This window comes from Xanthomonas cannabis (assembly GCF_040616535.1).
Classification (GTDB): domain Bacteria; phylum Pseudomonadota; class Gammaproteobacteria; order Xanthomonadales; family Xanthomonadaceae; genus Xanthomonas; species Xanthomonas cannabis.
Window position 1 is genome coordinate 2,817,014 of record NZ_CP136580.1, and the last position, 115,343, is coordinate 2,932,356.

Annotated in this window: 79 protein-coding genes, 1 other RNA gene and 2 pseudogenes (1 of these 82 cut by a window edge); 22 read left to right on the forward strand and 60 right to left on the reverse strand. The window is 65.2% G+C overall.

The features are described from left to right. The 3 genes from RZV17_RS12065 to RZV17_RS12075 form a co-directional block, all read left to right on the forward strand. Positions 1 to 2,761, forward strand: the 3' portion of a protein-coding gene (locus RZV17_RS12065) for a response regulator (protein WP_355603686.1). 1,334 nt of this gene lie to the left of the window's left edge; 2,761 of the gene's 4,095 nt are visible here — the last part of the coding sequence; the start codon falls outside the window, past its left edge; the stop codon is at positions 2,759 to 2,761. A 33-nt stretch (positions 2,762 to 2,794) separates the two neighbouring features. Continuing rightward, positions 2,795 to 3,781 (forward strand): HD-GYP domain-containing protein, encoded by a 987-nt coding sequence (locus RZV17_RS12070; RefSeq protein WP_104579582.1) that lies wholly within the window; start codon positions 2,795 to 2,797, stop codon positions 3,779 to 3,781. Between the two features lie 474 nt (positions 3,782 to 4,255). Continuing rightward, positions 4,256 to 5,689: a DHA2 family efflux MFS transporter permease subunit gene (locus RZV17_RS12075; protein WP_179453927.1), complete on the forward strand. Its 1,434-nt coding sequence runs from the start codon at positions 4,256 to 4,258 to the stop codon at positions 5,687 to 5,689. 172 nt (positions 5,690 to 5,861) lie between these two features. Here RZV17_RS12075 and RZV17_RS12080 read toward each other — a convergent pair whose 3' ends face one another. Further along, positions 5,862 to 6,440: a TetR/AcrR family transcriptional regulator gene (locus RZV17_RS12080; protein ID WP_184371033.1), complete on the reverse strand. Its 579-nt coding sequence runs from the start codon at positions 6,438 to 6,440 to the stop codon at positions 5,862 to 5,864. A gap of 177 nt (positions 6,441 to 6,617) precedes the next feature. Between RZV17_RS12080 and RZV17_RS12085 the strand changes: the two genes are divergently transcribed. Both RZV17_RS12085 and RZV17_RS12090 read left to right on the forward strand, forming a co-directional pair. Beyond that, positions 6,618 to 7,406 carry an SDR family oxidoreductase gene (locus RZV17_RS12085; protein WP_355603691.1) on the forward strand — a complete coding sequence of 263 codons (789 nt, stop codon included), beginning with the start codon at positions 6,618 to 6,620 and terminating at the stop codon, positions 7,404 to 7,406. 212 nt (positions 7,407 to 7,618) lie between these two features. Further along, positions 7,619 to 8,620, forward strand: a complete 1,002-nt coding sequence (locus RZV17_RS12090; protein ID WP_355603694.1) for an NADP-dependent oxidoreductase — start codon at positions 7,619 to 7,621, stop codon at positions 8,618 to 8,620. 268 nt (positions 8,621 to 8,888) lie between these two features. On the opposite strand, the gene RZV17_RS12095 is transcribed toward RZV17_RS12090, so the two are convergent. Then, positions 8,889 to 9,185: a hypothetical protein gene (locus tag RZV17_RS12095; protein ID WP_104582236.1), complete on the reverse strand. Its 297-nt coding sequence runs from the start codon at positions 9,183 to 9,185 to the stop codon at positions 8,889 to 8,891. Between the two features lie 503 nt (positions 9,186 to 9,688). After that, the gene (locus tag RZV17_RS12100; protein WP_355603697.1) at positions 9,689 to 14,698 is read right to left on the reverse strand and encodes an NAD-glutamate dehydrogenase domain-containing protein; all 5,010 of its coding nucleotides are present in this window, start codon (positions 14,696 to 14,698) and stop codon (positions 9,689 to 9,691) included. 276 nt (positions 14,699 to 14,974) lie between these two features. On the opposite strand from RZV17_RS12100, the gene RZV17_RS12105 reads away from it, so the two are divergent. From RZV17_RS12105 to RZV17_RS12115, 3 genes are read left to right on the forward strand one after another with little or no spacing between them, the layout of a single operon-like run. Further along, on the forward strand, positions 14,975 to 15,634 hold the full coding sequence (locus RZV17_RS12105) for a TetR/AcrR family transcriptional regulator (RefSeq protein ID WP_179453935.1): 660 nt from the start codon (positions 14,975 to 14,977) through the stop codon (positions 15,632 to 15,634). A gap of 14 nt (positions 15,635 to 15,648) precedes the next feature. Then, on the forward strand, positions 15,649 to 16,965 hold the full coding sequence (locus tag RZV17_RS12110) for an efflux RND transporter periplasmic adaptor subunit (RefSeq protein ID WP_355603701.1): 1,317 nt from the start codon (positions 15,649 to 15,651) through the stop codon (positions 16,963 to 16,965). Between the two features lie 12 nt (positions 16,966 to 16,977). After that, positions 16,978 to 20,148 (forward strand): multidrug efflux RND transporter permease subunit, encoded by a 3,171-nt coding sequence (locus RZV17_RS12115; protein ID WP_355603704.1) that lies wholly within the window; start codon positions 16,978 to 16,980, stop codon positions 20,146 to 20,148. Between the two features lie 433 nt (positions 20,149 to 20,581). Here RZV17_RS12115 and RZV17_RS12120 read toward each other — a convergent pair whose 3' ends face one another. Then, positions 20,582 to 21,574: a LacI family DNA-binding transcriptional regulator gene (locus tag RZV17_RS12120; protein ID WP_355603707.1), complete on the reverse strand. Its 993-nt coding sequence runs from the start codon at positions 21,572 to 21,574 to the stop codon at positions 20,582 to 20,584. A gap of 161 nt (positions 21,575 to 21,735) precedes the next feature. Between RZV17_RS12120 and ptsP the strand changes: the two genes are divergently transcribed. The 4 genes from ptsP to RZV17_RS12140 all read left to right on the forward strand — a co-directional run bounded on the left by ptsP (position 21,736) and on the right by RZV17_RS12140 (position 28,543). After that, positions 21,736 to 24,252: a phosphoenolpyruvate--protein phosphotransferase gene (ptsP, locus tag RZV17_RS12125; protein WP_355603710.1), complete on the forward strand. Its 2,517-nt coding sequence runs from the start codon at positions 21,736 to 21,738 to the stop codon at positions 24,250 to 24,252. After that, on the forward strand, positions 24,249 to 25,205 hold the full coding sequence (gene pfkB, locus RZV17_RS12130) for a 1-phosphofructokinase (RefSeq protein WP_179453943.1): 957 nt from the start codon (positions 24,249 to 24,251) through the stop codon (positions 25,203 to 25,205). The genes ptsP and pfkB overlap by 4 nt, the downstream gene beginning before the upstream one ends. Before the next feature lie 153 nt (positions 25,206 to 25,358). Then, on the forward strand, positions 25,359 to 27,092 hold the full coding sequence (locus RZV17_RS12135) for a PTS fructose transporter subunit IIC (RefSeq protein WP_179453944.1): 1,734 nt from the start codon (positions 25,359 to 25,361) through the stop codon (positions 27,090 to 27,092). Positions 27,093 to 27,265: 173 nt separating this feature from the next. Further along, positions 27,266 to 28,543, forward strand: a complete 1,278-nt coding sequence (locus RZV17_RS12140; RefSeq protein ID WP_179453946.1) for a carbohydrate porin — start codon at positions 27,266 to 27,268, stop codon at positions 28,541 to 28,543. A 794-nt stretch (positions 28,544 to 29,337) separates the two neighbouring features. Here RZV17_RS12140 and RZV17_RS12145 read toward each other — a convergent pair. The 9 genes from RZV17_RS12145 to RZV17_RS12185 all read right to left on the reverse strand — a co-directional run bounded on the left by RZV17_RS12145 (position 29,338) and on the right by RZV17_RS12185 (position 35,959). Then, positions 29,338 to 29,733 carry a DUF3224 domain-containing protein gene (locus RZV17_RS12145; RefSeq protein ID WP_338122373.1) on the reverse strand — a complete coding sequence of 132 codons (396 nt, stop codon included), beginning with the start codon at positions 29,731 to 29,733 and terminating at the stop codon, positions 29,338 to 29,340. An 825-nt stretch (positions 29,734 to 30,558) separates the two neighbouring features. Next, positions 30,559 to 31,341 (reverse strand): enhanced serine sensitivity protein SseB C-terminal domain-containing protein, encoded by a 783-nt coding sequence (locus tag RZV17_RS12150; protein ID WP_221194584.1) that lies wholly within the window; start codon positions 31,339 to 31,341, stop codon positions 30,559 to 30,561. 109 nt (positions 31,342 to 31,450) lie between these two features. Next, positions 31,451 to 31,855, reverse strand: coding sequence for a hypothetical protein (locus tag RZV17_RS12155; protein ID WP_184371049.1), 405 nt, complete (start codon positions 31,853 to 31,855; stop codon positions 31,451 to 31,453). A gap of 63 nt (positions 31,856 to 31,918) precedes the next feature. Then, complete coding sequence (locus tag RZV17_RS12160; RefSeq protein ID WP_184371051.1) at positions 31,919 to 32,440, reverse strand: DUF2314 domain-containing protein; 522 nt, start codon at positions 32,438 to 32,440, stop codon at positions 31,919 to 31,921. A 1,189-nt stretch (positions 32,441 to 33,629) separates the two neighbouring features. Further along, positions 33,630 to 33,881: a hypothetical protein gene (locus RZV17_RS12165; protein WP_355603719.1), complete on the reverse strand. Its 252-nt coding sequence runs from the start codon at positions 33,879 to 33,881 to the stop codon at positions 33,630 to 33,632. A 78-nt stretch (positions 33,882 to 33,959) separates the two neighbouring features. Then, on the reverse strand, positions 33,960 to 34,367 hold the full coding sequence (locus tag RZV17_RS12170; protein ID WP_184371054.1) for a DUF4279 domain-containing protein: 408 nt from the start codon (positions 34,365 to 34,367) through the stop codon (positions 33,960 to 33,962). 57 nt (positions 34,368 to 34,424) lie between these two features. Next, complete coding sequence (locus tag RZV17_RS12175) at positions 34,425 to 34,829, reverse strand: hypothetical protein (RefSeq protein WP_184371056.1); 405 nt, start codon at positions 34,827 to 34,829, stop codon at positions 34,425 to 34,427. 57 nt (positions 34,830 to 34,886) lie between these two features. Continuing rightward, complete coding sequence (locus RZV17_RS12180) at positions 34,887 to 35,204, reverse strand: hypothetical protein (protein WP_184371058.1); 318 nt, start codon at positions 35,202 to 35,204, stop codon at positions 34,887 to 34,889. Positions 35,205 to 35,608: 404 nt separating this feature from the next. After that, the gene (locus tag RZV17_RS12185; RefSeq protein ID WP_355603724.1) at positions 35,609 to 35,959 is read right to left on the reverse strand and encodes a hypothetical protein; all 351 of its coding nucleotides are present in this window, start codon (positions 35,957 to 35,959) and stop codon (positions 35,609 to 35,611) included. A 600-nt stretch (positions 35,960 to 36,559) separates the two neighbouring features. Between RZV17_RS12185 and RZV17_RS12190 the strand changes: the two are divergent. After that, positions 36,560 to 36,649, forward strand: a pseudogene (locus tag RZV17_RS12190) (xanthomonadin biosynthesis protein); the annotation flags it as partial. A 62-nt stretch (positions 36,650 to 36,711) separates the two neighbouring features. Here the strand turns inward: RZV17_RS12190 and RZV17_RS12195 are convergent. The 13 genes from RZV17_RS12195 to RZV17_RS12255 form a co-directional block, all read right to left on the reverse strand. Next, a protein-coding gene (locus RZV17_RS12195; protein WP_355603727.1) for an IS3-like element ISXcd1 family transposase occupies positions 36,712 to 37,799 on the reverse strand; the annotation gives its coding sequence in 2 pieces (ribosomal slippage) (positions 36,712 to 37,547 and positions 37,547 to 37,799; 1,089 coding nt in all). 271 nt (positions 37,800 to 38,070) lie between these two features. Beyond that, positions 38,071 to 38,466 carry a hypothetical protein gene (locus RZV17_RS12200; protein WP_355603730.1) on the reverse strand — a complete coding sequence of 132 codons (396 nt, stop codon included), beginning with the start codon at positions 38,464 to 38,466 and terminating at the stop codon, positions 38,071 to 38,073. Positions 38,467 to 38,869: 403 nt separating this feature from the next. Then, positions 38,870 to 39,397 (reverse strand): hypothetical protein, encoded by a 528-nt coding sequence (locus tag RZV17_RS12205; protein WP_355603733.1) that lies wholly within the window; start codon positions 39,395 to 39,397, stop codon positions 38,870 to 38,872. A 109-nt stretch (positions 39,398 to 39,506) separates the two neighbouring features. Next, positions 39,507 to 39,968: a hypothetical protein gene (locus RZV17_RS12210; RefSeq protein WP_184371066.1), complete on the reverse strand. Its 462-nt coding sequence runs from the start codon at positions 39,966 to 39,968 to the stop codon at positions 39,507 to 39,509. An 85-nt stretch (positions 39,969 to 40,053) separates the two neighbouring features. Then, positions 40,054 to 40,497, reverse strand: coding sequence for a GNAT family N-acetyltransferase (locus tag RZV17_RS12215; RefSeq protein WP_184371068.1), 444 nt, complete (start codon positions 40,495 to 40,497; stop codon positions 40,054 to 40,056). Between the two features lie 109 nt (positions 40,498 to 40,606). Then, positions 40,607 to 41,020 carry a hypothetical protein gene (locus RZV17_RS12220; RefSeq protein ID WP_355603738.1) on the reverse strand — a complete coding sequence of 138 codons (414 nt, stop codon included), beginning with the start codon at positions 41,018 to 41,020 and terminating at the stop codon, positions 40,607 to 40,609. A gap of 113 nt (positions 41,021 to 41,133) precedes the next feature. Continuing rightward, positions 41,134 to 41,586, reverse strand: coding sequence for a hypothetical protein (locus tag RZV17_RS12225; protein WP_184371070.1), 453 nt, complete (start codon positions 41,584 to 41,586; stop codon positions 41,134 to 41,136). A gap of 921 nt (positions 41,587 to 42,507) precedes the next feature. Then, positions 42,508 to 43,476 (reverse strand): protein translocase subunit SecF, encoded by a 969-nt coding sequence (gene secF, locus RZV17_RS12230; RefSeq protein WP_047695026.1) that lies wholly within the window; start codon positions 43,474 to 43,476, stop codon positions 42,508 to 42,510. Positions 43,477 to 43,589: 113 nt separating this feature from the next. After that, entirely contained in the window at positions 43,590 to 45,434 is a 1,845-nt protein-coding gene (secD, locus tag RZV17_RS12235; protein WP_047695025.1) for a protein translocase subunit SecD, read from the reverse strand. A 333-nt stretch (positions 45,435 to 45,767) separates the two neighbouring features. After that, positions 45,768 to 46,121, reverse strand: coding sequence for a preprotein translocase subunit YajC (gene yajC, locus RZV17_RS12240; protein ID WP_047695024.1), 354 nt, complete (start codon positions 46,119 to 46,121; stop codon positions 45,768 to 45,770). A 131-nt stretch (positions 46,122 to 46,252) separates the two neighbouring features. Further along, positions 46,253 to 47,398, reverse strand: coding sequence for a tRNA guanosine(34) transglycosylase Tgt (gene tgt, locus RZV17_RS12245; RefSeq protein ID WP_184386042.1), 1,146 nt, complete (start codon positions 47,396 to 47,398; stop codon positions 46,253 to 46,255). 69 nt (positions 47,399 to 47,467) lie between these two features. After that, the gene (gene queA, locus RZV17_RS12250; RefSeq protein WP_355603745.1) at positions 47,468 to 48,538 is read right to left on the reverse strand and encodes a tRNA preQ1(34) S-adenosylmethionine ribosyltransferase-isomerase QueA; all 1,071 of its coding nucleotides are present in this window, start codon (positions 48,536 to 48,538) and stop codon (positions 47,468 to 47,470) included. 275 nt (positions 48,539 to 48,813) lie between these two features. Beyond that, on the reverse strand, positions 48,814 to 49,245 hold the full coding sequence (locus RZV17_RS12255) for an Lrp/AsnC family transcriptional regulator (protein ID WP_011259127.1): 432 nt from the start codon (positions 49,243 to 49,245) through the stop codon (positions 48,814 to 48,816). A 120-nt stretch (positions 49,246 to 49,365) separates the two neighbouring features. On the opposite strand from RZV17_RS12255, the gene RZV17_RS12260 reads away from it, so the two are divergent. Then, on the forward strand, positions 49,366 to 50,862 hold the full coding sequence (locus tag RZV17_RS12260) for an aminotransferase class III-fold pyridoxal phosphate-dependent enzyme (RefSeq protein WP_355603752.1): 1,497 nt from the start codon (positions 49,366 to 49,368) through the stop codon (positions 50,860 to 50,862). Between the two features lie 278 nt (positions 50,863 to 51,140). On the opposite strand, the gene RZV17_RS12265 is transcribed toward RZV17_RS12260, so the two are convergent. From RZV17_RS12265 to RZV17_RS12280, 4 genes are all read right to left on the reverse strand, one after another. Then, positions 51,141 to 51,848, reverse strand: a complete 708-nt coding sequence (locus RZV17_RS12265) for a glycosyltransferase (RefSeq protein WP_355603755.1) — start codon at positions 51,846 to 51,848, stop codon at positions 51,141 to 51,143. A 241-nt stretch (positions 51,849 to 52,089) separates the two neighbouring features. Beyond that, positions 52,090 to 53,469, reverse strand: coding sequence for a metallophosphoesterase family protein (locus RZV17_RS12270; protein ID WP_355603758.1), 1,380 nt, complete (start codon positions 53,467 to 53,469; stop codon positions 52,090 to 52,092). Next, positions 53,466 to 54,539 carry a phytase gene (locus tag RZV17_RS12275; RefSeq protein WP_233548940.1) on the reverse strand — a complete coding sequence of 358 codons (1,074 nt, stop codon included), beginning with the start codon at positions 54,537 to 54,539 and terminating at the stop codon, positions 53,466 to 53,468. Before RZV17_RS12275 ends, RZV17_RS12270 begins: the two co-directional genes overlap by 4 nt. A 44-nt stretch (positions 54,540 to 54,583) precedes the next feature. After that, positions 54,584 to 57,145 (reverse strand): TonB-dependent receptor, encoded by a 2,562-nt coding sequence (locus RZV17_RS12280; RefSeq protein WP_355603761.1) that lies wholly within the window; start codon positions 57,143 to 57,145, stop codon positions 54,584 to 54,586. A gap of 151 nt (positions 57,146 to 57,296) precedes the next feature. On the opposite strand from RZV17_RS12280, the gene upp reads away from it, so the two are divergent. Continuing rightward, positions 57,297 to 57,929: a uracil phosphoribosyltransferase gene (gene upp / locus RZV17_RS12285; protein ID WP_047695014.1), complete on the forward strand. Its 633-nt coding sequence runs from the start codon at positions 57,297 to 57,299 to the stop codon at positions 57,927 to 57,929. Between the two features lie 314 nt (positions 57,930 to 58,243). Here the strand turns inward: upp and RZV17_RS12290 are convergent, their stop codons facing one another. After that, positions 58,244 to 59,989 (reverse strand): glycoside hydrolase family 9 protein, encoded by a 1,746-nt coding sequence (locus RZV17_RS12290; RefSeq protein ID WP_355603764.1) that lies wholly within the window; start codon positions 59,987 to 59,989, stop codon positions 58,244 to 58,246. A 339-nt stretch (positions 59,990 to 60,328) separates the two neighbouring features. On the opposite strand from RZV17_RS12290, the gene RZV17_RS12295 reads away from it, so the two are divergent. Next, the gene (locus RZV17_RS12295) at positions 60,329 to 60,586 is read left to right on the forward strand and encodes a hypothetical protein (protein ID WP_047697973.1); all 258 of its coding nucleotides are present in this window, start codon (positions 60,329 to 60,331) and stop codon (positions 60,584 to 60,586) included. 72 nt (positions 60,587 to 60,658) lie between these two features. On the opposite strand, the gene ggt is transcribed toward RZV17_RS12295, so the two are convergent. From ggt to rsmD, 6 genes are all read right to left on the reverse strand, one after another. Beyond that, positions 60,659 to 62,452, reverse strand: a complete 1,794-nt coding sequence (gene ggt / locus RZV17_RS12300) for a gamma-glutamyltransferase (RefSeq protein WP_355603768.1) — start codon at positions 62,450 to 62,452, stop codon at positions 60,659 to 60,661. Next, on the reverse strand, positions 62,449 to 62,733 hold the full coding sequence (locus tag RZV17_RS12305; protein WP_029220241.1) for a YfhL family 4Fe-4S dicluster ferredoxin: 285 nt from the start codon (positions 62,731 to 62,733) through the stop codon (positions 62,449 to 62,451). The genes ggt and RZV17_RS12305 overlap by 4 nt, the downstream gene beginning before the upstream one ends. After that, complete coding sequence (locus RZV17_RS12310) at positions 62,724 to 62,906, reverse strand: hypothetical protein (RefSeq protein WP_355603771.1); 183 nt, start codon at positions 62,904 to 62,906, stop codon at positions 62,724 to 62,726. The genes RZV17_RS12305 and RZV17_RS12310 overlap by 10 nt, the downstream gene beginning before the upstream one ends. A gap of 61 nt (positions 62,907 to 62,967) precedes the next feature. Further along, positions 62,968 to 63,465, reverse strand: a complete 498-nt coding sequence (locus tag RZV17_RS12315; protein WP_047697971.1) for a hypothetical protein — start codon at positions 63,463 to 63,465, stop codon at positions 62,968 to 62,970. A gap of 46 nt (positions 63,466 to 63,511) precedes the next feature. Next, on the reverse strand, positions 63,512 to 64,018 hold the full coding sequence (gene coaD, locus RZV17_RS12320) for a pantetheine-phosphate adenylyltransferase (RefSeq protein WP_039410764.1): 507 nt from the start codon (positions 64,016 to 64,018) through the stop codon (positions 63,512 to 63,514). Continuing rightward, complete coding sequence (gene rsmD / locus RZV17_RS12325; protein WP_355603775.1) at positions 64,015 to 64,638, reverse strand: 16S rRNA (guanine(966)-N(2))-methyltransferase RsmD; 624 nt, start codon at positions 64,636 to 64,638, stop codon at positions 64,015 to 64,017. Before rsmD ends, coaD begins: the two co-directional genes overlap by 4 nt. Before the next feature lie 237 nt (positions 64,639 to 64,875). Between rsmD and htpG the strand changes: the two genes are divergently transcribed. Together htpG and RZV17_RS12335 are read left to right on the forward strand one after the other, a co-directional pair. Further along, complete coding sequence (gene htpG / locus RZV17_RS12330) at positions 64,876 to 66,780, forward strand: molecular chaperone HtpG (protein ID WP_184387517.1); 1,905 nt, start codon at positions 64,876 to 64,878, stop codon at positions 66,778 to 66,780. 225 nt (positions 66,781 to 67,005) lie between these two features. Next, positions 67,006 to 67,110: pseudogene (locus RZV17_RS12335) on the forward strand (type I toxin-antitoxin system SymE family toxin); the annotation flags it as partial. Between the two features lie 211 nt (positions 67,111 to 67,321). On the opposite strand, the gene RZV17_RS12340 reads toward RZV17_RS12335, so the two are convergent. The 9 genes from RZV17_RS12340 to RZV17_RS12380 all read right to left on the reverse strand — a co-directional run bounded on the left by RZV17_RS12340 (position 67,322) and on the right by RZV17_RS12380 (position 89,733). After that, on the reverse strand, positions 67,322 to 69,697 hold the full coding sequence (locus tag RZV17_RS12340; protein ID WP_355603779.1) for a glycoside hydrolase family 127 protein: 2,376 nt from the start codon (positions 69,695 to 69,697) through the stop codon (positions 67,322 to 67,324). A gap of 151 nt (positions 69,698 to 69,848) precedes the next feature. Further along, complete coding sequence (locus tag RZV17_RS12345) at positions 69,849 to 72,743, reverse strand: TonB-dependent receptor (RefSeq protein WP_355603782.1); 2,895 nt, start codon at positions 72,741 to 72,743, stop codon at positions 69,849 to 69,851. Between the two features lie 414 nt (positions 72,744 to 73,157). Further along, positions 73,158 to 74,924, reverse strand: a complete 1,767-nt coding sequence (locus RZV17_RS12350; protein WP_355603785.1) for a DUF6055 domain-containing protein — start codon at positions 74,922 to 74,924, stop codon at positions 73,158 to 73,160. A gap of 187 nt (positions 74,925 to 75,111) precedes the next feature. After that, positions 75,112 to 77,418, reverse strand: coding sequence for a DPP IV N-terminal domain-containing protein (locus RZV17_RS12355; protein ID WP_355603788.1), 2,307 nt, complete (start codon positions 77,416 to 77,418; stop codon positions 75,112 to 75,114). Between the two features lie 343 nt (positions 77,419 to 77,761). Continuing rightward, positions 77,762 to 79,390, reverse strand: coding sequence for a family 43 glycosylhydrolase (locus RZV17_RS12360; protein ID WP_355603791.1), 1,629 nt, complete (start codon positions 79,388 to 79,390; stop codon positions 77,762 to 77,764). 11 nt (positions 79,391 to 79,401) lie between these two features. Then, on the reverse strand, positions 79,402 to 83,679 hold the full coding sequence (locus RZV17_RS12365; RefSeq protein ID WP_355603794.1) for an Ig-like domain-containing protein: 4,278 nt from the start codon (positions 83,677 to 83,679) through the stop codon (positions 79,402 to 79,404). 373 nt (positions 83,680 to 84,052) lie between these two features. Continuing rightward, positions 84,053 to 86,869, reverse strand: a complete 2,817-nt coding sequence (locus RZV17_RS12370; protein ID WP_355603797.1) for a TonB-dependent receptor domain-containing protein — start codon at positions 86,867 to 86,869, stop codon at positions 84,053 to 84,055. A 258-nt stretch (positions 86,870 to 87,127) separates the two neighbouring features. Continuing rightward, on the reverse strand, positions 87,128 to 87,349 hold the full coding sequence (locus RZV17_RS12375; RefSeq protein WP_355603800.1) for a hypothetical protein: 222 nt from the start codon (positions 87,347 to 87,349) through the stop codon (positions 87,128 to 87,130). A gap of 26 nt (positions 87,350 to 87,375) precedes the next feature. Next, complete coding sequence (locus RZV17_RS12380; RefSeq protein ID WP_355603803.1) at positions 87,376 to 89,733, reverse strand: Tat pathway signal protein; 2,358 nt, start codon at positions 89,731 to 89,733, stop codon at positions 87,376 to 87,378. Between the two features lie 441 nt (positions 89,734 to 90,174). On the opposite strand from RZV17_RS12380, the gene RZV17_RS12385 reads away from it, so the two are divergent. Both RZV17_RS12385 and RZV17_RS12390 read left to right on the forward strand, forming a co-directional pair. Further along, positions 90,175 to 91,767 (forward strand): S53 family peptidase, encoded by a 1,593-nt coding sequence (locus tag RZV17_RS12385; protein ID WP_355603806.1) that lies wholly within the window; start codon positions 90,175 to 90,177, stop codon positions 91,765 to 91,767. A 337-nt stretch (positions 91,768 to 92,104) separates the two neighbouring features. Then, positions 92,105 to 93,271, forward strand: a complete 1,167-nt coding sequence (locus RZV17_RS12390; protein WP_355603809.1) for a DUF5694 domain-containing protein — start codon at positions 92,105 to 92,107, stop codon at positions 93,269 to 93,271. A gap of 1,286 nt (positions 93,272 to 94,557) precedes the next feature. Here RZV17_RS12390 and RZV17_RS12395 read toward each other — a convergent pair. The 14 genes from RZV17_RS12395 to RZV17_RS12460 form a co-directional block, all read right to left on the reverse strand. Further along, positions 94,558 to 94,854 (reverse strand): hypothetical protein, encoded by a 297-nt coding sequence (locus tag RZV17_RS12395; RefSeq protein WP_047697964.1) that lies wholly within the window; start codon positions 94,852 to 94,854, stop codon positions 94,558 to 94,560. A 247-nt stretch (positions 94,855 to 95,101) separates the two neighbouring features. Beyond that, entirely contained in the window at positions 95,102 to 96,742 is a 1,641-nt protein-coding gene (locus RZV17_RS12400; RefSeq protein ID WP_355603813.1) for a DUF5597 domain-containing protein, read from the reverse strand. Next, positions 96,739 to 99,087: a DPP IV N-terminal domain-containing protein gene (locus RZV17_RS12405; protein ID WP_355603816.1), complete on the reverse strand. Its 2,349-nt coding sequence runs from the start codon at positions 99,085 to 99,087 to the stop codon at positions 96,739 to 96,741. Before RZV17_RS12405 ends, RZV17_RS12400 begins: the two co-directional genes overlap by 4 nt. Further along, on the reverse strand, positions 99,077 to 100,648 hold the full coding sequence (locus RZV17_RS12410) for an APC family permease (protein ID WP_355603819.1): 1,572 nt from the start codon (positions 100,646 to 100,648) through the stop codon (positions 99,077 to 99,079). The genes RZV17_RS12405 and RZV17_RS12410 overlap by 11 nt, the downstream gene beginning before the upstream one ends. Positions 100,649 to 100,879: 231 nt before the next feature. After that, positions 100,880 to 102,715 carry a DUF885 family protein gene (locus RZV17_RS12415; protein WP_349776724.1) on the reverse strand — a complete coding sequence of 612 codons (1,836 nt, stop codon included), beginning with the start codon at positions 102,713 to 102,715 and terminating at the stop codon, positions 100,880 to 100,882. Further along, on the reverse strand, positions 102,712 to 104,529 hold the full coding sequence (locus tag RZV17_RS12420; protein WP_355603823.1) for a DUF885 family protein: 1,818 nt from the start codon (positions 104,527 to 104,529) through the stop codon (positions 102,712 to 102,714). The genes RZV17_RS12415 and RZV17_RS12420 overlap by 4 nt, the downstream gene beginning before the upstream one ends. Before the next feature lie 117 nt (positions 104,530 to 104,646). Next, on the reverse strand, positions 104,647 to 105,846 hold the full coding sequence (locus RZV17_RS12425; RefSeq protein ID WP_355603826.1) for a Xaa-Pro peptidase family protein: 1,200 nt from the start codon (positions 105,844 to 105,846) through the stop codon (positions 104,647 to 104,649). Further along, the gene (locus RZV17_RS12430) at positions 105,843 to 107,459 is read right to left on the reverse strand and encodes an aldehyde dehydrogenase family protein (RefSeq protein ID WP_228313958.1); all 1,617 of its coding nucleotides are present in this window, start codon (positions 107,457 to 107,459) and stop codon (positions 105,843 to 105,845) included. Before RZV17_RS12430 ends, RZV17_RS12425 begins: the two co-directional genes overlap by 4 nt. A 221-nt stretch (positions 107,460 to 107,680) precedes the next feature. Beyond that, positions 107,681 to 107,757, reverse strand: a non-coding RNA gene (locus tag RZV17_RS12435) — sX9 sRNA. Between the two features lie 50 nt (positions 107,758 to 107,807). Further along, the gene (locus tag RZV17_RS12440) at positions 107,808 to 108,716 is read right to left on the reverse strand and encodes a dihydrodipicolinate synthase family protein (RefSeq protein WP_039563791.1); all 909 of its coding nucleotides are present in this window, start codon (positions 108,714 to 108,716) and stop codon (positions 107,808 to 107,810) included. Then, the gene (locus RZV17_RS12445; RefSeq protein WP_355603831.1) at positions 108,713 to 110,026 is read right to left on the reverse strand and encodes an FAD-dependent oxidoreductase; all 1,314 of its coding nucleotides are present in this window, start codon (positions 110,024 to 110,026) and stop codon (positions 108,713 to 108,715) included. The genes RZV17_RS12440 and RZV17_RS12445 overlap by 4 nt, the downstream gene beginning before the upstream one ends. Further along, positions 110,019 to 110,264, reverse strand: a complete 246-nt coding sequence (locus RZV17_RS12450) for a 2Fe-2S iron-sulfur cluster-binding protein (protein ID WP_039410912.1) — start codon at positions 110,262 to 110,264, stop codon at positions 110,019 to 110,021. The genes RZV17_RS12445 and RZV17_RS12450 overlap by 8 nt, the downstream gene beginning before the upstream one ends. Continuing rightward, positions 110,261 to 111,550: an FAD-dependent oxidoreductase gene (locus tag RZV17_RS12455; RefSeq protein WP_355603834.1), complete on the reverse strand. Its 1,290-nt coding sequence runs from the start codon at positions 111,548 to 111,550 to the stop codon at positions 110,261 to 110,263. The genes RZV17_RS12450 and RZV17_RS12455 overlap by 4 nt, the downstream gene beginning before the upstream one ends. After that, the gene (locus RZV17_RS12460) at positions 111,550 to 112,488 is read right to left on the reverse strand and encodes a proline racemase family protein (RefSeq protein ID WP_355603838.1); all 939 of its coding nucleotides are present in this window, start codon (positions 112,486 to 112,488) and stop codon (positions 111,550 to 111,552) included. Before RZV17_RS12460 ends, RZV17_RS12455 begins: the two co-directional genes overlap by 1 nt. A gap of 160 nt (positions 112,489 to 112,648) precedes the next feature. Here RZV17_RS12460 and RZV17_RS12465 point away from each other — a divergent pair, with 160 nt between their 5' ends. After that, positions 112,649 to 113,365, forward strand: coding sequence for an AraC family transcriptional regulator (locus RZV17_RS12465; protein ID WP_081419243.1), 717 nt, complete (start codon positions 112,649 to 112,651; stop codon positions 113,363 to 113,365). Positions 113,366 to 113,536: 171 nt separating this feature from the next. Further along, a complete protein-coding gene (ftsY, locus tag RZV17_RS12470) occupies positions 113,537 to 115,231 on the forward strand; it encodes a signal recognition particle-docking protein FtsY (protein WP_355603841.1) in 1,695 nt (564 codons plus the stop codon). Positions 115,232 to 115,343 lie beyond the last annotated feature (112 nt).

Below are 115,343 nucleotides of genomic sequence, written 5' to 3' on the forward strand. Positions count from 1 at the left end.
TGCCGATGGCACGCTCAGCGGGCATTCGCACTTCTTCCGCGACATCTCCGACCGGGTGCGCTCGCATCAGCGCATCGTCGATCTCAATGCCTCGCTCGAACATCAGGTGGCCGAGCGCACCAGCGAACTGGTGAAGTTCTCGGTGTTGCAGCGCGCGATCCTGGCGCACGCCGGCTACGCCATCATCGCCGCCAACTCCAGCGGCTTTGTCACGCTGTTCAACCCGGCCGCGGAAAAACTGCTGGGTTACGCCGCCGAGGATGTGATCGGCCGCCGCAAGGTCAGCCAGTTCGTCGAAGCCGAAGAATTGCAGGAACGTGCGCACCGGCTGTCCGAACAGACCGGCGTCCCGGTGGCGCCCACCCTGGAGGCGGTTGCCGCTCTGACCAGCCTGGGGCGCAGCGACACCAGCGAATGGACCTACGTCGGTCACGACGGCCGCCGCCTGCCGGTGCTGCTGACCTTGAGCACCTTGCGCGACGACAACGACCAAGTAATCGGTTACCTCGGCGTCGCGGTGGACCTGACCGAGCAGAAACTGCACGAAAAACAGCTGCGCCTGGCGATGGATGCGGCCAAGAGCGCCAACCAGTCCAAGTCCGATTTCCTGGCCAACATGAGCCACGAAATCCGCACGCCCATGAATGCCATCCTGGGCATGTTGTACCTGCTTCAGCGCAGCGAACTTCCCGGCGCGGCGCAGGACATGGTCACCAAGATCGATCGCTCCGCGCGCACCCTGCTGGAAATCATCAACGACATCCTGGACTTCTCCAAGATCGAAGCCGGGCGAATCGATCTGGAACGTGCGCCGTTCGACCTCAACCAGTTGTTCGACAACATCGCCGACCTGATGCGCTCTTCGCTCAGTGCAAAACCGGTGGAGATGATCGTCGAGCCACTACCGCGCGACGGCCGCTGGCTGCTGGGCGATGCACTGCGCATCAACCAGGTGCTGGTCAACCTGGTCGGCAACGCCATCAAGTTCACCGAGGAAGGCGAAGTGGTGCTGTCGGTGCGGCGCTTCCCCAGCGGCGACCCCAACAAGGTCAAGCTGCTGTTCTCGGTACGCGACACCGGCATCGGCATTTCCAAGGAAAAGCAGAGCCTGATCTTCTCTCCGTTTCTGCAGGCCGACACCTCCACCAGCCGTCGCTATGGCGGCAGCGGGCTGGGCCTGACCATCAGCCGACGCCTGATCGAGCTGATGGGCGGCGAGCTGGAAGTGGAAAGCGTGCCCGGCCGCGGCAGCGAGTTCTATTTTGTGGTGACGCTGGAAAAGGCCGCGCCCCCCACTGCGCATCAGGAGCTCCCGGCGCTGCCGCCGGAAGCGATGCCGCGGGTGTTGATCGCCGACGACCACGATGCGGCGCTCAACAACCTGGTGCGTATCACCACCGAGCTCGGCTGGCGCGTGGACGCGGTGGCAAACGGCCAGGCCGCGCTGGCCGCCATCGAGCAGGCCAGCGAGCCGTACGACATCTTCCTGCTCGACTGGCGCATGCCCGACATCGACGGCGTGGCGATCGCCCGGCAGATCCGCGCGCGCGCAGCGCCCGGTCCGCACCCGGTGATCGTGATGGTCACTGCCTACGAACGGCGCCTGCTGGAGCAACACCCAGAACAACAGGACCTGGACGCGGTGATGACCAAGCCGGTCACCACGGCCGCGTTGCATCGGCTGGTGGAGCAACTGGTGGAACAGCGTCCGGGCGCGCGTCCGGTGACGCCGACCTTCGTCGCACGGCGGCTGGAAGGCGCGCATCTTCTGCTGGTGGACGACAGCGACATCAACTGCGAGGTGGCGCAACGCATCCTCGAAGGCGAAGGTGCCATGGTCACCGTCGCCCATGACGGCGAGCAGGCGGTCAATACGCTCAAACGCGCGCCCGATCTGTTCCACCTGGTGCTGATGGATGTGCAGATGCCGGTGGTCGACGGGTACGAAGCCACCCGCCGGCTGCGGCAGATCCCCGCCCTGGCCAGTCTGCCGGTGATTGCGTTGACCGCCGGCGCGTTCCGCCCGCAGCAGGAAAAAGCGCTGGAGGCCGGCATGAACGGCTTCATCGCCAAACCGTTCAACGTCGAGGAGCTGGTCACCGCGATCCGCCATTTCATGCATCCCGGGGTCAAGCGCATTTCGTCGCTGCCGCACGAGACCGCCGTGGCCGCCGGCCCGGCGTGGATGCACGACACGCCGGAACTGCTGGACGCGGCACGTGCGCACAGCCTCTGGCGCGACCGCGAGCCTTACGTGCGTTATCTGATCAAGCTGCTGCGCGACAACCCGAACCCGGCCGATGTGGCGGCCGAGCACCTGCGCCGCAACGAGCTGCCGGCCATCGGCGCGCTGGCGCACAAGCTGCGTGGCGCTGCCGGCTCGCTGGCGCTGCCGGCCCTGGCCGGCGCGGCGGGCGATCTGGAAACCCGCATCGAAGACGGCCACGACATCACCGCCTCGTTGCTCGCGCTAAAGGACGTGATGCAGCGCACCGCCGACGCGATTCGCGCCTTCGTGCAGGACGATGCGCAGGAGGCCGACAGCGACGATGCCGGCGTTGCGCTGGATGCCGACAGCCTGCAGATCCTGCAGGCCGCCTTCGCCAGCGACGACGCCGACAAGATCGACCACGCACTGCTGATCTGCGCACCGCGCCTGCCGCGCAGCCTGCAGGAGGAACTGCAGCGCGCGGTGGAGGACTTCGACTTCCGCCGCGCCGAAGCCACCCTGCGCGACTGGCACGCCACCCACCCACGCTGACCTCGATCTCCTGCCCGACTGCAAGGACCCTCCATGCCGTCCCGTCCCCTGCTCTGTGTCGACGACGAATCCAGCAACCTGGCCACCTTGCGCCAGCTGCTGCGCGACGATTTTCCGCTGGTCTTCGCCAAGACCGGCGGCGAGGCGCTGGATGCGGTGACGCGCCATCAACCGGCATTGATCCTGCTGGATGTGGAATTGCCCGACATGGACGGCTACGCGGTGGCTCGCACGCTCAAGCAGCAGCCGGCCAGCCAGACCATCCCGATCCTGTTCGTGACCGCTCGCAGCAGCGAACAGGACGAACGCGCCGGGCTGGACGCCGGCGCGGCCGACTACGTCAGCAAGCCCTACTCGCCGGCCCTGCTCAAGGCGCGCATCGGCACGCAACTCAAACTGGCCGAATGCACACGCCTGGCGCAGCAGTACCGCGACGCGATCCACCTGCTGGGAACGGCCGGCCAGGGCCAGGACGTGGACACCGGCGCGCATATCTGGCGCATGGCGGTATACGCACGTGTGCTGGCCGAAGCCGCCGGCTGGTCGCCGCAGCAGGCCCAGGTACTGCAGGATGCGGCACCGCTGCACGACGCCGGCAAGATCGCCGTGCCCGGCAGCATCCTGCACAAGCCCGACGCGCTGGACGAGCACGAGCGCTCGGTGGTACGGCAACACCCGCAGGCCGGGCACGACCTGCTGCGCCACGGGCGCGGGCCGGTGTTCCAGCTGGCCGCCGACATCGCCCTGCATCACCACGAGTGCTGGGACGGCAGCGGCTACCCGCAAGGGCTGGCCGGCGAAGCCATCCCGGAGGCGGCGCGCATCGTGGCGGTGGCCGATGTGTTCGACGCGCTGTGCGGCCGGCGCGCGTACAAGGCGCCGTGGACGGTGGAAGACGCCATGCGCAAGATCGAGAGCATGGCGGGCAAGCAACTGGAACCGCGCCTGGTACAGCACTTCCGCGAGGCATTGCCGCAGATCCTGCAGATCAAGGACGCCTGGGACAGCCCTGCCGCATAGCGCTGATTCGGGTAGCCAAGACAACCGCCCATTCGCGATGTCGAGTTGGCTGTCTTCCGCCGTACCCTCACCCCAACCCCTCTCCCGCAGGGAGAGGAACTTTGCCCAGGTGCCGTCACTGTCCGCGTGCTGCATGCTTGATCCTTCTCCCTCCGGGAGAACGTGGCGCGCAGCGCCGGATGAGGGTTCCGCGTGCTGCATCTTGATCCTTCTCCCTCCGGGAGAAGGTGGCGCGCAGCGCCGGATGAGGGTGCGGGCAACCCGCTTCAGCCGCAAACCTCTGCATCAACACCAGCGTCCACCATCCACACCACTGCGTCTGCATCGACAAGCACGCACTGTTGCCCAAGTGCGCTTGAACCCCGCCCCACACCAGCGGACAATACCCATGTTGCGCCGCACAACACCGTGCGACGCGGGCCGATCCGGACGCTCCACTGGCGCCGTCGATGCAGCCCCGCAACCGAGAGTCCGATGTCTTCCAGCGTGTCCGACGCCGGCACCGCCCCGCCGCGTTATCCCGACTACCGCATTATTTCGCTGATCCTGGCCTGCGCCATCTTCATGGAGCAGATGGATGCCACGGTGCTGGCGACCGCGCTGCCTACGCTGGCGCGCGACTTCGGCGTGGCCGCGCCGGCCATGAGCATCGCCATGACCAGCTATCTGCTGGCGCTGGCGGTGCTGATCCCGGCCAGCGGCGCCATCGCCGACCGCTTCGGCCTGCGCCGCGTGTTCGGCGCTTCGATCTGGGTGTTCGTCGCCGGCTCGATCCTGTGTTCGCTGGCCGACAGCCTGCCCACCATGGTGGCCGCACGCGTGCTGCAGGGCGCTGGTGGCGCGATGATGGCCCCGCTGGGCCGGCTGATCCTGCTGCGCACGGTAGAGCGCCGCCATCTGGTCTCCGCGATGGCCTGGACGCTGGTGCCCGCCTTCATCGGCCCGATGCTGGGGCCGCCGCTGGGCGGGTTCTTCGTTTCGTATCTGGACTGGCGCTGGATCTTCTACATCAATGTGCCGATCGGCATCGCCGGCTTCCTGCTGGTGCGCCGGTTCATCCCGGAGATTCCCACCGAGACTGCGCCAACACGTTTCGATCTGCGCGGGTTCGTGCTGTGCGGCGTGGCGCTGGGCTGCCTGTTGTTCGGCCTGGAAATGGTCAGCCAGGACGACGGCATCGGCATGGCCAGCTGGTTGCTGGCCACCGGCGCGGCCGCTGCGCTGGGCTATCTCTGGCATGCGCGCAACCACCCCGCCCCGTTGCTGGACCTGAGCTTGCTGCGCATCGATTCGTTCCGGCTGTCGGTGATCGGCGGCGCCCTGATGCGTATCACCCAGGGCGCGCATCCGTTCCTGCTGCCCTTGCTGTTCCAGATCGGCTTCGGCATGAGCGCCGCGCACAGCGGCCGCCTGATCCTGGCCACTGCACTGGGCGCGCTGCTGATGCGCAGCATCACCCCGCAGCTACTGCGCCGCTTCGGCTACCGCAACAGCCTGATCGGCAATGGCGTGCTGGCCAGCCTGGGCTACATGGTGTGCGCGCTGTTCCGCCCCGACTGGCCACCGGCGCTGATGTTCGGCCTGCTGCTGTGCTGCGGCGCCTTCATGTCGTTCCAGTTCGCCGCCTACAACACCATCGCCTACGAAAACGTGCCCAGCGCGCGCATGAGCCGCGCAAGCAGCCTGTACACCACCTTGCAGCAGCTGATGCTCTCGGTGGGCGTGTGTGCCGGCGCGATGATCCTCAAACTGGCCATGCTGGCCGGCGACCACACCCAACCGGCGCAGCGCGATTTCTCGCTGGCGTTCTGCGTGGTCAGCCTGATCTCGCTCAGCGCCACCTGGTGGCATGTGCGCTTCGACAAGGATGCCGGGCAGGAAATGAGCGGGCATCGGGCCAAGTGCTGAACGATCCCGGCGCCTTGCACGCGCATTGCGTGCATGTGGGGCACATGACGTGCCGCGGCACCCGTTGAATCGCGGGAACACGAACGTCTGTCGCGCGTGACCGCATCAGGGCGGGCAGGATGCGCCGCTCCTCCACAGCTTCGGACAGCGCAGCACCCGGCCAGCGGCCCGCCTATGCGCCAGAGGGCGGCAGGGCCGCCAGGATCGCGTGTCGGCAGGCAGCAAGAATGTCGTCGGCAAGCGGAGAGTCGTCAGGGCACGCCCTGGACAGCACGATGGCACCGACGGCGTGCGCCATCAGGTCCAGCTGCCTGGCACGCGTTGCCGCCGCCTCATCGTCGCCTGCCTGAGTGTCGTGTGCGGCAAGCCCGGCCACGATGCGCTCGATGCCGTCTGCAAAGGCGGCTCGAACTTCTTCCGATTGACGTGCGGCGTCGGCGCCCAACGCGGCCATCGTGCACCCGGTTGCCGGGTTGTCGCGATGTGAGCGCGAAACATACAGGTCGACGAATTCGGACGCATCGACCTGGGCGCTCTGCTCCACCGTCTGTGCGATGCCGCAGGCAGCCGACTCGGCCATCAGCGCCGCCTTGGACCGGAACTGCTTGTAGAAGCCGCCATGGGTAAAGCCGGCCGCGCCCATCAGGTCCGCCACCCCGACGCCGTCGTAGCCCCGCTCGCGAAACAGCCTGGACGCGATGGCGACCACATGGGCTCGGTTGGCCTGTGCCTGCGCCTTGCTGACCTTCATGTCCAACCTCTAACGAGGACCCTCCTCGAAAGGCCCAGCATACATTGATGCCGTTCGTCATCAAAACCTTGACCTTATAGATGATGAAGGCAATCATTGGCACTCACCCGGTTGCGCCCGGCGCGTCCGGTCGACACGCACATTCCGTTTCGGCTCCCCCTGCTGCCAAGGCTTCCCATGTCCCCACGTTCTGCTGTCCTCATCACTGGCGCCTCCGCCGGGATCGGCGCCGTCTACGCCGAACGCTTCGCCCAACGCGGCCACGACCTCGTACTGGTCGCACGCGACCAGGCACGCCTCAATGCCCTTGCCACGCGTCTGCAGGGCGCACACGGCATCAGCGTCGACGTGCTGCAGGCCGACCTCACCCAGCCGGCCGATGTCGGCAAGGTCGAGGCGCGCCTGCGCGACGATGCGCAGATCGGCGTGTTGATCAACAACGCCGGCATCGCCCAGTCCGGCGGCATCCTGGAGCAGAACGCCGAGACGATAGAACGCCTGATCGCGCTCAATATCACCGCCCTGACACGTCTTTCCGCTGCGGTCGCCCCGCGCTTTTCGCAGTCCGGCAGCGGCGCGATCGTCAACCTCGGCTCGGTGGTGGGCTTCGCTCCCGAATTCGGCATGAGCGTGTATGGCGCCACCAAGGCCTTCGTGCTGTTCCTGTCGCAAGGCCTGCACCTGGAGCTGGGTGCCAAGGGCGTGTACGTGCAGGCAGTACTGCCGGCCGGCACGCGCACCGAGATCTGGGAGCGCGCAGGGATCGACATCAACACGCTCAGCGACCTGATGGATGTTGGCGAACTGGTCGATGCCGCGCTGGTCGGCTTCGACCGTCGCGAGCTGGTGACCATTCCGCCGCTGCACGTGGCCGAGCGTTGGGACGCACTGGAGGGCGCACGCCAGGGAGTGTTGTCCGATCTGAAGCAGGCGGCTGCAGCCGAGCGCTACCAGCTACGCCCCTGATGATTCAACGCCGTGCACTGCCAGTAGCCGTTGCCGCCGCGGCAGGCAGGCGAAGCGCATGCCGATGCGGCTTGTGCCGCCAGCAGTCATCCCATCAAACGCTCCCGTGGCACTCAAGCTGCACCCAATGAGTTGCGAGCACGGCAGGTGACGGCAGCCGCGGTTCGGGCGCCCGGTCACTCATTCCAACGACAGGATTGGATTCCAACCACATGAAAGCACTTACCTTCCAGCGTTATGGCAAATCACCCGGAGTCGGTTTTTCCGAGCTGCCACGCCCGACCCTCAAGCCCAACGAAGTGCTGGTCGAGGTGCACGCTGCATCGGTCAACCCGGTCGACAACATGATCATGGCCGGCACCTTCAAACCCATTCTCACCTTCGACCTGCCCGCCACCCTGGGCAGCGATCTGGCAGGCATCGTCACCGAGGTTGGCAGCCGCGTCACCCGCTTCAAGAAGGGCGATGCGGTCTTCGCCAGCGTGTTCGATCTGGGCACCGGCACGCTCGCAGAATTTGCGGTGGTGCCCGAAAGCGCTGCCGCACTGAAACCGGCGAATCTGGACTTCGTGCAGGCCGCCTCCATTCCCATGGTCGGGCTCACCTCCTGGCAGGCGCTCACGGAGCGCGCCAGACTGCAGCACGGCCAGAAGGTCTTCATTCCCGCCGGCTCCGGTGGCATCGGCACCTTCGCCATCCAGCTCGCAAAGCAGATCGGCGCGCACGTGGGCACCACCACCAGTACCGGCAATATGCCGCTGGTGCGCAGCCTTGGCGCCGACGAGGTGATCGATTACAAGACCCAGAAATTCGAGAACGTGCTGAGCGGCTACGACGTGGTACTCGGCACCACCAAGGGCGATACGCTGGAAAAATCGCTCGGCATCTTGAGGACGGGCGGCAAGATCATCTCGCTCGTCGGCCCACTGGATGCGGCCTTCGCCCGCGCCCGGCGCTTGAATGGTCTGCTGACGCTGGTGTTCGAGCTGATGAGCCGCAAGATCAAACGCCTGGCCAAAAAGCGCGACGTGTCCTACGCATTCCTGTTCGTTCGCCCGGACGGCGCGCAACTGGCCAAACTCGGCGAACTGCTCGAAGCCGAACGCATCCGCCCGGTCATCGACACGGTGTTTGCGTTCGACCAGGCAAAGCAGGCGCTGGAGTATCTGGCGCAAGGCCGCGCCAAGGGCAAGGTGGTCGTCAAGATCAGATAAGGCAGTGAACTGGTCACGGCAATCGGTGCAGACCCACGCATGCGAAAGGTCGCCCCGACGGCGAATGCCATTCAGTCACTGATGACCACACTATCGCGGCATTCGTGCGCAGGTCGCCATTGATGAGCGCCACCTGCGCTGTATCACTCAATCGCTAAACCTTGAGAGCAATTCGGTCCAGCGCATCCGGGTCTCTCGCCAACAACGCTGCTCGCAGCCAGAATGGAGGAAGTCCGACGCCGTTGATGACCGACGTTCGCACTGCACCTTACGATGCAGCTGCAAGACGTTCCTGCAACGCATACAGCGATTCTTTTCCCGATACAGCCAGCGCACGCGACGCGTAGAGCAAGCGATCGGTGAGCTCGCCACCCAGGCCAGGTTGACCCGCCTCGCGGGCCGCCTCACCGGCGTGCAGCATCTCCAACACGCCCTGCAGCCCGAGCAAGCAGTGATCGATATGTGCGCATTTGAGAGCCAGGCCAAATTGCATCGGCAGATCGGACCAATGCAGGCCGTTGGTGGCTTCCGCACCACGTGACTCGGACAGGCGACGGAAGAACACGTCCTCACGCTCATCACCATGATCGGCCAAGGTGTGGGCGGTCGGCTGCGGGGCGGTTGCGGTAGTGGCCGAATGGGCAGGATTGGTGCGCGGCATGAGGATCTCCTTGGATGAGGGAGTCCGTCACCCCGCTTCCAAACAGGGTGGCGGACGGTGCGCGGTTGGAAGACCGGTCCAAGGGCCGGCGGGCCTTTCGGCCCCCACGCACCGCCCGCCATAAAGCTGACGAGCACGCCCCCGCCATCAATCAGCAAGCACAAAAAAAGCGCCTGCATCGACAGCGTGGGCGCTTGTGCGCCTTGGATTTCGGGCTTCCACACCCGGCTGCGAGATTTATCGCAGCTAAGAGAGTCTTCATTGCGGCAACCACGAGTGTCAAGTGCCGCAGTTGCATACAAAAAAAGCCGCGCTGAGGCGGCTTTTTTTTGTAGAAGCAGTGGCAACACGGCGTGCTGCGATCGGCGTGGTGGCGAAACAGCGTCTCGCCACCACGGACACTGACGTTACACCCCGTGCGCGGCCAACTGGCCCAACCGCTGCACTGCCACCGACACGGTCGGGTAGTCCAGGGTCTTCTGCTCGGCCACATCGGCCAGCATGGCCAGGGTGAAGCGCAGGCTGGAATCGTCGCGCGCCAGCCAGTTGGCCACCTTGTCCTCGGCACTGCTGCCGGGCAGGGTCAGCACCTGGCCCACCAGTGCACGCTGATGCGCGGCCAGTTCGTCGCGCAGCACGCCACGCGCCACCGCATGCCAGCGGCCGTTGACCTCCAGCGCGTCGATCTGCTCGAACAACCACGGCAGCCGCAGTGCGTCGCCCAGGCGGAAATGCACCTTGGACACTTCCACCGGCTTGAGCTTGCGGGTGCGCGCGGTTTCGATGATGTCGAACGCCGGTTCCAGGTAGCGCAATTCGCACAGCTGCTGCGCCAGTTGCGGCGGCAGTCCCTTGTCCTGCCATTCCTGCACGCTGGCTTCGTACAGCGGTCGCTGCGTATCGGACAATACGCCCGAGGCGACACGGATGTCGTTGAACGGGCCGTGGTAACGCTCCACCGCCGCCGTGATGCCCGGCATCTGGCCCGGACGCAGCAGCAGCCAACGCACGAACGAGCGTTGCAGGCGCCAGATCACTTCCAGTGCATCGATCTGCACCGACTCGGGCACCTTGCCGTCCAGCGCATCGATCTGCGTCCACAGCGCGCGCGCATCCAGCGTTTCGCGGCTGATGGTGTAGGCCTTGGCGACCTCGGCGATGCTGCGGCCGGTGTCTTCCTGCATGCGCATCAGGAAGGTGGCGCCCATGCGGTTGATGGTGGTGTTGGTCACCGCAGTGGCGATGATTTCGCGCTTGAGGCGGTGACGCTCCATCGCATCGGCGTACTTCTTTTGCAGCGGCTGCGGGAAGTAACGCTGCAATTCCTTGGACAGGTACGGGTCTTCCGGGATGTCCGATTCCAGCAGCTGCTGGAACGCCACCAGTTTGGAGTACGACAGCAGCACCGACAGTTCCGGACGCGACAGGCCCTGCCCGCGTGCCTTGCGTGCCGACAGCTCGGCATCGGAGGGCAGGAACTCGATCTGGCGATCGAGCAGGCCCTGCAGTTCCAGCGTGCGGATGAAGTGCTGCTTGGAGCCCAGCCGCTTGACGCTCATGCGCTCCATCAAGCTGATCGCCTGGTTCTGGCGGTAGTTGTCCCACAGCACCAGGTCGGCCACTTCGTCGGTCATCGACGCCAGCAGCTTGTTGCGCGCGTCATAGGTGAGCTTCTTGGCCTGCACCATGTCGTTGAGCAGGATCTTGATGTTCACCTCGTGGTCGGAGGTGTCCACGCCGGCCGAGTTGTCGATGAAGTCGGTGTTGAGCAGCACGCCGGTCTGCGCCGCTTCGATGCGGCCCAGCTGGGTCAGGCCCAGGTTGCCGCCCTCGCCCACCACCTTGCAGCGCAGCTCACCGCCATTGACGCGCAAGCCGTTGTTGGCGCGGTCTCCTACATCGGCGTGCGATTCGCTGGACGCCTTGACGTAGGTGCCGATGCCGCCGTTCCAGAACAGGTCCACCGGCGCCTTGAGGATGGCGTTCATCAGCTCGTTGGGCGAGAGCTGCTTGACGTTGGACTCCAGCCCCAATGCCTCGCGCACCGGCGCGCTGATGTCGATGGACTTCAGGGTGCGCGGATAGATGCCGCCACCGGCGCTGATCAGCTTGGCGTCGTAATCGGCCCAGCTGGAACGCGGCAGCTTGAACAGGCGCTCGCGCTCGGCGAAGGACGCAGCTGCATCCGGCGACGGGTCGAGGAAGATATGCCGGTGGTCGAACGCGGCCAGCAGGCGGATATGCCGTGAGAGCAGCATGCCGTTGCCGAACACGTCGCCGGACATGTCGCCGATGCCGACCACGCTGAAATCCTGGCTCTGGCAATCGCGCCCCATCGCACGGAAGTGGCGCTTGACCGACTCCCACGCACCGCGCGCGGTGATGCCCATGCCCTTGTGGTCGTAACCGACCGAGCCGCCGGAGGCGAACGCATCGCCGAGCCAGAAACCATGATCCAGCGCCAGCCCATTGGCGATGTCGGAGAAGGTCGCGGTGCCCTTGTCGGCGGCGACCACCAGATACGGGTCGTCCTGGTCGTGACGCACCACCTGCGGCGGCGGCACGATCTTGCCGCCGACGATGTTGTCGGTGATATCGAGCAGGCTCTGGATGAACAGCTTGTAGCAGGCGATACCTTCGGCCTGGATCGCATCACGGTCCCCGCCCACCGGCGAGCGCTTGACGTAGAAACCGCCCTTGGCGCCCACCGGCACGATGACCGTGTTCTTGACCATCTGCGCCTTGACCAGGCCCAGCACCTCGGTGCGGAAATCCTCGCGGCGGTCGGACCAGCGCAGGCCGCCACGCGCCACCGCGCCAAAGCGCAGATGCACGCCTTCCACACGCGGCCCGTAGACGAAGATCTCGCGATACGGACGCGGCTTGGGCAGGTCCGGCACCCGCGCCGAATCCAGCTTGAAGCTGATGCAATGGGCGTGCTTGCCCTGCTTGTCGGTCTGGTAATAGTTGGTGCGCAGCGTCGCATCGATCACATCGATGAAGCTGCGCAGGATGCGGTCTTCGTCCAGGCTGGACACGCGGTCCATCAGCTTCAGCAGCGTGGCGCGGGTGGCTTCCTGCTGCGCGGCGCGATCGCCGCCACGTGCCTCGAGCACCGGCTCCAGCGCCTTGAGCGTGGCCTCGTCGCCGGCGGCCAGCGCAGACAACTCTTCGCGCAGGCGCTCCTGGCCGGCAAAGATCTGCGCCTTGGTCTCGCTGCCGGTGGAGGGGTCGAAGCGCGCTTCGAACAGTTCCACCAACAGGCGCGCCAGCAGCGGGTAACGGGTGAAGGTGGCTTCCACGTACGCCTGCGAGAACGGCACGGCCGTCTGCAGCAGGTATTTGCAGTAGCCACGCAGCAACGCGACCTGGCGCCAGTGCAGGCCGGCGGCCAGGATCAGGCGATTGAAGCCGTCGTTTTCCGCATCGCCGTTCCAGATGCGCTCGAAGGCTTCACCGAAGCTGGCATCGGCGTTGGCCGCGTTGATCTTGCCGGCGGTGGATTCGACCTCGAAATCCTGTATGTAGACCGGCGTTTCGCCGACCTGCAGCCGATACGGCCGCTCGGAGATCACGCGCAGGCCCATGTTTTCCATCATCGGCATCGCGTCGGACAACGGAATGTCGTCGAGCTGGCGGTATAGCTTCAGGCGCAGGCCTTCGCCGGCATCCAGGCGCATGCCGTCGTCGCGACGGATTTCCTGCAGGCTCAGATGCAGATCGTCCGGGCCATCCAGCGTGGCCAGGTGCTCGACATCGGACACCGCCGATTCGATCGACGAATCTTCGATGTAACCGGCCGGCAACGCGCGGCCGAAGTTGGCCGCCATGCGCAGCCCGTTGGCTTCGCCGTGGCGCGCCACCAGCGCTTCGCGCAAGGCGTCGCGCCAGTTGCGCAGCAGGTGCGCCAGGCGCGATTCGAGTTCGGTGGTATTGAACTCCAGTGCTTCGCCGCTCTTGGGGCGCACGATCAGATGCAGCTGCGCCAATGGCGATTCGCCCAGCACCACGCTCGAATCGATGTACTCGCCATGCAGCGCGTCCTTCAACAGGCCTTCGATGCGCAGGCGCACGTCGGTGTTGAAGCGCTCGCGCGGGATGTACACCAAGGCGGAAATGAAGCGGCTGTATTTGTCGCGGCGCAGGAACATGCGGCTGCGCACACGCTCCTGCAGCCCCAGGATGCCGATCGCCGTGCGGTACAGCTCTTCTTCGTTGGACTGGAACAGCTCCTCGCGCGGCAGCGTTTCCAGGATGTGGCGCAACGCCTTGCCGCTGTGGCTGCTCGGGGTCAGCCCCGACTTGCTCATCACGTATTCGTGGCGCTGGCGCACCAGCGGAATTTCCCACGGGCGGCGGTTGTAGGCGCTGGAGGTGAACAGGCCCAGGAAGCGCTGCTCACCGACGATGCGGCCCTTGGCATCGAATTCCAGGATGCCGATGTAATCCATGTAGCCAACGCGGTGCACGCGCGAGCGCGCATTGGTCTTGGTCAGGATCAAGGCGTCCTTGAGCTTGGACGAGGCATTCAGGCCATGCGCGGCCAAGGTGGTCACCGGGCGCGCCGGCGAGGTGTCGTGGCCGCGCATCAGGCCCAGGCCGGTCTCTTCCACCGGGGCCAGCACGTCCTGGCCGTCCTGCTTCTCCACGCGGTATTCGCGGTAGCCGAAGAAGGTGAAATGGTCGGCGGCGGCCCAGCGCAGGAACTCCTGCGCCTCGTGGCGGCTGATGTCGTCGATGGGCAGGCGGCGGGTGGCCAGGTCGTCGGCCAGCATCACCATCTTTTCGCGCATCGCGGCCCAGTCCTGCACGATGGCGCGCACCTCGGCCAGCACCTTGCGCACCGCCGCTTCCACCTTGGGCATCTCATCGGCCGGCTGGCGGTCGATCTCCAGCACCATCAGCGATTCGCTCTTGCCCTCGCCCACCGCGGTCAGCTTGCCGGCCTTGTCGCGCGCGATGCGCAGCACCGGGTGGCCCAGCACGTGCACGCCGATGCCCAGGTCCGACAGGGTCATGCTGACCGAGTCCACCAGGAACGGCATGTCGTCGTTGACGATCTGCAGCAGCGTATGCGGCGACTCGTAGCCGTGGCTCTTCAGGGTGGGGTTGAACACCCGCACGTTGACCGTGCCGGCCTTGCGCACGCGGGCAAACTCCAGCATGTCCGACGCCAGCGCCGCCCATTGCTCGGGCGGGTGATTGGGAAATTCGTCTTCTTCCATGCGCCGATAGAAGCCGGCCGCGAACGACTGGACCTCGGCCTGGCGGGCCGCCGGGTAGCGCTTGCGCAGTGCGGCAAACACCGGCTCGAGGGTGACCGCCTGCGGTTCGGTGGCAAGCACGGGGACGGCACGTTCGGCGACCGGTTTGACCGACGTCGTGGACGATTTCGGAGCGGCTTTCTTGGCTGTCATGAGAGCGCTGGGATGCTCGGTAGGAAAGCTGAATTGTACCGATGGACCGTGACGACGCCTTGCTGCATAGCGCAAATGCTCAGCGCCGGCAGGCATGGCGGGGGTGCAAAAGCCGTATGGGTCTGAAGTTTCCCGCCGCTGCCCGGCCGGGCGCCGCCGCCGATCGCCAGATCCGGCAAAGTCCGGTGCGACGCTTGGCACACAAGGCGTTGTGCAGACCGGACGGCCTACGTCAAGGCTGTTTAAAAACTAAACTGGACGGTATAGTCTACCGCCATGACCCCTCGTTCCCCCCGTGCTGCCCGGCGTTCGGACTGCGATCGCCGCATCCATGCTGCCGTGCATACCTTGCTTGCCGAACGCGGAATGCGGCTGAGCATGGACGCGGTGGCCGAGCGCGCCGGCTGTTCCAAGCAGACGCTCTACAGTCACTACGGCTGCAAGGAGAACCTGCTGCGCGATGTGCTGCAGGACCACGTGCACCTGGCCACGGTGCCGTTGGACGCGGTCTCCGGCGATCTGCGCGAGGACCTGCTGGCCTTTGCGCTGGCCCATCTTGACCGTCTGAACAGCCCAGATGTGCTACAGACCTGTCGTCTGCTGGAAGCCGAGTCGCATCGGTTCCCGGATCAGTCCCGGCAAGTTTTCCACGAAGGCGTGGTCGGCATGCAGCGACGTCTGGCGCATCGCTTCGAACAGGCGATGGCGGCCGGCCAGCTGCGCCATGACGATCCGCACTTCATGGCCGAGCTGCTGCTGAGCATGATCGTCGGGCTGGATTTCGATCGCCAACGGTTTCAGGTTCCCCATCGCGCCGGCCTGCCCGCCAGGCAGCAGTGGGCGCAGTTCGCCGTCGACACCTTTATGCGGGCGTTTGCCGCGGCACCTGCCGCGCCTGCGCCCGCCCCGCTTTCTTTTCTCACTTCAATACCCTAACGGAGTTCCTCCTGATGATTGCCCCGCTCCGCACCTTCGGCCTGGCCTTGGCCATCACCGCGGCGCTCGCTGCCTGCAGCAAGCCCGAACAGCAGCAGGCGCCGCCGCCGCCGGAAGTGTCGGTGCTGGAAATGAAGCCGCAGACGCTGCCGCTGGAACGCGACCTGGTGGGCCGCCTGTCGGCGTTCCGCTCGGCCGACGTGCGCGCCCGCGTGGATGGGGTGTTGCTCAAGCGCCTGTACACCGAAGGCACCGACGTCAAGGAAGGCCAGCCGCTGTTCGAGATCGACCCGATGCCGCTGCGGGCCACCCTGCTGCAGGCCCAGGGCCAGCTGGCCGCGGCCGAAGCGACCTACGCCAATGCCCAGATCGCCGCCAAGCGCGCGCGCAGCCTGGCGCCGCAGCAATACGTCTCGCGTGCGGACATCGATAACGCCGAAGCTACCGAACGCTCCTCCGGCGCCAACGTGCAGCAGGCGCGCGGCGCGGTCGAGGCCGCCCGGATCCAGCTCAGCTTCGCCAGCGTCACATCGCCGATCACCGGCCGCGCCGGCATCCAGCGGGTGACCGAAGGCGCGCTGGTCGGCTCCGGCGAAGCGACCCTGCTGACTACGGTGGACCAGATCGACCCGTTGTACGTCAATTTTGCGATGAGCAGCGAAGAACTCGCCGCGCTGCGCCAGGCGCAGAGCAGCGGCAACGTGCAGCTCAGCGGCGACGGCAAGTCCACCATCAACGTGGAACTGGGCAACGGCACCCAATACCAGCACCCCGGCACGCTGGACGTGTCGGCGGTGACGGTGGACCCGAGCACCGGTGCGGTGTCGCTGCGTGCCACCCTGCCCAACCCGGAACTGTCGCTGCTGCCGGGTGCATTCGTCACCTTCAAGGCCAGCCTTGGCCAGCGCAACAACGCCTATCTGGTGCCGCAACAGGCGCTGCAGCGCGATGCGACCGGCGCGTATGCGCTGGTGCTGGGCAAGGACGGCAAGGTGGTGCGCAAGAACCTTACCGTGGACGGCCAGCAGCAGGGCCAGTGGATCGTGACCGGCGGTGTGGCACCGGGCGACCAGGTCATCGTCGATGGCGTGCAGAAGGCCAAGGAAGGGCAGCCGGCCAAGGGCGTGCCGTGGGACCCGAACAAGCCGGCCGCAGGCGGCCAGCCCGGTCAGCCGGGCGCTCCCGGCGCGGCACCGGCCGCAGGCCAGGCCGGCAATACGCAGGCCGCACCGGCCGCCGACGCGGCCGATGCCGCGGCACCGGCGGCGCAGGAGCAGCCCAAGCAGGACGCGGCCGCGCAGCCGGCCGACTCCCAGTCCAAGCAGCAGTGACGGAACCCGGACATGCCTAAGTTTTTTATCGAACACCCGATCTTTGCCTGGGTGGTGGCGATCCTGATCTCGCTTGCCGGCGTGATCTCGATCCTCAATCTGGGTATCGAGTCGTACCCCACGATTGCCCCGCCGCAGGTCACCGTCACCGCCAACTTCCCCGGCGCCAGCGCCGACACCGCCGAAAAGGCGGTCACGCAGGTCATCGAGCAGCAGCTCACCGGTATCGACCACCTGCTCTATTTCAACTCGTCGTCGGCGTCCAACGGCCGCGTCACCATCACGCTGACCTTCGAAACCGGCACCGACGCGGATATCGCGCAGGTGCAGGTGCAGAACAAGGTGTCGCTGGCCACGCCGCGCCTGCCCTCGGAAGTCACCCAGCAGGGTGTGGTGGTGGCCAAGGCCAACGCCGGCTTCCTGATGGTGGCGGCACTGCGCTCGGACAACCCGTCGATCGACCGCGACGCGCTCAACGACATCGTCGGTTCGCGCGTGCTCGAGCAGATCTCGCGTGTGCCCGGCGTGGGCAGCACCAACCAGTTCGGCGCCGAGTACGCGATGAACATCTGGTTGAACCCGGAAAAGCTGCAGGGCTACAACCTGTCGGCCACCCAGGTGCTGACCGCGGTACGCAACCAGAACGTGCAGTTCGCCGCCGGTTCGGTCGGCGCCGACCCGACCCCGCAAGGCATCAGCTTCACGGCCACGGTGTCGGCGGAGGGGCGTTTCAGCTCGCCGGAAGAGTTCGAGAACATCATCCTGCGCACCGACAACAATGGCGCCACCGTGCGCCTGAAGGACGTCGCACGCGTCTCGGTCGGCCCCAGCAACTACGGCTTCGACACCCAGTACAACGGCAAGCCCACCGGTGCGTTCGGCATCCAGCTGTTGCCGGGCGCCAATGCGCTGAACGTGTCCGAGGCGGTCGGTGCCAAGCTCGACGAACTGCAGCCCACCTTCCCGCAGGGCGTGAGCTGGTTTGCGCCGTACGAGTCGACCACCTTCGTGCGCATCTCCATCGAGGAAGTGGTCCACACGCTGGCCGAAGCCATCGTGCTGGTGTTCCTGGTGATGCTGCTGTTCCTGCAGAACTTCCGCGCCACGGTCATCCCGACCCTGGTGATTCCGGTCGCGCTGCTGGGCACCTTCTTCGGCATGTACGCCATCGGCTTCACCATCAACCAGCTGACGCTGTTTGCGATGGTGCTGGCGATCGGCATCGTGGTCGATGACGCGATCGTGGTGATCGAGAACGTCGAACGCATCATGAGCGAGGAGCATCTGGAGCCCAAGGCAGCCACGCAGAAGGCGATGACTCAGATCACCGGCGCGGTGGTGGCCATCACCGTGGTGCTGGCGGCGGTGTTCATCCCCTCCTCGCTGCAGCCCGGTGCGTCCGGTGCGATCTACAAGCAGTTCGCGCTGACCATCGCCATGTCGATGGGCTTCTCCGCGTTCCTGGCGCTGACCTTTACCCCGGCGTTGTGCGCCAGCTTCCTCAAGGCCACCCATTCGGACAAGAAGAACTGGGTCTACCGCACCTTCGACAAGTACTACGACAAGCTGGCGCACCGCTATGTGGGCGTGGTCGGCCACACCTTGAAGCGCTCGCCGCCGTGGATGATCGTGTTCGTGGTACTGGTGGTGCTGTGCGGCTTCCTGTTCACGCGCATGCCGAGCAGCTTCCTGCCCGAAGAAGACCAGGGCTTTGCGGTGGCGATCGTGCAGCTGCCGCCGGGCGCGACCAAGATCCGTACCAACGAAGCCTTCGCGCAGATGCGTGCGGTGCTGGAGAAGCAGCCGGCCGTGGAAGGCATGCTGCAGATCGCCGGTTTCAGCTTCCTGGGTTCGGGCGAAAACGTGGGCATGGGCTTCATCCGGCTCAAGCCGTGGGAAGAGCGTGACGTCACTGCCGAGCAGTTGATCCAGCAGCTCAACGGCGCCTTCTACGGCATCAAGGGCGCGCAGATCTTCGTGGTCAACCTGCCCACCGTGCAGGGCCTGGGCCAGTTCGGCGGCTTCGACATGTGGTTGCAGGACCGCGCCGGTGCCGGCCAGGAGGCCTTGACCCAGGCGCGCAACATCGTGCTGGGCAAGGCCGCCGAGAAGGCCGACACCATGGTGGGCGTGCGCCCGAACGGGCTGGAAAACGCGCCGCAGCTGCAGTTGCACGTGGACCGCGTGCAGGCGCAGTCGATGGGGCTGGATGTCAGCGACATCTACAACTCGATCCAGTTGATGCTGGCACCGGTGTATGTCAACGACTACTTCTCCGAAGGCCGCATCAAGCGCGTCAACATCCGCTCCGACGACCAGTTCCGTACCGGCCCCGAGTCGTTGCGCAACTTCTTCAGCCCGAGCACGACCGCGGTAGGCGCCGACGGCCAACCCGGGATGATTCCGCTGAGCAATGTAGTCAAGGCCGAATGGACCTACGCCTCGCCGGCACTGAACCGCTACAACGGGTATTCGGCGGTCAACATCGTCGGCAACCCGGCGCCGGGCGGCAGCTCCGGTCAGGCGATGACGGCGATGGAAGAGATCGTCAACAACGACCTGCCACCGGGCTTCGGTTTCGACTGGAGCGGCATGTCGTACCAGGAAATCATTGCCGGTAACGCGGCGACGCTGCTGCTGGCGTTGTCGGTGGTGGTGGTGTTCCTGTGCCTGGCGGCACTCTACGAGAGCTGGTCGATTCCGGTGGCGGTGCTGATGGTGGTGCCGATCGGCGTGCTGGGTGCGATCGTGTTCTCGATGCTGCGCGGCCTGCCGAACGACCTGTACTTCAAGATCGGCATGATCACGGTCATTGGTCTGGCTGCGAAGAACGCGATCCTGATCGTGGAATTTGCGGTGGAGCAGCGCGCAGCAGGCAAGACCCTGCGCGAGGCAACCCTGGAAGCGGCGCATCTGCGTTTCCGCCCGATCCTGATGACCTCGTTCGCGTTCATCCTGGGTGTGTTGCCGTTGGCCATCTCCACCGGTGCCGGCGCCAACTCGCGTCACTCCATCGGTACCGGCGTGATCGGCGGCATGGTGTTCGCCACCGTGCTCGGCGTGATCTTCATCCCGCTGTTCTTCGTGGTGATACGCCGCATGCTGGGCGACAAGCTGGACGAGCAGTCCAAGGAATATCTGGTCGCACAGAACGACTCAGGCACGCATCGCCCGGATCGTTGATCCCGGACAGGGCGTAGAACGAAAAGCCCCGGCAATGCCGGGGCTTTTTTTGGCCTGCGCAACAGTGATGTCCCGTAGGAGCGCACCCGGGCGCGACGGGCATCACCGGCGACGCCCGTCGCGCCCAGGTGCGCTCCTACGATGGGGGGATCGGTGACATTACCGTGCTCGGGCAAGGCCGCACTGCGCGATCCGCAACACCCGCCAGGCACGTGTAGGAGCACCCCTGGGCGCGATGGGCTCCACCGATCCCCCCGTCGCGCCCGGGTGCGCTCCTACAGGGTGGCGGGGATTGGTGACATGGCGTGATTGGAAAAGACCCGCACAGCGCGATCCGCGACGACCGCCACGCCGTGGTAGGAGCGCACCCGGGCGCGATGGGCTGTACCGGTAACGCCGGTCGCGCCCGGGTGCGCTCCTACGACGACGGCAGCTAGGTGCGCGGGCGCGCGTCGGTGGAGCCGCGCACCACGCAACGCCCGGTCATGACCATGCGGCGGATCGGCAATTGCGGGTTGCTCAGGCGCTCGAGCAGCAGCGACATCGCCGCGCGGCCCATGTCTTCGACCGGCTGTTCGACCACGGTGATGCCCGGTTCGACCAGATCGGTCCAGCGCTCGTTGTCGAACCCGGCCAGGGCCAGGTCGTGCGGCAGGCGCAGGCCGGCGGTGCGTGCGGCCTTCAGCGCGCCCATCAGCAGCAGGCTGTTACTGGTGACAATCGCTTCGGGGCGGTCATCGTTGGCCAGCCACTGCTCCAGCTCGGCAATGGCCGCCTCGGCGGTGGGTGCTACTTCGCGGTAATCCGGGCTCAGGCCCTGCGCGCGCATTGCGGCCAGATAACCGTCGCGGCGCTCGGCCGCCGTGGTACTGGTGCTGCCGAACAACCCGCCGATGCGCTGGTAGCCCTGCCCCTGCAGATGCGCCACCAGCTCGCCCATGGCCGCGGCGTTGTCCAGCACCACGCTGTCGTAGCGGCTGCCGGGGCCGGCACGGTCGACCAGCACGGAGGGGTAATCCAGGGCCAGTTCGTGCATGCGCCCCACGGTGACCCGGGTCGGGGCGAAGATCAGCCCGGTGATGCGCTCTTCCTGCATCAGCTCCAGATACAGCGCCTCGCGCTCGGGATCTTCATCGGTATTGCACAGGGTCACGCGCATACCGGCACGGTAAGCGACCTCTTCCACCGAGCGGATCAGCGCAGTGAAGTACGGGTTACGGATGTCGGCCACGATCACACCCAGGATGCCTGACTGCTGGGAGCGCAGCCGTCGCGCCATCAGGTTGGGGCGATAGCCGGTCTGGCGGACGGCGGCCTCGACCTTGGCCCGCACCTCCTCGCTCACCGGCCCGGTACCCAGGGCGCGTGAGACCGTGGACTTGGACACACCGGCCACCCGGGCCACGTCATTGATGCTGATACTCACTGGGACCGTTCCCGCTCCATTTGCGCACCTGACCCAGGTGCGGTGTCGCCTCTGATCCTAACCCGAAAGCACTACAAGGATTTTGTGCACCGCACATTGACCTGAAACGTGGGAACGTTCCCACTATACTTCCCAGCCTGATCCCCCAATCGGAGCCCGCCTTGTCCTCCCCGTCGCCCGCCCCCGTGACTCCCGAGCTCATCCGTCTGCATGCGCAGGCCCGCGACAAGGACGATGCCATTGCCCAGGCCGCGCAATTGCTGGTGGCCGCAGGCTGCGTGGCGCCCGGCTACGACGCCAGCATGCGCCGCCGCGAAGGCCTGGCGAACACGTTTCTGGGCCACGGCCTGGCCATCCCGCATGGGGTGGGCGAAGACCGCCATCTGGTGCGCCGCGACGGCATCGCCGTCCTGCAGCTGCGCGACGGCGTGGAGTGGAACCCCGGCCAGACCACCCGCCTGGTGGTCGGCATTGCCGCCCAGTCCGACACCCACATCACCCTGCTGCGTCGCCTGACCCGGCTGATCCAGGACCCGGCCCAGCTGGAAGCGCTGTTCAGCACCGACGACCCCGCCGTCATCGTGGCCGCGCTCACCGGCGACCGCGCGCCGGACGCCAGCGCCGCGCCGGCCACCGACCTGGCCGAACGCTTCGAGTGGACGATTGCGTATCCCAGCGGCCTGCACGCCCGCCCGGCCACGCGCTGGGCCGAGACCGCACGCGGCTTCTCCGCGCGGGCGCAAGTGCGTGCCGGCGACCAGGCCGCCGATGCCAAGAGCCTGGTCGGCCTGTTGCAGCTGGGCCTGCGTGCCGGCGACAGCATCACCGTTTCGGCCGAAGGCGCTGATGCACCCGCCCTGCTCAAGCGCCTGCGTGCCGTGATGGACAGCCTGACCGCACAGGAAAAGGCCGATGCCGAGCGTGCGGCGCAGCGCCGCGCCGCCCCGGTGGTCGGCTGGACCCCGCCACAGGCGCAGCCGGCCATCGTCGGTATCGGCGCCAGCCCGGGCGTGGCGGTCGGCATCGTGCACCGCCTGCGCGCCGCGCAGACCGAAGTGGCCGATCAACCGGTGGGCCTGGGGGATGGCGGCGCATTGCTGCACGACGCGCTGACCCGCACCCGCCAGCAGCTGGCGGCCATCCAGGACGACACCCAGCGCCGGCTTGGCGCCTCGGACGCGGCCATCTTCAAGGCCCAGGCCGAACTGCTCAACGACACCGACCTGATCACCCGCACCTGCCAGCTGATGGTCGAAGGCCACGGCGTGGCGTGGTCGTGGCATCAGGCGGTCGAACAGATGGCCTCCGGCCTGGCCGCGCTGGGCAACCCGGTGCTGGCCGGCCGCGCAGCCGACCTGCGCGATGTCGGCCGCCGCGTGCTGGCCCAGCTCGACCCGGCCGCTGCCGGCGCCGGGCTGACCGACCTGCCCGAGCAGCCGTGCATCCTGCTGGCCAGCGACCTGTCGCCCTCGGACACCGCCAATCTGGATACCGCCCGCGTGTTTGGCCTGGCCACCGCGCAGGGCGGGCCGACCTCGCATACCGCGATCCTGTCGCGCACCCTGGGCCTGCCGGCGCTGGTCGCGGCCGGCGGCCAGTTGCTGGATATCGAAGACGGCGTCACCGCCATCATCGACGGCGGCAGCGGGCGCCTGTACCTCAACCCGTCCGCGCAGGATCTGGACGCGGCCCGCACCCACATCGCCGAGCAGCAGGCCATCCGCGAGCGCGAAGCCGCGCAGCGCGCATTGCCGGCCGCAACCACCGATGGCCACCACATCGACATCGGCGCCAACGTCAACCTGCCCGACCAGGTGGCGATGGCGCTGACCCAGGGCGCCGAAGGCGTGGGCCTGATGCGCACCGAATTCCTGTTCCTGGAAAGCGGCCGCACCCCCAGCGAAGACGAACAGCACGCCACCTACCTGGCGATGGCACAGGCATTGGACGGCCGCCCGTTAATCGTGCGTGCGCTGGATATCGGCGGCGACAAGCAGGTAGCGCACCTGGAACTGCCGCACGAAGAAAACCCGTTCCTGGGCGTGCGTGGTGCGCGCCTCTTGCTGCGCCGCCCGGACCTGCTCGAACCGCAGCTGCGTGCGTTGTATCGCGCGGCCAAGGACGGCGCGCGGCTGTCGATCATGTTCCCGATGATCACTTCGGTGCCGGAGCTAATCGCCCTGCGCGACATCTGCGCACGCCTCCGCGCCGAGCTCGAGGCGCCGGAGGTGCCGATCGGCATCATGATCGAAGTGCCGGCCGCCGCCGCCCAGGCCGACGTGCTGGCGCGCCATGCAGACTTCTTCTCGATCGGCACCAACGACCTCACCCAGTACGTGCTGGCGATCGACCGCCAGAACCCGGAACTGGCCGCCGAGGCCGACAGCCTGCACCCAGCAGTGCTGCGCATGATCCGCAGCACCATTGAAGGCGCACGCAAACACGGCCGCTGGGTCGGCGTATGCGGCGGCTTAGCCGGCGATGCGTTCGGCGCCAGCCTGCTGGCTGGCCTGGGCGTGCAGGAGTTGTCGATGACGCCCAACGATATCCCGGCGGTGAAGGCGCGCCTGCGTGGCGCCTCGATGCACCAGCTGCAGCAGCTGGCCGAGCAGGCGCTGGACTGCGAAACCGCCGAACAGGTGCGCGCATTGGAAGCCAAGCGCGAGGGCACGGCATGAGCCTGCAGGCCATCACGGTCACGCTGAACCCGGCGATCGACCAGACCATCCAGCTCGACAGCCTGCAACCCGGCGCCGTGCATCGCGCTAGCAGCGTGCGCAACGATGCCGGTGGCAAGGGCATCAATGTCGCTGCTTGCCTGGCCGATTGGGGCACCGCTGTGGCCGCACTCGGCGTGCTCGGCGGCGGCAACGCCGGCGTGTTCGAAGCGCTGTTCCGCGAGCGCGGCATCGTCGATCACTGCCAGCGCGTGTCCGGCGAAACGCGCACCAATCTCAAGCTGGTGGAAGCGCGCAGCAACGACACCACCGACATCAACCTGCCCGGCCTGCAGTTGAGCGGCGCGCACCTGCAAGGCGTGGCCGATCAGCTTGCACCGCTGCTGCGCCCCGGCCTGCCGGTGGTGCTGTCCGGCAGCCTGCCGGCCGGCCTGCCGGCCGACAGCTGGGCGCGATTGCAGGCCCAGGCCAGCGCGGCCGGCGCGCGGGTGTTGCTCGATACCAGCGGTGCGCCGCTGGTGGCCGCGCTGGATGCCACACGCGACGCACTGCCGTATGCGGTCAAGCCCAACCGGCACGAACTGGAAGCCTGGACCGGCCGGCCGTTGACCGACCGCGCCGCGCTTGGCGCCGCCGCGCACGAACTGCTCGCGCGTGGCATCCAGCTCGTGGTCATTTCGATGGGCACCGACGGCGCCCTGTTCGTGCAGCGCGACCAGCGCCTGATCGCGCGCCCCCCTCGCCTGGCGCAGGGCAGCAGCGTCGGTGCCGGCGATGCGATGGTGGCCGGACTGGCGGCAGCGCTGCTGGATGCCGCCACCGACCTGGCGCAGTGCGCGCGGCTGGCCACGGCGTTTTCGATGTGCCGGCTGGAAAGCGGCGACGCACGCCGACTCACCGCCGACGGCGTGCGGCGTGCCGCCGCCGAGGTCGTGATCGAGACCGTGTCGTGAGCCGGTCCCTGCAGGCGCGGCCCGACGGCAGGTCGCCACGCGCAAGGCGCACCGCGACCAATGACACGCCCGGCGCGCGTCGCACGTTCGTCTAACCCCATCGAATTCCCCCGCCGGCCACACCGGCGACCGCAATACAGCAGGAGTCTTGCCATGTCCTCTTCCATCGTGGTCATCGCCGCCGGCGAACGCAGTACCGAAGCCGTCCTGGCGGCCGAAGCGCTGCGCCGTGCGGCCACCGCCGCCGGGCGCAGCGTGACGATCGAGATCCGCAGCGACCAGGGCGTGCTCGGCGCCTTGCCGAGCGAGCTGGCCAGCGCGGCCACCCAGGTGCTGGTGGTCGGCGATGCCGATGCCGACACCGCGCGCTTCGGCGACGCACAGCTGCTGCAGCTGAGCCTGGGTGCCGTGCTGGACGACCCGGCCGCGGCGGTCGGTCAATTTGCCGCGCCCGCCTCGGCGACCGGGTCGGCAGCCGCCGGCACCGGCAGCAAGCGCATCGTGGCCATCACCTCCTGCCCCACCGGCATCGCGCACACCTTCATGGCCGCCGAAGGCCTGCAGCAGGCTGCCAAGAAGCTCGGCTACCAGATGCGCGTGGAAACCCAGGGCTCGGTCGGCGCGCAGGACGCGCTCACCGATGACGAAATCCGCGCGGCCGATGTGGTCATCATCGCTGCCGACCGCGAAGTGGATCTGGCCCGCTTCGGCGGCAAGCGCCTGTTAAAGAGCGGCACCAAGCCGGCGATCAACGACGGCCCGGCGCTGATCAACAAGGCACTGGCCGAAGCCAGCGTGCACGGCGGCACGGCACCTGCCACCGGCACCGCCACCAGCGCCACCGCGAGCAAGGGCAACGGCCGCACCGGCGCCTACAAGCATCTGATGACCGGCGTGTCGTTCATGCTGCCATTCGTCACTGCCGGCGGCCTGTTGATCGCGCTGGCATTTGCACTCGGCGGCATCTACGCCGGCGACGACGCGCACCAGGGCACGCTGGCCTGGTCGCTGTTCCAGATCGGCGCCAAGGCCGGCTTCACCTTGATGGTGCCCGCGCTGGCCGGCTATATCGCCTACTCCATCGCCGACCGCCCCGGCATCGCGCCCGGCATGATCGGCGGCCTGGTCGCCGCCAACCTCAATGCCGGCTTCCTTGGCGGGATCATCGCCGGCTTCATCGCCGGCTACGGCGTGGCCGCGCTCAACCGCTACATCAAGCTGCCACGCAACCTGGAAGGACTCAAGCCGGTGCTGATCCTGCCGGTGCTGGGCACCCTGCTGGTCGGGCTGGCGATGATGTACGTGTTCGGCCAACCGGTGGCCGACCTGCTGGCCTGGCTCACCGCCTGGCTGCGCGGCATGCAGGGCAGCAGCGCGCTGCTGCTGGGCCTGTTGCTCGGCGGCATGATGGCCTTCGACATGGGCGGGCCGGTCAACAAGGCTGCCTATGCGTTCTCCACCGGCCTGATCGCCAGCCAGGTCTACACCCCGATGGCCGCCGCCATGGTGGCCGGCATGACCCCGCCGCTGGGTATCGCGCTGGCCACCTGGGTGTTCCGCAACCGCTTCACCCTGGAAGAACGCGGCTCGGCCACCGCCGCCGGCGTGCTCGGCCTGGCCTTCGTCACCGAAGGCGCGATCCCGTATGCCGCGCGCGACCCGTTGCGCACGATTCCCGCGCTGGTGATCGGCTCGGCGGTGGCCGGCGCGATCTCGATGTCGGTCGGTGCCGAACTGAAGGCCCCGCATGGCGGCATCTTCGTGCTGCTGATCCCCAATGCCGTGACCCATCTGGCGATGTATGTGCTGGCCTTGCTGGCCGGTGTGGTGGTCACTGCCATCGCGCTGCGCGTGCTCAAGCAACCGGTGGCCGACGTCGTCGCCTGAGCCAACCCGCGGCGGCAGACATCTGCCGCCACATCCGACGCGCCGGACGCGCGTCACCCCTGATTGCTGTTACCGCCGCGCCGCGTAGTGATCGCGCGCCGCCAGCGGCTTGCCCATGCCCTTGCTGTCGCGTTCGCCACCTCGGCCACGCCCTCTTTGTTCGGAGTCCTGCCATGTCCGCCCTGCTCTCCCACCGCGCTTCCCATCGTCTGCTGTGCCTGTCGCTTGCCATGGCGCTGGCCCCCTTGGCCCACGCGCAGGATGCCGCCGATGCCTTCAAGCTCAAGCTGGGCTACACCGGCGAAGCCGCCTCGATGATCGATGGCGGCCGCAAAAATGGCGACGCCTACGCCGGCCAGCTGATGGTCGGCACCGATGTCGACATGGACCGCCTGTTCGGCTGGGGCGGCGCCACGGTCAAGCTGCAAGTCTCCAACCGCCACGGCACCAATCTGTCCAACAGCAGCATCGGCAACAGCACCTCGGTGCAGGAAATCTATGGCGGCCAGGGCACGCGCCTGGCCAACTTCACCCTGCTGCAAAAACTCTTCAACGACCGCCTGGAACTGGAAGCCGGCCGCAGCGTGGCCAACATCCACTTCCTCGGCTCGGACCTGTGCCAGTACTTCCAGGGCAACTCGGCCTGCGGCAACCCCACCTTCGTGTTCCGCACCAGCAACTTCACCTACTGGCCGGTCTCCAGCTGGGCCGCGCACGCCACCGCCTGGGTCACGCCCAAGGTCTATGTGCACGTGGGCGCCTACGAGGTGAACCCGGTGCAGGCGCAGGACGGCCAGCATGGCCTGAAATGGAGCACCGACGACACTACCGGCGTGGTGGTGCCCTACGCCATCGGCTATAAGAACAAGGGCGGCGACGGCACGCTGGCGGCGATGTACGAACTGGGCGGCTGGCAGGACAACTCCGACTACACCGACCCGCTGCGCGACCGCAACGGCAACCCCGCCGTGCTCAGTGGCCTGGGCTATGAAAACAAGCAAGGCCGCTCGGGCCTGTTCGGCCGCTTCGAACAACAGGTCACCAACCCGGACCCGTCCGGCACCCAGGGCCTGACCGTCTTTGCCGCCGTCCTCAAGAGCACCGGCGGCCAGGCCATCGAAGACCACTTCGTGCAACTGGGCCTGGTACAGAAAGGCACCTTCGCCAGCCGCCCGCAGGACAACATTGCGTTCGTGATCACGCAGCAGAAATACAGCGACGAAGCGATCGAAAACCTGCGCCTGGCGCGCGCCTCGGCCGGCGGCACCGGCACCCCGGCCGACAACCAGATCATGATGGAGCTCAGCTACGGCATCCAGGTCACCAAGCGCCTGCGCATCGCCCCCAACCTGCACTACGTGATCAACCCCGACCAGTTCAACGAACCCACCCGCACCAACGATCTCAAGAACGCGTTGATTGCGGGCATGCGGATCGATTGGAATCTGTGACGCTTAGAGAAGCTGCGAGCATCGCTCGCACGCTTGGCCTCCGCCATTGCCTAAAGTGAGTGGCGGGTGCGTTGCATCTGACTGCAGTGCAACGCATTGCGTCGATTCGGTTGGCCTGGGCATTTGCCGGTAGCCGACGAATTCGATGAGCCGCATAAGCGTGATCGCACGCGATGAGGTTTTATCGGCCTACCCGGTCGCGCGCAGCCAGCGCTGGCCACGCCAGATCACGCGACAGCAGATGCCAAAGTTGTAATGACCCACCACTGCCTAACGCCTGAATTGAGCCGAGTTGCGAAGCAACTTCAGTTTGAATGAGTTGTTAGGGCTTACCTTAGATGCTCCACTCGCAGTGATATAGATCTCGGAAGGGTCAAATGGCAGGCAGTAAGCAGAGCGAAGCGATGTGTGCCGCTGGATTTGCCAATTGATTGATGCCTCACCCAGAGGGCGCTACGACACGACTCAAGTTGTACCCGCCAGTTGATCCATTAGTAAAGACGGCTCTGAGCAAGTACAGCTGTGTGCGATCGGGACAGACAAAGTCAAGGATGACAAGAGCGCTACGAGATCGCCAAACTCAGTGTAATGAGGCAGTGCATCACCAAATCGATGGCACCTTTCTCTGCGGTTGAGTACGAAACACCCGCAACCATGGCCGCGCAGGCGATGCCGCACCCAGACGCGTCTGTCTGAACGATTCTACGCATGTTGAAATCTGCAAGAGCGTTTTGACGTTTAAGCAAGCAGCTGTGGCGGGCCAGTTTGAGCGAGGGACTAGGCGGCCCTGCGCGCTACGGAAGCGTGTACTCGAATTCGTAGCTGTGTTTGCCAGCTGTGATGTGGATGTTGAAGTCACCGGCCAGACCAACAAGCTCACCAGTACCGGAATCAGGAACCACGGTGACCGATAGGCTTGGACTTCCTTGGTTCATTGTTCCGGTGTGTTGAAGGACAAAGGTTCCTTTCTTGCCCTTTAAGGAGCCTTCGACGATCTCCATGGCGACGTACCCAGCTGAGCCCTGGGTTAAAGTCATCGCGCTCAGCATCTGACCTTTGCTCGTCGCGACCAGATCACCGGATATCGTCTTGTCGATGGACATTCGACCGAGCGCTGAACCTTCGGCTTGACCCTCAAAGGCAAGCGGCAGCAGCTTGACTACAAATTCCCCCCTGGCGACTTCATTCACGACGGGTGGCCTCGTTGAGTGCTGATTTGAGTGTGCCTGCGCCGCCGAAGCAACCGATGCGAACAGGACAGCGAAGAGGAATGGGCGCATTGATGATTTGCTACCTGACGCTTGAATTAAGCCGAGTTGCCAAGCGGCGTCGGCTTGAATGAGTTGTTAGGCAACAAGTGGCCGCAAAGGTTGAGCGTTGCAAGCATGCTCCCCAACACTGCCGCCTGATCCGAGTGTGCCACAGGTTATGAGATAGAGCTTACCCAACAATTCCCATACGCATGATGCAACCGAAGTCAAGCGTAAAGAGTACTGCACGGCAACGACGTACGAGGGCGAAGCACGAGCCCTACCGACACGAGTGACGGTGACTGCTAACCGGCCCACCGCATGCACACCTGCGAGCTTACCGAAGCCTGGCCCACCAGCTGACTTGCTCCACCACGGCCTAACGCTTGAATTAAGCCGAGTTGCGAAGCAACTTCGGCTTGAATGGGTTGTTAGGCGGTGAGTGACCGCAAAGGTTGGATGTTGCAACCCTGCTCCCCAGCACTGCCGCCTGGACCGAGTGTTGCCACATGTTGTAGGTTGGAGCTTGCCCAGCGATCCCGAGGCGCGTGGTGCCCCGAAGCCAAACGCAAGGAACGTAGCGCGGAAACGACCTGCCAAAGCGAAGAACCGAAGCCACCCCAATCCACAACGGCGATGACTACCGCCCGGAGCCGACTGCATGCATGCCTGTGCACTCGCCAAAGCAGCAAACATCAATGCACCCGCTACGCCGCCGCTTAACGCATGAGCTAATCTATGCGCTTGAGCGAATATTTACTCTCTTCAGGACGAGAAGATCGAACGAATTCTTGCGGTCCACGAACGTTCATAGAATGGTTTTACGGAATCGATGAAGTAACTGCTCAGACCAGCGTCGCCCCGTTGCACCCGAGTCAAATCGACCATCTCCCCACTCGGCACTGTGTCTGCTGCGATTGCGCCGGCCTCTCGGATAGCCACTCCGAGTTCTCCATCGCCCTCAATGCCAACGAGAAGTGTAGGTGCCGATGAAGCTGCGGGATCGTGCATCAAGCAAAGATAGGCTGCACGAACATTCGGGTGTTTTCCGAAAAGCTTAGAAAGTGAACCAACCATCCGGATCGGATACTTCGCTGGTTGACCCAAAACAACCTTTGTCTCTTTCTCAACCACCCTCTGATCTGCGATGTAATTTACGCCCACTGTTAGAAGAGCGTCAATCTCTCTAGGGAAAAACTCCCTCCCGTAGCTCACTCCTGGATTAAGGACAAGGGTTGCACCTCGCGTGATCTCAAAAAAGCTTCGTGAAGGCATCGCCACATAGCGCGATTCGTCCCTCAATACGCTCCGCAGCGCTTCAAGGCTCGTGAAGAAAGGGATGAAGGGCGCTCCGTCGGATTTCTCAAAGTTGACTAGAGAGATTTTCGCGCCAGCGGGAATCGTGCCTTGACCATCACCAGGTGCGTCCGTATATCCGATAACAAAGATCTCCGAGTCAAGCAGAACCCTATAAAAGTCAGGTCGCGAAGCGGGCTCGTCGGCCGCTCGGGCAAGTGCTTCTTCTAGCGGATTCTTCGGGATGTCCATGATCTCTCCAAAGAGCATAATGTTTGACAAGAGCTACGGCCAGCGGGGTACCCCGTTGGATGTCAGCTCGATAGAAGGGTTAGACGGCGCTTCGCCGCCGTTCCAGCCCCTAATCTGGCTTAATTCCGGCTCCGGAGATCGCTGCGTGAAGGGCTGCCATCATATCTGTTGGGCACTCAATCTCGTAGTTGCGCTTGAAGATGGCAAGCCATTTCCGCTTTTCGAAAGCTCTGAGCCATAGACCCCATTCGTTGGTTCCGTGTCCAGGCGCGCCATTAGCCCTTAGGTTGTAAATCGCAATCTCAACAAACCTTCCATCGTTAGATCTTCCGAAGACCATCCACCCCCAGTCTTCGTCAGCGAAACCCATGGTTAATGATGAGCTGCTCATGCCATTCGCTAGAAGCTCGGCTACATCCTTTCCATAGAACCGATTGCCCGCATTAGCATCTTCGGGAATATCTCCCTTGTAGTCGAACAGTTCTGTTCTGAAGCGAATACTATGATCACGCATCGTTGTGGTGCCTAACGCCTGATTTAAGCCGCGCTGCGAAGCGGCGTCGGTTTGGACGAATTGTTAGGGCGTAGGCAGCGGCGCATAGCTGCTCACCCCGATGTAGCGATCATAAGGCTCGCGCTCGGCTGCAGGAAGGCGGTTCCGTTGAATACGAAGCGAGTAACCGCCATGCATAACGCCCGATCTGATCAAAGCCCAATCCGCTACTTCCGATTCCAGCACGAATTTCTTTGTGCCAGGGGAAAGATCAGTGAACTCGGGCGGCGCTTCGAAGACGGAAGCGTTGAACCCATAGGGCGTGGCGGAGTCTATGCTTAGCCAAAGCCACATCCCGCCACATGTCGGATCACAGATGTATGTCTTTACCATTGGCGGGACATCAGTCGGTGTCTCATCGGCTAGGAGCCGATGAAAGTGGCTTAGCGAGCCGTGAGCTGCTCGGGCGGCGCCCGCAAGCTCACCGTTGGGCATTGCCATAAACAGAGGTTCACTTTGTGGTTGCTCAAATTTGCTGGTGGCATCGGCTCGGCCAAGGCCCAGCATGCCACGTACGAACACAAGGATCTTGCCGACGTAGCTCACTCCCACTGCCCCCTAACGCTGGAATTAAGCCGACCCGCGAAGCGGGTCGGCTTGAATGAATTGTTAGGCGGCCAGCGACTACGGCTGACGTGCCCCAGTGATCTTGCCTTGCTCGGTGCTGCCGAACAGACCATATGAAACATGTGCGCCGCTAAAGCGACTACCTGAAACGCTCCCTACCAGCGAAGTGTATGCATCGCAGAGCTCAGAAGACAGAAGCAACTCTAGCCGACCATCCGAGTAGTTGTACGCGGGCTTGGAGAAGGACAAGCCTCCCGGCGAGACCACGACCGCCTTAAACCATTCCCCAGACAGGCAGGTGTTGGCAGACTCTGTGGTAAGGATGACTACAGACTCACGGATCGCGTCGTTTCCCAGTGCGTTGAACTGCCACTGGCCGGCAATCTGTGCAGGCGAGGACTCTAGTCCCGTGGTGTGCAAGTCACCGACAAGCGGAGCTGTGGAGCAGCCAGCGGCCGACACGAGGAGTGCTGCGAGACCGAGAACATTTCTCATGGCTGCCTAACGCCTGAGTTAAGCCGCGCCGCGAAGCGGCGTCGGCTTGGACGAATTGTTAGGACGCTACTCGACGTAATGCCCCAGAGCGGACGTACGAACGCGGACCGCGATGGCTGAGCCTACACCGAGTGGAGATCTAGTACAAAAACTCACGAAGCCAGCGGTTTCCGTCTTGACTTTCAGGTTGGTGCAGCGTCTTGACGGCCACGATGAGATGACTCGGCCGACCTGAAGAGTTGTGTTGCCTACCGCCATGGTGAAGAAGATGCCGAAAACGAAACACGAAAGGAAGAAAACTGCTGCCGACAGGATTGTGGCCTGCACGACTACATTGGAAGCGTTGATCTTTGCGGCGCGCGTCACCCTCGGATGTACGCTCCAATGGCCTACTAGGTACCGGTGAAAAGGAAGCCAGACGGCGAGCGACGCGCACAGGGAGAGCAGTAGATAGAGCTTGTTTGGAGAGAATCGGAAGCCGAGCGGAATAACGAAAGCGCAGACCGCGATAGTAAGGAAAATTACGAATGTGCGCATAGGTTCAGTGCCGCCTAACGCTTGAGTTAAGCCGAGTTGCGAAGCAACTTCGGCTTGAATGAGTTGTTAGGCCCCGGCAGCTGCCACCGGGGGCTCAATAACCAAGCATAGAGCAAGAACCGGTGCTTGAGCCGAGCTACAACTCGTCAAGTGCGCGAATGTTGTGCCGGCGGACAATCTGGCTAGACGAGCGATCTACGACCAGGTAGAAGGGCAAGAAATATTGCGCGTGGTTGGAGTAGACAATCCTACCGGCCGCGTTCTCTGAGTCCTTAAAGAAGCCGAAGCCCAGGATCTGTTCTGCCTGAGCTACCGTCATGCCCGGTAGCACCTGATCCCAGAGATGCTTGAGTTCGCGATGACGGAAGTAGCGACGAAGGTTGAACACAGGTCCTAACGCCTGAATTAAGCCGACACGCGAAGCAAGTTCGGCTTGAATGAATTGTTAGGGCCCAACCTCGGATGCCTAATCGCCTGCATGATAGATGTCCAAGTCCAAGGATATACCCCGTTGTGCGAGCGCAAGTAAAGCCTTTGATGACAACGGCAGACCGTCGTTGCCGCTAGCCATAAAGATGCCGCAGAAAAGATCAGGCTCATAGGGAGCAAGGCTAGCCCAAACTGTTAAATCAGGAGTGAGCATGCTGAGGATCTCAAAGACTTGGCTTTCAAGGTCTGCCGGCTGCCTAGCGGTTGCACTGAGACGCCAGCATCCCGTTTTTGAGATGCGCGTACGGTCTTTGCTAACGCGAAGCACCTCACCCTTGAGCTGTGAGCCGCTAGGAGAGTGGCCTAGCAGAGAAGTCACATGACTTGGGACCAGATCATCCCCGGCAAATCTTAGATTGGCTGTGGAAGACTCGAGGATTCCCATTGGTCCTAACGGCCGAGTTAAGCCATGCCGCGAAGCGGTATCGGCTTGAACGAATTGTTAGGCGGCATGCGCGAGGTAGTGAAGGATGTATCCCGAATACACGAGTGAGCCAGCCGCCAGCTCTGCTTTGAAGCAATCGTTGAGAGCAGCCTCAGTACGGAAGCCGTACTCCGGAAGCCTTTGCCCAGCAAAGCTTGCCAGTCGCCAAAGGTCAAAGCCATGGGTCTCTCCGTGCACACCGAAGTCGAAGTCTACCGCCCCACTGGGCAGTTTGACCGAACAGCCGTAGCCATGTTTGAAGTACGGGACGTCGCCTGTGAGCGTGCCGCGTTGAGGAATGCCGTTAGCTGCCCAGTCTCTATTTGTGGCGGGTAGGTCTATACCCGAATTACGCATGAGTTCAACAGCCTTGCGGACAGCACTTTGATAGTCGGAAATTAGACAAGCGAGATTGCTGTTCATGCTGCCTAACGCCTGAATTGAGCCGCGCCGCGACGCGGCGTCGGCTTGGATGCGTTGTTAGGGCGCATCATCAGGCTCCCAGCGACGATAGACAAGATACTCCAATGGAGGGAGTGAATTGGGAAAAGGGGCAGCCACATGCTGCTCGTCCAAGTCCCAGAAGTTAGAAAAGTCACCGATGACCTCCGCAGCAGCACATGAGCAACTATCCTGCGCTTGGCCTTGGGCTTCGCCGTCGTACTCAAAGCGCAGCCGAACAATGCATGCGGTTTCATCCGCCTCAATCGAAGCTTGGCGTAGCTGCGGATGGACCTCGCCCCAGAGGCCGCGGACCAGTGACAGAACTAAAGCCTGACGTGACGCGATGCTGCTCATGCGGCCTACACAAGAATTAAGCCGCGCCGCGAAGCGACGTCGGCTTGAATGAATTGTTAGATGGCATCACGGAGAGTAAGGGGTGCGCCCTTTCCTCTGGAGAGCCTTCTCCCATCGCAGAACGATACTGCGCAATGGCTCTTCACTGTCATCTTCATATGCATCAACCACTTCTTGCTCTTCCTGTGATAACTGAAGTACCGCTTTCATGCAGTCGCACGAAACAAGCTGATCTCCACAAAATGGGCAGCGCTCCTTCAGGCAATAAAGCTCGTGAAATTTGCCCACTTCACAACCGCAGTCTGGGCAATTTTCTTCGGCCACAGTAATCGCTTCATGTAATCTAACACCTGAGTTAAGCCGACCTGCGAAGCGGGTTCGGCTTGAATGAATTGTTAGCACCCTTATAGGTGGTCAATGGAGCTGACCAGTATCTCTGCAGGAGCGCCCGACATGTGTCCGCAACCACCAAAGCGTGGATCTGGCGCATGAAGCGTACCTAGCACCGACACCCGATGACCATCCAACTTCTCTAGGCCTCGCTCGTTGAGCTGCACACTACCCGAGCCGGTGCTGAGCCAAATGCTGGAACTCGCTTGCCCAAATGGCTCGACGTCACGTCCTTCTGCTTTTGGATAGTGCCAAATAGCGACGTGCTCAAACTCGAAGTGCAGGATGCCATGGATAGCGACAGGCACACCGGCGAGGCGATCCAGTTGGTCCAGCGCTTCATTGACGGACAGCGAATCTGTCATAGGGTGCTAACGCCTAAATTAAGTCGACCCGCGAAGCGGGTTCGGCTTGAATGAATTGTTAGGCAGCAGCCACGCGCCCGTAATCTGGTCGCTCGTACAGCTTAGGAAGTTCCTTTGAACACCAAGGAAGCACACACCGCGCGTGTACTTTGGCTTCCGGGTCAACTTGAACACAAGTTTAGATGCAGTAAGCGCCACTCCACTGGCCGATCTAATCGGAGTAAATGACAAGGACGCAATCGGGCCGACCCAATAATTACATTGTAAGAGCTCATCGTGCGCGCTTAGAGTGGCCTCGATTAGATCAGGTCTCTGCAAAAATGCGCCTAACGTTGCATGTTTCTTGGTCAAGTTAATCTTCTCGTACAGGTCGTAAAGTGCCTGGCGGTCTGCATCGTCAAGCCTAGGAAACCGAGAAGTATCACTAGAAGCGCACGCGTCGTTCTGTGCCACGGCTGGCAGCGATGCTGCAACTCCAAGAAAAAACCCCATCGAGATTGCGAGTGTCTTCACATGCTGCCTAACGCTTGAATTAAGCCGAGTTGCGAAGCAACTTCGGCTTGAATGAGTTGTTAGGCAGTGAGTGGCCGCGAAGGTTGGATGTTGCAACCCTGCTCCCCAGTACTGCCGCCTGCCCCGAGTGTGCCACAGCTTGCGGGATGGAGCTTGCCCAGCGATGCAGCGGCGCGTGGTGTCACCGAAGCCAGACGCTGGGGTAATCCCCCCGCTTTGAGCGTTCGCCAAAAGTGGAGCTAGGCGGCCATCGCCAATTTCATTGCTGGCGTGATACCGCCGAGCGCCATGTTGGGGCGCTCATGGTTGTACGTCCATAGCCAGCGCGTGGCCTTGTCCTGAACCTGCTCGATGGTGTCGAACAACGTTGTGGCCAGCCAGGCGTAGCGGACGGTGCGGTTGTAACGTTCGACATAGGCATTCTGCTGCGGCTTGCCTGGCTGGATGTGCTCGATCCGAATCCCGCGCTGCTGTGCCCAAGCTAGCAGCGCGCCGCTGATGTACTCCGGGCCGTTGTCGCAGCGAATGGCGTTTGGCTTGCCGCGCCAGTCAATGATCTGTTCCAACGAGCGGATCACCCGGGCCGATGGCAGCGATAAGTCGACCTCGATGCCCAGACCCTCACGGTTGAAGTCATCGAGCACATTGAACAACCGGAAGCTGCGGCCGTCGGCCAGCTGGTCGTGCATGAAATCCATCGACCAGACCTGGTTGATCGTCTCCGGCACCGCCAACGGCTCTGGCCGCTCGCGCACCAGCCGCTTCTTCGGCTTGATCCGCAGGTTCAACTCCAGCTCCCGATAGATGCGGTACACCCGCTTGTGATTCCAGCCAAAGCCCTTCACGTTGCGCAGGTGCAGAAAGCACAGGCCGAACCCCCAATCACGAGAGGTTGTGGTCAACCGCACCAGCCAATCGGCAATCCGGGCGTTCTCCTCGCTGGCCTTGGCTTGATAGCGAAAGCAGGTCTCGCTCACCGCAAAGGTCCGGCAGGCATGCCGGATGTTCGTGTGGCCACCATCTACGGCCCATCGGGCCATCTCCCGGCGTTGAGATGGCCTCACCATTTTTTTGCCATCGCCTCCTTCAGCAGGTCGGCGCTGAGCTGGGCATCGGCGTACATCTTCTTCAGGCGCCGGTTCTCGTCCTGCAGCTCCCTGAGCTGGGACATCAGCGATGCGTCCATGCCGCCGAACTTGCTGCGCCACTTGTAGAACGTCGCCGAGCTGATGCCGTGTTCCCGGCACAACTCCGGCACGGGCGTGCCGGCCTCGGCCTGCTTGAGGACGGCAATGATCTGGCTGTCGGTGAAGCGGGATGTCTTCATGGAACCTCCTCGGAAAAGGGTACGAGAAAATTCCACTTCTGGCGTCAGCTAACCTGTGGGGGGATTACCCAATAAGCGCATCGCGGCAACCACGTGCAAGAGCGAAGCGCTCAGGCTGCCGCCGCCGGTAACAGAGATGACTACTACCCGGAGCCCACCGCACGCACGCCAGCGAACTTATCGAAGCAGCAACCTCTAACGTATCTGCTCCACCACCGCCTAACGCATGAATTAAGCCGAGCCGCGAAGCGGCCTCGGCTTGAATCAATTGTTAGCCGCCTGCGACAACATTTTGGGACCGACCAGACCAAAAATTGTTGAGCCCTCGCCACGACCGAAGGCTTTCGGGACCTAGGTAGCCAGCAAGTGTCTCTGGATCGATGCCCGCATTGCCCCAGGCATTTTGAATGGCCTCCAAAATACCGATGGTAGCGAACTCCTTGACCCAGGCGGAACCATCAATATGTAGGCGCTCAATTGCAGCAGCCAAGGCTGGGAAGGCCAATGAATCGCCGGCTCTGTACAGTACAAGCAAGTGATTGGCCAGCTTTCCGGCAGCGACATACAAGAGGTCGTTGCCGTACTCGTGCAGGTGCGCCCCCCAAGCGGAACGGAAAGAAGGACAGGCCTCAACGATGTAGAGCATGGCTTGAGATTGCTCGATCATGTGCGATGCGGCTAACGCTTGAATTAAGCCGAGTTGCGAAGCAACTTCGGCTTGAATAAGTTGTTAGGCAGTGAGTGGCCGCAAAAGTTAGATGTTGCAACTTTGCTCCCCAGCACTGCCGCTTGAGCCGAGTGTGCCACAGGTTGTGAGATGGAGCTTGCCCGGCGATGCAGCGGAGCGTGATGCCACCAAAGCCAAGTGCAATGAGCGCAGCGCACCCACAACGTGCGAAGCCGAAGCACCGGACTCACCGCAACCCATGACAGCAGTGACTGCCTCCCGGAGCTGACCGCATGCGTGCCAGCCCACTCACCGAAGCTGCAGCCACCAACTGACTTGCTCCACCACGGCCTAACGCCTGAGTTAAGCCGAGCCGCGAAGCGGCGTCGGCTTGAATGAATTGTTAGACCTTAGCGCGAAGGTTTGCGTCTGCAAGCGATTGGAAGAATGCAGCCACTAGTTCGTTGAACCAGGAACACGCGAGCTGGCATTGTTCGATCTCTGCATCCGAGACCTGAAACTCTTCGCAGGTTTTCGGATGCGTAATTCTGTTGCGTACAGCTTGCGCCGTTAGGAAGGCTTGCCACCCTTTACCGCCTATCCCAAGGTCATACGTTCCTCCAAAATACTTGCCGAGCACACGAAACGTAAATCGGATGTTCTCCGGGAGGCGAAGAAACTTCACTTGCTCCTTCACCTCGCCATTTGCCTTGAGATCATAGGAAATGTCTGACAACAGTTCGAACTCGCCTCTAGCGAGGAGCTTCGGGCGTGACCCAGCCGTTGGCGCGATAAGCAAGGTTTCTTTGAGCGCCCAGATGCAGCCCTCCATCATCGCAAACACGTTGCGCACATATGCGCGCCGCGTGAATTGAGTGTTGTCGCTGTGGAGGAGCCGCTCGGCCCATGCTGCATCCTCGAACATGGGCATCAATCTGCTCGTTAGATCCCCAAACTTCAAAAATTTCTCCCTAAGGTCTAACACCTGAGTTAAGCCGCGCCGCGAGGCGGCGTCGGTTTGAATGAATTGTTAGCCTGCACTACGCGAATGCTTCCGCCGCCTCAATCGCCACCTGCAGGATGGCCTTGCCCTTCACTCCAAGTAGATCCCCAAGGATTTCCTTCAAGCTCTCCAGCAGGGTCTTCAGCAACCCCAGCGACTTTTTGAGCGGCCGAGTCTTTCTGGAAGTCTCGGGCTCGGCAGGGTCCTCCCATTCATACGAATTGTATGGAAGGTCCACTAACGGCCCCTGGAACTCAATGATAGCTCGTACTTCGAGATGCAGTAGCTCTGCTACATCACGCGTTGCCTTACGCTTGTACAAAGCCAACCAAGCCGCGTGTATTTCGCTTGTGTCACCGCCCATGAGAAGCGCAGAAAACGAGTTCGCCTGCCACTCGATCAGTGGTCGTGAGTTGGTTCTCCACGAGCGTGAACGTTCCCGACTGATCAACGCGCCGTACGCCAGCGCTCGTTCTAGATCTTCGATAAACGTTGCCATGCTCTCTCCCTTTGCAAGCTAACACCAGAATTAAGCCGACCCGCGAAGCGGGTTCGGCTTGAATGAATTGTTAGGGCCGTACCCATTACGGCTCCCACATGTGATCAATCATACCCTCGGGCGGCTCGCTGAGATTGGTCTCTTTGAACCCCAACTTGGTAAGTATGCGGCGAGATGCAACGTTGTCTGGTGTGGTGGCCGCGAATATTTTTGGTTGGCCTCCAGCTGTAAAAAATAATACAAGCGCGGCCCCTGCTGCAGCAAAGCCGGTGCCATTGCCCCAATAATCCTTTCCAAGCCAATAGCCGAGCTCTAGGTCGCAGTTGTTGCGTCGGCAAATTTGCACGTAGCCAACGGGAATTCTTTCGGCGCCTACGCGAACAATGTGTCTCACATAGTTCTCGCCGTCGTCGATCGCCTTGGAGCACCAGGCGTGAGCATCGAATGGTTGCGGAATTTGAGGGATGTGCTGAAAGATCTCGGGGTGCCGGCCAAGATGAGCAATGGTGTGCAGGTCATCTGCCTCCATTGGCGTTAGGCAGATTTGATCTAATGCAGCACACGCTTGGATTACTCCCATAGGGCCCTAACGCCTGAATTAAGCCGACCCGCGAAGCGGGTTCGGCTTGAATGAATTGTTAGGCACCACTGAGAGCGGAAAGAAAATCACGCTCGCCGTCAGAGCCCCACCACGGAACAGAGACCTTACCGCCGAGGCCACGCAACTGACGCAGCAACTCAAGCAAGGACTGAATCTCACGCGGGCCCCAGCCAGATCCCATCCGATAGTCCAACGCTAGCCTATCAGTGAAAGCGAACATTCCCAAGTCGGGAATAGGGCAATCAGTGCCGGCAATACCACCAAGAACGACGTGGAAGGCCTCGACTGCTGCAGATGCGACAAGAACGGCGTCGTCAGGGCCGGAGAATGGCTTTTCAGACTGAGACTCCTTGACCCAAACGTAGCCGCCATTGACGGTCATATTCCGAGCGCCGCGATCGTAAAGGTGCTGGAACGCCACAGGGACAGCTGACAGATCCGAGAACGTCACCTCGACCTCCGGCAACGACCCATCATCCTTCTCAAAGTACTCGGATAGGTCAATATGGTGCCTAACGCTTGAATTAAGCCGAGTTGCGAAGCAACTTCGGCTTGAATGAGTTTCTAGGCTGCGCCCAGCTCTAATGCAGCGCCCATGACAGACTCTACCTCTAATGCCGTCGTCCAAGCGATCTGAGGCGGCTCCATTGCAAGTACGTCCACAATATCACCAGCTGAGAGTATGCAGTAATGGGTTGGGGTGAGGCCGAAGGTAGTTGCGTGCATTGAGCCTGCCGCCCACAGCGAGCCTTCTATCTGCAGAAACGGGAACGTCCAGTGACTGCCGGGAGACTTAGGGGGCGCTGACGAGCCGGGCTGCACAAGCCACCGATGAGAGAACTCCTCATACGTTGTTACTGCTTCGAAAGCCTCGAAGCGCAGAACGAGCAACTTTTCATCTCCGAAATTGCCATCACAGACAATGGTCATTGCTCCGGTTAGATGCTGCAGAACGAACACGCCTGCTAGGAACTCAGGGACCTGCTCAACTGGGAACCATCGGTTGAAGGTTTGCATGAATTTTATGCGGCCTAACACCTGAGTTAAGCCGCGCTGCGAAGCGGTGTCGGCTTGGACGAATTGTTAGGCACCGCCGACACCTACAATAACGCATATTGCTGGTGTGGTTAGGAACCAAACAACTGGCAGCCAGACGAGCTTACGTGCCCGAAGCCACAGCGGCTTGAGGTGGGGTGGGATGGTAGACGACGGCCGTGCGATCCAGCTCAGCTCACGAAAATTATTGTGATAGCCAGGACCAAGACCAGGAAATTGCGTGAGGTCTTCCCAGGTAGATCGATCAACGGCCAAAAGATCTCGACGAAAGCGGATGTTGAGTAGGACGCCAGCCTAGCCGGCAAGTGGAAGGCTACCCCCGGCATAGAGCGTGGTCAGCCACTCTCGTGAACCGACCACGCCGAAACGCAGCAAAAGAACCCAAGCTGCCAAATTTCCCATGCAACAAATAGCCATCGAACTCTCATGCGGTGCCTAACAACTATTGGACCGCCGAAATGCGGTGTTGCACTGAGTATCTTCGATCGCTGGTGCTTTGTGAACGGGGAAATCCTGACCGGGGTCACGGGATTGCACGATGGCAAGCGGACGCTTTCGGTGTTATCCAGCAAGGACGCAGGTGTATGAGATGCACCCCCAAAAACAGCGGCGTAACAGACACGTGCAGCGCCCTGGCTACTCGATCAGGTGCGCGACCGCCTGCGGATATGGCACTACAGCCTGCGCACCGAGCAGGCCCCTCTGAGCTGAATACGGCGCTTCATCCTGGCCAGCGGCAAGTGCCATCCGGCGCAGATGGGCCAGGTTCAAAATCTCGAATAGCGGCGTCACAGCGCACAACCGTGCACGCACGGCGTCCACCGCCACAAACAAAAAAACCGCGCAATGCGCGGTTTTTTCGTCAGACCTTTTACCAACCGATCAGGGACGACGCGCCAGCGCCTCCACGTCCTTGGCCTTGGGCAGCAGGTCCTGCTTGGTCACCGCAAACGGGCCGATGCTCAGCATCGGTACGGCCACGATCACCGAGGAGATCACTACGATCACCGCACCGATCATGTGGGTCTCGGCCAGGCCCTCCATCGACTCGCCGCCGTAGATGTACAACGCCATCGCCGACAGGAAGAACATCACCGCGGTGATGACCGTGCGCGACAGCGTCTGGTTGATCGAGCGGTTGAGCACTTCCAGCGGCTCCACGCGCAGGGCGCGGAAGTTCTCGCGCACGCGGTCGAACACCACGATGATGTCGTTGATGGCAAAGCCCATCACCGACAGCAGGCCGGCCAGCACGGTCAGGTCGAACTCGCGGCCGGTCAGCGACACGTAGGCCACCGTCAGCAGCAGGTCGAACAATGCGGTCAGGCTGGCCACCACGGCAAACTTCCACTCGAAGCGGAACGCGATGTAGATCAAGAAGCCCACTAGCATGAACACCGTGGCGTACACGCCGTTCAAGGCCAGGTCCTTGCCGACCTGCGGGCCGACGAACTCGCCCGGCTGCACGGTGGCCGGGTTCTGCTCGGTGCTCACTGCCTTGCGCACTTCTTCGGCGACCGTGCGGGCCGCATCGTCGCGGTTGTTGTGCTGCTCGCGGGCCTGCAGGCGGATCATCACCTCGTTGCCGCCGCGCGCGTTCTGCACCTGCGCATTCTCGAAGCCGGCCCTGGACAGCTGCTCGCGCACCTGGTCCACGTCCACCGTCTTCTGGAAGCTGGTCTGCACGAGCGTACCGCCGGTGAATTCCAGGGCGTAGTTGAAACCCTTGCCGATGACGATGCCGACCGAGGCGATCGCCAGCACCAGCATCAGGATCAGCACCGGCTTGCGCAGGCGCATGAAGTCGATCTTGGTGTCGTTGGGAATGAGATGGAGCGGGAACAATTTCATGGAAAAGAGCTTCCGTTTAAGACGTCTGCATCGTCAGGACGCAGACGCTTGCGAAGGGATTCATCCCGCGGCCCTGCGCAGCGGGCTGCACGGGCCGGGGCCAGGCTCGCATCTCAGATGGCGACGGATTTCAGCTTCTTGCGGCTGCCGTAGATCAGCACCGCCAGCGCACGCGACACGGTGATCGCGGTAAACATCGACGCGAAGATACCGATCATCATGGTCAGCGCAAAACCCTTCAACGGGCCGGTACCGAACGCGTACAGGGCCACCGCCACGATCAGGCCGGTGAGGTTGGCGTCGAGGATGGTGCCGCCGGCCTTTTCGTAACCTGCCGCAATCGCCGACTTGGGCGGCACGCCCAGGCGCAATTCCTCGCGGATACGCTCGTTGATCAGCACGTTGGCGTCCACCGACAGGCCGACCGACAAGGCCAGACCGGCAAAGCCCGGCAGCGTCATGGTGGCGCCGAACAGCGACATCACCGCCACCACGATCAGCAGGTTGAACAGCAGCGCCACCGAGGTGATCGCGCCGAACACGCGGTAGTAGACGGTGAAGAACACCAGCGTGAACAGGAACGAGTAGATCACGGCGGTGACGCCGCGTTCCACGTTCTCCGCACCCAGGCTGGGGCCGATCACGTATTCCTCGACGAAGTCCATCGGCGCGGCCAGCGAGCCGGATTTCAGCAGCTTGGCCAGGTTTTCCGCTTCGGTCTTTTCCAGCCCGGTGGTCTGGAAGTTCTTGCCGAACACACCCGCAATGCGGGTTGGCGACAGGGCTTCTTCCTTGACCCGCACGCTGCGCACTTCCTTGCCGTCGACCATGGTCACGGTGGGAATGCGCTCGATGTAGACCACCGACATCAGCTTGCCGACGTTGGCGCTGGTGTAGTCGAACATGCGCTGGCCGGCCACGTTGTTGAGCGTCACCGCCACTGCGGGCATGCCGTTCTGGTCGGTGCTGACCGACGCGCTGACCATCTGGTCGCCGGTCACCAGCGCGCGCTTGTTCAACAACACCGGCGCGCCGGTATCGCGCACGCGGTAGACCTTGGCCTCCGGCGGAATGGTGCCGCTACGCACGGCGTCTTCGGCATTGCCTTCGACCACTGCGCGGAATTCCAGCGATGCGGTGGCACCGATCAGGCGCTTGGCCTCGGCGGTGTCCTGCAGGCCGGGCAGTTCGACCACGATGCGGTCATCGCCCTGGCGCTGGATGGTGGGCTCGGACACGCCCAGCGCATTGACGCGATTGCGCAAGGTGGTGAGGTTCTGCTCGATCGCGCCACTGGCGATCTGCTTGAGCTCGGCTTCCGGCACCTTCACCGAAATGGTCTGCCCGCTGACGTCGTAGGTCAGCAGCGGCTGCGCCTTGGCCAATGCGACGCGTGCGGCATCGGCACTGGCGCCCTCGCCCAGGCTGACCTGGATGCTGTTGTCGCCACGGCGCTCGACCGAGCGATACGCGATGCGGGCGTCGCGCAAGGTGGTGCGGATGTCTTCGGCAAAGCCGTCGATGCGCTTTTCCACCGCCGCCTTCTGGTCGACCTGCATGGCGAAGTGCACGCCGCCAACCAGGTCCAGGCCCAGCACCATCGGGCGGCCGCCCAGCTTGGCCAGCCACTCCGGCACGGTGGACGCCAGGTTCAGCGCCACCGTGTAGTTCTCGCCCAGTTGCTGGCGCAGCACGTCGTTGGCACGCGTCTGCGCCTGCAGGTTGGGCAGGCGCACCATCAGGCTCTCGCCTTCCTTGGTCACCGCCTTGGGAGTGATGCCGGCAGTCTTGAGTTCGGCATCGATGCGGCTGCGCAACGCGTCGTCGAGCTGCGCGCCACGACTGGCGGTGATCTGCACCGACGGGTCTTTCTGGTAGATGTTGGGCAGCGCATACAGCGCGCTGACCGCCAGCACCAGCAGGATCAGGAAATACTTCCAGCGAGGAAATTCGAGCATTGCGACAGTCCCGCGCTGCACCATCCCGGCGCCGCGCCTAGCAGTGAGAACGACTTCAAGCGGCCAATACAGCGTCGCGAGCAGTCATCCGGTGGATGCGAGCAGTGCGCGAAGCCGGCACGCCCGTGAGGCGCAGAACAGCTTCGTGCACCGACTGCGCCCGCCTGACGGTGCGCGCAGCTGTGGTGTTGCAGGTCGTGCGGTGCAGCGAGGTCGTGCGCGGCGGTTGCAGGCATCGGCAGCGCGGCGAGCCGCAAGTGTACGAGCGGTCCCTGCCGTTTTCGAGCAGCAGCCAGCAGCGCCGGCCGGTGCCCGTAGTGCCGACGGCGCGACTCAGCTGGCCGACTTCAACGTGCCCTTGGGCAGCACGTGGCCCACGGCGCTCTTCTGCACGCGGATGCGCACGTTGTCGGCCACCTCGATGCTGATGAAGTTGTCGCCGATGTCGGTGATCACGCCGGCAACGCCACCGGAGGTGATGACTTCGTCGCCACGTGCCAGCTTCTCCAGCAGCGACTTGTGCTCCTTCTGACGCTTCATCTGCGGGCGGATCATCAGGAAGTACATGACCGCGATCAGGATGATTGGCAGCGCGAAGGTGGACAGGCCACCCATCGGGCCGGCTGCCGGCGCGCCACCGGTGGCTTGCGCCTGGGCGACGGGGATCAGGAAATCGAGCAAATTCATTCAGTGCATCCTAGTTTGGTGCCAGCGCGCCAACGGGCCCACTCGCTATTCAGGTACCGCCAGGGCGGAACAGCCGGGAATTATGCCATGCAGGTTCCAACGCGTCCGCGCCAGGGCGCGGGCGGCAGGGTTCAGCTGGTTTCCCCCGGCAACGGCGGCGTGGTGGCGCCGCGTGCCGCATAGAAGGACCGCCGGAACTCCACAAAGGTTCCCGAGGCGATCGCCGCGCGCATGTCGGCCATCAGCTTTTCGTAGTACCAGAGGTTGTGCAGGGTGCCCAGCATCGGCGCCAGCATCTCGTTGCAGCGGTCCAGATGGCGCAGGTAGGAACGCGTATAGCCGCTGCTGCAGGCGTGGCAGCCGCAGCCCGGCTCGATGGTGTCCAGGTCGCGCTCATACTTGGCGTTACGGATGCGCACGGTACCGAACGAGGTGAAATAGTGGCCGTTGCGCGCATTGCGGGTGGGCATGACGCAGTCGAACATGTCCACGCCGCGGGCCACGCCCTCGACCAGGTCCTCGGGCCGGCCCACGCCCATCAGGTAGCGTGGGCGGTCGGCCGGCAGCTGCGGGTGCAGGTGTTCGAGCATGGCATTGCGCTCGTGTTCGGGCTCGCCCACCGCCAGCCCGCCAATCGCGTAGCCATCGAAGCCGATGGCATGCAGGCCGTCCAGCGAGCGGCTGCGCAGGTCCGGGTGCACCCCGCCCTGCACGATGCCGAACAGCGCGGCATCGTTACCCAGCCCGTCGTGCGCCTCGCGCGAGCGCTGCGCCCAGCGCAGGCTCAGTTCCATCGAGCGCCGCGCCACCTCCTCGGTGGCCGGGTACGGCGTGCACTCGTCGAAGATCATCACGATGTCCGAATCGAGCACCTTCTGAATCTGCATGCTCTCCTCGGGGCCCAGAAACACCCGCGCCCCGTCGGTGGGCGAGGAAAACGTCACACCCTGCTCGGTGATCTTGCGGCGATGCGCCAGCGAGAACACCTGGAAACCACCGGAATCGGTAAGGATCGGCCCGTCCCAGCGCGCAAACCCGTGCAGCCCGCCGTGGTCGCCGATCACATTCAGGCCCGGACGCAGATACAGGTGGAAGGTATTGCCCAGGATGATCTCCGCCCCCAGCGCGCGGATCTGCTCGGGCAGGATGCCCTTGACCGACCCATAGGTACCCACCGGCATGAACGCCGGCGTTTCCACCGTGCCGCGCGGAAAGGTCAGGCGGCCACGCCGGGCATGGCCGTCGGTGGTCTGGAGCTGGAACTGGAGTCGGGACATTGAAAGGCCGGGATTGGAAATTGGGGATTCGGGATTGGCAAAAGCGAGAAGGCGGCGAGCGGAGTGCTGTTACGAATCCCCACTCCCGACTCCCCAATCCCTGCTCCACAGCAACATCGCATCGCCATACGAAAAGAAGCGATAGCGCTGTTCGATGGCGTGTTGATAGGCGGCGAAGATGCGCTCGCGGCCGGCGAAGGCCGAGACCATCATCAGCAGCGTGCTTTCGGGCAAATGGAAGTTGGTGACCATCGCGTCGACGCTGCGGATGCGGTAGCCGGGCAAGATGAAGATCTGGGTTTCGCCGGCGAACGGCAGCAGTTCGCCCTCGGGCGCGGCATCGCTGGTGCGCCAGGCGCTTTCCAGCGAGCGCACCACGGTGGTTCCAACCGCAATCACCCGGCCGCCGCGTGCCCGGGTACGGCGCACCTGCTCGACCAGCGCGGCACCGACATTGAGCCATTCGGTGTGCATCACGTGCTGGTCGAGCGCATCCACGCGTACCGGCTGGAAGGTGCCGGCGCCCACATGCAAGGTGACATGGCCGAACTCCACCCCGCGCTCGCGCAACCGCGCCAGCAACGCCTCGTCGAAATGCAGGCCGGCGGTGGGGGCAGCCACCGCGCCGACTTCGCGCGCGAACACGGTCTGGTAGCGCTCGCGGTCTTCCACCCCTGGCTCGCGGCGGATGTACGGCGGCAGCGGCAGGCGCCCGGCTTCCAGCAGCCAGTGCTCCAGTGGTGTGGGAATGTCGAAGCGCAGCAGATAGAACTCGCCGTCGCGGCCCAGCACCTCGGCCTGGCCGCCGGCATCCAGCGCGATCAGGCTACCGGCCTTGGGCGACTTGCTGGCGCCGATCTGCACCCGAGCCTCGCGCTCGCCGAGCAGGCGCTCGATCAGGATTTCCACCCGCCCGCCACTGGCCTTCTGCCCGAACAGCCGCGCCGGGATCACCCGGGTATCGTTGAAGATCAGCAGATCGCCCGGCTGCAGCAGCTCGGGCAGATCGCGCACCTGGCGGTCGCTGAAGGCGGCCGGCACCGGCGGCACCACCAGTAGGCGGCTGGCCGCACGCTCGGCCAGCGGCGCCTGGGCGATCAGCTCGTCGGGCAGGTCGTAATGGAAATCGGACTTCTTCAAGGCGAGGCGGTACAGCGGTTTGGGGGCGCTAGTTTAGCGGGACATGCTGAGGACATCCTTCTCCCATCGGGAGAAGGTGGCGCGCAGCGCCGGATGAGGGTACGGGCGAAGCACTATTGGCGTTCGAGCACACGGGGCTTCGCCCCGTACCCTCACCCCAACCCCCGCTCCGCGCCCCCGCCCGCGCTTGCGGCGCGGGCGCTCCAAGGCACGCGCGCCAGCCGTGCCTTCTCGCCCCGCAGGGAGAGGGGCTTTGCTAGCTCCCGATTCCCCATTCACCGCTCGAACTTCGTCGACAAAATGATCGACGTCGTCGTGCGCTCCACCCCATCGATCGCGCCGATGGCGTCGGTGAGCACGTCCATCTCGTTGACCCCGCCGACCACGCCAAGGGCGATCAGGTCGTAGGCGCCGCTGACCGAATGCAGCAGGCGCACTTCAGGGATGTCGCGCAGCGCCTTGACCACGGCCGGCATCTTCTTGGGCAGCACGGTGATCAGGATGTGCGCACGGATGCGGCCCTGCTCGTAGTCGTCGTGGGTGCGCACGGTATAGCCGCTGATCACGCCGTCGCGTTCGAGCTTTTCGATGCGGCTCTGCACCGTGGTGCGCGAGAGCCCGAGCCGGCGCGCGATCTGCGCGGTGGAGGCACGCGCGTCTTCGCGCAGCAGCGATAACAGGCGTTCGTCGGATGGGGTGATCTTCACAATGCGCATTCGTTTCGTCGAATCGCCGAAAATACCGTACTTCCTGCCCAGATTCACGCTGCCAAACGCCGATCTTCTGCCGATAATAGAAGAACAACGCCACCTTGCAGGAGATGCGCCATGTCCGTCCTCGCCCCGCTCGCCCCGCTGCGTGCCCATGCCGGCCGCCGCCTGACCGATGGCCTGGACGATGCCGCCATCGTGCGCCTGGCCGCCAATCACCCTGACCTGCAACACGCCATCACTGCCGCAGCCGCCGAATACGCGCTGGTGCGCGATGAGGCCGCCGACCTGCTCGACCTGGACGAAGACGCCCAGATCGGCGCGGTGCAGGACGGCTTCATCAACTTCTACGCCGACGACGCCGTAACGCCCTATGTGGCGCTTGCCGCACGCGGGCCATGGGTGGTCACGCTCAAGGGCGCAGTGCTCTACGACGCCGGCGGCTACGGCATGCTCGGCTTCGGCCATACGCCGGCCGCGGTGCTCGAGGCCATGGCGCGCCCGCAGGTGATGGCAAACGTGATGACGCCCAGCCTGGCGCAACGCCGGCTCGACCGCGCCCTGCGCGCCGAGATCGGCCACAGCCGCGGCGGCTGCCCGTTCGCACGCTTCATGTGCCTCAACTCCGGCTCCGAAGCGGTGGGCCTGGCCGCACGCATCGTGGATACCAATGCCAAGCTGCACACCGACCCGGGCGCGCGGCATGCCGGCGCCACCATCAAGCGCCTGGTGGTCAAGGGCAGCTTCCACGGCCGCACCGATCGCCCCGGCCTGTATTCCGACTCCAGCCGCAAGACCTACAGCAAATATCTGGCCAGCTATCGCGACGAGGACTCGGTGATTGCGATTGCGCCCTACGATGTGGCCGCGTTGCAACGCGCCTTCGACGAGGCCGCGCGCAATCACTGGTTCATCGAAGCGGTGTTCCTGGAACCGGTGATGGGCGAAGGCGACCCGGGGCGTGCGCTGCCGGCCGAGTTCTACGCCGCCGCGCGTGCGCTCACCCGCACCCACGGCAGCCTGCTGCTGGTGGATTCCATCCAGGCCGGCCTGCGCGCGCATGGCGTGCTGTCGGTGGTGGACTACCCGGGCTTCGAGCAGCTGGACCCGCCGGATCTGGAAACCTATTCCAAGGCACTCAACGCCGCGCAATACCCGCTGTCGGTGCTGGCAGTGACCGAGCACGCCGCGCAGGTGTACCGCAAGGGCACCTACGGCAACACCATGACCACCAACCCGCGTGCGCTGGACGTGGCCTGCGCCACGCTGGCCTTGTTCACCCCGCAGGTGCGCGACAACATCCGCACCCGCGGCGCGCAGGCGATTGCCAAGCTGCAGGCCCTGCAATCGGAGCTGGGCGGCCTGATCACCAAGGTCCAGGGCACCGGCTTGCTGTTCTCGTGTGAGCTGGCGCCGCAGTTCAAGTGTTACGGCGCCGGCTCCACCGAAGAGTGGTTGCGCCATCGCGGCGTCAACGTGATCCACGGCGGCGAGAATTCGCTGCGCTTCACCCCGCATTTTGCGATGGACGAAGAAGAACTGGACCTGCTGGTCGGCCTGATCGCGCGGGCATTGAAGGAAGGCCCGCGCCAGACCCAGGCCGAGGCCGCCTGATCCGGGCGGACGCGCATCGACTGCAGCGCAGTCGATGCGTGCCTGGTGGTAACGCGCCTGCCCCGCCCGGTGGGTGTGACGCGGGGTGAAGCGCTTGCTTTGGGTGACCAGCTGATTGCGATCGTGCTGGCCACGGCAATCAGGGCCTTGCAGCCCGGTCGGCCGTCACGCATCGCAGCGTGATGGCAAGCTGCGCTGCGAAGTACATGACGTCCACGTCCTTTCGCGTGACTGAATGCCACAGCGCCAGACCCAAGGCGTTGCCCGTCGGCCGCCGCTCAGATCGGCACTGCACTCAACTTGCGCCGCAGATAATTGGTCACCGCACGCCGTGGCGATTTTCCCCGCCACGATGCCCAGCACAGGTGCGAGCCCACCGCGGCCTTGCCACCACGATGACCCAAACCGAACCAGGTGCGGTCCGGGTGGAACGCATCGCGCGGCGGAAACACGATGCCCGCAAACTGTGCAGCGTGCGCGTTGTAGAAACGCGTCAACCCGCGCGGCCCGGAAATCATCGGAATCTGACGGTGGTCCTCCAGCGTTTCCGGCGCATGCACGTTGAAGATGTGCTCGATGAACGCGCGCCAGAACGGATGGCCCGCTTCGGAGCCGAACACGGCATTGCCGATCTTGAAGTCGTCGTGGCCCGGAGCGCCTTCTTCGATCGGCAACACGCACTGCTGCGACAGCACGTCCTCACCCAGCGGACGCAACAGTTTGTAATCGGTATCGAAGTAAAACCCGCCATGCGCATGCATATAGGCACAGCGCGCAATATCCGCCTTCATCACGCCGAAGCGGATGCGCTCGTAACGCTCGGCAAACTCCGGGAATGCACGCCGCATCAGTTCCGAATTATCGGCATCATCCCAGAGGTAGCACGTCCATCCAGGCAGCAGGCGCTGCAAACGGTCACAAATCCTGCGCTCCTCCCACAGCAGCTGCTTGGTCGGTGCGGTCAGGTGAAAGAGCTGGGGAATCATGGGCACGGCTCGGTGGGGCTGGGGGAACCGGACCCTGCGCCGTGGCACCGCATTGCAGCGCGTCACGGACACGAGTCCGGCACACCCAACGTAGCCGCATTATCAATGTGACGTAATTCGCATTTTTCGATAGGACGCCCGCGGGTTATTCGAAGAATCTATGCGCGCGCGAAGTTTCCTCACACCGCCCTCATTTACCACGACGATTCGCCCGAATAATCGTCGCGTTGTCATATTTACTTCACTCCCAACACCGATCCGCCCGCCCCTTCAACGTCGCCTCGCGCGGACACGTGCGTGGGGCGATACGTCCCTGCGCATTCTCGATCAACCGCTTTGCACCCTGTGCATCGCGTTGCAATTCGAATGCGTCGTACAAGCGGCCCGTGGCGGTGCGCGATTCATACACCAGGTGCTGCCTGTCCAGTCGAAGCACCTGATACAACTGGGTGTCTTCACCCACCGGCCGCATGGTCTTGCGCGCCATGTCCGAGAGGCGGTACTGCTTGGGCCCGGCCACCGACACCACGAATACCGGCGTTGCCTGCCCCGGCTGGTCGCCGCGCCGGCCATAGGTATGGTCATGGCCTTGCAGCACCAGATCCACCTTGTGCCGGCGAATCACCGGCAGGACCTGCTCCACCAGTTTTTCGTTCTCGCGATCGGCACGCGGCGAGAAGAACGGCTGATGGATGAGCACGATCGACCACGGATGCGGGTTGTCGGCCAATACCTTGTCCAGCCACTGCGCCTGCGCCGGGCCGGTGCCCAGATCCAGCACCGAGGTGCCATCGAGCACGGCAATGCGCACGCCCTGATAATCGAACCAGTAGCTGGTGCGCGCGGTGGCCGAGGGCCCGTTACGCGGCAATGCGAAGGTCACCGGCCAATGGTTGCCCAGGGTGCGGGTCGCCTGCGGAGACTCGTCGCCTTCCTCGTGATACTCGTGGTTGCCCGGCGCCGGCGCCACCGCCGTGCCTTCGAGCAGCCAGCGCCCGGCTTCGAACCATTCCGCCCACTCGTTGTCGTCCTGGCCGTCCTTGCCGCTGACCAGATCGCCGGCGAACAACGCAAGCCGCGCCTCCGGCGCCGAGCGCCATGCCTGGCGGATCACCCGCGAGACCAGGCTGAGGTTCTTGTTCTGGGTATCGCCGAAATACAGCAGCGTCAGCGGGGCGTCCGGCGTGGCAGCGGTACGGAACTGATTCCAGGCGCCCCAGGTGTCGTGGCCCTGCACGCGGTAGGCATACAGCGTGTCCGGCGTGAGCCCGGCGATCTCGGCGCGGTGATGGTGCGAGCTGCCATTTTCGCTGGCCAGCGTCGCCGTGGTGGCACGGATGCGCCGCGGCGTGCCCAGGTCGGGCGAATCGCCGGCAACCACCAGTTCCAGCCAGGGCTGGCTGACGCTGGCATCGGTGCGCCAGGCCACCGCAAACCCGGTGGCCGCATCCTGCGCCGGCGTGGCGACGATGCGGTCGGGAAAGCCGTCGGCCACATAGTGGGTGGAGCCGGCCGGCACCTGCGTGTTCGGCTCGGCAGCGCGCTCGGCCGCACATACCTGGCCAGCGGCCAGCGCAAGCACCGACACCACCACGGACAGCACCCTGCGTGGGGCGTTCATGGCGCGCAGTCCTTCAGCCGCAAGGTGCGCGCGATGTCGCGCCAATCGAAGGCCGCCACGGCCTGGTCGTCGTGCAGCGCGTAGAACACGCCACCGGGAAAGCGCGCGTCGCCACGTTGGTCCAGCCACACACCGTCGGTGTTGGCAGTCACCCGGCCGGCGAAGGCGCCCACGTGCGCCAGCGTCTTGCGGTCGAACACCTGGAACACGCTGCGGTCCTTGAACTGATCGGTGGCGATCCAGTAGCCGCTGCCGTCGGCGCATTGCAGCAAGGTCAGGCCTTCGGCCTGCGCCTTGAACAGCCCGGTGCCGACATTGCGCCCGCGGTAGCGCCCGTCCATGCCGTATTCGCGCAATTGGGTGCCGACGGCCACGTCCTCTTCGGCAATCATCAGCCGCGCATTGGCCTCGTCGCCGAAGACCGACTCGGCAATACGGATGGCACCGGCCTCGGTGGTATCACCAAAGCTCTGCGTCAGCCGCGCCTGCCAGCTCTGCCCTGCCGCGTTCAGCTGATAGCGCCGGAAACGCTGGCCCAGCTCGGCCAGCGGCGGCGGCTGGTCCTTGTTGGCCGGCGACATGTAGTTGTCGCTGACCACCACCTCGTAGCCGCCGTCGTGCTTGCGCACCCACAGCCCGTAGGGCTCGCGCAGCGCATCCTGGCCGAACGCGGTCAGCGGCCTGAAATCCGGCAGCGAAAACACCTGCACGCGGCGGTTGTCGCGCTCCACCACGAACACCAGGTCATCCACCACCGAAATGCCGTTGGGGCGATCCAGCTTGCCCAGCGCCTTGCCCTTGCCGCCCACCACCCGCAGCCGCTTGCCGCTGTCGCCGTCGAACACCACCAAGGCATGCGTGGCCTTGGCCGTGGCGATCACCCAGCGGCTGCCATCGGGGGCGCGCCAGCTGGCCGGCGAATCCAGGTTATCGGTGGGCGTGAGCGCGGTGATGAAGGCTTCGGGCACCACGTCGTGCGCCACCTTCGCTTCGCTGAGCGTGGGATCCTGCAGCAATGCTTCGTCGGCTTCGCGGTCGACGGCGTGGGTTGCACAGCCGGCCAGCGCCATCGCGCCTGCCAGCACGGTGGCCGGCAACAACACGGCGGCCCGCATCACAGTGCCACCTTCAGGCCGAGCGCATAGGTACGGCCATATTCTTCGTTTTGCAGGGTACGCGAGCGCACGCCCTGGTACAGCTCCAGCGGTTCGTCCAGCAGGTTCTGCGCTTCCAGGTACAGGCTGACGTGGCTGTTGAACTGATAACTCATGCTGACATCCAGCTGGGTATGCGGGGCGACGTAGATATCGTACGCACGGCTCTGTCCGATGGTGTCCAGGTACTCGCTGCGGTACACCGCTGCCACGCGTGCACTGAAGCCGTACTTTTCGTAACCCAGATGGCCGCTGTAGATGCGCTTGGACGAGCGCGGCAACATGAAGTCCTCGCCGGCGCGACCGCTCAGGCCCGGGTCGAAATCGCTGTCCAGCGCGGTGGCGCTGGCGCCGAGCAGCAGGCCGTTCCAGCCTTCGGGCAGGAAGTCCAGGCTCTGCTGCCAATTGAATTCGGCACCGCGCACCTTGGCGGTGTCGCCATTGATCGCGCGCGTCACCTGCAGGCCGGGGAATTGCGCATCGATGGTGCTGATGGTCTGCACGATGTAGTCGTCGATCGACTTGTCGAACACGCCCAGCGACACCAGGCCGGTGCTGCCGATGTACTTCTCGAACGACAGGTCCAGGTTGGTGGAGCGGTACGGGTTGAGATCGGGGTTGCCGATGTTCACCTCGTTGTCGCCGCGATTGATGCTCACCCGTGGCGACACATCGCCGAACGAAGGCCGCGACAGGGTCTTGTTGGCCGCAAAGCGCAGCACCCAGTCGTTGCCGCTGTCGTAGCGCAGGTGCAGGCCCGGCAGCACGTTGGTGTAGCTGCTGGACGCTTCGCGCGGGGTCACCGTGGCGGTGCGGCCGTCTTCGGCCACGTCCACCTGGTTGCCGGTGGCGTTGAACTGGGTGTTTTCCACGCGCACGCCGGCAATCATGCGCAACGCGCCGATGTCCCAGGTTCCCATCGCGTAGGTGGCGAACACGTCTTCGGTGGCGGTGTAGTCGTCCTGCAACGACACCTGCTGGTTGGCGCCGACATCCTGCGGGCGGGCGCTGTAGAGATTGCCCGACGCGCGCCAGTAGCGGCGCATGCCGTCCGAGCCGATGCTCTGGCCCAGGGTGCCGCCGCGATGCTCCGGCGGCGCCGTGGTCCAGCTGCTCGGATCGATGGCCGGGCCGCGACGCAGCTCGCGTTCGTCCACGTTGACATCGCGCTCGCGCCAGCGGCCAAGCACGCCCATCTTCAGGCTGGAATGTTCACCGTCGAAGCGCACATTGAGTTGCGCGCTGTGCTCGCTATCGTCCACCGTCTTGGGTGCGAGCACGAAACGATCGAACACGAACTCCTGGTTGCTCTGCCAGCCGTTATCCAAAAACCCCAGGCGCGGGATGCCGCTGCGCTGGTCCACCGTGGCCGAGAGGTCGTCGCCGTCATAATCGAAGTACGCCTCCATCTCGTCGTTCACCCGCTCGGTGGTCTTGGTGTAGCCGGCCTTGTAATCGATGGTGGCGCTGCTCAGGCGGTTCTCGCCACCGACGCTGATGGCGGTGTTGTCTTCCTTCTTGGTGCGGTAACGCACGCGCTTGGAGATGCTGTCGGCCGGCAGATCGGCCACGTTGTAGGTGCCATCGCCATTGGCGCTCACCTGGCCGTCGGCAAGGCCGAAGATGGTGCGCTGGCGCGTTTCGGCATCGTCGAAACGGCTGTACAGCGAGCGCAGGTAGTAGCGGTTGTCCGCATCCGGGCGCCAGTCCAGATTGAGGTTGGCGCCCATGCGGGTCCGCTCGATGAAGTATTTGCGGCGCTGCACCTGGCCAGCGAACAGATCGTCAGCGGCGCCACCTTCGAAGCTGTCGTAGGCCACTTCGGTATTGTCCGATTCGAACTCGCGGTCCTGGTAGTTCACCCCCACCGCCACGCCGAAGGTGCCGCCGACAATATCGCTGTAGTTGAACGCGCCCTTGGGGCTGGTCTTGCCGGACAGCGACTGATGGCTGCCCTCGATCGAGCCGCGCAGCGTGCGCCCATCGCGGTCGAAGGCGGAGGTGGATTCGACCTGGATGGCACCACCGATCGAATCGCCCGGCATGTCCGGGGTCGGCGACTTCACCACCTTCAGCCGTTCGGTGGAATCGGAGGGGATCACGTCCAGCGGCGTGGAACGCGTGCCGTCTTCGGGCGTGCCCATGTTCATGCCGTCGATGGTCACGCTGTTGAGCGCCGAATCCAGGCCGCGGATGACCACAAAACGCCCTTCGCCCTGGTCGCGGGTGACGCTGACACCGGGCAGGCGCTGCAAGGATTCTGCAACATTCTTGTCGGGGTAACGCCCCAGCGCATCGGAGGCGACGGCGTCCTGGATGGCATCGGAGGCGCGCTTGAGGTCGACCGCGCGCTCCTGCGCTTCCTGTTGCGGGCGCACTTCCAGGCGTTCCAGATCGATGGCGGCTGCACCGCTGGCGGCGCCGCCGGCGGCAACAGGCTCTGCCGCATGTGCCTGCGGGCCCCAGCCGGCGCTCGCCAGCGTCAGCGTGATCGCCAGACAGAGCGGAGTCTTGTTCGACACGAGTGCTTCCCCAATCGGTTAAGAATGGGTGTGCACACTATGTCCGCGACGTTTCACCGACATGACATGTGCAAGCGCGATCACATGCGCACTGTGGCGACGCCCCGGCTGGCTGCGGCACACTGTGCGTCTTTCCTGCCTGTCGCTGCCCATGAAAATCGTCGAAGTCCGCCACCCCCTCGTCCAGCACAAAATCGGCCTGTTGCGCGATGCCGCCCTGAGCACCAAGGGCTTTCGCGAACTGGTCACCGAGCTGGGCACCCTGCTCGCCTACGAGGCCACGGCGAACCTGGACACCGAATCGCATGTGCAACAGGGCTGGGCCGGCCCGGTGAGCGTGCAGCGCATCGCCGGGGCCAAGATCACCCTGGTGCCGATCCTGCGTGCGGGCCTGGGCATGCTGCCCGGCGTGCTGGCCCTGATCCCGGCCGCACGCGTCAGCGTGGTCGGCCTGCAGCGCGACGAAGAAACCCTGCAGCCGGTGCCCTACTTCGAACGCCTCACCGGCCGCCTGGAGGAACGCGAGGCGCTGATCCTGGACCCGATGCTGGCCACCGGCGGCACCCTGATCGCCACCATCGACATGCTCAAGCGCGCCGGCGCCCGCCGCATCAAAGGTATCTTCCTGGTCGCTGCACCGGAAGGCCTGAAGGCCCTGGAAGCAGCGCATCCGGACGTGGAGGTCTATACCGCCGCCATCGACGACCACCTCAACGAAAAGGGTTACATCCTGCCCGGCCTGGGCGATGCGGGCGACCGGATCTTTGGCACGCGGGTGGAATAAACGGCGCTGGCTTGAAGCCCCTTTCCCCGGGAGAGCCCCTCTCCCCTCGGGACGGGAAGGCAGCGCTTGCGCGCGATCGGCGCGCGTGCCTTGGAGCGCCCGCAAGCGGGGGTTGGGGCGAGGGTACCGGGCGAAGCAGGCGGCGCGTCACCGTTGAAGGCGCGTGGCGACGCGTTTGTCATTGCAGGCACTGGCAACTCATTGAGGCGCACCCTCATCCGGCGCTACGCGCCACCTTCTCCCGAGGGGAGAAGGAACAGCTGCAGTGTGCGATCGCTACGAGGGTGCCGGCACCACTTCGAAAACCGCACGTCCTACCGCGTCGATGCCTCAATCGCCGCGCTCACATACACCAGCGGCGCGTTCCAGTTGATGGCCACCTCGTTGGTCGCGTAACTGCAGGTGTCATCCAGATACGACAGCGCCGGCAACATGGACGGATAGGCCACCTTGCAGTCTTTGGCGTCCTGATGGCCCGGCTGCGGGCCGCCGGCCAGCCAGCCCGGCACCGGCGCGGCGATGCCGTCCGCTTCGGAGGGGCGATGGTGGATATGCATCGGCGTGCGCTGCCCGACCCCGGTGACAAACGACAGGCCCAGCGGATTGCGGCCCAGGATGTAATCCAGGTGCGACTGCGCGGCATCCAGATACGTGCGCTGCCGGGTCAGGCGATAGCCTTGCAACAGCATCATCGCGCGGTTGAGCACCGCGGCATTGCTGCCCCAGACGAAATCCTTGTCGTTCATCGCCAGCCGCCACGGCGATGCCTGCCACGCATCGGCCAGCTGCTGCGCCAGGCCGGTGATTTCGCGCGTGATGCGGGCACGGTCGGCATGCGCGGTCAGCGTGTCGCGGTGCGCGGCCAGCGACATCCAGGCCAGTCCGCCCACGCTGCCCCAATTCGGCACGCTGGCCGGCACGTTGCGCGCCAGCATCGCATCGTAGAACTTGTCCTCGCCGGTGGTCACGTACAGCTCCGCTGCTGCCCAGGCAAATTCGTCGTCCACCTGCGCGTCGTCGTAGCCACCGGTACGCACATCGTCGGGCTGGCGATAGATCACATCCGGATGCTGTTGCGCCCACGTCCACGCGGCCCGCGCGGCCTTCAACATGCGTGCCGACATGCCCGGATACTGTTTATCGAAGGGTGCATACACGCGGCTGGCCGCGGCCATCACCGCGGCAAAGTCCAGCGTGGCGGCTGTGGCCTTCATCACCACATAGCGTTGCTGCTTGGCCTGGTCCGGCATCACCAACCCGTCGAACTGCTTGTCGGTGAGCTTGTGGTAGACGCCGCCATCGGCCGGGTCCTGCATGGCCAGCATCCATTCCAGGTTCCACAAGGTCTCCTGCAGGATGCCCGGCACGCCGTGCGCGGCGTCCGGAATGGTCAGGGGCTTGGCCTTGAACAGCGCCGGATAATGTTCGTAGGCTGCCAGCAAGGTGTAGGTGCTGATGCCGGAATTGACGATGTACTTGTTGTAGTCGCCAGCGTCGTACCAGCCCTTGGGCGCACTGATCACGCTGTCGGCCGGGCGCGTGGCCGAGGCCGCGGACGGATGGATGCGCACCTGCGTATCCGGATGCCCGGCCGCACGCGCATAGCGCCCGGCAAACTGCGCCGGCAGCGCGGTACTGGCGCGGTTGAAATAGAACGCCTTCAGCGAGGCATCGACCACCGGCTGGTAGGCATGCGCGTCGATCGGGAAGGGATCCGATGCCGGCAGCCCGTCGACCTTCAACCGGTAGGTGCCGGCCGCACGCACGCCGGAAAAATCCGCCACCCGCGCCTGCTGCCCGGCCGGCGTCCACAGCGCTGGCGGTTGCAAGGTGCCTTGCAGCACCGTGCGTCCCTGCGCATCTTCCAGCGCGAAACGGTCCGCTTTCAGCACCTCGCCCTGCGCTAGCCCGACCACCGCCAGCTTGGTCGAGCCCGGCAAGTACCCAAGCTGATTGACGTGGATCGCGCCTGCCGAACGGGGCGCGCTGAGTTCGGCGGCGCAGGCACCCAGGGGAAGCAGCAGCGCGGTGACAGACAACAGGATGACAGGAGTTTTCATGCGCCCATGGTGGCCGCACCCTAGCGCCGCTACAAGCCCAGATCGCCGCAACGCGCCGAGTCGTGTACTGATGGCACCTCTGGAGTCGTTCGAAGATTGCACATTGCTGCCAACCGCGTCGCATTGTTCCGGCGATCAAACCTGGTCCAACGCTTCCGCTGCTCACACCCTGGCTTGCACGGGAAAACCAACCTGATTCCTAGTCGGCACGCCCGTGATTTACGTCGTTTACACCAATTCCCCTCATCACAGGGCGGCTAACGTGGCATGGCGCCCCACGCTGTGTCGTCCCTATCGCAGCGACAGGCGCATCCCCATTTCATCACCAGGAGACATCCGATGAACATCATCGATAGCGATAACAAACCCGTCGCACCCGGCACCCTGAGCCCCGAACAGCACCAGGCCAAACAACGCGGAATGCCGCGCTGGAAACCCTTCCTGGGGGGCAATACAAATCCGGACATCAACGTGCTGGAAGGCAAGCTAGTCGTACGCCTGCTCGACGCCTCCGTGCAGAGCAAGAAGAGCAACCCCGATTACAGTGACTACACCGTCTATGAAGCCAAGGGCCACTATTACGGGCTGTTGGAATGACCCGTGATCGGCCACGATGCAAACGATCGCAGCCAGGCAGCAGGCACCGGCCTGCCACCTGGCTGCGCATCATTACGGACTGGCTTGCGAGCCGACGTTCGCTTCCAGCTGCACCTGCGCCTTGCCCACCGGATTACGCGGGTCACTGCCGCCGCTGAGCACGTTGCGGCGCTTGTCCCATTCCACGGTCTGCAGGTTGCCCCACACGTGACTGGAGCCGCGGCCGCCCTCGGCGCTGTCGCCGGGCAGTTTGAGGGCGTGGCCCATCGCTTCCAGGCCCTTGGCGGTCTGCGGCGAGAAGGCATCGGTTTCGGCGTCGATGACGTCCGGCAGCCACTGGTGGTGATACCGCGGTAGCGCGCTCACTGCCTGTGCATCCAGGCCTGCGTCGTAACCGAGGATGCCGAGCAGCACCATGGTGATGATGCGGCTACCGCCCGGCGTGCCCAGCACGATGGCCTTGTCGGCCGACTCCATGAACGTGGGCGTCATCGAGCTGAGCATGCGCTTGCCCGGCTTGGGCGCGTTGGCTGCATAGCCCATCACGCCAAACGCATTCGGCGTGCCCGGCTTGAGCGCGAAGTCGTCCATCTCGTTGTTGAGCAGCACGCCGGTGCCCTTGGGGATCAGGCCCGAGCCGTACAGCAGGTTGACGGTCTGGGTGGCACCCACGCGGTTGCCTTCGCCATCGATGATGGAAAAGTGCGTGGTCTCGTCGTCTTCCAATGGGGTGGGATTGCCCGACAGCAGATCGCTGGGCGTGGCCTTGTCCGGATTGATCGTGGCGCGCAGGCCTTGCGCGTAGTCCTTGCTGGTCAGCACGCGCTGCGGCACATCCACGAAGTCCGGGTCGCCCAGGAAGAAGGTACGGTCGCGGTAGGCGCGGCGCATCGACTCCACCACCAGATGGGTGCGGTGCACGTCATCGAGTTTGTTCAGGTCCCAGCCTTCCAGAATCTGCAGCATGGCTGCCAGCGCGATACCGCCGGAGGACGGCGGCGGTGCGGTGGTGATCTTCCAGCCGCGGTAATTGAACTGGATCGGCGTGCGCTCCTTGACCCGATAGCCGGCGAGCTCGGCGGCCTTCCACTGACCACCGGCCTGCTTCACGCCGGCCAGCAGCTTCTTGGCGGTCTCGCCTTTGTAGAAGCCGTCGAAGCCCTTGTCGCCGAGCAGCTGCAGCGTATGCGCCAGCTCCGGCTGCTTGAAGATCTCGCCTTCGGCAATGGGTTTGCCGCCGCGCAAGTACACCTCGCGCGTGCCGGGGTAGCGCTCCATCACTTCGCGCCGCGAGGCATAGCCTTTGGCCATGCGCGCGTACACCGGGAAACCTTCGGTCGCGATGCGGATCGATGGCGCCAGCGACTGCTTCAGCGGCAGCCGGCCATGCCTGGCAGCCAGCTCCACCAGCGCCGCGGGCAGCCCAGGAATACCGGCCGACCATGCGCCGTTGACCGAGCGGTCGCGGTCCAGCTCGCCTTTCTTGTCGAGGAACTGCGCTTCGGTGGCCGACTCGGGCGCGGTTTCGCGCGCGTCCAGCATCACGTCCTTGCCGGTCTTGGCGTCGTGCAGCAGGAAGAAACCACCGCCACCCAGCCCCGAGCTGATCGGCTCGACCACCGCCAGCGTGGACGACACCGCAACCGCGGCATCGAATGCATTGCCGCCCTCGCGCAGGATCTGCAGGCCGGCATCGGTGGCCAGCGCATGGCCGCTGGCGATCGCCGCGCCAGGCGGATGCGCGGCAACCGGTGCGGTGCTGGCCGCTGCCGACTTGGCGCCGTCGGCAGACCACACAGGCGGTGCCAGCACCAAGGCCAGCAACAACAGGCCGCGCAGGGAGAAGCGTGGGGAGAAAGTGCTCACGGGGCGGGAGGCTCCTGTTCGTACAGTTCGGGATGATCGCGCTGCAACTGCATCAGCTTGGCCAGCAATTGATCATGGGTTTCCGGAATGTCCGGATCCGGGTCGATGCATTCGACCGGGCACACCACCACGCATTGCGCTTCGTCGAAATGGCCCACGCACTCGGTGCAGCGTGCCGGGTCGATGACGTAGATGGTCTCGCCCATCGAGATGGCCTGATTCGGGCACGCCGGCTCGCAGACGTCGCAGTTGACGCAGAGCTCGTTGATTTTCAGCGACATATCGACACCACCATGCAATGCGGGGCAGCGCGATTCAACTGCAGGCGCTGGAACGCAACGTACTGCTGCAGGCGGGCGCACATGGCGCGGATGATGACCACCTGGACAGCGCCTTGCGCGCTGTCCGGCGCCGGCTTGGTACGGCCGGCTCCGGTGACGTGTGGAGTCAGCATGCTGCTGACTCCACACACGGCGGCCGGGTGCGCCCTCCCGCGCATCCGGCCTGGTACGGCATTACTTGGCTTCAACGAAGGTGTATTCCACGCCCTTGGGCTGGACGATGGTCTGCACGCGGGCATTTTCGGCGGCATCGCCGATGAACAACACGCGCACGCCCTTCATCGAATCCGGCTGCACGTCCTTGAACGCGGCGTCGATCAGGTCGGCCATCTTGGTGGACGCGGACGAACCGAAGGCCAGCATGTTGCCTGGCTGCACGCCACGTGCCAGCGCGGTCTTGACGCTTTCCAGCTGACGCTCGTAGCTGCCGGCGAACTCGGCATCGGACTCCGGCGGCAAGTAGTACAGGAACGGGCTGTTGGTGGTGGCGCCCAGGTTCTGGCCGACCACTTCCTGCAGGTACTTCTTCCAGCCGGCGTTGTCGTCCTTGGCCGGTGCCTTCAGCGGCGCCGGTGCGGCAGCGGCGGTCGGCGCCGGCTCTTCCTTCTTGCAGGCGGTGACCGCCAGTGCGGCGATCGAAGCGAGCGCCAGAGCGCGCATGGTGTGTTTCATGAAACTCCTCCCTTTGAAATGCATGTGGTGATGTAACTGCAAAAGCTCAGGCCTGCGCGCGGGATTCGCGCACCTGCCGCAACGCCTCGACGACCGAGGCCGGAACGAAGCCGGACACATCCCCGCCCAGACGCGCAATTTCGCGCACCAGCGATGAGGAAATGAAGCTGTATTGCTCGGCCGGGGTCAGGAACAGGGTTTCCACCTCCGGGATCAGATGGCGGTTCATGCTGGCCATCTGGAATTCGTATTCGAAATCGGACACCGCACGCAGGCCGCGCAGCAACACGCCGGCGCCCATGTCGCGCACGAAATGCGCCAGCAGCGTGTCGAACCCGCGCACCTCCACGTTGGCATGCGCGGCCAGGGCTTCCTGCGCCAGCGCCACGCGTTTTTCCAGCGGCAGTGCCGGGCCCTTGGACGGGCTGTAGGCAACCCCTACCACCACGCGTTCGAACAGTGGCGCGGCGCGGTTCACCAGGTCGATGTGGCCATTGGTGATCGGGTCGAAGGTACCGGGATAGACGGCGGTGCGGCTGTTGGCCACGCTCATACGGAAACTACCGGGGTCGGATCGCTCTTCAGTGTAGCAGCGGCCCGGCGGTACAGCGCATAGCGCACCTCCCGGGTGCCGCCCTCGCGGTGCAGGTGCCAGCCGGAAGGCAGCGGGGGCACGCCGTCGGCGGGCGCTTCCAGATACAGCCAGGCCTCGGCGGCCAGATGCCGGGGCAAGCGGTCCAGCACGCCGGGCCACAGCCCGGCGGCGAACGGTGGGTCGACGAACACGATGTCGGCCTGGGCCGGCGGGGCGCGCTCCAGCCAGCGCAGCGCGTCGTCCTGCAGCACCTGCACCTGGCCGGCGGCATCCAGCTTGCGCACATGCTCGCGTAGCCGCTGCGCCAGGCCGGGGTCGCGCTCGATCAGGGTGGCATGCGCTGCGCCGCGCGAGACCGACTCCAGCCCCAGCGCGCCGGAGCCGGCGAACAGGTCCAGCACGCGCGCACCAGGCAGGCGCGGCATCAACCAGTTGAACACCGTCTCGCGGACGCGGTCGCTGCTAGGACGCAGGCCCGGCAGGTCGGGCACCGCCAGTCGCGTATTGCGCCAGCGCCCACCCACGATGCGCACCTGGCCTTCCGCGCCGCGCGGCGCCGGCCGCGCCGGGCGGCTCATCGCCGCGCGCCCGGCGTGGGCAGGCAATGGCGGCGTAGCGAGGGCACGAGTGGCGGCATGGGTCGGGGCGCGGTCAATGGCCGTCCATGATACCGCTGTGGCTGCCGTTCCCGCCCCGCCCTGCCCGCCGATGCACCACACATTCGGGCACGCCCGCCTTGAAAAAATCCGCCGACGGCCTCATCCCCCAGGCCATCGGCCGCGGTGCGGCCTGGACCACCATGGAGCACGACCCCAATGACCGTTGATACCGACAAGCAGACGCTGGGCTTCCAGACCGAGGTCAAGCAGCTGCTGCAGCTGATGATCCATTCGTTGTACTCGAACAAGGAAATCTTCCTGCGCGAGCTGGTCTCCAATGCCGCCGACGCCGCCGACAAGCTGCGCTTCGAAGCCTTGGTCAAGCCCGAGTTGCTGGAAGGCGGTAGCGAGCTGCGCATCCGCGTCGACTACGACAAGGACGCCCGCACCGTCACCATCGACGACAACGGCATCGGCATGAGCCGCGAGGATGCGGTGTCGCACCTGGGCACGATTGCAAAGTCCGGAACCGCCGATTTCCTCAAGCACCTGAGCGGCGACCAGAAGAAGGACGCCAATCTGATCGGCCAGTTCGGCGTGGGTTTCTATAGCGCCTTCATCGTCGCCGACCAGGTGGACGTGTACTCGCGCCGCGCCGGCCTGCCTGCCAACGAAGGCGTGCATTGGTCTTCGCGGGGCGAAGGCGAATTCGAAATCGCCAGCATCGACAAGCCCGAGCGCGGCACCCGTATCGTGCTGCACCTGAAGGAAGGCGAAGAGTCGTTCGCCGACGGCTGGACCCTGCGCAACATCCTCAAGAAGTATTCCGACCACATCGGCCTGCCGATCGAAATGCGCAAGGAGCACTACGGCGAAGAGGCCGACAAGCCCGCCGAACCCGAGTGGGAATCGGTCAACCGCGCCAGCGCGTTGTGGACGCGCCCCAAGTCCGAGATCAAGGATGAGGAGTACCAGGAGTTCTACAAGCACGTAGCGCACGACGCGGGCAACCCGCTGGCGTGGAGCCACAACAAGGTCGAGGGCAAGCTGGAATACACCTCGCTGCTGTTCGTGCCCGGCCGCGCCCCGTTCGACCTGTACCACCGCGACTCGGCCAAGGGCCTGAAGCTGTACGTGCAGCGCGTTTTCATCATGGACCAGGCCGAGCAGTTCCTGCCGCTGTATCTGCGCTTCATCAAGGGCGTGGTCGATTCGTCGGACCTGTCGCTCAATGTCTCGCGCGAGATCCTGCAATCCGGCCCGGTGGTGGATTCGATGAAGTCCGCGCTGACCAAACGCTCGCTGGATATGCTGGAGAAGCTGGCCAAGGACAAGCCGGACGACTACGCGACGTTCTGGCGCAACTTCGGCCAGGCGTTGAAGGAAGGCCCGGCCGAAGATTATGCAAACCGCGAAAAGATCGCAGGCCTGCTGCGCTTCTCCTCCACGCATGACACCACCGGCGCGCAGAGCGTGGGCCTGGCCGATTACGTGAGCCGTTTGGCCGAGGGCCAGGACAAGCTGTACTACCTCACCGGCGAGAGCTACGCGCAGATCAAGGACAGCCCGCACCTGGAGGTGTTCCGCAAGAAGGGCATCGAAGTGCTGCTGCTCACCGACCGCATCGACGAATGGCTGATGAGCTACCTCACCGAATTCGACGGCAAGTCGTTCGTGGACGTGGCACGCGGCGACCTGGACCTGGGCAAGCTGGATTCGGAAGAAGACAAGAAGGCGCAGGAAGAAGTTGCCAAATCCAAGGAAGGCCTCGCTTCGCGCATCAAGGCCGCGCTCGGCGACGATGTGGCCGAAGTACGCGTCTCGCATCGCCTCACCGATTCCCCCGCCATTCTGGCCATCGGCCAGGGCGACCTGGGTCTGCAGATGCGTCAGCTGCTGGAAGCCAGCGGCCAGGCCGTGCCGGAAAGCAAGCCGGTGTTCGAATTCAACCCGGCCCATCCGCTGATCGAAAAGCTGGATGCGGAAGCCGACATGGACCGCTTCGGCGATCTGAGCCGGGTGCTGTTCGACCAGGCCGCGCTGGCGGCTGGCGATAGCCTCAAGGATCCGGCCGGGTATGTAAGGCGATTGAATAAGTTGTTGTTGGAGTTGTCTGCGTAAGCGGCAGCTACACTGGGTGTCATCCAGAGACCGGCCTGCGCGCCGGTCTTTTTTTGTGCATGCGGCAGGCACTCGACATCGCGCACCTGCCGCATGCCGTCGACGCTGGCCAACCGCCAGGATGGGTGGAATTGCGATCTGTACTCGACCAGGCAGCCGTGGCCCAGCGAGACTGCGGCCAACTTGCTCATCGCAGAGCGCAGTGGATCGTCAACGAATTTTCAGCTTGCGCTTGCGGGGCTATCGCTGGAGCAGTTGCGACGTGCGGTTGGTTGCAAGTTGCAGATCGTTGTCCGTCGAGGTCAGTTCGTGGTGACTGCTGCAGAGGATTCCACGGCGAAGCGGCGAGCAACACAGTGCGATTGTTTATCTTGGGGGCTTCGCCTCCGTGCCCTCACCCCAACCCCTCTCCCGAGGGAGAGGGGCTTTTTCCCCTGCGCTGGTTGCTTGTGATGCTTTGCTGGTTGTGTGCTTGCGGTGTGTCATCTACGCGTGACGCAGCGCGTAGGTAACCGCAGCAATACAGCGGCCTGTGCCTTGATCACGCCGACTCCAGCACCCAACACCCGAATGCAGGGCCGGCCGAATAACCGGTTTCCGGTTCGATGCGAATCTGCAGGGTGGCGCGACCTGCTACCGCTGCGGGTAAGGCGTAGTCCACGTCGACGAAATCCAGGCCGCGGTTGCCGTCGAGGCGTTCGTTGGCGATGAGTTCGCCGTCGGCGAGGATGCGGAAACGGCGGCGGGTTTCGTCGCCCCAGTAGCGTAGGCGCAGGATGCTCGCCTTCGCCGTGTTGCGCACGGTGAAGGCGATGAAGCCGCCGGTGCGGGCGTCGCGGCCGGCGCGGCGGCGGTAGCTCAGTGCATAAGAGCTTTCGCTGGTGAGTGCGTGGGCTTTTTCGGAGGTGTCGTCGCCAAGCGCAACGTGGTCGAGCGCGCGGGTATCCAGGGCTTTTTGCTGTTGCGCGTTGGCGGCCTGTTCGGCCTGGCGTTGTTGCCAGGCGGCGGCGTCGCGATGCTCCAGGTACACCGCGCTTCGGCGATCGAATTGGGCGTAGAACGGCGAGAAATGCCATTGCTGGGCGCCGTCGGCATATGCGTAATGGCCGTGTGCCGGCAGTGGTTGCAGGCGTTGCAGCACCTCATCACCGCCGACCAGCGCGGGGGTCTTGGTGCTCCAGGGCTTTGCGGCGTCGCCAAGATCGGCGGCGAGCACCAGCGGGCCGCGCATGAGCGCCACCCAAGCCGGGTCGTCCGCCGTGGGTTCCAGGCGCAACGGCATGTCCAGCTGCAGGGACACGGTGTCGCCAGCCTTCCACGCCCGCGTGATGCGCAGGTAGCCGTCCACCGGCTGCAGGGTTTGCAGCTCACCGTTGACCTGCAGCGTGGGCGCCCTGGCCCAGCCGGGCACGCGCAAGGCCAGCGTGCGTGCCTCCGCTGGCGCGGCGTCGATGCGCAGCGCGACCTGGCCTTGTTCGGGCAGCGTGCTATGCAAGGTCAATGCGAAGCCAGCGGCATCGCGCACCGTGGAGGGCACATATAGATTGACGTAGACGCCCTGCCCGTCTTCCCAGTAGATCGAGTCGCCGAACTGCGCGTGCGCTTCCATGCCGCTGCCGACGCAACACCAGAAATCGTCGAACGGCGACGACCAGCCGCGCGCCTCGCCGGCCAGCAGCGGTGTCATGTAGGTGAACATGCCGGTGCGCGGGTGCTGCTGCGCCATCACGTGGTTGAGCAGGGTGCGTTCGTAGTAATCGAAGAACGCCGCCTGTGGCCCCCATTGATACAAATGCCGGGTGAGCTTGAGCATGTTGTAGCTGGCGCAATGCTCGCAGGTCTGCTCGGTGAGGAATTTCGAGATGCTGTCCGGCTGCTGGAAGTATTCTCGGTCGCCATTACCGCCGATCACATAGGTGTGGTGGTCGGTGACGGTGTGCCAGAAGAAGCGCGCTGCGGCGCCGGATGCGGCATCGCCGGTGACTTCGTATTCGCGTGCCAGGCCGATCAGCTTGGGGATGTTGGTGTTGGAATGCTGGTGCACCAGTTCGTCGCGCTGGGCGATGAGTGGGTCGAGCACGGTGTGGTGATGCAGGCGCTGCGCCAGCGCCAGCCATTGCGCGTCGCCGGTTTGCACATGCAGTTCGACGAACGATTCGTTGAGGCCGCCGAATTCGCACGACAACACTTTCTGCAATTGCGCGTCGTCGAGCGCGGAGAAGATGCCCTGCAGATACCCGGCCAGACCGACTGCCACCTGTAGCGCATGCGCGTTGTCGCAATGCGCATGCACGTCGAGCAAACCGGCGAACAGTTTGTGCCAGGTGTACAACGGCGCCCAGCTACCGTTGAGATAGAACGGCGCCGGGTCGATCTTGCCGCGCTTGAGTTCGTCGAAGACCGCACGCCCGCTTTCGATCTGCCCTGCCGCGTTCTTGCGGGTGAAGCCGGCCACGAAGCCATCGCCGGCATGCGCCTGGCAGCGGGCCAGTTCGCTGACGATATAGGCAGCGCGCATGCGGCATTGCGCATCGCCGGTTTGCGCATGCATCAGCGCCAGTGCGCTGAGGTAGTGGCCGAGCGTGTGCCCGGCGATGGTGTCCGCTTCCCAGCCGCCATAGGCCGGCGCCTTGGGATCGAGGCCGGCGTACAGCACGAAGTTGTGCAGCAGGCGGTCCGGCTGCAGGCGCATCAGATAACGGCGATTGGTATTGAGCGCATCCAGGAACAACGACGGCGTGAGCCTGACCTGGGCCAGCGGCACTGCGCGCACGCTGCCCGGCTGCGCAGCGCTGGCCTGGGCCGGAAACCGCAGGAAGCCCGCGGCAACCGCCAGACTGCTCCAGGCCAGAAAACGCCGCCGCGACACACTCAATGCGTGGGCGCCGGTCGATTCACTCGCAGGCATCTCCGTCATGGGCTCAGCTTAGCTCCTGTCGGCACGCACGGACTGCGCGCACCATTGCAACAAAGGGCTGTGCAGCCGCGCAATTACTCGCGCCTGCACAGGTGTGGCTCACGCGACCGACTAGCCCCGGACACACTCCATGGCGACGACACCGCCGCACTCAAAACTTCACCGTTGCGCGCGCCCAGTAGAACCGACCCAGCAAGTCGTAGGTCGCCACGTCGGTGTTCGCATTACCCACGTTGTTGGAGTAGTACAACGGCGGCTGCTTGTTGGCGATGTTGTCCACGCCCACTTCAAAGCGCGTGTGCCACGGCTCCACGTTGTAGCCAAGCTGCAGGTTGTTGTAGACGTAGGCGCCGATCTTGCGCACCACGGTCGGCTCGCTGGAGTCGGCCGACAGGCTCTGGTCCGGATCCGAATTGCCGATGGCGGTGTGCCCTACATAGCGGATGCGCCAGGTGGCGCTCCAGTCGTCCAGTGCCCAGCTCACAGTGCCCAATGCACGCCAGCGCGGGAAGTTGCCATAGGCCTGGGTGTAGCGGCCCACGTTGTGGATGGTGACCGAGCTGGGGTCGGTGGTGTCGGGCAGCACGTCGTAACGGGTGAGATAGGTGCCGTTGAGGCCGGCAGTGACATTGCCCCAGGCAGTTGTCGGCAAGCGATAGGTCAGGTTGAAGTCCATGCCCTTGGCCCAGAGCTTGCCCAGGTTGACGGTGGGCTCGGCGATGTAATTGATGGTGCCGTTGCCGTTGCGATGGATCAGCGGGCAGAACGCGCTGGCCGGGTTGGCGAAGCATTGATTGAGCACGGTCTGCGCGGACACCGTGGTGATGGTGTCTTCCAGGTCGATGCGCCACCAGTCTGCGCTCAGCGACAGGCCATCGATCCATTGCGGGTCATACACGAACCCCACATCGTACGACTTGCCGGTTTCCGGCTTGAGCTGGTAGCCCGCCACCGCCGCACCGGACACCTTGCCCGACACCTGCCCGTCCGATTGCTGGTAGCCGCCGTTGGTGGGCACGTTGGCGCAGGCCACGGTGTTGCCACCGGTGTAGCCATTGCAGGGATCGTTGACGGTCGCCGCATCGCCGGCCACGCCGGCATACAGTTCGTTGATGTTGGGCGCGCGGAACACCTGCGACACGGTGCCGCGCAGCAGCAGGTTTTCGATCGGGCGATACTCTAGCGATACTTTGCTATTGGTCTTGCTGCCCACCGAGCTGTAGTCGGAAAAACGCGTACCCACGGTGACGTTCAACGCGTTGATGCCGGGCAGATCCTTGAGCAGCGGGAACAGCGCTTCGGCATAGGCTTCCTTGACATCGAAACTGCCGCTCAAGGTGGACGAGCAGAACTCGATCACCCCGCACAGGCCGTTTTCATCGCCGGTCCATAGCGGGTCCGAGGCCGTGGTGGAGCGCTCCTTACGGTAGGAAATGCCGGCCGCCAGGCTGGCCGCCCCGGCAGGCAGGTCGAACAGGGTGCCGTTTGCATTGGCCTCGAACTGCTTGACCGTGTACACGCTGGTGACGATGGGATTGACCACCATGCCCTGCAAAGTGGCCAGGTTGGCGCTGTCGTTGAGGTTGAAGAAATTCAGCGGCGTGCAGCCGGCAATCGCTGCGCCGGCGCTGCCGCACTTCACCACACCATCGCTGTCCAGGAACGATGGGCCGATGGCTTGATTGAACGCGGCATAGTCGAGAAAGCCGTTGTTGATCGACTTCTGCTTGACCTTGCCGTAGTTGAAGGTGGCATCCCATTGCCAGGAGCTGTCGCCGAAGCGGCCGCGCAGGCCTGGGCTGATCTGGAAGTTGTAGGTGTCGTATTGGTAGCTGCGATTGCCCAGCACGGTGGCGCGCGTGTTGAGGTCGTTGTAGAAGGTGCCGGTGGTGCGGTCGGTGCCGAAGTTCACGCCGAACGGGTTGTAGTAACTCTGCGCCGATACCAGGATGTTGTCGCCGTTGGAGAAGATCGGAATCGGCGCAATGATCGAGGCCGATTCGGTTTTACTGAACCAGGTATTGACGTAGCCCTCGACGCTGTCGCTGAAGCGATAAGTGCCCAGCAGGAAGGCATTGGTGCGCTTTTGCGGCGTTTGCAGCAGGTTGAACGGCTGGTAGTTGTAGGAGTCTGCGCTGGCGCTGTAGCAATGGAAATCGCCCGGGCCGGCGCGCCCGCTGACGCCGCTGTTGAGGGTGACGCGCCCGCAGCCATTGGACTGGGCGAGCAGCAGCGATTGCTCCGAGCCATCGTTGAAGTTGACCGTGCCGGTAGGCGTGGCGGACGAGCCCTGCTTCACCGGTTGGCCATTGGTCAAGGCGAGCGCGTCCCTGGAGTAATCGCGCGCCGCTGCCGACACCGGGTCGATGTTGTGATATGACAAACCGGCGATCAGGCTGCCGCGCTCCCAGGTCTTGCCGGTGGTCAGGGTGAAGTTGCGGCGGTTGCCATCGCCTTCGCTGCTGGTGCCGAAGTCGCTGCTGAACTGCACGCCGTCGAAGCGCGTGCGCAGGATGAAATTGACCACGCCACCGATCGCATCGGAACCGTACACCGCAGACGCACCGTCGCTGAGCACTTCGATCCGCTCGATCATGCTGGACGGAATGGCGTTGACGTCGTTGTAGGCCAGCCGGATGCCGTTGACCAGCACCAGCGTGCGTTTGTCGCCCAGGCCGCGCAGCGAAATGGCGGATGCACCGGTGCCGCCGCCGTTGTTGGTGTACGGATTGGTGGCGTTGCCGGCGATGGAGGGAAGCTCCTGCAACAGATCGCCGACCGTCGCCTTGCCGGTGGCGGCGATCTGTTCCTGGCTGACGGTGACGACCGGGTTGGCGGTTTCGGTATCCACGCGGCGCAGGCGCGAGCCGGTGACCACCACGCTGTCCAAGGTCTGCGTCGCTTCGCCCGCGGTCGCCTGCTGTGCAGACGCCGGCGCGACCACACCTGCCGACAGCGCGAGCAACAGCGCGGTGGTGAGCATGCTCGGCAATGGCCGCACGGTGGCGCCGCAGGTGCGGGAGGGAGGCAACGGCAACATCGGCATGCAAGGCTCCTGAGTCGTACAGCAGGCGAACGATGGGCAACACACGCCCGTGCCGGCGTGCAGCGGCGCAGGTCGAGGTGATTGGCAGACGCATGACGCAACGAAACCGCTGCTCAGGCCCGTATTGCAGACACGCGGCAACCTGCGGCACAGGCAATCGAAAGATCGCGCTGCAACGCGTGTTGTCAGGAAGAATTTGATTCCGCACTGAAGGCGCCCATGCGCTCCAGTTTCATCAGCTGGTCACAATGTGCCCGTGCGCACGCGCCACGTCTTGTCGCATTTGGCGACAGCACATGCGGAAAACAGCATGGTTTCTGCAAGGTTCCAGCACACCCAGCGTGCTCTACTGCTTGCGCGCGATTGCCGGCACAAGCGTGGCCGCACAGCCAGCAGCGAACACGCGCGGTCACCTCATCGACAGGGTTGCGGTTCGAAGTTGTGGCCGTTGGTGTTCCAGTTTCGATCCAGGCCACCGCTGCCTTTGTAGGCGTAACAGGTCGCAGCGGGGCCTACCAACGGCGTTGCGCCCTGGATGGCGACCTCGTAGGGAAACGTGGTTGCCCTCTTGCCGGCCAGTTGTTCTTCCCCGGTGGGCACCACCGAGTAACGATACGGCGTTGCGGTCACGACCAGGAAGTAGCTGGTGCCGCTTGCGGCCTGCAGCGGAAACGTGACGGTGGCAGAAGCAGTGCCTTCTACTGCGGCCAGCGGGGCATAGTGCGGATGCGACTGGGCATCCAGTGCCAGCACGGTAAACCGCCACGATGCCTGATCGGCAGTGGTCCTGCCCTTCAAGCTGACCGCAATCGACGTTGCAGCGGCGTCCGGCGTGAGCGGAATCACATGCGTGCCGTAGATATTCAGCGGGCGCTCCGGCGACGACGCGTAACTGCCGCGCATGGCCAACGGCTTGAGCGGGACATACCGCTTGCCGGCGGCGTTACCGTTGCCGATATCGAGCATTGCCTTCTGGCTTGCGAAGTCGAACGCTGCCAGACGTGCGCCATAACGCCCCACCATCTCCGCGAACGAGCGGTATCCGTTCGGAAACTGCCCGCCTTGCTGCCCCAGACGCACCAGCGTCTGTACCGGCGTTTCCAGCGTGTCGCCTGCGGCGTTGCGCTGATTCTTCAACCACATGTTCCAGACCAACGGCCGGGTGGCATCGTTCTCGTCCAGATACATCAGAAACGGGTGCGCGCCGTAACGGCTTTGCGGAAAGAAAGGGCCGTTTTCCAGATTCGAGTAGTAGTACGACAGCCACTGATCGTCCATGCGCGTGGTCTGGTAGGCGCTCCAGTTGGCGTTGGTTTCCCAGAACCACCCCGCCGCCTGCAGGTTGCGATAGCCGCCGCTGTAATACTGGATCACATGGATGAATTCATGCGCCATCGAAAATGACCCATAGCCCAGCGCCCAGGCCGTGACACCCATGGATTGCCCACCGGCTGCGCCACAGTCGGTGAGATCGCCGCCTTGCACATAGGGCAACCCCGTGGCGCACAGGTACACATTGATACGCTTTGGCTGGGCGGCGTCGGCATACGGCATCGGCGCGTTGAGCACCTGTGCATTCATTTCCCAGACCCGCTCCAGCCACGCCGCACTTTGCGTCACGAAGTCGTCCCAGGCGATCCCCCGGCTGGCCACATCGCGGTAGCTCTCGCCTTTGCGATCGACGCCGTACCAGAATACAAAATGCTGCGTCTCGTATTTCTTCGCCGAGCCATTTGCCAGCATTGCCGGCGTGACGGTGTCGGGTGCGGGCGCGGTGGCATAGCTGCGCGTGTCCTTGTGCACCGGGTGTGCCTTGGCCAGGTTGGCGACATAGCGCAGGTCGGCATCGCCAAATGAGTTGAGTTGGTATCGCCGGCGACAGCCATCGGATGACTCCAGCAGGACCGTACGCCGCGACTGTGCAGAAGCCTCGCCGACGGCGATGACCAACCTGGCATCGAAGGGCTGGCCCTGGGCGATACCGGCATTGTTCGGCTTTCCGGCGTCGGGCTGGGTGTTGTTGGGTGTCCAGGTGCGCAGTGGCTCTGCACTGCCCCAGGGATAGCGCTGTGAAAGGCTTTGGCAACCCACTGTCTCTGCGGCCAACGCCAGGCCAGGCAGGGATGCGGCCAGGACAGCGCCAAGCATCCATCGGGGCACACGGGTGTGCGATGTTTTCACCGGCTCGCTCTCCAAAACGAAGCGCGCCGTGATGGGCGCTTACCTGATCGAAATGCGTCGTTGGCCGTGCGACCGACCTTGGGGCCGGCGTGCGTTGCCAACCAGCCGGCAGAACGTTGACCTTGCATGCCCGACGCATGGACGCATCGCTTCGACGCGGTGTCGGCGTCTGCGTGCAGGGGCTGCGTCATTGCGCTGGCACCGCAGACACGCGGTTCCACTCCGGCGTTGGCGATTGCTGCATCCAGCGCAGGAAGAAATCCAGCAGACGGCGCTTGCCGTAGGTGCCGCCGGCACCATGATCGCCGCCTGGCACGACCAGCAGATCGAAGTCCTTGCCGGCCTTGATCAGGCGGTCGGCCACCTGGAAGGTGCTTGCCGGGTCGACGTTCATGTCCATGTCGCCGGTGACCAGCAGCAGATGCCCTTGCAGGCGCGCGGCGTTGTCCACGTTCGACGATTCGCTGTACCACGGCCCCACCGGCCAGCCCATCCACTGCTCGTTCCACCAGATCTTGTCCATGCGGTTGTCGTGGCAGCCGGAATTGGCCACGCCTGCCACGTAGAACTCCGGATGGAACAGCAGCGCCGCCAATGCGTTCTGCCCGCCGGCGGAGGTGCCATACACACCGACACCGCCGCCGATGTCGTACCACGGGTACTGCGCCGCGGCGGCTTGATGCCAGGCGATGCGGTCCGGCAAGCCGGCGTCCTTGAGATTGCGCCAGGCCACATCGTGAAAGGCGCGCGAGCGCTTGTTGGTCCCCATGCCATCGATGGACGCCACCGCAAACCCCAGCCCGGTGAGTGCCGGCGTGGCGGTGGTGAAACTCTTCGGCACGAACGAGCCCTGCGGGCCTGCGTAGATGTCTTCGATAACGCTGTAGCGCTGCTGCGGATCGAACTGCTGCGGGCGCTGGATCACGCCCCAGATCTCGGTCTTGCCATCGCGCCCGGTGCTATGGAACGGCAGCGGCGCTTGCCAGCCGGCCGCCAGCAGGCGACCCAGATCGGTGCGCTCCACGGTGCGTGCCAGGCTGCCATCTGCGCTGCGCCGCAGCTCCAGTACCGGGCCCAGGTCCACGCGCGAGTAAAGATCAAGTAGCCACGTTCCATCCGGTGAATAGTGCACTTCATGATCGGCAGCCAACGGCGTCAATGCGGTGAGCCCGCTGCCATCCAGGCCGATGCGATACGCGTGGCGGTAGTACGGGTCTTCGCCGGGCTGCATGCCGGAGGCGGTGAAGTACACCTGCTCCGTGGCTTCGTCGACGCGGTCGAGCTTGCGCACCACCCAGTCGCCGCGGGTGATCTGGCGGATCACCTCGCCGCGGTGGCCGTCGTACAGGTACAGATGCTCCCAGCCGTCGCGCTCGGAGGCCCACACCACCTGCGCACCGTCGGCCAGATCGCGGCGCGCATGCTTCCCGCCGTCTTCATGCTCGCCGCTGAGCTCGAAGTATTCGATGAAGGTGGGCGATGTTTCTTCGATGAGCGTGCGCGCGGCGGCCGTGCGGGCGTCCACTTCGATGACCCGATACAGCTGGTGCCCGCGTGCGTTGTATTCGAAGGTGAAGCCACGGCTGTCCTTCCACCAGACCATCTCGCTCAAGGTGAAGGCATTGGGCAGCAAGGTCATCGCCACCGGATGCGCCGCGTGCGTGGCGATGTCGAACAGCACTGGCTGCATCACCGGCAGGTCGTCACCGGGCTTGGGGTAGACCTGTTGGTGCAACTTGGGCTGCAGCTGATCGGCCGGTGCGGATTCGATGTAATACACCATCCGCGGCGATGGCGACTTGACCCGATACGCCGCCAGATGCTGCGAATCCGGTGACCACACCACACTGTCGAGTGCGTAGTAGTCCTGCGCACTGCCGTCGCGGGTGAGCACGCTGCGCTCACTACTGCCGACCGGCGCGATCACCAGATTGGCCTGCTCCACCCAGGCGCGCCAACGGCCATCCGGCGACACCTTGGCCTGCTGCTCGCCCTGTATGAGCGGCAGGCGCATGTCCATCGATTCGGCCTGCAGGTCGCGTTCGGGCACATGCGCGCAGCGATAGCGCGCCAGGTCGCACTGCCATCCCTGCTTTCCCAACTGGAAGCCCAGGCGCTTCTGTTCGAGGGTGAGGTCTTCGAGCCGCAGGTGGGTTGCGTCGATTGCTTGCGCACCGGCCTGGGCCAATGCGGCGGCCAGCCGCGCGTGGTCGAAGGCCAGCGTGTTGCGGCCGCTGGCGGCTTCCACCATGCGGTATTCGATGGCCGGCGCCTGGTTGCCGCGCGCCACACCACGCCGATACACAAAGTGCCCGGCATCGACCCACACCGGTGCGGTGGGTTGCCGATCCACCAGCGAGGCATAGTGATCGGACAAGCCGATCGCCTGCGTGTACTGCGCTGGCGTGGCCGCGGTCATGGGCGCCGCCGTACCTGCCAGTATCGGCGTGAGTGCGAGAGACACACACCACGCTGCGATGGTGCGCAAGCGCATGGTTGGGATATGTGGCAACTGCGACCTCAGGGGATATTTGAAAGGACAGCGTGGTGTTGGTGGAGGATTGCCTGGCCGTTGGCCATCGTCTTTGCGGCAGGCACACGCGATAGACGGTGCCACAGGTCGCTAGGTCCTGCGGCTGCGCTGGCTGCGTACATCAGGGATATCCGCGGGGTATCGGGCGTGGGCAAGCCAGCGTGGCTGAAACACAGGCTGTGCGTTCGCACGCATGCGCGGCTTGTGCTCGGAACCAGAACAGTCGCATGCCACCGGCGCACTCCGCTGCCTGCGCGCGCTCAGCATTCGCTTGACGGCTGCCCGCCACGCGCTGCCAGCTGGTTCAAGGGGCATCGCAACGCCGGCTGTCGGCAGCCGTGGCGGGTGGCGGGCGGTGCGGTTGCGGGGCCAGGACTTCCCACTCCTGCACGGCTAGCGCGGCGTAGCCATTTGCGCTGCCGGAGGCCTCCATCACCATGCGCACGCAGCGCGTTGTCACCGACACGAACGACACCGTTTCAGCGCGATCGCCGCGTGGGCTCTCAACACCTTTTGGCTGCACCGGCTGCCATTGCCCGCGGTGGCGGTACTCCAGATGCCAGCGCGCTGGCGGCGCAACCCCGATGCCGGCGCCGGCCGGTTGGTCGGCCCAGAACACGATCCGCGTGCGCTCCAGGGTCACCGGTTGCGCCCAGCTGTATTGCAGCCATTGCTGCGGTGGGTTGTGCGGCGTCCAGCTGCCCCACAGTTGCGGTGGCAGCGGGTTGGCCTTGACGATGCCGTCGTTGAGCGCGGCCATCCAGTATTGCGGCGGGATGTCCGGCCCGTTGGAGGCAGTGGCGTAGGCGGCGGGTGCCTGATTGCGCTGTGGTGGCGTCGGCGCTTGCGGGCGCCGCGTGGGCGTGACCGTGCGGATGCTGGCCGGTTGCGTGCTGTCGTCCCAGTCCAGCCGATCGATCGCCACGCTGCGGCGAAAATGCCCGCCGCCCTGCGCATCGGCGGTGTGGTAGACCAGATACCACTGCGCATTGAACAGCACGATGCCCGGATGCGAGGTGGTCGAGGATACCGGCGGCAACACGATGCCGCGGTAGCTCCACGGGCCCAGCGCGCTGGGCGCGCTCGCGTAGGCGATGCACGCGTGATACAGCGTGGGCGTACACGCCGAATCGCGGCCGGCGTTGTTGGCCGCGTACGCCAGGTAGTAGGTGCCGTTGCGCTTGAACAGCCAGGGCGCTTCGAAATAACCGGGCAGCGTGTCCACCCGCACCGGCGTGCCGGTGAAGCTCACCATGTCGCGCTGCAGCTCCACGCCATACAGCGCACCAAAGGTGCCCCAGTACAGATACACGCGCCCGTCGTCGTCGACCAGCACGGTCGGGTCGATGTTCTGGATGGCGTTGCGGCCCGGTACCGACTGCGAGACCACCGGCCCTTGCGGATGCGCATCGGTCCATGGACCGAGCGGGCTGTCGGCGACCGCCACGCCGATCGCGAACGGGTCCGGGTTGGGTGAGTTGCGCTGTTGCACCGGCGCATACAGGTAATAGCGCCGATCCGGCCCGCGCACGATCTGTGCGGCGTAGGCGTGGGCTTCGTCGGCCCAGGCGAATACATGCTGCGGGCGCAGGAAATCCCGGTAGTGCATCCACTGCCCGCTGGCCGGGTCGCTACCGACAAACAGCTGCCAACCGGACATGACGAATGCGTTCTGGTCAGGCGCAGCGCTATCGCGCCCGGCGATGATGTACAGCTTGCCGTCTGCCACCAGCGGCGCCGGGTCGGCCGAATACGTGCTGCCATCGGCCAGGATCGGGTTGCCGGGCGCCTGCAAATGCGTGCCCTTGGGGAGATCGATGGCGCCTGCCGGCGCGCTGGCCAGCGGCAACACACAGGCAAGCGCAGCGGCGCAGGCGAGACTGCGGCGCCTGGCGGGACAGCGCTCGGAGTGGCGGCTCTTGAAGGAGTGCATGCCACGGCCACTCATGGCGTGGCCGCCGTGACCTGCACCGTGAGCGACACCGCCACCGGCGCGATCGAGACATGTCCCTGCGCGGTGCCGCTGAGATGCAGCTCGCCGGGATGGGCATAGCGCGCAGGCTCGAGCGGCTGCCACTGCACCGGTAGCCGCTCGCGCGAGCCGTCGTTGTATTGCACCGTGACAAACCCCGGCAGCGTCGGCGCGCGCCCTGCCTGCGCGGTCACCACCGGCAACGCCTGCACGGTGTTGATCTGCGCCGGCGGCGTGGCGCGCACCCACAAGGTGGCCCTGATCGGGATGACGCCTTCCACCAGGCCTTGCAGTTCCACCGTGCCTTCGCTGCGCAGGCGCTCGGGCGGGAGTTCGGACCACTGCACCGCCACCGGCAGCGCGCTGCCATCGTCGAAGAACGCAGTGATGTCCTGCGGCAGCGTCGGCAACTGGCCGGGGGCAGTACGCAGGTCGATCGACTCCAGCCGCTTGGGTACGTCGGTCAATGCCTGCCATTCGTCCACGCCGATGGCGGCATGCCCGTTGGCGCTGGCCGGTGTGGTCAACACCGCACGCAAACCGGTGGTCACCAGCGGTGTAAAGCTGGCCGTACTTGCAGCGCCGGCAGCGGCAGCGGCAGCGGCAATCGGATAGCCCTGCCTGCCGGCGATGTCCTGCCAGCGCCCATCCTGCAGTGCCTGCAGTTTCCACGCGGCAGGCGCGGCGACCGCGCCCTCGGGTTGGTCGTTCCAGAAATGCAGCGCGCTCGACGACAGACGCACCGGCCGCGGCCACTGATACTGCAGCCACACCGTTGCCGGTTGTTCGCGGCCCAGACTGCCCCAGCGGCGTGCGCCGTTGGGTGTACTGCCGGCCACGGGGATGAAGCCATCGTGCAAGGCCTGCACGCTGTACTGCCTGCCGGTGACCTGCGCGCTGACGCTGGCCAGGGCCTGCAACGGGATACTCTGCACCGCGGGCGCGGCCGGCGCAGTCACCTGCACATCGGCATGCCCTGCACTTGCGCCATCGTCGGCCAGCAGCCGCAGCGTGTAGCGCCCGGCGCGGGTGAAGCGCACGGCGGTGCGCAGTGCGGCCGCATCGGCAAACACCGCATCGCCGCCCTGCGGGCCCTGTTGCACGCGCCAGCGCACCTGCAGCGTGCCGTTGGGCAGGCCGTCGTCGCCGGCACGACCATCCACGACCAGCGTGCCATCGGCACCGGGCGCGTCCAGCTGCCATGCCTGCACCTGCGGCGCTGCGTTGGTGTTGGCGGCTGCGGGTGGCGGCAAGCCGCTGTCGAATAGCTGGATTTCCTTGATGCCGGTGCGTGCGCTGCCGGCATGCGTCACCACCACGCGCCACGCCTGCGCGCGCCACGCCGGGAAGCGCACGCGGTTGCGGTTGCCCTGGGCAAAGGCGGTGTCGCGCACCTGGCCGGGAACGGTCTTCCAACGGCCGCCATCGTCCTGGTATTGCACCAGGTAGATCCACGGTGCGGCGTAGCCGGGGATCGTTCCCGACGGGAAGCCATGCTGTTCGCCGGCCGGCGATGAGCTGCGATAGAAGTACAGCACGACCTGGTCCAGCTGGCGGGCTTGACCCAGATCCAGCGCAATCCAATCGCTGGCCGACGCCGACCCTGCCGTGCCCCAGAACGGCGTGTTGGCGGTGCTGCCGTCTACGGCTGCAGCGGCGCCGAACCCTGCGCTGATGTGGCTGGCAGTGACGCGCGCGCCTTCGGCCAGATTGCGGCCGTGTCCCGGTGGCAGCGCCACATCCACGCCGGCCTTGCCCAGCATGCGCGCGGTGCGTGAATCCGTAGCGAACGCGACCTGCGTCATCGCTGCCAGCTGCGCTGGATGCGCGTCCAGCACGCGCACCCCGCCGTTGTGATTGACCGCATCCGGCAGCGCACGCACCTGCCCGCTGGCCGGGTCGTAGAGCACATGTGCCAGCCGGTCCACGCGAAACGCCAGCTCGCCGTCCAGATACACGCTGTAGCCCTTGCCCACCTTGCCGCCGTAATGGGTGCCGTCCCTGTCCCACACGATGCTCAGATTGCGATCGCGGTAGCGCAGGTTGTCGGCGGCAAAATGGTCCCAGCCGATATCGATCGGATACAGCTCGATCTGCGCATCGCTACGCGGGCGCAGGCCCATTGCATCTTCGATCATGCTGAAGTTGGTTGCGCCCAGTTGGGTGTGGTGAATCCACGAGCGGTAACCGATGCTCCCGCCATTGCCTGCACTGCCCTCGGCCCAGAATTCGTTCTGATCCGGGTAACGGTTATCGCCCTGGATGTAGGTGGCCCAGGCGTTCCAGTACAGCAGTTTGCGGTAGCTGCGCGCATCAAGATACGGGCTGGGGTACTCGCGCAAGGCCTGGCCGAACAAGCGGAACGCCACCGTGGCATTGATGGTGGAAAAATTGTTGCTGCCGGCATGCGCACCGCTGCCGCGCGCCTGCAGGTCGACCTGGTTGGCGGTGTAGAACGGAAACAGCGGGTACTGCGCCGCATCGGCGAATAGCCGTAATGCGCGCACGTACTTGGGATCGTTGTCGGCATCGCCCCGCTTGGGCATCAGGCCTACGCTGAAAGGGTAATAGTTGTTGGTTTCCTTCCAGTCCACCGGTAGCTGCGGCCCCTTGGCCTGGCGGTGCTTGAGCAGATCGCCATGCAGGCCTACCGAATCGGCGGTGTCGCTGTGGTCTTGCCAGAGCACCTGCAGCACTGCGGTGCGGATGCGTTGCGCGGTGGCCTGCATGCGCTGCGCCGTGGCGGTGTCGCCGGCCAGCGCAGCGGCCTGCCCCGCCGCCTGCGCGTTGGCATACACGTACGCGCTTTCGGTGCGATCCATGCGGATTTCGCCGTGCCGCCTGGCCCAGTCGAACGACACGGCATCGGCATCGTTGCCGGTCATCGCCGCCCAGTCGTATTCGATCAAGCCATTGTGATTGAGGTCGTAGGCCGCCAGCACGCCGTCCACATCGCCGCTGCCGTAGCGCGCCAGCTTGGTCGCCAATGCGGTGGGACCGCCATGCACCTGCATCGAACGCCACGCGGCGGCAGTGATGTATTGCGCGTACGAGTTGGACCAGTTTTCCGGCGAACCGGGGTTGTCGGTGTATTTTCCGCCGCCTGCGGTTTCGCCCGCGCTGAGCCAGCTGCCGTAGGCATACAGCGGGTTGCGCAGATATTTCAGGTCGTCCAGAAACATGCCGGTGGTCAGCACGATGGCGTTGTTGTAGCCAAGCACGCCTTCGATGGCGACCGGAAACTGATAGTCGTTGCCCGGCACCTCGGCATCGAGCGCATTGAAGCGCAGCACCCACCAGCGATAGAACAGGCTCTTGTCGATGTTCTCGTCGGGCGTGTCCAGATACGGCAGGTTGTCCACCCACCAGCGGTTATAGCTGGCAACGTGCTGCTGGTAGGCCTGCTGCGGGGTTTGCGCGGCAATACGCAGATAATCGGCACGTGCCTCGGGCAGCTCGTTGGTCAGCAGGCCAAGTTGCAGTTTGATAGCAGGCGCCTGCCCGGTGGCCGGCACCGCCACCCCGCGCTGCAGGCGCTGGCCCTCTGCCCGGAACCCGTCGCCGGACAGGCGTGGAAACACCGTAGTGATGGAATTGTAAGCATCGAACGCGCCGGTCAACTCATTGCCGTCGGCATGCTGCGCCATCGGCGACAGCGCCTGCACCATCAGCGTATGCGCGGCACCATCCAGGCTGGACAGCACGATGCTGGCCACCGCCACGTTCTGCTCAGTGATGTACTTGACCAGATGCATACGCACGCCGGCGGCCGCATCTTCAAACACGGTACTGAAATAGCTGGGCGTCTGCCGCCGCTGTTGCGCACGCTCGGCCCAGTGCACGGGCGAGTTGCCTTGGAAGGATTCGATACGGAAGAACGCGTCGTAATCGGTGGCATGCCAATAGGCGGCCTGCCCGACGAAGCCGGGTACCTCCGGCAGATGCGCCGTCAGATAGGCCGCGCGGCCGCGCGTGAACAGCCAATTGTTGGTGTCGTCGAAGCCACCGGCGCTGCCCTCGCGCACCAGCATGCGGTCGATCCAGAAATCCTGCCCTGGCGCCTTCCCCGCGCCATGCTCGAGATCGGCAGCGTAGATACGGGCCAGCTGCCCATCCGGCGCAAACGCCACGCTGGCGTCCGGCAGCGGATGCGCCAACCCGCGAAACTGCGGCGCACCGATCGCTGCGTTGGCAGCGACCGGTGGCGGGTCGCGCACCTCGTTTGCATCGGCCAGGCAAGCCAGCGACATGCTGGCCACCCACCACAGCGCGAGAGCCGCACAGCAGCGCACGGCAGCGACGCAACGACGCTGCAGGCGTCGTCCCGGATGCGCGCGATCGCTCAGCACGCAGGTGTCACCCGGCGGGCACGGCTGACGCACCGGCGTAACGCTCTTTTGCTGGTTACCCATCAACGCCAGCCACCCGGTGGCGTGGCGGCAGACCCCCTGCCCGCGCGCGACCATGCAGGCAGGCGATAAACTCCTGTGCGATGGGTGGTCGGCCGCGGCGCCGGCCAGCAGTGCTGCAACGCCGGTGCGCTGTGTCGGACCACCTGCGAGGACCACGCGCCCGCGGGCGCGTAGAGTGCGCGTGCAGCACGCGCGCACCCATCGACGCCCTTCAAAACTCCACCCGCAAGCGGCTCCAGAAATACCGCCCCAGCGTGTCGTAAGTGGACGCTTCGGTGTTGGCCGCGTTGGAGTAGCTGTAGAACCGTGGCGGCGCGCGATCGCCCAGGTTGTCCACACCCACGGCCAGTGTGCTGTGCAGCGATGCGATCTTCCGGCTCAACGAGGCGTCGTGATAGACCACCGAGCCGATCCGGAAATAGGTGCAGCTGCCATCGGCATTGGTGTCTGCGCAGAACTCTTCGTACTGGCTGCCATTGACGGTGCGGCCGAGATAGCGGGTGTTCCAGCTCGCATGCCACGGGCCCTTGTCCCAGGCCAGATTGGCCACCGCGCGCCAACGCGGCATGTTGCCCCAGCTGGAATTTTCGCCGACATAATTGTGCGCATCGCCAGCAAAGCGATAGCTGGAAAAGAACGTGGCATCCAGCCCAGCCGCAAAGTCTCCCAGGGCTGTATCGGCCAAGGTGTAATGAAGACCGGCGTCGTAGCCGCGAATATCGACCTTGCCGCTGTTGTAGGCGAACGGCACCGACACACGCATCAGCTGGCCAGCAGCATCGCGCTGGATCAACGGGCAAAGCGCGGCATCGCGGCCCTCGAAGCAATCGCTGACCACCTGCTGCAGGCTGATACCGGTGAGCATGTCGTCCAGCACCACCCGCCAGCTGTCCAGATTGAGCGACAGTCCGCGCACCTGATCCGGGTCGTAGACCAACCCGACGTTGTAGGAGCGGCCGCGCTCCGGCTTGAGCTGGAAGCCCACGTTGTTGCTGCCGGAGGTCACCACATTGAACTGCGCGGTATTGGTGAAGCTGCCGTCATTGGGCACGTTCGCGCAGGCTGGATTCGGCGCGCCGCTGAGACCTGTGCACGGGTCCTGAAAATCGCCGGTGTTGTCGACCACAGCGGTGTACGGCGAGCCATACAGATCGCCCAATGCCGGCGCGCGGAACACCTGCGAGCCGGTGGCGCGCACCAGCAGATTGGCAACTGGCCGCCACTCGATCGCGACCTTGCTGTTGGTGGTGTTGCCCCACGCGTCGTACCTGGAATAGCGCGAGCCAAGATTCAGATTCAACACATTGGCGAACGGCGCATCCTTCAGCAGCGGCACCAGCAGTTCCGCGTAAGCCTCCCTGACCGATTCGTCGCGCCCCTGCTTGAGGATGCAGCCGTCGTTGTAGTCGCAATTGCCGTCGGCATCGGCGGCGGCCACATCGCTGCTGGTGCCCTGTGCGAACTTGTTGATGCGATAGACCAGGCCCACCGCCGCCTGCACCGCGCCGGCGGGGAGCTTGAACAGGTCGCCATTGGCGCTGATATCGACAAACCGCATCTGGCTTTCGTCGATCAGATCCACCGGCCGCTGCGTGCCGCGCAGCGCGGCGATGGTGGCCGGATCGTCGGGGTTGAAGATGTTGATCGGCGTGCAGCCGGCGATCACCGCGCCCGGCGCACCGCACTTGACCACGCCATCGCTGTCCAGGAACGAGGCGCCTACTGCATTGTTCAATGCCGAGGTGATCGAAAAGCCGGTGCGCACCAGGGTGTCCTTGTAGCGCGCGTAACCGGCCGCCGCATCCCATTGCCAACTGGTTCCCTCCACGCGTCCGCGCAGGCCGGCGACGATGTTGGTCTGGAACATGGTGGCGGTGTAGACACGCGTATTGGCCTGGGTGGAGCGCAGCAGGTAGCGGTCGAGTTGATCGCCGAACGGGTTGTAGTCGTTGTCCACCGCGTCCGGCATTTCCAGGCCGAAGGCGTCCAGCCGCGAGGTGGTCTTGCTGCGGGTCCAGAACACGTCCATGTAGCCCTGCATGCTCGGGGTGAAGTCGAAGCTGCCGTGCAGCGAGGCGTTGGTGCGCTCGATCGGGGTGATCAGGTATTGCGTGTCGTAGACGTTGTAGCTGTCGGTCGCGCGTTGATAAGGGCGAAACGCCCCCTGGCCCACCGGCCCCGGCGCGACACCGGCCACTGGCGTCAGCACACGGCCATCGCTCAAGAACGCACGCGTGTTGGCGCCGCGGATCTCGCTGACCTGTCCATCGAGATATTCCACCGCCTTGGCCGCGTAACTGCGGTCGCGATTGAACACCGGGTTCATCGAGTTGCGGCTGAGCCCCAGAATCAGCCCGCCGCGCTCCCAGGTCTTGCCCCACTCCAGCCCCAGCGTGCGCCGGTTGGCATCGCCATGCGTGCTCTGCGCATAGTCCACCGTGGCAGCGAGGCCATCGTATTTGTCCTTGAGGATGACGTTGACCACGCCACCGATCGCATCGGAGCCATACACCGACGAGGCGCCATCGGTGAGCACTTCCACCCGCTCCACCATCGCTGCGGGTATCGCATTGACGTCCACGCCCGGGGCCGAGGCCACGCTGCTGGCAGGTCCGGCCATGCGGTGGCCGTTGACCAGCACCAACGTGCGCTCGGGCCCGAGATTGCGCAGCGACACCAGCGCACGGCCATGGCTGAAGCCGGAATTGAGTGCAGGCCCGGCCTGGAAGCCGGCCATCATCGGCAAGCGCTGCAGCAGCTGCCCCAGCGTGTTCTGCCCGCTGTCTTCGATCCGCTGGCGGTCGATCACCACCACCGGGCTGGCGGTTTCGGCATCGACGCGGCGCAGATGGGTGCCGGTGACGTTGACCTGATCCAGCGTCTGGGTGCCATCGCCTGCGTCATCGCCACGTTGCTGCGCGGCGGCCGGCACGGCGGCGGCTGCCAGCGCAAACAGCAGCGCGTTGGCCAGCGTGGTGGTATGCCAGGCAAGGCGCCTGGGAACAGTAGCAGAGCGGCTGGGCGACATCGGAAATCCTTGTGCTGATACAGGGAGCGGCCCACCTTCATGCACGGCCGCGCACGGCCAAGCCGCGCCGGCACAGCGCAAAGATGAGAGAGCGATCACGACAAAGACGGCACCGGCCTGCCGTTTCAACGGCAGGTATCTACGACTGCAAGGACGGCAACTGCAGCGACAGCGCTCCCCCCTGAGAGCACGTGCCCTGTCACATACGGGTCACGTCAAAAAATCTTGCGGCAATGGCGCTGCGCCGTCTTGACGAATTTAGTCGGGCCCCGTGCGGAAAATCGCGTGCTTGTGCCTGCTTCCGACGATGACTGCGTCGCGCGCGCACTGATGTTGAAGCGCTGTCATCAGATATGCCCTGGTCTCTTGCGATTGGCTACCGCGCTTGCGCGCGCACAGCGTGGTGGCACTGTCGGTGCGCTGCGTGTGCAGCAGTAGCGCCACCGCGACTGCACCTTGCGCGATGTAGTCGTGCGTCAACGCACTCGATCATGGCGCCACTGCGCTCACACATACCACGCCTGTACCTTCACCAATCCCGCAGCACCGGGCAAGGCCACGCGATCTACATGCGGGCCCTGTGGCCGCACGGCATTGCCATCGACCAGCACGCGCTGCAGGCGCGTGCCCGCCGGCGCACGTAGGGTCAGCCAGGTGCGTTTGGGTGCGCGCACGGGTAACCGCACCTCTGCATCGATACGCCGCGCGGCCACGTCGGTCCGCAGGCTCAGCGTGACCAAGCCCCAGCGCGTGGGCGCCGCGGTGATGCCGACGTGTGCACCACTGCCCAGCCACGCACGTGGCAGCGCGCGGGCAAGGAACAGCTGCTCGCCCGCGCTGTCGTCGCTGACCAGCATCCAGCGCAGCAGCAGCGGAATGGTCATTTGCGCCGGCATGCAGAACAACGGCATGCCACCGGTGATGCCACTGACCTCGCCTGCCGTCCAGCTGCCGCGCGTGTGCACCTGGTAGCGGTGGGCATAGACGAACAGCAGGTACTCCTCGATGCGATCCAGCCGCAGCAGCTGCTGCGCATAGCCGTAGGAGATGAAGCCGAGCAGATCGCGGCTGCCCGGTTCCGGCGGCGCGATATTGGCCACCACGCCGATGCTGGTACCGCCATGGCCGCGCAGGCAATCGACCACCAGGTTGGCCAGATCGTCCGGCAGTACGTCGGCCTGCAGCAGCTCCGCATAGGCACGATGCGGCCATTGCTGTTCGCTGGGTTTTTCCTGCAGCAGCGATTGGCGGAAGGTCAGTGTGGTGCCGGGCAACGGGCCCACGTACGGTGGCGAGAGGTCGCGGCGCACGTTGGCACGCAGGCTGGCTTCCAAGCGCGCGCGCAGCTGCCTGGCGCGGCGCTGCCACTGTGTTGCCTGGCCAACATCGCCGCCGAGTGTGCTCCACACCTGCGCGATGTCTTCCCAACCGCGGATCGTCAGCGCGCTGTTGGCGTAATACGGCTTCCACCACAATGATGGATCGGGAAACAGGCAGGCATCGGATTCGTTCCAGCCATGCAGCAGGCCATGCCCGTGCGCGGTGCGCGGCAATGCCAGCGCCTGGTCGTGGAGATCGCATAGCACCTGTGCGGTGGCCGCAATTTTGGGCAACACGCGCCGCAGCCGTGGCACATCGCCGGTGTAGCGCAGGTAGCGCGCCAGCAGCGACAAGGTCAGCCCGAACTGGCCGACCTCGGGCCCACGCATGTTCGGCAAGCCATCGTCCTGCACGAAATCGTCGAAGTAGTTGTCGAGCACCGCCGCCGCCTGCGCAAAGCGGCCCCACTCCAGGTTGGCGTAGAACGAACTGGTAAACGTGTCCTGGAAACCGTCGTACTCGTTGCCGTAATAGTCGCGCTCCACCGCACCGTACTTGGGGTAATCGCCACCAGGGCGCACCACCAGCTCGCGCGCGAACGCAAACTGCGCCATGTCGTTCCAGCTGGCATCGGGCAGCTGCGCCTGCACGGTACCGTCCAGCGCCTGCTGCCAGTACGCGGCGAAATCGATCAACGCCGCGTAGAACTGTTCGGCAGTGGCGGCGCTGCGCGATGGCGCAAATTCGGGATAGCTGTGGGTGTAGTGCACCGCGACGATGGTGCCGGCCTGAACCTTCATCGTGCGGTGCCAGGTCTGCACCACGAAGCGATCAGTGGCGCGCACATCGGCAAACACCAGCACGTCGTACCAGGCATCGGGCTCGCCTTCGCGGCGCATCACCTTGCGCACCGCCGGCATCCAGCCACCCAGCATGCCTTCTTCGCGGCGCTTGATCAGCGCTTCCTCGCCCAGCTCGGTGAAGGCATGTTCCGGACGCGAGGTGCGGCTGCGGCCGTTGGGCAGGATCGGCATGGTGTCCAGGCTTTCGCGCGTGCCTACAAAGGTGGTCCACGGCCAGCGGCCGCCGTTGTCCTTGGGGTCGAGCAGGGACGCAGGCGGCGGCGCCGCATCGCGCACCTGTGCCTCGTCCGGGTCGCCATCGCGCAACAGGCGGTCGGCGAGCAGATCGGCCTCGGCCATCGCCACCTCGGCCAGCGGTATGCCGAAGTAGGGCTTGCCCTCTGCCGGATAGGCCGGCTCGGTGCGTTTGTCCAGCCGCAGCATGCCGCTGTCGGTCCACAGCGTCAGCGCACCCTGTGGGTCGTCGAGATGCTCGTAGACGGTCCAGTCCTGCTGCAGGTGCCGAACACTGCAGAGCTTGCTGCCCACGTGCGCTGCCGAGGGCAGCGGCTCCAGCCGCGGCGGTGCAGGCGGAGGAGGCAACGGTGCAGCCGAGGGAACGGCCTGCGCCGCCAGCGCTGCGCCGGTGCCGAGTGCCGCGGTTGCGGCCACGCCCTGCCGCAGAAAGCTTCTCCGATCCATCGTCGCGCCCTTGAGTGATCAACCCGCATCGTGCGCGCGCCGCCCCTCGGCGTCTTGTGGCACAGGTCGGATGCGCGTGCGGAACTCTGCACACCGCCCGATGCACGGCAGGGCCGCGCAGGCGCTTGCCTATGCAAGGCGTTGCAGTGCGCACAGGACGATGGCGCTGTCGCAGGATCTGAGGCGCTGCTGCAGCACGCTGACCTGGCTGCGACGCTGCACGCCCTGTTTGCCAGTGGTGCCACCGAAGCGCGTCTCACTTCGCCTGGCGATCGAGCACGTGCGCCGGCAAGGCGCTACGCAGACGGTGCATGCGCTTTACTGTCGCGCGGATCGCGGTGCAGGCAGGCTGGGGCGTGGTTGCGCCTGGCGGCAGCCGACCTCCACCACCGGCCTGCCGCGCGCAGTGCAACGCCCCCTCCCGATCGAGAGCCATCCTGCATGCATACCATCCTCCCCGGCAGTGAACGCCAACCCGTGCCCTCCACGCTCCAGGCAGGGCCACCGCCAGGGGATGAGCGCCTGCGCGTGCTGCTGGTGGTGCGCATGCCGGCGCTCAACGCCGCCGCCGAGGTCTTGCTGCAGCTGCAGGCAGGCACCTTGCCGGTGGCATTCTCGCGTGAGGAATTCAGTGCGCGCTTTGCTGCCAGCCAGGCCGATCTGCAGGCGGTTGCGCAGTTCGCGGCCAGCTACGGGCTCAGGGTGGAGCGCGCGCATGCCGACAGCGGCAACGTCATCCTGGAAGGCAGCGTGCAGCAGTGCGAAGCCGCTTTCCAGGTGAGCCTGCGCGAGTACGTGGACGGTGCAATGCGGTATCGCGGCCGCACCGGCCCGGTATCGATCCCGCAGACGCTCGACGGCATCGTCACCGGCGTGCTGGGGCTGGATGCGCGCCCGCAGGCGCAGACCCTGCCCGCCGCATCCACGCCCGTGCCCACACGAGCGGCGCCCCAGGCACCCACGGCACCGGTGGCACCGGCAGAAGGCGACGCGCCGATCATGCAGTACACGCCGCCGCAACTGGCCCAGCTCTACGGCTTTCCCGAGCACGACGGGCACGGGCAGTGCATCGGCATCATCGTGCTGGGCGGCGGTTACACGCGTGCGCAGATGCAGACCTACTTCGCGCAGCTGCGCCTGCCCATGCCCACCCTGGTGGATGTAATGCTGCCGGGCGCCGACAATGTCGCCGGGACCGGCACCGACGATGCCGATGTCGAAGCGCAGATGGATATCCAGATCGCCGGTGCCATCGCACCGGGCGCCAAACTGGTGATCTATTTCGCCCCCAATACCGACAACGGGTTTCTCGAGGCGATCAATGCCGCCATCCACGATACCGAGCACGCGCCCGGCGTGATCGGCATCAGCTGGGGCTTCACCGAAGCGCAGTGGACGCCGCAATCGCGCCAGGCCTACGACTGTGCGTTTCAGGCAGCGGCGTTGCTGGGCATTACGGTGTGCATCGCCGCCGGCGACGACGGGGCCAGCGATGGACAGCCTGGCTTGAACGTGTGCTTTCCGGCATCCAGCCCGTTCGTGCTGGCCTGCGGCGGCACCCGGCTGCAGGTCACGGCGGACAGCGCCAACGAGCAGGCGTGGGCCAACGGCGGCGGCGGACAAAGCAGGTTTTTCGCACGCCCTGCCTGGCAGAAAGATCTGCGCCTGACCGATGCGCAGCACCAATCTCGCCAACTGCGCATGCGCGGCGTTCCCGATGTGGCCGCCAACGCCGATGCGCAGACCGGTTACTACCTGTCGATCAACGGGCAGCCGGCGGTGATGGGCGGGACCAGTGCCGCCGCACCCCTATGGGCGGCCCTGCTGGCACGCATCTATGGTGCAAACGGAATGCAGCCTCACTTCGTGCTGCCGCGCCTGTACGGGCGACCGGATGCGTTCCGCGACATCGTTGCCGGCGACAACGCCGGCTTCCGTGCATCCGCCGGCTGGGATGCCAACACGGGATTGGGCGTGCCCGACGGCGCACGCCTGACCGACGCGCTGCGACCGGACCGAGAGCACCGCGGGTGATACCGCGGGCGGCCATTACAGCGCACAGGGCAGCACCAACGCCCGCGTCTAGGCGTGGTGACTGCCGCCGCAGTCGCCGCTCCCCTCTCGGCTCTCTGCAGGTTTGCCTGACGCAGTCGCAGACGCAGGCGACTTTCGCGCGGCGCGTACCACGCGGCCGATGTTTCGGCATCAGGCAGGCGCGTCGTGGTCTGTGCACGCTAACGCCCCCTGCCATTTGACCGCATGACTTTCCGGCCGGGCCCGATGCCTGCTGCCTCGGTCACACTCGCCGCACGTCCACTGCCGCGGCGTGCGCTTGCGGCAGCGCGGATATGCACATTCCACAAGGAACGTCATGCAGATTCCCTTCTATCCCAAAGCGAGAGGCGGCGACACAGCCTACGCACGTTCTGCTCCATCACCGGTCGTGCCCACCCGACTGCGACGTCGCAAGCTGTGGTCGGCGGCGCTCACGCTCATCACGCCCTGCATCGCGCAGGCACAGGTGGACTTGTCGCAGCTGGATGCAGAGATGGCTGCGCCACGCACGCAGGTGCTGGTTCTTGGCAGCGTGCACCTGTCGCAGCTACCCAAGGGCAGCGATGTCTCTGCCGCGCGCCTGCAACCGTTGCTGGACCGGCTGGCGGCCTACAAGCCCACCATCATCACGACGGAGGATCTTTCGGGTGAGACCTGCGATTTGATGCGCCGGCACCCCACGGTCCATCTGCCTGAAGACACCACCACCTATTGTCCGGACACCACCGAGGCTGCGCGGGCCACTGGCCTGGATCTGCCAACCGCCATTGGCCAGGCGCGTACCGCACTGAAGTCCTGGCCGGACACACCGACGGCGGCACAACGTCGCCAGCTGGCGGCGTTGTTTCTTGCCGCGGGCGATCCCTCCTCTGCCCTCGTGCAATGGCTGCAGCTGGCGCACGCAGAGCAGCACGCCGGAGACGGGTTGGATGCCGCGCTGGTCGCACACTTGCGCAAGGCAGAGGACTACCCCAACGAGAGCAACCAGACCGCCGCGCGGCTGGCAGCACAGCTTGGTTTACAGCGTGTGTACCCGGCCGACGATCACACCGGCGACAACGTCGATCTGGGCGATCCGGCGGCCTACGGCAAGGCAATTCAAGCAGCCTGGGACAAGGCCGCGCCGCGAGCACGTGCCATGCGTGCGCATGAAGACACCCTGGCTGGCGAAGGCAGACTGCTGGAGCTCTACCGCGCGATCAATCTACCAGCCAGCCAGCAGTTGGCCATCGCGGTGGATTTTCGCGCCGCATTGAGCGAAAGCTCGACGCAGCACTATGGTTATCGCTACGTCTCCGGTTGGGAAATCCGCAACCTGCGCATGGTGTCCAATGTCCGCGCCAGCTTTGCCGACCAACCCGGTGCACGCGTGCTTGCAGTGGTCGGTGCCATGCACAAGCCCTGGTTCGATCAGTGGCTAGGCCAACTACAGGGCGTGGATGTCGTGGACGCAGCGCAGGTGTTGGGCAGTGACGAGCAATGACGGCGATGAGTACCACGATTGCAGCATGACGCTTTTGGTCAAGTGCACAGTGACGTCATTGCGTCTGAATTGCAGCAAGTACCGCAGCGTCGAGGGTGGCGTCCTCACCGCTCGTGGGGCCGTGGGCGGTATGGATGCCGCGCCAGAGCTTATAGGGACGTACTTACAGCGTGTCCTGCGATGGTGGGTGGGCAAGGGCTCTGCAGCACACGCAAGACGTCGAGGGCGCGGTGCCCTCACCGCTCGCGGGACACGCCGTAAACCCATCCATGGGGGCTCCGTGGCGGCATCCATGCCGCCAAGGGTCCCGCAATCGGTGAGGACACCGCGCCAGACAGTTGGCTGTTGGTTTTGTCGAAGAGCAAAGAACCGCGTCGCCAGCTCGCTAGTCGCTGTTGAGATCCATGCAAACCGACCATCTCGACTGGTCCTTGCCCGCTCACCGTCGCGGGACCTTGAGCGGCATGGATGCCGCGCCAGAGCCTCCAGGGACGGATTCACGGCGTGTCCCGCGATGGTGGGCGGGCAAGGGCCCTGCAACAAACGCAAAGATGTCGAGTACGCGGTACCCTCACCGCACCAGATAGTTGGCTGCCGCCTTTACTGAAGAGCGGAATCAGCGCACCGGACAGTTTGCAGGCTGTTTTATTGAAAACTCTACGCACCGACCAACTTGACTGGTCCTTGCCCGCTCACCGTCGCGGGACCTTGAGCGGCATGGATGCCGCGCCAGAGCCTCCAGGGACGGATTCACGGCGTGTCCCGCGATGGTGGGCGGGCAAGGGCCCTGCAGCAAACGCAAAGACGTCGAGTGCGCGGTACCCTCACCGCACCAGATAGTTGGCTGCTGCCATTATTGAAGAGCGGAATCAGCGCACCGGACAGTTCGCAGGTTATGTTTTTTGAAACGGTACGCACCGACCAACTTGACTGGTCCTTGCCCGCCCACCGTCGCGGGACCTTGAGCGGCATGGATGCCGCGCCAGAGCCTCCAGGGACGGATTCACGGCGTGTCCCGCGATGGTGGGCGCGCAAGGGCCCTGCAGCAAACGCAAAAACGTCAAGTGCTCGGCGCCCTCACTAGACAGTCGGCTGGTAGCTTCTTGAAGAACGAATCAGCGCACCAGACAGTTTGCTGGCTGTTTTATTGAAAGCTCTGCGCACCGACCATCTCCACCAATCCTTGCAGCCAAGCAGCAGACGGATGTCGCCGGGTACGCGACCACACCGACAGCCGTGTACCCGGTGTATCGGGACGACAAGGGCAGTCATCCACTCCGCACCGCTTAGGTCAACACGTCCAGCAAGCTACCCAACATCTCGTCGGAACGCCGCAGCGCGGTGGCATTTGCCTGGAAATCGTTGCGTGCCGACAGCCCTTCCACCAGATCGGTGGCCGGCGCCGATGGATCGGCACTGGCATCGACCACGCTGGCGGCCACGCCGCCATTGGCCTGCGTGCTGGCGGCAACGGACTGCCGTGGGCTGCCGTCCACCGGCTGGCGCGCCACATTGCTGGCGGCTACCTGCTGGCGCAGTGCGGCCACCTGCATTCCGGAACTGGCGATGCTGTTGATGCTCATGATGGCTCCAGTGCAAAAACTACAAAAAAAAGCGAGGGCGCGCGTCTACTCACCAGCCGGCGCAGCGCCGATCACAACCGCGCCGCGCTGCTGTCGCGTTTACTGCAAGCTAACCGCTTGGCTAGCCTTTCTTACGCGGATGGACCCAGCGAACAGCAACTGCGACCCATCTGCTCCACATCCACATGTCCTACCTGGCAACTGCGACAACGCCGGCCTCACGGCTGCACGGTCGCCTCGCCCACGCTCAATACGTGCCCACCCGCACGCGCAACACCACAGGCACATTGCCGGCCGCATCCACACGCCCGAAGTTGAGCCCGTAGTCGGTCTGGTCGCCGTTGAGCTGCCTTTCTACCTGCCAGCGCCCATCGACATACCGCCCCTGCTCCACCCGCAACAGTTGTCCATGACGGGTATCGGCCGCGTTGCGAAAAAATTCAATGCGCGCAGCCATGCCGGTCACCAGAAATTCTTCCGGCCCCAGCTGGGCTACCAGCAACCGGCCTGCATGGTCGTCGTTGCCGGGCAGAATGGGCGGCGCATCGCCCCATAGTGGCGCACCGAACGACACCTTGGCCTCCCACTCGCCGAAGCGCAGCGTGCGCTGCGGCGCGCCGGGTTGTTCGGCCACTGCCTGCAGCCGGCCATCGAAGGCGGCCTGCGCCAGAAGTCGCTGCATCGGCGCAAGCAGCTTGAAGTTGGCCGCGTGCGCAGCGATTGCGGCGCGATTGGCCTCGCTGTCGGGGTTGCCATCCATGCCGAACACCGAAAATCCCACCCCGCCCTGCCCCAGCACATGGAACAGATAGGGCGCGGTGGCCGCCTCGAAGCCGGTTTCCGACACCCAGGCCGGGTTGTCGGGCCGCGCGTACTGGCCGATGACCTTGGTGTATTCGTTGTAATCGTTGGTGTAGATGTCGGTGCCGATGAAGTCGATCGACGGCGTGGCCGCGCGCCATAGCGCGAACATGTTCACCGTGGCACCGCCGGAGGGATAGTCCATGCCCGGATAACGCTTGCCCTTGTAGCGCAGCCAGGTGTTCACGTAGAGCGGCAGCGGATACGCACGCTTGCCGGCAGCGGCCACCTGCTCGATGTAGGCGGCGGTGGCATGCGCGTTGAACGCTTCGGCCGCTTCGGCGCCGAACAGTTGCTGCCAGCTGCCCTGCGGCTTGCCCAGTGCGCGCGCAATCTCGGCCGGTACCGGTTGTGCGAACGCGGCCTCGCCGGCCGGGCCATGGTCGCGCACGGTGCCGATCGCACCGGGCTCGTTTTCCACCTGCACCAGGATCACCGTGTGGCGGTCGCCATCCACCTTGCGCAGGTGCTGCATCAACGCGGTGAACGCACGCGCATCGGCCTGCATGTTGGCCGCCGCATGCGGCGACAGCACATCCACCGGTTCGCCGTTGGCATCGCGCATGCGCGGGTACGTGGTCTCGTCGCGCTTGATCCATTCCGGCACGTAATGCATCTGGCCGTTCTTCCAGCTGCCGAACCACAGCAAGGCCACGCGCAGGCCACGCTTGCGTGCGCCGGCGATCAGTGCATCCACATTGGTGGTATCGAAGCGGCCCTGCATCGGCTCGAACTGCTCCCAGTACACAGGTGCTTCCACGGTGTTGGCGTGCAGCGCGACCACCTCGTCCAGCGCCTTGGGCAGCACGGCTGGCCAGGCACTGGAGTTGTGCAGCTGCGCGGCCAGCACGGTGTATGGCGCGCCATCGACAAACAGCGCATGACGGCCGTTCTGGGTGACGAAGCGCGGCAGTTCTTCGGCACTGGCCAGCAACGGCACGCTAGCGACCAACATCACCAGCGACCACAGCAGCGCCGCGAGGCGGCCACGCGGCTGCGGTATTTTCAGGGCAAGCACATGCATCATCGCGCCTCCGACGGTAGTGAGTTCCAGTGCGGCGTGGGTTCGTTGCGCAGGTGGCGCACGAAGAAGTCGTATTGACGGCGTTGCACGTAGTCGATCGGCCCGCTGGAGCGGCCCACCGAATGCTCGCCACCGGGCACGTTGAGCAGATCGAACTGCTTGCCGGCCTTGATCAAGGCATCGACCACCTGCGCAGTGGAGGCCGGGTCGACATTGCTGTCCTGCTCGCCGACGATCAGCAGCAGGTCGCCCTGCAGCTTGCCGGCGTTGACCACGCCGGATGCCTGCGCATAGCTCGCATCCACCGGCCAGCCCATCCACTGCTCGTTCCAGCTGATCTTGTCCATGCGGTTGTCGTAGCAACCGGCAAACGCCACGCCCACCTTGTAGAACTCCGGATGGCGTTCGAGTCCACCCAGCGTGCTCTGCCCGCCGGCCGATGCGCCATAGATGCCGACCCGGCTGATGTCGTACGAAGGGTCCTTCGCGGCCAGCGCGCGATGCCAGGCGATGCGGTCGGCAAAGCCGGAATCGCCCAGATTTTTCCACGCCACATCGTGAAACGCCTTGGAACGGTTGGCGGTGCCCATGCCATCGATCATCACCACAATGAAACCCAGATCGGCCTGCGCCTGCATGCCGATCTGCTTGTCGCCGCCGGAGTGGTAGCCGAACGGCCAGAACGTCTTGGGCACGAAGGCGTCGTGCGGCCCGGCGTAGATGTTTTCGATCACCGGATATGTTTTGCGCGGGTCGTAATCGCGCGGGCGCACCACCATGCCCCAGATATCGGTGCTGCCATCGCGGCCCTTGGCCACGAAGGTCTCCGGCGCGCGCCAGCCGGCGGCCTGCAGCTCGCCGATATCGCCGCGCTCAACGGTGTGCAGCAGTTGCCCATCGATGGCGTGCAGCTCCATCACCGGCGGCAGATCCGGGCGCGAATACACATCCACGTAATGCCGGCCGTCGTCGGCAATGGCCACATCGTGATCCGCATCGGCGTGGGTGAGCCGGGTCAAGTGGCGGCCATCGAAATCCACGCGGTAGAGCTGCCGGTAGTACGGGTCCTTGCCGGCGTCCATGCCGCTGGCGGCGAACCAGATGCGGCGCTGCGCATCGTCCACGCGCAGCACATCGCGCACCACCCACTGCCCGCGGGTGATCTGGCGTTTGACCTTGCCGCTGCGGCCATCGAACAGATACAGGTGCCGCCAACCGTCACGTTCTGAAATCCACAACACCTCATCGCCGCGCCCATCCACGTCGTGGCGAAAGCTGCGATCGGCATACACGAACGTGCGCGCATCTTCGCCAACGGCCACATGCGCGCGTGCAGTGCGCGCATCCACCGCAATCACCCGCATATGCTGAAAGCCACGCTGCACATACTCAAAGCTCACACTGCGGCCATCGCTGCGCCATTGCAGCGGCGACAACGAATATGGCGTGGCGAACAAGGCGTTATCCACCACGCGCCGGCTGCCATCCACGGCCAGCAGCACCGGCCGTTCCACATCGACCGCGTCGCCCGGCTTGGGATACAGCTGGGTGCGCACTACCGGCTGAAGGCGACCGGCCGGTGCGGCCTCCACACGGGTGACCCGGCGCGCAGTGCCCGGCCGTACCCGATACACCGCCAGCTGCTGCGAATCAGGCGACCAGGCAATGCTCTCCGGATCGAAATAGTCTTCCGCACGGCCATCGTCGGTGCGCTGGACCAGCTGGCCGTCGGCCACCCGGCGCACGACCAGGTTCCAGCCATCGGCCAGCGCCTCCCACTGCCCGTCGGGCGAACGGCGTGGCGTGGTATCGGCGGCCACGTCCGGGTCGCGCACCACGCCAAAGCCGCGCGGCCGCTGTTGCCCCTGCGGCTGCCGGCCGGGATCGTCGGGCGCGCAGCGGTAGGTGGTCAAGGTACAGCGCCACGCAGCGTCCTCGATGGCGAACACGATCGCCCCGTCCTCACGCGCGCCTTCCTGCGCATACGCAAACCGCTCGAATGGCAACATCCACGCCGCATAGGCAGTGCCGGTGGCTGCCTGCAGCGCCTGGGCCACGCGCGCCTGATCAAAGGCGGGCTGCTTGTGCAACGTGGCGACGTCCACGCGCATGAAAGCGAACCCACCAGGCACCGTCTTGCGGTAATGGAACCTGCCGTTGTCCTGCCAGTGCGCCGGCCAGGCGACGTTCTCGGTCAGCGTGCTCCAGTGCGCGCGCAGGCCCAGCGAACGTTGGTAATCGGCCACGCTGGGTGCGGCTTGCGCAGCGGTCGCCAGCAACAGCAGGCAGGCGGCCATGGCGCGCGATGCCTGCGTCAGGCATGCGCATCGCAAGGCATCACTCACCATCGTCCTCCTCCAATGCCAGTTCGTCGCTGCGCAAACCGCTGCGCGCGCCCCAGTGGTAGATGAAGAACGCGATCACTGCCACGCTCAATGTATCGAACGGATGCGCGATCCAGCCGTGTCCACCGAAGGTGCCGGCCCACGACACCAGCATCACCAGCACGAAGAACACGATCAGCCACAACGACGCGCGCACCTGCCGCAACAGGCGGGTGCGGCCTTCGCGCGATGGAAGGCGATACAGCACGTACAGCGCGAACGCGACCACCTGCAAGCCAAGCAGCCACGACAAGGTGGGCCAGGTGGACCAGTACACGATCAACGCCGCCACCATGAACGACAGCGGCCCCAGCACCGCCAGACCGCGGACGAAAAACGGGCGCGGCAACGCCGGCGCGCTGCGGCGCAGGGCTGCCACCGTCACCGGCGCCACCGCATAGCTCAGCACCAGCGCGGCCGACACCACGCCGATCAAGGTCTCCCAGGACGGGAACGGCAAGGTCCAGAAGATCGACAAGCCCAGGCTTAACCACAACGCCGGACGCGGGATGCCCGACGCCGGGTCCACCCGCGTCAGCACTGGCAAAAATCCGCCGCTACGCGCCCAGCCGTACACCACGCGCGGGGTGGCATTCATGTAGATATTGCCGGTGCCGCTGGGCGACACCATGGCATCGCAGATCACCAGCGCCGCCAGCCACGCCATGCCCAGGGCCAGTGCGATGTCGTGGTACGGCAGCGAGAAGGCCTTGTCGATGCCGGTCCACCCCTGCGCCAGCTGTGCGGCCGGAATGCTGCCCAGAAACGCCAGCTGCAGCAGCACGTAGATCACCGTGGACAGCGCCACCGACAGGATCAAGGCGATAGGAATATTGCGCTGCGGGTCGCGCACCTCGCTGGCCACCGACACGATCGGGGTCAGCCCCAGATACGCGAAGATGATGCCGCCGGCGGAGATCGCCGCTTCCACCCCGGCCATGCCCGACGGCGCGAACCCGTGCATGCTCAGATTGCCGGGATTGAAATGCTTCATCAGCAGCACGATCACCAGGATCGGCACCAGGAACTTGAAGATGCTGACGATATTGTTGGCCAGCGCAAAGGTCTTGACGCTGAAATAGTTGAGCAGGAAAAACAGCACCAGCAAGGCCAGCTGCACCAGCCAGCCCCAGATGCTGGGGTGCGTGCTGTTGGGCTGACTCAACCACGGGAACCACGCCGCTGCATATTGCCGCGCCGCCTCCACTTCGATCGCGATCAAGCTGGAAAACGCGATGAGCGTGATGAAGCCAGTCAGCGAGCCGAGCAAGGCACCATGCGAATACTCCGGGTAGCGCACCACCCCGCCAGCGCGCGGCAACGCCGCACCGAGTTCGCAATAGACCATGCCCAGCAGCAAGACGGCGATGCCGCCGAGGATCCACGACACGATGCCGGCCGGCCCCGCAATCGAGGACACATGGCTGGCCGAAAACAACCACCCGGAACCGAAGATCGAACCCAGCCCGATAAAGGTCAGGTCGGTCAGGCTGAGCCGCTTGTGGAACTTGCCTTGCGTGGCCATGGTGCCCCCGTTGGAAAGGTTGTAGCCGATTTCTAATTACTGCAGCTGTTCTCTTCTCCCACCGGGAGAAGGTGCCCCGAAGGGGCGGATGAGGGTACGTGCGCAGCCTCGTGCCATTTCGACCCGGAGCAGCTTCGCTCCGTACCCTCACCCCCCCCTCCGCGCCCCGGCCCGCGCCACTGGCGCGCAAACTGTGCCTTCTCGCCCCGTCGGGAGAGGGGCTCAGCATTGCTACTGCTTCGACACCTCCTGCGCCCAAGGCGACTTCCCGCCATCGCCGATGAAACGGTCGATGCGTTGCTCCAGCACCGGTAGCGGCACCGAACCGGTTTCCAGGATCGCGTCGTGGAAGGCGCGGATGTCGAACTTCTCGCCGAGCGCGGCTTCGGCCTTGTGCCGCAATTCGATGATCTTCAACTCGCCCAGGTAGTACGACAGCGCCTGCCCCGGCCAGGCGATATAGCGGTCCACCTCGGTGGTCACTTCGTGTTCGCTCAGCGCGGTGTTGTCGCGCAGGTACGCCTGCGCCTGTTCGCGCGTCCAGCCCTTGTGATGCAGACCGGTGTCGATCACCAACCGGCAGGCACGCCACATCTGATACGTGAGATAGCCGAAGCGGTCATAGGGCGTGTCGTACATGCCCATTTCCTGGCCCAGGTACTCCGAATACAACGCCCAGCCTTCGCCATACGCGGAGATGTAGCCGTAGCGGCGGAACTCCGGCAAGCCCTGCGCCTCCGCCGCCAACGGCATCTGCAATGCGTGGCCGGGCGAAGACTCATGCAAGGTCAGCGCGGTCAGGTTGTACAGCGGCCGCGACGGCAGGTTGTAGGTGTTGACCAGATAGATGCCCGGGCCGCCACGACCGCCGGTATAGAACGGCGCCAGCTCCGGCGGCACCGGCTCGATGGCGAAGCGGCGGCGCGGCAGCCGGCCAATGTAGTCGCCTACCTTGGCATCCACGCGCTTGGCGATCCACGCCGCCTGCTTGAGCAGCTCGTCCGGCGTCTTGGCATAGAACTGCGGGTCGGTGCGCAGGAAATGCAGGAATGCCGGAAACACCGCCTGCCCGGCCGGCGCTTTGAAGCCGCTGGCTGCGATGGTCTGGTCCATCTGCGTCCGCAGCTTGGCAACCTCGTCCAGACCGATCTGGTGGATCTGATCGGGGCTCACCTCCAGCGTGGTGAACTCGCGAATCTGCGCGCGGTAATAGTCCTTGCCATCCGGCAGCGCTTCACCGGCCAGCGTGGTGCGCGCACGCGGCTGATACTCAGTGCGGATGAAGTCCAGCAACTTGGCATACGCCGGCACCACCTGCGCGTTGATGGTCCCCTCGGCCTGCGCCCGCAGTTGCGCCTGCACCGCTGCCGGCACGGTGGCCGGCATCTGCTTGAACGGTGCGTAGAACAGATTGGCCTGACCCTTGGCCTGCGCCACATCGGCGATGGATTGATCGCGGCCGGTCAGCGTGACCTTCGGCTGGCTGAAACCACGCGCCAGCCCGGCGCGCATGTTGTCGGTGTGCTCGGCGAAATAGCGCGGGATATCGGCCAGCATCTTCAGATAGCGCTGATAATCCTCGCGCGTGCGCAACTTGGCCTCGGCGCTGAAGCCCAGGTCGCTCCAGAACGCCGAGTCGCTGTTGAACGGCATTTCCCAGGCGCGAAAACGCTGCTGATCCAGCAGCACCAGCAATTGCTGGCGGTACACCTGGTAACTGACCTGATCTTCGGCCGGCAGCTGCGCCTGCGGGATGGCATCCAGTTCCTTCAACGCCTGTTGCCAGTACGCCGTGCGCTGGCTCTGCGTGGCCACGTCCACCTTGGGTAGATGATCGGATTGCTGCTCCTGCGTGGCCTGGTTGTCTTCATCCACCGCACCGGACAACTGCGCCTGCCGCCAGCGCCATTCGCGCGTGTACAGCGCTTTGAAACGCGCCGCCGCGCTGTCTTGCGTCGTTGCTGCGGATGCGGGTGCTGCGGCTTGCGCCTGCACGGTGGCGGCGCCCAGACTGGATGCAATCAACACGCTCAATGCGCTCGCGCGCCAGACGCGGCTGGTCTTCATCCGCGTGCCTCCGGCGCCGCCTTGGCCTGCGCAATCCACTGCCGCACGCGCTGCTGCAACAGTGCCAGCGGCATCGCGCCGCCGCCGAGCACCGCATCGTGGAAGGCGCGCACATCGAAACGATCGCCCAGCTCTTTTTCCGCTTCCGCGCGCAATGCCAGGATCTGCAGCTGACCGAGCTTGTAGCCCAGCGCCTGGCCGGGCCACACGATGTAGCGGTCGGTTTCGGACTGGATGCTGGGCTCGTCGTCGGACGGATGCGCGTGGAAGAAGTCCACCATCTGCTGGCGATTCCAGTGCTTGTAGTGCACACCGGTGTCGAGCACCAGCCGGTTGGCGCGCAGCAACTCGCCGGACAGGCGGCCGTAGTCGTTGTACGGGTCCTTGAAGAAACCGATCTCCTTGCCCAGCTGCTCGGCATACAGCGCCCAGCCTTCGATATAGGCGTTGTAGCCAGCCTGCTGGCGGAACGGCGGCAGGGGCAGCGTCTGCGCAAGCGAGATCTGCAGGTGATGCCCGGGCACGCCTTCGTGATAGGCGGTGGTTTCGATGTTGATCAGCGTGCGGCTGGCGAAGTCGCTGGTGTTGACCTTCACGATCGCCGGCTTGGTGCCTTCGGGATTGCTTTGCCAATACTCGGCGCCGGGTGCGCTGCGGCGGAAGGCCGGCATCGCCTGTACCTCCAGCGGCGTCTTGGGCAGATGCCCGAACAGCTTGGGCAGTTCCGGCTCCATCGCCGCGATGTACTGCCGGTATTGCTGCAGGATCTGTTCGCCGGAGCTGGCAAAGTGGCGCTTGTCGGTCTCCACCGCCTTGCGGAAGCTGGCCAGATCCGCAAAACCCTGCGCCTTGGCGATCACCGTCATCTCGCCTTCGATGCGCGCCACTTCCTTCAATCCGATCTGGTGGATCTCCTCCGGCGCCATGTCGGTGGTGGTCTGGGTGTGGACGGCGTAGCGATAACGACGCTCGCCATCGGGCAGCGACCACACGCCTTCCTGCGCGCGTCCTTGCGCGGCGTATTCGTCGCGCACGAACGCAGCCAATTTGCCGTAGGCCGGGCGCACCTGCTGATCGATCGCGGCGAGCACCTGTTGACGCAGCACGTCGCGTTGATCGGCCGGCACCGCCGCATCGAGCTTTTTCAGCGGCGAGGCGAACGGGCTCTGCTCGCCGGTCAACGCGGCAATCTTGTCGATCTGCTCGGGCAGGCGCTCCAACAGATAGCGCGGCTGAGTGAGGCCATCGGTCGCGCCCTGGCGCGACACCGCGATGACTTGCTCGATCACGGTCGGGATCGTCTGCAGACGCTTGATGTAATCCTGGTAATCCTTGGCGTTTTCGAACGGAAACGCATCACCATACCCGGCCAGCGCCAACTGCACGCCGCCGATGGGCTCCAGCGGCATCGTGTAGGTCTTGAGGTCGATGCCTTCCAGCTTGTCGCGCAATTGACCCAGCATCATCTGCAGGCTGAGCTGGCGTTGCTCGTCCAGCGCCTTGGCATCCACTGCTTCGAACTGCGTGAGCAGGTCCGCGGTTGCGGCGCGCTCCGCCTGCACCGCTTCCAGCGAATAATCGCTCCAGCGGTCGTTATAGCGCTTGTCGCCGATGATGCTGGCGAACTCCGGGTTGTGCTGCAGCTGGTATTGCCACTGTTTGTCCAGCAACGCATCGAAGGCCTTGGCGGCTTGTTCGCTATTGGCCGAGGCAGTGGTAGCGGACGCCGTTTCCGATGCCGGCGGTGCTGGCTTGCAGGCGGTAAACAATGCGGCGGCAAGCAGGCCGATGGCGACAGGACGCAGGTGGTTCATGCATTTACTCCAAGATGCAAAGACAGCGATAGGAGCGCGCCTGAGCGCGAATGGCTTTACTCGGGAATGCCCGTCGCGCCCGGGTGCGCTCCTACGCGCGCGTAAATCTGGGCAGGCTCACGCAAACGGTTGATCGATCGCCAGCGACGGCGGCGTAAACCACTGCGCGCCCGCGTCGGTGACATAAAAATGGTCTTCAAGCCGCACGCCGAACTCACCGGGTACCACGATCATCGGCTCGTTGCTGGCGCACATGCCCGGCTGCAGCGGCTGCGCATTGCCGCGCACCAGATACGGTGCCTCATGAATCGCCAGACCGCAGCCGTGGCCGGTGCGATGCGGCAGGCCGGGCAAGCTGTAGTCCGGGCCCAGCCCTGCGGCTTCCAGCACCGTGCGCGCGGCCTGATCCACTGCCTCACAGGCCACACCGGGGCGGATCGCCGCAAATGCCGCTGCCTGCGCGGCCTGCTCCAGGTCCCAGATGCGCTGCTGCGCGGCGTTGGGCGTGCCATAGATCCAGGTGCGGGTGATATCGGAATGGTAGCCCTGCACGGTGCAGCCGGTATCGATCAGCACCAGCTCGCCTTCGCGCAGGTGCTGCACGCCCGGGATGCCATGCGGGAAAGCAGTAGCGTGGCCGTATTGCACGATGCAGAAGGTCGAACCGTTGTCCGCGCCCAGCGCGCGATGCGCCTCGTCGATGAAGCGCACCAGTTGATCGGTCCCGATGCCCTCGTGCGCGATGCCGGCGGCCAGCCGCTGCACCAGCAGGGTCATGTCGCAGGCCTGCTGCATCAACGCCAGCTCGGCTGGCGACTTGCGCATGCGGCAGCCGTCGATGATCGCCCCCGCATCGCGGATCGCCGTGCCAAGATGCGCGCGCAGACCGGTGTGCACGGCGAAGGCAATGCCCGGGTCCAGCGCCAAGGCATGCGCGTGGCGCTCGTCCATGGCCTGCACCACCAGCGCATACGGGTCGTCGTGTTCTTCCCATAAGTACTTGGCCACCGGGATCTTCAGCACCGCGTCCAGCGAGCCTTCTTCGAACGCAGGACACAGCAGCACCGGCTCGCCATTCAACGTCAGCAGCAACGCCACCAGGCGCTCGCTCGCGCCCCATGGCACGCCGGTGAAATAGCGCAGCGAGGTGCCGGCGCCGATCAACAGCGCATCCACGCCCTGGCTGCGCATCAGGCTGCGTGCGCGTTCGATGCGGCGCTCGTATTCGTCCGCGGCGATCGGCGCGGCGCATTGCGTCCACGGCGCCAGCTGCGCGCGCGCCTGCTCCAGCGACAGCCCGCCGATCTGTGCGCTCATGCACCTGCTCCCAGATCAGCCGTGCTCCATTGCCCATCGACCAGCCGCGCCACCCCGTGCGGATTGCGCTGGCGCAATTCCGCAGGCAGCAGTGCATCGGGCACCGCGTCATAACTGTGCAGGGCCGCAAAACGGCGGATTGCACCGGGCATGCCCACGGCGGTGAAGCCCGGGTGCCCGGTGCTCGGGAACGGGCCGCCGTGGTTCTGCGCGGCGCTCACGGCCACGCCGGTTGGCATCTTGCTGTTGATCAGCCGCCCGACCCGCGCGCGCAACACCGGCGCGATGGCCTGCCAGGCCGCATCGTCGCTGCCATCGCCGGCGCGATACAGCGTACCGGTGAGATTGCCTTCGAATGCAGCCGCCACCAGCGCCATCTGCGCTGCGTCGGCTGCGCGCACCAGCAGGCTCACCGGGCCGAACGCTTCGGCCTGCAGTGCCTGCGGGTTGGCGATGAACGCCTGCGCATCCACGCTCAACAAGGTCGGCGCATAGCGGTAGCCATCCTCGCCGGTGTGCCCGCCCGCCAGCACGCTGGCACCGGCAGCGCGCAGGCTGGCCACCCCGCGTTGCACACCGTCCACACCGGCTGCGGAGAACAGCACCATCGGCATGGCCGCTTCGAAGTGGGCCTTGGTGGCCGCAACAAACGCATCGCCGGCCACACCGTGCGGCACCACCACCACACCCGGATTGGTGCAGAACTGCCCGCTGCCCAGCGTGCAGGATGCAAAGAACTCCTGCGCCAGCGCATCGCCGCGTTCGGCCAGCGCGCCGGGCAACAGGAACACCGGGTTGACGCTGGACAGCTCGGCGTAGAACAGCACGCCTGCTGCGTCGGCCGCTGCCTTCAGCGCCAGGCCACCGGCACGGCTGCCGGTAAAGCCAATCGCGCCCAGCCGCGCATCGCCGGCCAGCCGCACGCCGATGGCGTTGTCGAAGTGATACAGCAACTGTACGGCCGCCGCCGGCAGACAGGCCGCAACCAGCGCCTGATGCGCCAGCTGCGCCATGCGCTGGCTGGTGGCCGGATGCAGCGGGTGCGCCTTGGCGATCACCGGGTTACGCGCTGCGATCGCGCTGGCGAAATCGCTGCCGGCAATGGCATTGAACGCAAACGGGAAATTGTTCGGGCCGAACACCAGCACCGGCTTGCCTAGCGGCGCCAGGTGCGAACGCAGATCGGCCGCGCGATCGATGACGGGATGGGTCCAGCTGTACGTGCGCACCGCCTGCGCGGCCTGGCGCAGCTGCCCGCTGGTGCGCGGCAGTTCGTTGCCACGCAAGCGTGTGGGCGCGGGCAACGCGGTTTCGGCATGCGCCAACGCGACCAGGGTGTCGGCATCGGCATCCAGCGCGTCGGCATAGGCGTCCAGGAAGGCGGCGATGCGCTCCACCGGTGCAGCCGCCAGTTCCGCTGCCACCGCCTGCGCTGCGGCGACGGCGGCTTCCACATCGTCCGCGCCACTGATCGGAAACTGCGGGCCGATCGGCTCGCCGGTGGTCGGGTCGGCAGCGCGGAAGCTGCCGGCCGCGTGGCGGCTGGGTTGCCATTGGCCTGCCAGCAGCACCTCGGCGGCGGTCATGGGAATGGAGTGGTTCGTGTCGTTCATTGCGGCACCTTCGGTAACAGGGATGCAGGGCCTGCGCACTGTGCGCCAGCGGCCGGCCAGAGAAGCGATGAGGATGCAGCACTGCAGGCCACATCCGCAGCCGCCGACGCCTTGCCCCACGCGCAGGCACGGCGCGTGGGGCGAATCCGCACGCGCCGCACGCTGTGCCTGCGAGTAGACGCAGCGTGCGATGGCCGTACGCCATCAGGACAACCGAGAGCGGCTAACAGAACGTAGCGCGCAGTCGTCAGGCGGGTGCGGGCAGCGCGCTCAGCGTCGGAGTGTACGAGTGGCACATGCCGATCCGAGCACCGACCGCGCCCGCCTGGCGGCGACGCAGTCGTGTTGCTAGCTGCTCTTCGGCGCCGTGGCGATGGCATGCTCGATCACCTTCAACGCGGCATCGCGCTCGGCGCCGGCCACCACCAGCCGCGGCGCACGCACCTGCTCGCTCCCCATGCCCACCTTTGCCTGCACCAGCTTGATCAGCTGCACGAAGGTGGGCACGGTGTCCAGGCGCAGCAGCGGCAGGAACCAGTGATACAACTCCTTTGCCGCCGGGTAACCGCCGTCGCGTGCGAGTTCGAACAGGCGCACCGATTCTTTCGGATACGCATTGACCAGGCCGGCGATCCAGCCCTTGGCGCCCATGCTCAGGCCTTCGACGATGGCATCGTCCATGCCGACCAGTAGCGCCAGCCGATCGCCCAGCAGTTCCTGCAGCGCGGCAAAGCGGCGCACGTCCCCGGAGGATTCCTTCACGGCCTGCAGGTTGGGGAATTCGGCGGCCAGCTCGGCGATCTGCGCCGGGCCGAAATCGGTCTTGTAGGCCACCGGGTTGTTGTACAGGATCACCGGCAGGTCGGTGGCGCCGATCACCGCACGCACATGCGCGCCCATTTCGCGCCAGTCGGTGGAGTACACGTACGGCGGCAGCACCATCAGGCCGCCGCAGCCGATGTCCTTGGCCGCCTTGGCCAGTGCCACCGCCTCGCCGGTGGCCAGGCTGGCGATGCCCGGCACCACCGGCACGCGGCCGTTCAAGGCGGTGACCAGCGTGCGCAGGATCGCCAGCTTGTCGTCCACGCTCAAGGTGGCGGCCTCGCCCAACGAGCCCAGCGGCACGATTGCGGTGCAACCGGCATCCACCAGCTGGTTGGCATGCTTGCCGAGGAAGTCGTGGTCGATGTCGCCCGAGGCGGTGAACGGGGTGGTGATGGCCGGCAACACGCCGTGCCAGAACGCAGCAATGCTCATGGGTGATTCCCTTGCGAGTCGGAAGTGAACGAGTCGGCCAGCGCCGCGAGGCGGACCGGGAACAACGGCGGCCGGCGGCCGGCGTCGGTGGAAAGCTCGGGCGGGCAACGGCCCAGTTCGGCCAGCGCAGCGGAGCAGATGCGGCCCTGGCAGGCGCCCATGCCGCAGCGCGAGGCCAGCTTGGCGTCGCGCGCATCGTTGAAGTCGTCCAGTGCGCCCAGCGGCACGTCTTCGCAGCGGCAGATCAGCGTGTCCGGTTGCGCCAGCGCGCGGATGCGCGGGTCCAGCGCGAACTGCTGCTGCAACACGTCGGCAAATGCACGCGCTGCGCGCCGCCGTGGTTGCAGGCGCAACGCGGCCTCCGGCGCATCGGCGGCCATGTGCCCGGCCATCGCGCCTTCGATCAAGGCGCAATCGCGCCCACCGATGCCGCAGGCTTCGCCGGCGGCAAACACCTGGGTGACGCTGGTGCGCAGCAGCGCATCCACCTGCACCTGCTGGTGCGCTCCACATGCCTGCAGCTGGCAACCCAGCAATTGCGCAAGCTCGGTATTGGGCACCAGGCCATAGCCCACCGCCAGGTGGTCGCATGCGATGCGCGTGCGGCCGCCGGGCCCTTCCAGTTCGACCTCGCGCAGCTGCGTATCCCCATGCGCGGCAACCACGACGCTGCCGGCGCGATACGCCACTGCATGCAGCTGCAGGCGCAACGCGGCAGCCTGCGCGGCTTTGCCCGGCCAGCGCCACAACTGCAGCGCGAACCGGCGCAACGCCGCTGCCAAGGCCTGTTCGTGGATGCCCAGCACCTGCGCGCCATGCCGTTGCAAGGTGGCCGCACTGGCCAGCAGCAGCGGGCCACTGCCGGCCACCAGCACACGCTTGCCGCTCAGCGGCCAACCCTGCTTCGCAAGCGCCTGCGCCGCGCCGGCACCGGTGACGCCGGGCACGGTCCAGCCCGGAAACGGCAGCAGCAATTCGCGCGCACCGGTGGCCAGCACCAGGGCGGCGTAATGCAGTTGCTGCGTGCCGTCCGGGCCATCGGCCAACAACCAGCCCGGTTGTGCCAGCAGGATCTGCGTGCGTGTCAGCAGCGTGACTGCCGCATTGCCCTGCACCTGTCGCAGCAGCGCGCGCGCATCGGCCGGCGCACCGTGCTGCACATCGCTGCGCCACACCTGCCCGCCCACACGCGGCTGCATGTCCACCACGCCCACGCGCACACCGTGACTGGCCGCCGCCTGCGCCGCGGCCAACCCGGCCGGGCCGGCGCCGATCACCAACACATCGAAATGCAGCACGCGCTCAGCCATCGGTGCGCACCTGCATGCCATCGCGTGCGTCCACCAGACAGGCGCGTTGCTGGCCGATGCCATCGATCCGCACACGGCATTCGAAACACACGCCCATGCCGCATAACGGCGCGCGCGGTTGCCCGCTGCTGGATCGCCGGAACTGCAGCGTGGCCTGCGCCACCGCGGCCGCCACGCTGGCACCGGCCGGCACCTCGACCAGCTGCGCATCCACGTGCAACCGCACTGTCGCGCTCATGCGGCCGCGCCCTGCACGGCACGCGCCGGGGCATACGGCGCCGGGTCGATGGCCGGCGTGCGCCCGAGCAGGCTGTCCACGATCACCCGTGCGCTCCCCAGCGCCGTGGTGACGCCCAGCCCCTCGTGGCCGGCGGCCACCCACACATCGCGCCGGCCGGGCACCAGCCCCAGATACGGCCGCCCATCCGGCGTGGCCGGGCGCAGCCCGGTCCATACGCGAATTGCCTGCAACTCACGCAGCACCGGCAGATACGCAAAAGCGCGCTGCAACATCTGTTGCAGCACCGGCATCGACAACGCGCGATCGTGCTCGCCGAACTGGCGCGAGGAGCCGATCAATATCTGCCCGGTCGGCCGCGGCTGCACATTGAAGGCCACACTGGTGTCGTCGGCGCCATGCGCCGAATCGGCATAACCGAGTTCCAGCAGCTGATGCCGGATCAACCCCGGGTGGCGGTCGGTGATCACCAGATGGCCCTTGCGCGGGCGCAACGCCAGCTCGGGCAGCAACTGCGGCAAGGCCACGCCGCTGGCCACGAGCACCGCTCCGGCAAGCACCTGCCCGTCGTCCAGGCGCACTGCATGCTCCTGCAACTGCGCAACGCGGCGGCCGGCAAATACCTGCGCGCCGGCCTTGCAGGCCAGGCTCACCAGATGCCGCGCCACCCGCGGCGGATACACCACCGCCTCGCCGGGCACGCGCATGCCGCCGGCCAGGCCCGGCACCAGCTGCGGCTCCAGCGCATACAACTGCGCCGCATCGATCGCTTCTGCCTGCAGATCGGCAGCGGCCAGCCGCGCGATCTTGGCCGGCACCGCCGCCAGTTCGCGCGCGTCGCGGGCCACCCACAGCGTGCCGCAGCGGCTGAATTCGGCATCGCTCAGCGTCGCGAAGCGCTCCCACAGGCGCAGCGAATACGCCGACAACGCCAGCTCGGCCGGGTCGTCGTCCATCGCCACCAGGTGCCCCATCGCCGCGGCGGTGGCGCCGCCGCCGATCGGCCCCGGTTCGACGATCGCCACCCGCAGCCCCTCGCCCGCCGCAGCCTCGGCGCAGGCGGCGCCAACAATGCCGGCACCGACCACGATCAGGTCGTAACTGCGCCGCGTGGAGGCGGCAGACGGCGCAGAGCCGGATTCGGGTCCGGCCACGGAACCCGGCGCCGGCGCAGATGCCGTCGCGGGCGATGGCGACGCGGGCAGCGCAGCAGACGTGCCGACGATCACCAGTTCGGCCGGCGACATGGCCGACGCAACCACCGGCGCGGGCCGCACGGCCTCCATCAGGCCACGATGCCCCAGGCGAACGGGTCGGCCGGGTCGATCAGCAGCTGCGCGCGCGCAGTGATGTGCGCCTGCCCGCTGATGCGCGGCGCAATACCGCGCCCGCTCAGGCGATAACTGCCTTCGAACGCACTGCCCAGGATGCCTTGCTGCACCCAGCGCTCGCCCTCGCCCAGCTTGCCGTCGGCGGCCAGGCACGCCAGCTTGGCGCTGGTGCCGGTGCCGCACGGCGAACGGTCGTAGGCCAGCCCCGGGCACAGCACGAAATTGCGCGCCACGCCGCTGCCATCGGGTGCGGCGCCGTTGACTTCGATATGGTCGATCTCGCCACCGCCCTCGCCGGTGATGCCGGCGGCCTGCAGCGCCAGCCGGATCGCTTCGGTGTAGGCTGTGAGCGCGCGTTGATGCGCCAGGTCCAGCGCACATGGCGCCTGCTCGGTGATGAAGAACCAGTTGCCGCCCCAGGCCACATCGCCGCGCACCGCGCCATGCCCCGGCACGTCCACCACCACACCGGCAGCCGCGCGATAACTTTCCACGTTGTCCACCCACACGGTGCCGTCGTCGGCTAGCTCCACGCCCACCGTGCCCACCGGCGTTTCGATACGGTGCCTGCCCGGCGCGATCCGCCCCAGCTCGGCCAGCGTACGCACCACACCAATCGTGCCGTGCCCGCACATGCCCAGATAACCGACGTTGTTGAAGAAGATCACCCCGGTGCAGGCGCTCGGGTCGCGCGCCGGCAGCAGCAGCGCGCCGACCATGGTGTCCGAGCCGCGCGGTTCGCAGGCAATCGCGCTGCGCCACTGGTCGAACTCGCGGCCGAACCGCTCGCGACACTGCGCCAGGTCGCCACCGCCCAGATCGGGGAAGCCGGCCAGGACCACGCGGGTGGGCTCGCCGGCCGTATGAGAGTCGATCACGTCGATGCTGTGCATGGCGCATGCTCCCACTGCCGGCCCGCGCACGACTAGCGTGCAATGCGAAGTGAAAATGCGGAAATCTGCACAATTACCAACCCGATGCATCGCCGCGCGTTTGCGCTAGGATCATTGCTGGGTTGCACATTCGTGCAACCGTCAAATCGTGACCGCCACCATGACCCTGATGGACCTCAACCTGCCCGCGCTGGAAATGCAGACGCTGTTCGATGCACTACCGGACGTGGTGTTCTTCATCAAGGACAGCGAGGGCCGCTATACCCACTGCAACCTCACCCTGGTGCGTCGATTGGGGCGCAAGCTGCGTAGCGAGATCATCGGTCGGTCGCCGCTGGAAGTCTTCCCCTTGCCGCTGGGCGGCAGCTACATGATGCAGGACCGTCGCGTCCTGCTTGGCGAACTCATCGACAACCAGCTCGAAGTGCACCTGTATCCCAACCGCCTGCCGGGCTGGTGCCTGACCTTCAAGCGCCCGCTGTGCGAGGCCAACGAGGTGATCGGCGTGGTCGGCATCTCGCGTGATCTGGGCCAGCCCGATAGCCGGCATTCGGCCTACGAACGCCTGAGCCAGGTGATGGAACACATGCAGGCCAACTTCGGCGACAACCTGCGCGTGCAGGCGCTGGCCGATCTGGCCGGGCTGTCGGTGGCGCAGCTGGAGCGCCACTTCCGCCGCGTCTTCCAGGTCACCCCGCAGCAACTGCTGACCAAGCTGCGCATCGAATCGGCGATGCGGCTGCTGTATGGCGAGGACAGTATCGCCAGCATCGGGCAACGCTGCGGCTTTGCCGACCAGAGTGCCTTCGCGCGCCAGTTCAAGGCTACCGTCGGCATGACCCCGCGCGATTACCGCGCGCTCAAGGGTCAGCTGTAAGGCGCCCATCATGCGCTGACACACAGCCGGCACAAATGCCGAATTCGGCAGCATTGCAGGCACGAGCGTGATGCACCGCCGCCGCAGTGGCGAGGGGCGCCACTGAAGGGCGCGTCAAGGTGAGACCGGACCCCGATGGTAGACTTTCGGGTTTCCCCTACTGCGTTGCCAATGGCCAGCTTTTTTCGCCGCAACAAGCCCACCACGCCCGACAGCTCGCGTACCTCGCGCTACAGCCTGGAAGAACTGGCAGCCGCATTTCCCACCGCGCCGTCTGCCGCCACCCCAGCATCGCCCATCGAGGCCCTGCCACCTGCGCAGACCGGCGCAGCTCCTGCCGCTGCGCCCGCGCCCGCACCGGTAGCGGCAGACCCGCCAACGCCGGCCGCCGAGCACGCCGCGCCGGCCACACCGGCTGAGGCGTTGGCAAGCGACATCGCCGCCCGCACCGGCCAGGCGCAGAGCGTGGCGGCGGTGCCGAGCACGCCGCCCGCCCCTGCGGCGCCGGCCCCATCGGCCTTGCAGGCACTACCGGACCCGGCGCCTGCCGCCGCACCCATCGCCCCGGCGCCGGTGGTGGTGGTGCCGCCAGTGGTGGCGCAGCCACACGGCACACCGACCTCGCCGGCGACGGCGCCCGCAGAACCTGCAACACCGGCGCAGTCGCTGTTGCAATCGCCACCATCGACGCCCGCAGCGCCGGTCCCGACGCCGGTCGTCGCGACGCCTGTTGCCGCTGCGCCTATTGCCGCTGCGCCTGCTGTCGTACCGCCTGTTGCTGCTCCGCCCGCCGTCGTACCGCCTGCCGCCTCCGCACCGCCTGCCGCCGCCCCGGCCGCGAGCGCGACGCCCGTGGTCACCGCACCGTCCATCGTCAGCAGTCCGCTGCCGGCCACCCAGGACGACAGCATCGTCGGCCAGCACGACGCCTTGCCGGCTGCGCCGGCGGGCAAACCCGGCTGGCGCGAGCGCCTGCGCAACAGCACCTTCGCGCGCAGCTTCGGTGGCCTGTTCTCGCGCAACCCCAAGCTCGACGACGACCTGCTCGACGAGATCGAGACTGCGTTGATCACCGCCGACGTCGGCATCGGCGCCACCACCGCGTTGGTCGAAGGCCTGCGCAAGCGCATGAAGTCGCGCGAATTCGTCGATGCGCAGGCCATGTTCAAGGCCTTGCGCGCCGATCTCATCGCGCTGCTGCAGCCGGTCTCCAAGCCACTGGTCATCGACCGCTCGCACAAGCCGTTCGTGGTGCTCACCGTCGGCGTCAACGGCGTCGGAAAGACCACCACCATCGGCAAGCTGGCCAAGCGCTTCAAGGACGACGGCAACAGCCTGATGCTGGCCGCCGGCGACACCTTCCGCGCCGCTGCCGTGGCGCAGCTGCAGGCCTGGGGCGACCGCAACGGTGTGGCGGTGATTGCGCAGGGGCAGAATGCCGATGCCGCCTCGGTGGCGTTCGACGCGCTGCAGGCCGCCAAGGCGCGCGGCACCGACGTCTTGATCGCCGACACCGCCGGCCGCCTGCACACCCAGACCGGGCTGATGAACGAGCTGGGCAAGATCCGCCGCGTGCTCGGCAAGATCGACGCCGCCGCGCCGCACGAAGTGCTGATGGTCATCGACGGCACCACCGGCCAGAACGCCATCTCGCAGCTGCGCCAGTTCCATGCGGCGGTCGGCGTCACCGGGCTGGTCGTGACCAAGCTCGATGGCACCGCCAAGGGTGGCGTGGTGTTTGCGCTGGCGCGGGAGTTCAACATCCCGATCCGCTTCGCCGGCATCGGCGAACGCCCGGAAGACCTACGCGTCTTCGACCCGGTCGCCTTCGTCGACGCACTGTTGCCGGACGCCTTGGGCGGTTGATTGGAAGATGCCTGCCCGCATCTGCAAGCGCTGCGGGGTGGTTGCAGCGTGCGGCAGGTATCGCGTGACTGGTCGCAGGCACGACGTGTACTGACGGTTGCCCAGCCCTTGC

What these genes read in the sequence shown, in the direction of transcription:
- RZV17_RS12070 (WP_104579582.1), top strand. Translation starts at nt 2,795, where the DNA reads ATGCCGTCCCGTCCCCTGCTCTGTGTCGACGACGAATCCAGCAACCTG.
- RZV17_RS12075 (WP_179453927.1), top strand. Translation starts at nt 4,256, where the DNA reads ATGTCTTCCAGCGTGTCCGACGCCGGCACCGCCCCGCCGCGTTATCCC.
- RZV17_RS12080 (WP_184371033.1), bottom strand. Translation starts at nt 6,440, where the DNA reads ATGAAGGTCAGCAAGGCGCAGGCACAGGCCAACCGAGCCCATGTGGTC.
- RZV17_RS12085 (WP_355603691.1), top strand. Translation starts at nt 6,618, where the DNA reads ATGTCCCCACGTTCTGCTGTCCTCATCACTGGCGCCTCCGCCGGGATC.
- RZV17_RS12090 (WP_355603694.1), top strand. Translation starts at nt 7,619, where the DNA reads ATGAAAGCACTTACCTTCCAGCGTTATGGCAAATCACCCGGAGTCGGT.
- RZV17_RS12100 (WP_355603697.1), bottom strand. Translation starts at nt 14,698, where the DNA reads ATGACAGCCAAGAAAGCCGCTCCGAAATCGTCCACGACGTCGGTCAAA.
- RZV17_RS12105 (WP_179453935.1), top strand. Translation starts at nt 14,975, where the DNA reads ATGACCCCTCGTTCCCCCCGTGCTGCCCGGCGTTCGGACTGCGATCGC.
- RZV17_RS12110 (WP_355603701.1), top strand. Translation starts at nt 15,649, where the DNA reads ATGATTGCCCCGCTCCGCACCTTCGGCCTGGCCTTGGCCATCACCGCG.
- RZV17_RS12115 (WP_355603704.1), top strand. Translation starts at nt 16,978, where the DNA reads ATGCCTAAGTTTTTTATCGAACACCCGATCTTTGCCTGGGTGGTGGCG.
- pfkB (WP_179453943.1), top strand. Translation starts at nt 24,249, where the DNA reads ATGAGCCTGCAGGCCATCACGGTCACGCTGAACCCGGCGATCGACCAG.
- RZV17_RS12135 (WP_179453944.1), top strand. Translation starts at nt 25,359, where the DNA reads ATGTCCTCTTCCATCGTGGTCATCGCCGCCGGCGAACGCAGTACCGAA.
- RZV17_RS12140 (WP_179453946.1), top strand. Translation starts at nt 27,266, where the DNA reads ATGTCCGCCCTGCTCTCCCACCGCGCTTCCCATCGTCTGCTGTGCCTG.
- RZV17_RS12150 (WP_221194584.1), bottom strand. Translation starts at nt 31,341, where the DNA reads ATGGACATCCCGAAGAATCCGCTAGAAGAAGCACTTGCCCGAGCGGCC.
- RZV17_RS12155 (WP_184371049.1), bottom strand. Translation starts at nt 31,855, where the DNA reads ATGCGTGATCATAGTATTCGCTTCAGAACAGAACTGTTCGACTACAAG.
- RZV17_RS12170 (WP_184371054.1), bottom strand. Translation starts at nt 34,367, where the DNA reads ATGGGAATCCTCGAGTCTTCCACAGCCAATCTAAGATTTGCCGGGGAT.
- RZV17_RS12175 (WP_184371056.1), bottom strand. Translation starts at nt 34,829, where the DNA reads ATGAACAGCAATCTCGCTTGTCTAATTTCCGACTATCAAAGTGCTGTC.
- RZV17_RS12180 (WP_184371058.1), bottom strand. Translation starts at nt 35,204, where the DNA reads ATGAGCAGCATCGCGTCACGTCAGGCTTTAGTTCTGTCACTGGTCCGC.
- RZV17_RS12185 (WP_355603724.1), bottom strand. Translation starts at nt 35,959, where the DNA reads ATGACAGATTCGCTGTCCGTCAATGAAGCGCTGGACCAACTGGATCGC.
- RZV17_RS12200 (WP_355603730.1), bottom strand. Translation starts at nt 38,466, where the DNA reads ATGATCGAGCAATCTCAAGCCATGCTCTACATCGTTGAGGCCTGTCCT.
- RZV17_RS12205 (WP_355603733.1), bottom strand. Translation starts at nt 39,397, where the DNA reads ATGCCCATGTTCGAGGATGCAGCATGGGCCGAGCGGCTCCTCCACAGC.
- RZV17_RS12210 (WP_184371066.1), bottom strand. Translation starts at nt 39,968, where the DNA reads ATGGCAACGTTTATCGAAGATCTAGAACGAGCGCTGGCGTACGGCGCG.
- RZV17_RS12215 (WP_184371068.1), bottom strand. Translation starts at nt 40,497, where the DNA reads ATGGAGGCAGATGACCTGCACACCATTGCTCATCTTGGCCGGCACCCC.
- RZV17_RS12225 (WP_184371070.1), bottom strand. Translation starts at nt 41,586, where the DNA reads ATGCAAACCTTCAACCGATGGTTCCCAGTTGAGCAGGTCCCTGAGTTC.
- secF (WP_047695026.1), bottom strand. Translation starts at nt 43,476, where the DNA reads ATGAAATTGTTCCCGCTCCATCTCATTCCCAACGACACCAAGATCGAC.
- secD (WP_047695025.1), bottom strand. Translation starts at nt 45,434, where the DNA reads ATGCTCGAATTTCCTCGCTGGAAGTATTTCCTGATCCTGCTGGTGCTG.
- yajC (WP_047695024.1), bottom strand. Translation starts at nt 46,121, where the DNA reads ATGAATTTGCTCGATTTCCTGATCCCCGTCGCCCAGGCGCAAGCCACC.
- tgt (WP_184386042.1), bottom strand. Translation starts at nt 47,398, where the DNA reads ATGTCCCGACTCCAGTTCCAGCTCCAGACCACCGACGGCCATGCCCGG.
- RZV17_RS12260 (WP_355603752.1), top strand. Translation starts at nt 49,366, where the DNA reads ATGTCCGTCCTCGCCCCGCTCGCCCCGCTGCGTGCCCATGCCGGCCGC.
- RZV17_RS12265 (WP_355603755.1), bottom strand. Translation starts at nt 51,848, where the DNA reads ATGATTCCCCAGCTCTTTCACCTGACCGCACCGACCAAGCAGCTGCTG.
- RZV17_RS12270 (WP_355603758.1), bottom strand. Translation starts at nt 53,469, where the DNA reads ATGAACGCCCCACGCAGGGTGCTGTCCGTGGTGGTGTCGGTGCTTGCG.
- RZV17_RS12275 (WP_233548940.1), bottom strand. Translation starts at nt 54,539, where the DNA reads ATGGCGCTGGCCGGCTGTGCAACCCACGCCGTCGACCGCGAAGCCGAC.
- upp (WP_047695014.1), top strand. Translation starts at nt 57,297, where the DNA reads ATGAAAATCGTCGAAGTCCGCCACCCCCTCGTCCAGCACAAAATCGGC.
- RZV17_RS12290 (WP_355603764.1), bottom strand. Translation starts at nt 59,989, where the DNA reads ATGAAAACTCCTGTCATCCTGTTGTCTGTCACCGCGCTGCTGCTTCCC.
- RZV17_RS12295 (WP_047697973.1), top strand. Translation starts at nt 60,329, where the DNA reads ATGAACATCATCGATAGCGATAACAAACCCGTCGCACCCGGCACCCTG.
- RZV17_RS12305 (WP_029220241.1), bottom strand. Translation starts at nt 62,733, where the DNA reads ATGTCGCTGAAAATCAACGAGCTCTGCGTCAACTGCGACGTCTGCGAG.
- RZV17_RS12310 (WP_355603771.1), bottom strand. Translation starts at nt 62,906, where the DNA reads ATGCTGACTCCACACGTCACCGGAGCCGGCCGTACCAAGCCGGCGCCG.
- RZV17_RS12315 (WP_047697971.1), bottom strand. Translation starts at nt 63,465, where the DNA reads ATGAAACACACCATGCGCGCTCTGGCGCTCGCTTCGATCGCCGCACTG.
- coaD (WP_039410764.1), bottom strand. Translation starts at nt 64,018, where the DNA reads ATGAGCGTGGCCAACAGCCGCACCGCCGTCTATCCCGGTACCTTCGAC.
- rsmD (WP_355603775.1), bottom strand. Translation starts at nt 64,638, where the DNA reads ATGAGCCGCCCGGCGCGGCCGGCGCCGCGCGGCGCGGAAGGCCAGGTG.
- htpG (WP_184387517.1), top strand. Translation starts at nt 64,876, where the DNA reads ATGACCGTTGATACCGACAAGCAGACGCTGGGCTTCCAGACCGAGGTC.
- RZV17_RS12340 (WP_355603779.1), bottom strand. Translation starts at nt 69,697, where the DNA reads ATGACGGAGATGCCTGCGAGTGAATCGACCGGCGCCCACGCATTGAGT.
- RZV17_RS12345 (WP_355603782.1), bottom strand. Translation starts at nt 72,743, where the DNA reads ATGCCGATGTTGCCGTTGCCTCCCTCCCGCACCTGCGGCGCCACCGTG.
- RZV17_RS12355 (WP_355603788.1), bottom strand. Translation starts at nt 77,418, where the DNA reads ATGCGCTTGCGCACCATCGCAGCGTGGTGTGTGTCTCTCGCACTCACG.
- RZV17_RS12360 (WP_355603791.1), bottom strand. Translation starts at nt 79,390, where the DNA reads ATGCACTCCTTCAAGAGCCGCCACTCCGAGCGCTGTCCCGCCAGGCGC.
- RZV17_RS12365 (WP_355603794.1), bottom strand. Translation starts at nt 83,679, where the DNA reads ATGTCGCTGGCTTGCCTGGCCGATGCAAACGAGGTGCGCGACCCGCCA.
- RZV17_RS12370 (WP_355603797.1), bottom strand. Translation starts at nt 86,869, where the DNA reads ATGTCGCCCAGCCGCTCTGCTACTGTTCCCAGGCGCCTTGCCTGGCAT.
- RZV17_RS12380 (WP_355603803.1), bottom strand. Translation starts at nt 89,733, where the DNA reads ATGGATCGGAGAAGCTTTCTGCGGCAGGGCGTGGCCGCAACCGCGGCA.
- RZV17_RS12385 (WP_355603806.1), top strand. Translation starts at nt 90,175, where the DNA reads ATGCATACCATCCTCCCCGGCAGTGAACGCCAACCCGTGCCCTCCACG.
- RZV17_RS12390 (WP_355603809.1), top strand. Translation starts at nt 92,105, where the DNA reads ATGCAGATTCCCTTCTATCCCAAAGCGAGAGGCGGCGACACAGCCTAC.
- RZV17_RS12395 (WP_047697964.1), bottom strand. Translation starts at nt 94,854, where the DNA reads ATGAGCATCAACAGCATCGCCAGTTCCGGAATGCAGGTGGCCGCACTG.
- RZV17_RS12400 (WP_355603813.1), bottom strand. Translation starts at nt 96,742, where the DNA reads ATGATGCATGTGCTTGCCCTGAAAATACCGCAGCCGCGTGGCCGCCTC.
- RZV17_RS12405 (WP_355603816.1), bottom strand. Translation starts at nt 99,087, where the DNA reads ATGGTGAGTGATGCCTTGCGATGCGCATGCCTGACGCAGGCATCGCGC.
- RZV17_RS12410 (WP_355603819.1), bottom strand. Translation starts at nt 100,648, where the DNA reads ATGGCCACGCAAGGCAAGTTCCACAAGCGGCTCAGCCTGACCGACCTG.
- RZV17_RS12415 (WP_349776724.1), bottom strand. Translation starts at nt 102,715, where the DNA reads ATGAAGACCAGCCGCGTCTGGCGCGCGAGCGCATTGAGCGTGTTGATT.
- RZV17_RS12420 (WP_355603823.1), bottom strand. Translation starts at nt 104,529, where the DNA reads ATGAACCACCTGCGTCCTGTCGCCATCGGCCTGCTTGCCGCCGCATTG.
- RZV17_RS12425 (WP_355603826.1), bottom strand. Translation starts at nt 105,846, where the DNA reads ATGAGCGCACAGATCGGCGGGCTGTCGCTGGAGCAGGCGCGCGCGCAG.
- RZV17_RS12430 (WP_228313958.1), bottom strand. Translation starts at nt 107,459, where the DNA reads ATGAACGACACGAACCACTCCATTCCCATGACCGCCGCCGAGGTGCTG.
- RZV17_RS12440 (WP_039563791.1), bottom strand. Translation starts at nt 108,716, where the DNA reads ATGAGCATTGCTGCGTTCTGGCACGGCGTGTTGCCGGCCATCACCACC.
- RZV17_RS12445 (WP_355603831.1), bottom strand. Translation starts at nt 110,026, where the DNA reads ATGGCTGAGCGCGTGCTGCATTTCGATGTGTTGGTGATCGGCGCCGGC.
- RZV17_RS12450 (WP_039410912.1), bottom strand. Translation starts at nt 110,264, where the DNA reads ATGAGCGCGACAGTGCGGTTGCACGTGGATGCGCAGCTGGTCGAGGTG.
- RZV17_RS12455 (WP_355603834.1), bottom strand. Translation starts at nt 111,550, where the DNA reads ATGGAGGCCGTGCGGCCCGCGCCGGTGGTTGCGTCGGCCATGTCGCCG.
- RZV17_RS12460 (WP_355603838.1), bottom strand. Translation starts at nt 112,488, where the DNA reads ATGCACAGCATCGACGTGATCGACTCTCATACGGCCGGCGAGCCCACC.
- RZV17_RS12465 (WP_081419243.1), top strand. Translation starts at nt 112,649, where the DNA reads ATGACCCTGATGGACCTCAACCTGCCCGCGCTGGAAATGCAGACGCTG.
- ftsY (WP_355603841.1), top strand. Translation starts at nt 113,537, where the DNA reads ATGGCCAGCTTTTTTCGCCGCAACAAGCCCACCACGCCCGACAGCTCG.